This is a genomic window from Algoriphagus sp. 4150 (assembly GCF_031457395.1).
In the GTDB taxonomy this organism is placed as follows: Bacteria; Bacteroidota; Bacteroidia; order Cytophagales; family Cyclobacteriaceae; genus Algoriphagus.
Map to the genome: position 1 here is coordinate 1 of NZ_JAVDWS010000016.1, position 115343 is coordinate 115343.

The 115343-nt window shown below is 42.2% G+C and carries 100 protein-coding genes (1 of these 100 running past the window's edge); 58 read left to right on the plus strand and 42 right to left on the minus strand.

Annotated features, from left to right (window positions below; genetic code table 11):
- Positions 1 to 736: 736 nt before the first annotated feature.
- The 9 genes from J2X69_RS17845 (at position 737) to J2X69_RS17885 (ending at position 11167) form a co-directional block, all read left to right on the plus strand.
- Positions 737 to 1615: a hypothetical protein gene (locus J2X69_RS17845; protein ID WP_310106399.1), complete on the plus strand. Its 879-nt coding sequence runs from the start codon at positions 737 to 739 to the stop codon at positions 1613 to 1615.
- Positions 1612 to 2955, plus strand: a complete 1344-nt coding sequence (locus J2X69_RS17850) for a glycosyltransferase 87 family protein (RefSeq protein WP_310106402.1) — start codon at positions 1612 to 1614, stop codon at positions 2953 to 2955. Before J2X69_RS17845 ends, J2X69_RS17850 begins: the two co-directional genes overlap by 4 nt.
- Positions 2945 to 3541, plus strand: a complete 597-nt coding sequence (locus J2X69_RS17855) for a hypothetical protein (protein WP_310106404.1) — start codon at positions 2945 to 2947, stop codon at positions 3539 to 3541. The genes J2X69_RS17850 and J2X69_RS17855 overlap by 11 nt, the downstream gene beginning before the upstream one ends.
- A 53-nt stretch (positions 3542 to 3594) precedes the next feature.
- The gene (locus tag J2X69_RS17860) at positions 3595 to 4323 is read left to right on the plus strand and encodes a hypothetical protein (protein WP_310106407.1); all 729 of its coding nucleotides are present in this window, start codon (positions 3595 to 3597) and stop codon (positions 4321 to 4323) included.
- 30 nt (positions 4324 to 4353) lie between these two features.
- On the plus strand, positions 4354 to 5097 hold the full coding sequence (locus tag J2X69_RS17865; RefSeq protein ID WP_310106411.1) for a DUF6503 family protein: 744 nt from the start codon (positions 4354 to 4356) through the stop codon (positions 5095 to 5097).
- 10 nt (positions 5098 to 5107) lie between these two features.
- Positions 5108 to 6325: an alpha/beta fold hydrolase gene (locus J2X69_RS17870; protein WP_310106413.1), complete on the plus strand. Its 1218-nt coding sequence runs from the start codon at positions 5108 to 5110 to the stop codon at positions 6323 to 6325.
- Positions 6322 to 7362: a glycoside hydrolase family 113 gene (locus J2X69_RS17875; RefSeq protein ID WP_310106415.1), complete on the plus strand. Its 1041-nt coding sequence runs from the start codon at positions 6322 to 6324 to the stop codon at positions 7360 to 7362. Before J2X69_RS17870 ends, J2X69_RS17875 begins: the two co-directional genes overlap by 4 nt.
- A gap of 400 nt (positions 7363 to 7762) precedes the next feature.
- Positions 7763 to 9175, plus strand: a complete 1413-nt coding sequence (locus tag J2X69_RS17880; RefSeq protein WP_310106417.1) for a Gfo/Idh/MocA family oxidoreductase — start codon at positions 7763 to 7765, stop codon at positions 9173 to 9175.
- Positions 9176 to 9532: 357 nt separating this feature from the next.
- A complete protein-coding gene (locus tag J2X69_RS17885; RefSeq protein ID WP_310106419.1) occupies positions 9533 to 11167 on the plus strand; it encodes a hypothetical protein in 1635 nt (544 codons plus the stop codon).
- A gap of 346 nt (positions 11168 to 11513) precedes the next feature.
- On the opposite strand, the gene J2X69_RS17890 is transcribed toward J2X69_RS17885, so the two are convergent.
- A complete protein-coding gene (locus J2X69_RS17890; RefSeq protein ID WP_310106421.1) occupies positions 11514 to 11888 on the minus strand; it encodes a PRC-barrel domain-containing protein in 375 nt (124 codons plus the stop codon).
- Between the two features lie 415 nt (positions 11889 to 12303).
- Positions 12304 to 12936: an FMN-binding negative transcriptional regulator gene (locus tag J2X69_RS17895; RefSeq protein WP_310106423.1), complete on the minus strand. Its 633-nt coding sequence runs from the start codon at positions 12934 to 12936 to the stop codon at positions 12304 to 12306.
- Between the two features lie 110 nt (positions 12937 to 13046).
- Here J2X69_RS17895 and J2X69_RS17900 point away from each other — a divergent pair, with 110 nt between their 5' ends.
- Positions 13047 to 15302 (plus strand): helix-turn-helix domain-containing protein, encoded by a 2256-nt coding sequence (locus tag J2X69_RS17900; RefSeq protein ID WP_310106424.1) that lies wholly within the window; start codon positions 13047 to 13049, stop codon positions 15300 to 15302.
- A 51-nt stretch (positions 15303 to 15353) separates the two neighbouring features.
- Here J2X69_RS17900 and J2X69_RS17905 read toward each other — a convergent pair whose 3' ends face one another.
- Positions 15354 to 16997 (minus strand): carboxylesterase family protein, encoded by a 1644-nt coding sequence (locus tag J2X69_RS17905; RefSeq protein WP_310106426.1) that lies wholly within the window; start codon positions 16995 to 16997, stop codon positions 15354 to 15356.
- A 90-nt stretch (positions 16998 to 17087) separates the two neighbouring features.
- Here J2X69_RS17905 and J2X69_RS17910 point away from each other — a divergent pair, with 90 nt between their 5' ends.
- Positions 17088 to 17798: an NrtR DNA-binding winged helix domain-containing protein gene (locus tag J2X69_RS17910; RefSeq protein WP_310106428.1), complete on the plus strand. Its 711-nt coding sequence runs from the start codon at positions 17088 to 17090 to the stop codon at positions 17796 to 17798.
- A gap of 22 nt (positions 17799 to 17820) precedes the next feature.
- Here the strand turns inward: J2X69_RS17910 and J2X69_RS17915 are convergent, their stop codons facing one another.
- The 4 genes from J2X69_RS17915 to J2X69_RS17930 form a co-directional block, all read right to left on the minus strand.
- Complete coding sequence (locus tag J2X69_RS17915) at positions 17821 to 18387, minus strand: pentapeptide repeat-containing protein (RefSeq protein WP_310106430.1); 567 nt, start codon at positions 18385 to 18387, stop codon at positions 17821 to 17823.
- A gap of 180 nt (positions 18388 to 18567) precedes the next feature.
- Complete coding sequence (locus tag J2X69_RS17920; protein ID WP_310106432.1) at positions 18568 to 19161, minus strand: hypothetical protein; 594 nt, start codon at positions 19159 to 19161, stop codon at positions 18568 to 18570.
- Between the two features lie 155 nt (positions 19162 to 19316).
- Positions 19317 to 21653, minus strand: a complete 2337-nt coding sequence (locus J2X69_RS17925) for a glycoside hydrolase family 95 protein (RefSeq protein ID WP_310106434.1) — start codon at positions 21651 to 21653, stop codon at positions 19317 to 19319.
- A 99-nt stretch (positions 21654 to 21752) separates the two neighbouring features.
- Positions 21753 to 22325, minus strand: coding sequence for a TlpA family protein disulfide reductase (locus J2X69_RS17930; protein ID WP_310106437.1), 573 nt, complete (start codon positions 22323 to 22325; stop codon positions 21753 to 21755).
- Positions 22326 to 22900: 575 nt separating this feature from the next.
- Between J2X69_RS17930 and J2X69_RS17935 the strand changes: the two genes are divergently transcribed.
- The gene (locus tag J2X69_RS17935; RefSeq protein ID WP_310106439.1) at positions 22901 to 25147 is read left to right on the plus strand and encodes a Tex family protein; all 2247 of its coding nucleotides are present in this window, start codon (positions 22901 to 22903) and stop codon (positions 25145 to 25147) included.
- 327 nt (positions 25148 to 25474) lie between these two features.
- Here J2X69_RS17935 and J2X69_RS17940 read toward each other — a convergent pair whose 3' ends face one another.
- Positions 25475 to 26671, minus strand: coding sequence for an AAA family ATPase (locus tag J2X69_RS17940; protein ID WP_310106441.1), 1197 nt, complete (start codon positions 26669 to 26671; stop codon positions 25475 to 25477).
- 465 nt (positions 26672 to 27136) lie between these two features.
- Between J2X69_RS17940 and J2X69_RS17945 the strand changes: the two genes are divergently transcribed.
- Positions 27137 to 29554, plus strand: a complete 2418-nt coding sequence (locus tag J2X69_RS17945; protein WP_310106443.1) for an ABC transporter permease — start codon at positions 27137 to 27139, stop codon at positions 29552 to 29554.
- A gap of 305 nt (positions 29555 to 29859) precedes the next feature.
- Here the strand turns inward: J2X69_RS17945 and J2X69_RS17950 are convergent, their stop codons facing one another.
- The 4 genes from J2X69_RS17950 to J2X69_RS17965 all read right to left on the minus strand — a co-directional run bounded on the left by J2X69_RS17950 (position 29860) and on the right by J2X69_RS17965 (position 36038).
- Entirely contained in the window at positions 29860 to 30738 is an 879-nt protein-coding gene (locus J2X69_RS17950) for a pirin family protein (RefSeq protein ID WP_310106445.1), read from the minus strand.
- A 75-nt stretch (positions 30739 to 30813) separates the two neighbouring features.
- Complete coding sequence (locus tag J2X69_RS17955) at positions 30814 to 31404, minus strand: Crp/Fnr family transcriptional regulator (protein ID WP_310106447.1); 591 nt, start codon at positions 31402 to 31404, stop codon at positions 30814 to 30816.
- 55 nt (positions 31405 to 31459) lie between these two features.
- A complete protein-coding gene (locus tag J2X69_RS17960; RefSeq protein ID WP_310106449.1) occupies positions 31460 to 32452 on the minus strand; it encodes an LLM class flavin-dependent oxidoreductase in 993 nt (330 codons plus the stop codon).
- A gap of 841 nt (positions 32453 to 33293) precedes the next feature.
- The gene (locus tag J2X69_RS17965; protein WP_310106452.1) at positions 33294 to 36038 is read right to left on the minus strand and encodes an outer membrane beta-barrel protein; all 2745 of its coding nucleotides are present in this window, start codon (positions 36036 to 36038) and stop codon (positions 33294 to 33296) included.
- 427 nt (positions 36039 to 36465) lie between these two features.
- Between J2X69_RS17965 and J2X69_RS17970 the strand changes: the two genes are divergently transcribed.
- Together J2X69_RS17970 and J2X69_RS17975 are read left to right on the plus strand one after the other, a co-directional pair.
- Positions 36466 to 36723 (plus strand): hypothetical protein, encoded by a 258-nt coding sequence (locus tag J2X69_RS17970; RefSeq protein WP_310106454.1) that lies wholly within the window; start codon positions 36466 to 36468, stop codon positions 36721 to 36723.
- Positions 36720 to 37493, plus strand: coding sequence for a LexA family transcriptional regulator (locus J2X69_RS17975; RefSeq protein WP_310106456.1), 774 nt, complete (start codon positions 36720 to 36722; stop codon positions 37491 to 37493). The genes J2X69_RS17970 and J2X69_RS17975 overlap by 4 nt, the downstream gene beginning before the upstream one ends.
- 151 nt (positions 37494 to 37644) lie before the next feature.
- Here J2X69_RS17975 and J2X69_RS17980 read toward each other — a convergent pair whose 3' ends face one another.
- From J2X69_RS17980 to J2X69_RS17990, 3 genes are all read right to left on the minus strand, one after another.
- Entirely contained in the window at positions 37645 to 38406 is a 762-nt protein-coding gene (locus J2X69_RS17980) for a hypothetical protein (RefSeq protein WP_310106459.1), read from the minus strand.
- Positions 38407 to 38557: 151 nt separating this feature from the next.
- Complete coding sequence (locus J2X69_RS17985; RefSeq protein ID WP_310106461.1) at positions 38558 to 38986, minus strand: DUF2141 domain-containing protein; 429 nt, start codon at positions 38984 to 38986, stop codon at positions 38558 to 38560.
- Positions 38987 to 39122: 136 nt separating this feature from the next.
- Entirely contained in the window at positions 39123 to 40187 is a 1065-nt protein-coding gene (locus tag J2X69_RS17990; protein WP_310106463.1) for an AMP-binding protein, read from the minus strand.
- 109 nt (positions 40188 to 40296) lie between these two features.
- Between J2X69_RS17990 and J2X69_RS17995 the strand changes: the two genes are divergently transcribed.
- Positions 40297 to 41130, plus strand: a complete 834-nt coding sequence (locus J2X69_RS17995; RefSeq protein ID WP_192349331.1) for a 1,4-dihydroxy-2-naphthoyl-CoA synthase — start codon at positions 40297 to 40299, stop codon at positions 41128 to 41130.
- Between the two features lie 248 nt (positions 41131 to 41378).
- Here J2X69_RS17995 and J2X69_RS18000 read toward each other — a convergent pair whose 3' ends face one another.
- Entirely contained in the window at positions 41379 to 41603 is a 225-nt protein-coding gene (locus J2X69_RS18000) for a DUF2442 domain-containing protein (RefSeq protein WP_310106466.1), read from the minus strand.
- Between the two features lie 104 nt (positions 41604 to 41707).
- Positions 41708 to 42283: a DJ-1/PfpI family protein gene (locus tag J2X69_RS18005; RefSeq protein ID WP_310106468.1), complete on the minus strand. Its 576-nt coding sequence runs from the start codon at positions 42281 to 42283 to the stop codon at positions 41708 to 41710.
- Positions 42284 to 42763: 480 nt separating this feature from the next.
- On the opposite strand from J2X69_RS18005, the gene J2X69_RS18010 reads away from it, so the two are divergent.
- A complete protein-coding gene (locus J2X69_RS18010) occupies positions 42764 to 43600 on the plus strand; it encodes an alpha/beta hydrolase (RefSeq protein ID WP_310106470.1) in 837 nt (278 codons plus the stop codon).
- Between the two features lie 18 nt (positions 43601 to 43618).
- Here the strand turns inward: J2X69_RS18010 and J2X69_RS18015 are convergent, their stop codons facing one another.
- Together J2X69_RS18015 and J2X69_RS18020 are read right to left on the minus strand one after the other, a co-directional pair.
- On the minus strand, positions 43619 to 44104 hold the full coding sequence (locus J2X69_RS18015; protein ID WP_310106474.1) for a VOC family protein: 486 nt from the start codon (positions 44102 to 44104) through the stop codon (positions 43619 to 43621).
- A 142-nt stretch (positions 44105 to 44246) separates the two neighbouring features.
- Complete coding sequence (locus tag J2X69_RS18020; RefSeq protein ID WP_310106476.1) at positions 44247 to 46400, minus strand: alpha-glucuronidase family glycosyl hydrolase; 2154 nt, start codon at positions 46398 to 46400, stop codon at positions 44247 to 44249.
- A 170-nt stretch (positions 46401 to 46570) separates the two neighbouring features.
- On the opposite strand from J2X69_RS18020, the gene J2X69_RS18025 reads away from it, so the two are divergent.
- A complete protein-coding gene (locus J2X69_RS18025) occupies positions 46571 to 49792 on the plus strand; it encodes a UvrD-helicase domain-containing protein (RefSeq protein WP_310106478.1) in 3222 nt (1073 codons plus the stop codon).
- Positions 49785 to 52649: a PD-(D/E)XK nuclease family protein gene (locus J2X69_RS18030; protein ID WP_310106480.1), complete on the plus strand. Its 2865-nt coding sequence runs from the start codon at positions 49785 to 49787 to the stop codon at positions 52647 to 52649. Before J2X69_RS18025 ends, J2X69_RS18030 begins: the two co-directional genes overlap by 8 nt.
- A gap of 131 nt (positions 52650 to 52780) precedes the next feature.
- Here the strand turns inward: J2X69_RS18030 and J2X69_RS18035 are convergent, their stop codons facing one another.
- Together J2X69_RS18035 and J2X69_RS18040 are read right to left on the minus strand one after the other, a co-directional pair.
- Positions 52781 to 53404: a hypothetical protein gene (locus tag J2X69_RS18035; protein ID WP_310106482.1), complete on the minus strand. Its 624-nt coding sequence runs from the start codon at positions 53402 to 53404 to the stop codon at positions 52781 to 52783.
- 7 nt (positions 53405 to 53411) lie between these two features.
- Positions 53412 to 54659 carry a hypothetical protein gene (locus tag J2X69_RS18040; protein WP_310106483.1) on the minus strand — a complete coding sequence of 416 codons (1248 nt, stop codon included), beginning with the start codon at positions 54657 to 54659 and terminating at the stop codon, positions 53412 to 53414.
- 468 nt (positions 54660 to 55127) lie between these two features.
- Between J2X69_RS18040 and J2X69_RS18045 the strand changes: the two genes are divergently transcribed.
- The 5 genes from J2X69_RS18045 to J2X69_RS18065 all read left to right on the plus strand — a co-directional run bounded on the left by J2X69_RS18045 (position 55128) and on the right by J2X69_RS18065 (position 61656).
- Positions 55128 to 57791 carry a PQQ-dependent sugar dehydrogenase gene (locus tag J2X69_RS18045; RefSeq protein WP_310106484.1) on the plus strand — a complete coding sequence of 888 codons (2664 nt, stop codon included), beginning with the start codon at positions 55128 to 55130 and terminating at the stop codon, positions 57789 to 57791.
- 81 nt (positions 57792 to 57872) lie between these two features.
- The gene (locus J2X69_RS18050; protein ID WP_310106485.1) at positions 57873 to 58241 is read left to right on the plus strand and encodes a hypothetical protein; all 369 of its coding nucleotides are present in this window, start codon (positions 57873 to 57875) and stop codon (positions 58239 to 58241) included.
- A 53-nt stretch (positions 58242 to 58294) separates the two neighbouring features.
- Positions 58295 to 59620, plus strand: a complete 1326-nt coding sequence (locus tag J2X69_RS18055; protein WP_310106487.1) for a DEAD/DEAH box helicase — start codon at positions 58295 to 58297, stop codon at positions 59618 to 59620.
- Positions 59621 to 59711: 91 nt separating this feature from the next.
- The gene (locus J2X69_RS18060; protein WP_310106488.1) at positions 59712 to 60005 is read left to right on the plus strand and encodes a GNAT family N-acetyltransferase; all 294 of its coding nucleotides are present in this window, start codon (positions 59712 to 59714) and stop codon (positions 60003 to 60005) included.
- A 373-nt stretch (positions 60006 to 60378) separates the two neighbouring features.
- Entirely contained in the window at positions 60379 to 61656 is a 1278-nt protein-coding gene (locus J2X69_RS18065) for an amidohydrolase family protein (protein WP_310106490.1), read from the plus strand.
- A gap of 207 nt (positions 61657 to 61863) precedes the next feature.
- On the opposite strand, the gene J2X69_RS18070 is transcribed toward J2X69_RS18065, so the two are convergent.
- The 3 genes from J2X69_RS18070 to groES form a co-directional block, all read right to left on the minus strand.
- Entirely contained in the window at positions 61864 to 62256 is a 393-nt protein-coding gene (locus J2X69_RS18070; protein WP_310106491.1) for a response regulator, read from the minus strand.
- Between the two features lie 178 nt (positions 62257 to 62434).
- Positions 62435 to 64066 carry a chaperonin GroEL gene (gene groL / locus J2X69_RS18075; protein ID WP_310106492.1) on the minus strand — a complete coding sequence of 544 codons (1632 nt, stop codon included), beginning with the start codon at positions 64064 to 64066 and terminating at the stop codon, positions 62435 to 62437.
- 38 nt (positions 64067 to 64104) lie between these two features.
- Positions 64105 to 64383: a co-chaperone GroES gene (gene groES, locus J2X69_RS18080; RefSeq protein WP_086542933.1), complete on the minus strand. Its 279-nt coding sequence runs from the start codon at positions 64381 to 64383 to the stop codon at positions 64105 to 64107.
- A gap of 215 nt (positions 64384 to 64598) precedes the next feature.
- On the opposite strand from groES, the gene J2X69_RS18085 reads away from it, so the two are divergent.
- Positions 64599 to 65309 (plus strand): hypothetical protein, encoded by a 711-nt coding sequence (locus tag J2X69_RS18085; RefSeq protein ID WP_310106496.1) that lies wholly within the window; start codon positions 64599 to 64601, stop codon positions 65307 to 65309.
- A 126-nt stretch (positions 65310 to 65435) separates the two neighbouring features.
- Here J2X69_RS18085 and secG read toward each other — a convergent pair whose 3' ends face one another.
- The 8 genes from secG to J2X69_RS18125 all read right to left on the minus strand — a co-directional run bounded on the left by secG (position 65436) and on the right by J2X69_RS18125 (position 73163).
- Entirely contained in the window at positions 65436 to 65801 is a 366-nt protein-coding gene (gene secG, locus J2X69_RS18090) for a preprotein translocase subunit SecG (RefSeq protein ID WP_310106498.1), read from the minus strand.
- Between the two features lie 12 nt (positions 65802 to 65813).
- On the minus strand, positions 65814 to 66464 hold the full coding sequence (locus tag J2X69_RS18095) for a hypothetical protein (protein WP_310106500.1): 651 nt from the start codon (positions 66462 to 66464) through the stop codon (positions 65814 to 65816).
- A 90-nt stretch (positions 66465 to 66554) separates the two neighbouring features.
- Complete coding sequence (locus tag J2X69_RS18100) at positions 66555 to 67094, minus strand: LptE family protein (RefSeq protein WP_310106502.1); 540 nt, start codon at positions 67092 to 67094, stop codon at positions 66555 to 66557.
- The gene (locus tag J2X69_RS18105) at positions 67078 to 68367 is read right to left on the minus strand and encodes a sigma-54 dependent transcriptional regulator (protein ID WP_310106504.1); all 1290 of its coding nucleotides are present in this window, start codon (positions 68365 to 68367) and stop codon (positions 67078 to 67080) included. The genes J2X69_RS18100 and J2X69_RS18105 overlap by 17 nt, the downstream gene beginning before the upstream one ends.
- On the minus strand, positions 68368 to 69843 hold the full coding sequence (gene miaB / locus J2X69_RS18110; RefSeq protein WP_310106506.1) for a tRNA (N6-isopentenyl adenosine(37)-C2)-methylthiotransferase MiaB: 1476 nt from the start codon (positions 69841 to 69843) through the stop codon (positions 68368 to 68370).
- A gap of 191 nt (positions 69844 to 70034) precedes the next feature.
- Positions 70035 to 71138 carry a DNA polymerase IV gene (gene dinB, locus J2X69_RS18115; protein ID WP_310106508.1) on the minus strand — a complete coding sequence of 368 codons (1104 nt, stop codon included), beginning with the start codon at positions 71136 to 71138 and terminating at the stop codon, positions 70035 to 70037.
- Positions 71128 to 72378 carry an anthranilate synthase component I family protein gene (locus J2X69_RS18120; protein ID WP_310106510.1) on the minus strand — a complete coding sequence of 417 codons (1251 nt, stop codon included), beginning with the start codon at positions 72376 to 72378 and terminating at the stop codon, positions 71128 to 71130. The genes dinB and J2X69_RS18120 overlap by 11 nt, the downstream gene beginning before the upstream one ends.
- 62 nt (positions 72379 to 72440) lie before the next feature.
- The gene (locus tag J2X69_RS18125) at positions 72441 to 73163 is read right to left on the minus strand and encodes a YceI family protein (RefSeq protein ID WP_310106512.1); all 723 of its coding nucleotides are present in this window, start codon (positions 73161 to 73163) and stop codon (positions 72441 to 72443) included.
- Between the two features lie 136 nt (positions 73164 to 73299).
- On the opposite strand from J2X69_RS18125, the gene J2X69_RS18130 reads away from it, so the two are divergent.
- Complete coding sequence (locus J2X69_RS18130; RefSeq protein ID WP_310106514.1) at positions 73300 to 73812, plus strand: gamma carbonic anhydrase family protein; 513 nt, start codon at positions 73300 to 73302, stop codon at positions 73810 to 73812.
- A 69-nt stretch (positions 73813 to 73881) separates the two neighbouring features.
- Here the strand turns inward: J2X69_RS18130 and pyrE are convergent, their stop codons facing one another.
- A complete protein-coding gene (gene pyrE / locus J2X69_RS18135) occupies positions 73882 to 74526 on the minus strand; it encodes an orotate phosphoribosyltransferase (RefSeq protein WP_310106517.1) in 645 nt (214 codons plus the stop codon).
- Positions 74527 to 74625: 99 nt separating this feature from the next.
- Between pyrE and J2X69_RS18140 the strand changes: the two genes are divergently transcribed.
- Entirely contained in the window at positions 74626 to 75312 is a 687-nt protein-coding gene (locus tag J2X69_RS18140; protein WP_310106520.1) for an NUDIX hydrolase, read from the plus strand.
- Here J2X69_RS18140 and coaD read toward each other — a convergent pair.
- From coaD to J2X69_RS18160, 4 genes are all read right to left on the minus strand, one after another.
- Entirely contained in the window at positions 75300 to 75755 is a 456-nt protein-coding gene (gene coaD / locus J2X69_RS18145; protein WP_310106522.1) for a pantetheine-phosphate adenylyltransferase, read from the minus strand. The two genes, J2X69_RS18140 and coaD, sit on opposite strands and share 13 nt — an antisense overlap.
- Before the next feature lie 91 nt (positions 75756 to 75846).
- Positions 75847 to 76665, minus strand: coding sequence for a DUF3822 family protein (locus J2X69_RS18150; RefSeq protein WP_310106524.1), 819 nt, complete (start codon positions 76663 to 76665; stop codon positions 75847 to 75849).
- 10 nt (positions 76666 to 76675) lie between these two features.
- Positions 76676 to 77257, minus strand: a complete 582-nt coding sequence (locus J2X69_RS18155) for a hypothetical protein (RefSeq protein WP_310106525.1) — start codon at positions 77255 to 77257, stop codon at positions 76676 to 76678.
- A 48-nt stretch (positions 77258 to 77305) separates the two neighbouring features.
- Positions 77306 to 77815, minus strand: coding sequence for an NUDIX hydrolase (locus J2X69_RS18160; protein ID WP_310106526.1), 510 nt, complete (start codon positions 77813 to 77815; stop codon positions 77306 to 77308).
- Positions 77816 to 77829: 14 nt separating this feature from the next.
- Here J2X69_RS18160 and J2X69_RS18165 point away from each other — a divergent pair, with 14 nt between their 5' ends.
- The 13 genes from J2X69_RS18165 (at position 77830) to J2X69_RS18225 (ending at position 90906) form a co-directional block, all read left to right on the plus strand.
- The gene (locus J2X69_RS18165) at positions 77830 to 79302 is read left to right on the plus strand and encodes an AAA family ATPase (protein WP_310106530.1); all 1473 of its coding nucleotides are present in this window, start codon (positions 77830 to 77832) and stop codon (positions 79300 to 79302) included.
- A 328-nt stretch (positions 79303 to 79630) separates the two neighbouring features.
- Complete coding sequence (locus J2X69_RS18170; protein WP_310106533.1) at positions 79631 to 80026, plus strand: DUF1573 domain-containing protein; 396 nt, start codon at positions 79631 to 79633, stop codon at positions 80024 to 80026.
- 316 nt (positions 80027 to 80342) lie between these two features.
- Positions 80343 to 80774 (plus strand): META domain-containing protein, encoded by a 432-nt coding sequence (locus tag J2X69_RS18175; protein ID WP_310106535.1) that lies wholly within the window; start codon positions 80343 to 80345, stop codon positions 80772 to 80774.
- A gap of 225 nt (positions 80775 to 80999) precedes the next feature.
- The gene (locus J2X69_RS18180) at positions 81000 to 81374 is read left to right on the plus strand and encodes a hypothetical protein (RefSeq protein ID WP_310106537.1); all 375 of its coding nucleotides are present in this window, start codon (positions 81000 to 81002) and stop codon (positions 81372 to 81374) included.
- A 238-nt stretch (positions 81375 to 81612) separates the two neighbouring features.
- Complete coding sequence (locus J2X69_RS18185) at positions 81613 to 82461, plus strand: MbnP family protein (RefSeq protein WP_310106539.1); 849 nt, start codon at positions 81613 to 81615, stop codon at positions 82459 to 82461.
- Positions 82462 to 82494: 33 nt separating this feature from the next.
- Entirely contained in the window at positions 82495 to 83586 is a 1092-nt protein-coding gene (locus tag J2X69_RS18190) for a cytochrome c peroxidase (protein WP_310106541.1), read from the plus strand.
- 260 nt (positions 83587 to 83846) lie between these two features.
- Entirely contained in the window at positions 83847 to 84725 is an 879-nt protein-coding gene (locus J2X69_RS18195; protein ID WP_310106543.1) for an MbnP family protein, read from the plus strand.
- 6 nt (positions 84726 to 84731) lie between these two features.
- Positions 84732 to 85820: a cytochrome c peroxidase gene (locus J2X69_RS18200; protein WP_310106545.1), complete on the plus strand. Its 1089-nt coding sequence runs from the start codon at positions 84732 to 84734 to the stop codon at positions 85818 to 85820.
- Between the two features lie 441 nt (positions 85821 to 86261).
- Entirely contained in the window at positions 86262 to 87236 is a 975-nt protein-coding gene (locus J2X69_RS18205) for a hypothetical protein (protein ID WP_310106547.1), read from the plus strand.
- 157 nt (positions 87237 to 87393) lie between these two features.
- The gene (locus tag J2X69_RS18210; protein WP_310106548.1) at positions 87394 to 87780 is read left to right on the plus strand and encodes an acyl-CoA thioesterase; all 387 of its coding nucleotides are present in this window, start codon (positions 87394 to 87396) and stop codon (positions 87778 to 87780) included.
- Between the two features lie 194 nt (positions 87781 to 87974).
- A complete protein-coding gene (locus J2X69_RS18215) occupies positions 87975 to 89075 on the plus strand; it encodes a lipase family protein (protein ID WP_310106550.1) in 1101 nt (366 codons plus the stop codon).
- A gap of 4 nt (positions 89076 to 89079) precedes the next feature.
- Positions 89080 to 89808, plus strand: coding sequence for an alpha/beta hydrolase (locus J2X69_RS18220; protein ID WP_310106552.1), 729 nt, complete (start codon positions 89080 to 89082; stop codon positions 89806 to 89808).
- A 435-nt stretch (positions 89809 to 90243) separates the two neighbouring features.
- On the plus strand, positions 90244 to 90906 hold the full coding sequence (locus J2X69_RS18225) for a class I SAM-dependent methyltransferase (RefSeq protein ID WP_310106554.1): 663 nt from the start codon (positions 90244 to 90246) through the stop codon (positions 90904 to 90906).
- A gap of 106 nt (positions 90907 to 91012) precedes the next feature.
- Here the strand turns inward: J2X69_RS18225 and J2X69_RS18230 are convergent, their stop codons facing one another.
- Positions 91013 to 92005 (minus strand): AraC family transcriptional regulator, encoded by a 993-nt coding sequence (locus tag J2X69_RS18230; protein ID WP_310106555.1) that lies wholly within the window; start codon positions 92003 to 92005, stop codon positions 91013 to 91015.
- A 153-nt stretch (positions 92006 to 92158) separates the two neighbouring features.
- Between J2X69_RS18230 and J2X69_RS18235 the strand changes: the two genes are divergently transcribed.
- The 13 genes from J2X69_RS18235 (at position 92159) to J2X69_RS18295 (ending at position 108057) form a co-directional block, all read left to right on the plus strand.
- Positions 92159 to 94606, plus strand: a complete 2448-nt coding sequence (locus tag J2X69_RS18235) for a TonB-dependent receptor plug domain-containing protein (protein ID WP_310106557.1) — start codon at positions 92159 to 92161, stop codon at positions 94604 to 94606.
- A gap of 29 nt (positions 94607 to 94635) precedes the next feature.
- Complete coding sequence (locus J2X69_RS18240; RefSeq protein ID WP_310106559.1) at positions 94636 to 95853, plus strand: hypothetical protein; 1218 nt, start codon at positions 94636 to 94638, stop codon at positions 95851 to 95853.
- Positions 95854 to 95858: 5 nt separating this feature from the next.
- Positions 95859 to 97019 carry a PepSY domain-containing protein gene (locus J2X69_RS18245; RefSeq protein WP_310106561.1) on the plus strand — a complete coding sequence of 387 codons (1161 nt, stop codon included), beginning with the start codon at positions 95859 to 95861 and terminating at the stop codon, positions 97017 to 97019.
- On the plus strand, positions 97012 to 97200 hold the full coding sequence (locus J2X69_RS18250; protein ID WP_310106564.1) for a hypothetical protein: 189 nt from the start codon (positions 97012 to 97014) through the stop codon (positions 97198 to 97200). Before J2X69_RS18245 ends, J2X69_RS18250 begins: the two co-directional genes overlap by 8 nt.
- 346 nt (positions 97201 to 97546) lie before the next feature.
- Positions 97547 to 98431, plus strand: a complete 885-nt coding sequence (locus J2X69_RS18255; protein WP_310106566.1) for an arsenite methyltransferase — start codon at positions 97547 to 97549, stop codon at positions 98429 to 98431.
- A gap of 494 nt (positions 98432 to 98925) precedes the next feature.
- Positions 98926 to 100962 (plus strand): sensor histidine kinase, encoded by a 2037-nt coding sequence (locus J2X69_RS18260; RefSeq protein ID WP_310106568.1) that lies wholly within the window; start codon positions 98926 to 98928, stop codon positions 100960 to 100962.
- 11 nt (positions 100963 to 100973) lie between these two features.
- The gene (locus J2X69_RS18265) at positions 100974 to 101597 is read left to right on the plus strand and encodes a response regulator transcription factor (RefSeq protein ID WP_310106571.1); all 624 of its coding nucleotides are present in this window, start codon (positions 100974 to 100976) and stop codon (positions 101595 to 101597) included.
- Positions 101598 to 101644: 47 nt separating this feature from the next.
- Positions 101645 to 102349, plus strand: coding sequence for a hypothetical protein (locus tag J2X69_RS18270; protein ID WP_310106573.1), 705 nt, complete (start codon positions 101645 to 101647; stop codon positions 102347 to 102349).
- 11 nt (positions 102350 to 102360) lie between these two features.
- Positions 102361 to 102672, plus strand: coding sequence for a hypothetical protein (locus J2X69_RS18275; RefSeq protein ID WP_310106576.1), 312 nt, complete (start codon positions 102361 to 102363; stop codon positions 102670 to 102672).
- Between the two features lie 81 nt (positions 102673 to 102753).
- The gene (locus tag J2X69_RS18280) at positions 102754 to 104121 is read left to right on the plus strand and encodes a WG repeat-containing protein (RefSeq protein ID WP_310106578.1); all 1368 of its coding nucleotides are present in this window, start codon (positions 102754 to 102756) and stop codon (positions 104119 to 104121) included.
- 308 nt (positions 104122 to 104429) lie between these two features.
- Positions 104430 to 104765 (plus strand): helix-turn-helix transcriptional regulator, encoded by a 336-nt coding sequence (locus tag J2X69_RS18285; RefSeq protein ID WP_310106579.1) that lies wholly within the window; start codon positions 104430 to 104432, stop codon positions 104763 to 104765.
- An 8-nt stretch (positions 104766 to 104773) separates the two neighbouring features.
- On the plus strand, positions 104774 to 107386 hold the full coding sequence (locus J2X69_RS18290) for an ABC transporter permease (protein ID WP_310106583.1): 2613 nt from the start codon (positions 104774 to 104776) through the stop codon (positions 107384 to 107386).
- Between the two features lie 269 nt (positions 107387 to 107655).
- On the plus strand, positions 107656 to 108057 hold the full coding sequence (locus J2X69_RS18295) for a hypothetical protein (RefSeq protein ID WP_310106586.1): 402 nt from the start codon (positions 107656 to 107658) through the stop codon (positions 108055 to 108057).
- Positions 108058 to 108578: 521 nt separating this feature from the next.
- Here the strand turns inward: J2X69_RS18295 and J2X69_RS18300 are convergent.
- On the minus strand, positions 108579 to 109154 hold the full coding sequence (locus J2X69_RS18300) for a Fic family protein (RefSeq protein WP_310106589.1): 576 nt from the start codon (positions 109152 to 109154) through the stop codon (positions 108579 to 108581).
- A gap of 67 nt (positions 109155 to 109221) precedes the next feature.
- Here J2X69_RS18300 and J2X69_RS18305 point away from each other — a divergent pair, with 67 nt between their 5' ends.
- A complete protein-coding gene (locus J2X69_RS18305) occupies positions 109222 to 109428 on the plus strand; it encodes a hypothetical protein (protein ID WP_310106591.1) in 207 nt (68 codons plus the stop codon).
- A 69-nt stretch (positions 109429 to 109497) separates the two neighbouring features.
- On the opposite strand, the gene J2X69_RS18310 is transcribed toward J2X69_RS18305, so the two are convergent.
- The gene (locus J2X69_RS18310) at positions 109498 to 110181 is read right to left on the minus strand and encodes an NAD(P)H-binding protein (protein WP_310106593.1); all 684 of its coding nucleotides are present in this window, start codon (positions 110179 to 110181) and stop codon (positions 109498 to 109500) included.
- Between the two features lie 255 nt (positions 110182 to 110436).
- Positions 110437 to 110973 (minus strand): hypothetical protein, encoded by a 537-nt coding sequence (locus tag J2X69_RS18315; RefSeq protein ID WP_310106596.1) that lies wholly within the window; start codon positions 110971 to 110973, stop codon positions 110437 to 110439.
- 542 nt (positions 110974 to 111515) lie between these two features.
- Between J2X69_RS18315 and J2X69_RS18320 the strand changes: the two genes are divergently transcribed.
- From J2X69_RS18320 to J2X69_RS18335, 4 genes are all read left to right on the plus strand, one after another.
- Positions 111516 to 111950: an EthD family reductase gene (locus J2X69_RS18320; RefSeq protein WP_310106599.1), complete on the plus strand. Its 435-nt coding sequence runs from the start codon at positions 111516 to 111518 to the stop codon at positions 111948 to 111950.
- A 419-nt stretch (positions 111951 to 112369) separates the two neighbouring features.
- Positions 112370 to 112912: an acyl-CoA thioesterase gene (locus tag J2X69_RS18325; protein WP_310106601.1), complete on the plus strand. Its 543-nt coding sequence runs from the start codon at positions 112370 to 112372 to the stop codon at positions 112910 to 112912.
- Between the two features lie 237 nt (positions 112913 to 113149).
- Positions 113150 to 113383 carry a hypothetical protein gene (locus J2X69_RS18330; RefSeq protein WP_310106602.1) on the plus strand — a complete coding sequence of 78 codons (234 nt, stop codon included), beginning with the start codon at positions 113150 to 113152 and terminating at the stop codon, positions 113381 to 113383.
- 439 nt (positions 113384 to 113822) lie between these two features.
- Positions 113823 to 114605: a hypothetical protein gene (locus tag J2X69_RS18335; protein ID WP_310106603.1), complete on the plus strand. Its 783-nt coding sequence runs from the start codon at positions 113823 to 113825 to the stop codon at positions 114603 to 114605.
- A 144-nt stretch (positions 114606 to 114749) separates the two neighbouring features.
- Here the strand turns inward: J2X69_RS18335 and J2X69_RS18340 are convergent, their stop codons facing one another.
- A protein-coding gene (locus J2X69_RS18340; RefSeq protein WP_310106604.1) for a LytTR family DNA-binding domain-containing protein crosses the window boundary here: on the minus strand, positions 114750 to 115343 show its 3' portion. 120 nt of this gene lie beyond the right edge of the window; 594 of the gene's 714 nt are visible here — the last part of the coding sequence; the start codon falls outside the window, past its right edge; it ends in the stop codon at positions 114750 to 114752.

The following is a 115343-nucleotide window of genomic DNA, read 5'->3' on the forward strand; positions in this document are numbered from 1 at the left end:
CCGTACACTTGTAAACCAATAAAAGGACTAGCAGAAACAGTCAATCAGTACCTGGATTTAAACGATAACCTGTAAACTATTTTTAGGACGAGTCAGTTGGTTTGGAAAAATAAACTTGTGTAAAGGGGGCAAGGGGGATTTTATAGAGTAACTGATAGGACAAGAATCAAGAAGTAAGAGCCATGATTCGTCATTGCGATAAGCGAGGCAGGAGTGAAGAAGCAATCTCTTACGTTAGAATCAAGTAGCAAGTAGCAAGAGACGGGAGTCTAGTGACAAAACCTGCGAACTCCCCCTTGGATTAATGACTTGGTTTGGAAAAATAAATTCGGGTAAAGGGGGCAAGGGGGATTTATAGAAAGTAGCTGGTAGCAAGAAGCTAGTATCAAGAAACAAGAGCTATGATTCGTCATTGCGATAAGCGAGGTAGGAGCGAAGAAGCAATCTCTTACGTTAGAATCAAGTAGCAAGTAGCAAGAGACGGGAGTCTAGTGACAAAAGCTGAGAACTCCCCCTTGGATTGATTAGTTGGTTTGGAAAAATAAACTTGGGTAAAGGGGGCAAGGGGGATTTTATAGAGTAACTGATAGGACAAGAGTCAAGAAGCAAGAGCCATGATTCGTCATTGCGATAAGCGAGGCAGGAGCGAAGAAGCAATCTCTTACGTTAGAATCAAGTAGCAAGATATTAGAATCAAGAAGATCGGAGAAGAGTGGATTTTTGTAATTTTAAACCTATGAGAAATTTGTTCATCCTTGTTTTGCTTTTATTTCTGATCACTTCCTGCAATTCCACAGGAAGAAAAGCTATTGATGAGGAGAAGTTTGCATCTCGCTGGTATCAGGGTAAAGCGGAGATCAATGTCTTTGAGCTAAAGCAAATGCGCTATGGAGAGGAGCGGGAAGGTGAGGCAGTGATGATTTTTGTGACCGAGGATTTTTCGAAAAGAAAGCAGGTCAAACTTGACGATCCTGCTGCCGCGGGAAAAGGCGGGATGAAGGTGATGAAATTGAATATGACCCGTGAGTTTGTGACAGGGGTTTATCCTTACCACACGATGCTCTCGGTTTTCACTCCGGTGTACGATGATCTGAGTTCTCCAAAAATCACAGCTTCAGTCACAGAGTGGTGCGGTCAGTCTTTTACGCAGCTCAACTGGAAAAACAATAAGTATCAAGCCAAATTATTTTCGTATTTCGAGTCGGAAGGGGATCAGGAACTGTCAATAAGTGCTAATTCTGAAGATGAGATTTTCAATCTGATCAGGCTTAACCCCGATTTGGTACCAACTGGTCATATGAAGTTAATTCCAAGTTTGATTTATAATCGTTTCTCCCATCATCCTCTAAATGCTGAAAGTGTGGTGATTTCCAAGAGAAAGACAGGTTCGGATCAAGCCGAAGTGGAAGTGATTTATGAAGAAATCGGAAGAAAATTGCTGATCAGTTATGTGGATGCTTTTCCATATGAAATCATGTCTTGGCAAGAAACACAGACGAAGGGAGATGGCACGGAAGAGGTGACTTCTGCAGTTCGTAAAAGTGCCCAAATGCTGGACTATTGGAAAAAAAATCGACTTCAGGATGAATCGGTTCGCAAAAGCTTAGGGCTTTGAGGAATCCGGCTAGACGGCTGCTTATCCTTTTGATTGTTCTGCTGATGACAGCAGGATTTATCTTTTTAGGCTATTTCATTCCCAGAGAAAATTTTTGGCAAACTCTTTTAGTTTTTACATTGCTTTTTGGAGGGATGATCGGTATTTATTTTTTGAGCATAAAGCCAAAATGGGGTTGGGTTTTTGTTGCAGGATTACTTTTTAGATATGCCTTATTGCCTTCAATTCCCAATTGGTCGGATGATTACTCACGTTTTCTCTGGGATGGAGAGCTGGTGAAGATGAGTGAAAATCCCTATTTAGAAACACCCGAAGAATGGCTTCAGAATCATCCCGAAAGTCTGAATAGCTATCTGGAAAATCTTTTTGAAGGAATGAATTCCCCTCAATATTTTTCGGTGTATCCGCCCTTGAATCAGGTGATATTCTATGTTGCTGCCTGGGGCGGAAATCTGAATCAAGGATCAGGTATTGTGATTATCAGAATCATTCTGATTTTGGGAGAAATTGGTGTTTTCTTCCTTTTACTCAAGCTTTTTGATCATTTCGGATTCCCTGCGAATAGGTTTATTTTGTATTGGTTGAATCCGCTGGTCATCCTGGAAATTACCGGAAATCTTCATTTTGAAGGGTTGGTGCTGCTTCTTTTGCTTGCTTCGCTGTATGCGTTAAACAAAAATAGAAGTGGCTTGTCGGGAGGATTTTGGGGGCTTTCGATTGGGATGAAGTTGTTGCCTTTGATGCTGGTTCCTACTTTCTTTTCATTTGCGAAAACCGGAAGATCCAACCTTTTTTGGATTGGATCGGGGATTGCTGTTATCGCCGGATTTATTTGGCTTCTGATAGATAATTCCTGGATCCATTTCTTTCAAAGTCTGAAACTCTATCAAGGCAAATTTGAATTTAATGCATCAATCTATTACCTGCTTCGGGAAATAGGCTTTTGGGTGAAGGGTTATAACATCATCGGGGAACTGACTCCCATTCTAAGCGGGGTCGCCTTGATTGGAATCCTCTATGTCACTTGGAAAAAGAAACCTCAAAATCTCTTGCAGCTTGTGGATCTTTGGGTGTTGATTTATTTGATTTACCTGGTTTTGCAGCCGGTCGTCCATCCCTGGTATCTGATTCCGGCGTTTGGCTTGAGCTTATTCACAGATAAAAAAGCCTTCCTTATTTGGACTTTTGCAGTGATATTCTCGTACCAAGCGTATGGTGATCCTACTTATCAGGAAAAACCAATTTTCCTTTTCAGTGAATATACATTACTGTTCCTAGCGGTTTATTGGGATTATTTCAGGAATATGGACAATTTGAATAAACTATCGAATGGTAGCTGAAAAGACACAAAGAAAAATTTCAGGATATGACATTGTAGCAATAATTTCAGCCGTAGGATTAATTGGTTGGATTGTCACTGACTTCTATGGAGGGATGATTATATGGATGCTTTCTTATGGGGTAATAATTGCATCAATACTTATTCTATATGTTTTCTCATTTTTGGATACTTTAATTTCCCTAATTAGAAGGGGAAAGGGAATAAGCAAAGTAAAACTTACAGCTCATGGAATAGTTCTTCTGGTGATTTTGGGTTTCAATTTGCATCACTCCGAATTTTTTAAATCTGAAAGAATGTTGACTGCGATTTTAAAGGACGACCTTTTTCATTATCGCTTAATTTTTAGAGAAAATGGAAATGTGGAAAATCATGTCAGTGGCTTTTTTGGGTTTTCAGAGATTCATCGTGGAAAATATAGGATTGATAATGAACTAGTAATATTCAGTAGAAAGCCTTACGATAATAATTTTATTCCAGACACGCTTTTAATTGACAAAAACCAAAATGCGCTATTTATGGATAAAGATTCCGAAGGGAATTTTCGAACTGAAAAAGAATGGTTAAATCACTTTGAAATTGAGTAATAAATCAAAGCTAGCCAAGCTTTATCGGCTCTATTATTGATAATCTCCATTACATGAACTATAAAACTCTACTTTCTTTCATTTTACCTTTTTTGATATTTTCCTGTACTCCAAGCCCTGAAAAGCAAGCTGAGGAACTTATCGAAAAGTCAATCAAAGCGCATGAGCTTTCCAAAAAATGGAAGGATGTGGCAAGTGTCAAGTTCAAGAGAAGTACACGCATACTGGATGAAAATGGCACAGTGGAAAGTGAGTCCGAGCATTGGTTGGAATTTCGGCTGAAACCTTATTACGAAGGGAAAATGTCTTGGGAGAAAGACAGCGTTCTTCATGTTGCCAATTTCAACGGAAGTAAAATGAGTTACCAAATGGGGGAGAATACGATTCAGAATGAAGGATTTTTGAAAGCTAAAAAATCAGAAATCAATGCTGCCTATTTTGCTTTTGCGCAGCCTTGGAACCTGATGGATGAGAATACTTGGTTGAGTTATGAGGGACAGAAGACATTGGAGGATGGTAAAAAGGCGGAATCTGTTCGGGTGGATTTTGGTGTAAATTCAGATGTTCGGTGGTTTTATTTTGATCAGGTTTCGGATCAAATTCTAGCCAATGAACTTCATACCAAAGACCATAAGGCCTTGATCGAAAATACCTCTTACGATGATTCCACCGGCTTGTTATTGCCAAAAGTGCAGAAAAGTTACAGAACTGATGATACAGGCAAGAAGCTGTTTTTGCGGGCGGAATACTTATACTCCGATTATCAGGTTACTTTAGAATAATAGAACTTTTACCTTTTGAAAATCAGGATAATGAATCTGAAATACCATTTTGTCTTTCTGCTTGGCTTAGCTGTAATTTCTTGTAAGTCTAGGACGGAAGCTGAGAAAATCGTGGACAAAGCTATCAGTGCCCATGGCGGAGAAGCTTATTCCAATTCGAAAATTGAGTTTGATTTTAGGGATATTCACTACACTATTTTCAAGACAGCTGATCGATACGAATATATCCGCGAATTTTCAGATTCCACCGGGAAGGTGATAGATGTGCTGAACAATGACGGTTTTGTGCGAACTGTAAATGGTGCGAAAATCGATACACTTTCTGAAGAATGGATTGGTAAATACTCCCGCTCGGTCAATTCGGTGGCTTATTTTGCTTTTCTTCCGTATGGACTTAATGATCCTTCTGTTTTCAAAACTTCCCTGGGCAAAACAGAAATTAAGGGTAAGAAATACGACTTGATCAAAGTGACGTTTGCTGAGGAAGGTGGTGGAGAAGACTTTGACGATGAGTTTCTGTATTGGATTAGTACCGATGATTCGACCGTGGATTACATGGCCTATAGCTACCATACCGATGGAGGAGGAGTGAGAATGCGGGAAGTGAGTGCTGTGCAGGAGGTGGGTGGAATTAGATTTCAAAATTACCTGAATTTCATGCCGGAAGATGAGACTGTGTCGGTAGAAAAGATGCAGAAGCTTTACGAATCCGGTGAGTTAGAGTTACTTTCAGAGATAAATTTGGAGAATATTAAGGTTGAACCGTTGAAATAAGTAATCAAAAATGAACCCAAAACGACTGACATTTACCAATAGAAATGGCCATGAACTGGCAGCTCACCTCTATCTGCCTGCTGATCAAAAGCCACATTTTTTTGCACTTTTCGCGCATTGTTTCACCTGCTCAAAAAACTTCTCGACCGTCACCCGAATTTGTACTGCACTTTCCCAAAATGGAATAGCTGCATTAAGCTTCGATTTCACAGGGCTTGGGATGAGTGAAGGGGAATTTGCAGACTCAACTTTTACGGGTAATGTGAGTGATTTGCTGGACGCGGCCGATTTCCTGGCCAGAGAATATCAATCTCCCAAAATGCTCATCGGCCATTCACTTGGAGGTGCAGCGGTGTTATATGCGGCAGCTGAGATAAGTGAAGTAGAAGCCGTTGTGACTATTGCTGCGCCTGCATTCCCTGCGCATGTCCGCCATTTGTTCGTGGATAGTATTGAGGAAATAGAGAAAAGCGGAAGTGCAAAAGTTAAAATTGGCGGCCGTCCATTTCATATCAGCAAGAGCTTTGTGGATGATTTGGAGCAGAAACCCTTGGCTACTTTTCTGAAAAAGCTGAAGAAGTCTCTACTTATCATGCATTCTCCCCAGGATGAAATCGTGGAAATCAGTAATGCTGCGGAGATTTACAGTGCGGCTTTTCATCCGAAAAGCTTTATATCACTGGACGGTGCCAATCATTTGGTATCTGATCCCAAAGACAGTGAATACATCGCCGAAGTGATCGGAAGTTGGAGCAAGCGCTATGTGGTAATAAATGAGGAAAAACAGTCTAATGATACCCAAGGAAATCAGGTTTTTGTAAGGTTATCGGGAGAGAAATATACAACGGAAGTGATGACACCAAATCATCACTTGATCGCTGACGAGCCTCAGGACTTAGGTGGAGCGGACTTGGGACCTAATCCCTATGACTTGCTCATGGCTTCACTTGGAAGTTGTACTGCAATGACGCTAAAAATGTATGCAGAGCGGAAAAAATGGCCTTTGAAGGAAGTTTCTGTTTTTCTGAACCATGAGAAAGTTCATTTGTCTGACAGTGCCCATCCTGAAGAAAACACTGCAAAAGTCAGTCAATTTACCCGGATAATAGAAATCGAAGGCGAGTTGGATGCAGAGCAAAGGCAGAAATTATTGGAAATATCCAATAAATGCCCTGTGCATCGCACGCTTCAGGAGGAGATCATTATTCAGACTATGCTCGCAAAATGAAAAGCAGTCGGCCAAGGAATTATCTGCTGAGCTCAGTTCCGGTTATACTGGGACTGGGTTTATGGGCAGTTTTTTCTTTGCAATCTGATTTAATCACCACCTCTGAAAAATGGAAAGGCGTATGCTGGGTGGGAAGCCGGTCGCCACTTTTGGGACCGGAATTGGAGGCATTGAAGGCAACAGGAGCCGATGCAATTTCCCAAACGCCTTTTGGCTGGCAGAATGAAAAGAATACTCCTGAGATCCGCTGGGAGATGCATAATGAAAACAAATGGTGGGGAGAATCTTCAGATGGAATTAAGGCAACGTTTGATTCTTCTGCCCGGCACGGGATCATGAATATGCTCAAACCGCACCTATGGGTTCGCGGGAGTTGGCCGGGTGAGATAGCCATGAAAAGCGAGAAGGATTGGCTGCTTTGGTTTGAGAATTACGGGGGCTTTATTTTGGATTATGCTAAAATGGCAGAGGAGCACCAGATTCCCATGCTCTGTGTGGGCACTGAACTGGAATTGACCTCCGCGCGTGAAGCAGACTGGAGAAGAGTGATTGCGGAAATCCGAAAAGTCTATTCCGGTAAGTTGATCTACGCGGCAAATTTTACTGAATTTGAGCATGTGAAATTTTGGGATGCACTGGATTACATTGGAATTCAGGCATATTTTCCTCTCTCTTCAAAGGCTGATCCCAAGCTTTCTGATCTCAAAGCTGGCTGGAAAAAGCATCTATCAAAAATCGAAAAACTAGTCTCCGAGAGCAAAAAGCCGGTGATATTTACTGAGATTGGCTACTGCAACACGGTGGACGCAGCTATTGAGCCTTGGGTTTGGCCAAATGAACGGAAGGAAACCGAACTTTCTGAAGAAATGCAGGCACTTTGCTATGAGGCGTTTTTTGAAACAGCATGGCAAAAGAGCTGGATGGCCGGTGTGTTTTTCTGGAAATGGTATCCTGAGGGGAAGCATCGTGAGCCTGATTTTACCCCGCAGGGAAAAATGGCTGAGCAGGTGATGCGTAATTATTTTTTAGCTGACTGATTCGTAGTGGATTAGTTGAGTCATGTCACTTTTCAGAATAGATAAGTCCTAGTTTTCCTAGTAAAACCTAGACTGTCCCTGATTTGAAGTTGTAAAATGTCAAAGCATTAAAGGATTCGAAAAACACTAGTGCAGTGTTAACCAAAACCTGTCAGGTTTACACCATCGATTTTTGATAAATAAGTAGATTGTTACGGTTCTAATAGCAAAACCTGACAGGTTTATCCAGTACTTTTTACACTTAAACATAACACTGGCATTAGGGGCACTTCGGTCTCCTGTCCAGTAAAGCAAATAGAATAAAGCTACCGGCATCCTTCAGGATAATCATATTTTATTTATAAGGTACCGCTGCTTCTTGTATTTTTTTATTAATTAGCTAAGACAATAGATCATAGCCATGAAAAATAACCAGAGAAGAGCGTTTCTGAAATCTACCGGTCTGGTAGGTTTGGGACTTTTTGGAGCGGGGAGCGCCCTCGCCAATGAATTTGATAACCTGCCTTTGCAAGCAAAAAAGGGAGTAAATCGAATCCAGTCTTTTAATATGAGTGGTTTTGCTGCTCCTAAAATCGATACTGTCCGGGTTGGGGTAGTGGGACTTGGTATGAGGGGACCCGGAGCTGTTGACAGATTAAGTAAAATAGAGAATGTAGAGATAAAGTCACTTTGCGACTTGATTCCTGAGCGGGTGGAGAAGGCAAAGTCCCAGTTGAAGAATACAGCTCACCAGCCAGATGGTTATTCGGGTAATGCTTATGCATTTAAGGAAATGATGGACCGGGATGATTTGGATTTGATCTATATTGCCACGCCTTGGGAATGGCATACTCCAATGGCGGTTTATGCCATGGAGGCAGGCAAGCATGTAGCCTGTGAAGTGCCTATTGCTATTACAGTAGAAGAGTGCTGGCAATTGGTGGAGACTTCTGAGCGCACCAAGAAGCATTGCATGCAACTGGAGAATTGCTGCTATGATTTCTTTGAATTGATGACGTTAAAAATGGCCCGTGAAGGCTATTTTGGTGAAGTAGTACACGTGGAAGGAGCTTATATCCATGATTTGTTGGCCTTGAATTTCAATAAGGAAAATGGCTATCAGGATATGTGGAGACTTAAGGAGAACTACCGTGACGGCAATTTGTATGCTACGCACGGACTGGGGCCTATTTGCCAAATCCTGAATATCAACAGAGGGGATCAGATGGATTATTTAACTTCTACATCATCGAATGATTTTTCCATGCATGCAGAAGCTCAGAAGCTGGCTGAGCAGGATAATTTTTTTGCTTCCTATGCCACAAAGAAATTCCGTGGGAACATGAATACTACAATGGTAAAAACGAAGAATGGCAAAAGTATTATGATTCAGCACGATGTGTCTTCACCCCGTCCATATTCCAGACTACATGTAATAAGCGGAACTGAAGGGTATGCACAGAAATATCCTGAAGCTAAGGTGGCGAAAGGTCATGGCTGGTTGAAAGATGAGGAATTCAAGGATTTGGAAACGAAGTACACTCCTGAGATTATCCAGAAAGTGGGAGAGCTGGCCAAAAAAGTAGGAGGCCATGGCGGTATGGATTTTATGATGGATTGGAGATTGATAGACTGTCTTAGAAATGGACTTCCTCTGGATCAGGATGTGTATGATGCGGCTCTTTGGAGCTGTATTTCTCCGCTTAGTGAATGGTCTGTGGCGAATAGATCCAATTCTATTGATGTCCCTGATTTTACGGGGGGGAACTGGAAAACAAATGCGCCGGTGGATATCACACTGAACGGTGGCGGAACGACCGGTGTGAGAGTGTGATTACTTTTAAGTAGCAAGTAAGAAGTAGCAAGTAGAAAGTACCAGATAGCATCTCGATTACTTGGATAAATAATGAAAAGCCTGCTGATCAGTTATTTGATAAGTGGGCTTTTTCTATTGGAATTCAGAGTGAAAAAGTAAGGGGATCGGAAGGGAAGAGGATGAATTGTTGGGTTCATGAGAATTAAAATGACCTCGCTGTTCCTATGATTGTTTATTCTGCCACATTATTATGTAGTTTAGTCGGGAGCAGGAAAGATATAACGCTGATTTATATGTATCTTTTTGACAACTTTCTTAATCGTTTCATTCGTTGGATTTCCCCTCATTTTACAAATGGAACTTAAAAAAAATCACTTGAAAAAATTTCTCTGGATTCTGGGAACACTTATTCTGCTCGGTGCGGTATCAATATTTTTGGTGGAAAAGTGGCTGGTAAAAACATTGCCTGATCGAATGAATGCTAACGAGGATAGAGCATATGACATTCGATTTGAGAATGCAGATGTACGGCTGTTTAGAGGAAGCATAGAACTGAAGGATATTTCAGTTCATCCTGTGAAGGACAGTATGGCAACTACGATTACAGGAACCATGCAGTCTGTTCGACTTGGCGAGCTGAAAATGCTTAGTTTTATTTTTGGAGATGTTCTGGATATTGGAGAGTTGAAGTTTGAAGGGCCAAAATTTATTTTGGTTAGAAATGACTCTATTTCCAAAAAACCGGCGGACGTATCCATGGCTTTTCAAGATTTTTTTGGTGACATAGTTTCCAGGGGGGTGATCCATAATTTTATACTTGAAAATGGTTCGGGTGAGTTTTTTACGCAATCCGATACCCTGAGAAAATTCGGGAGCTTTGACAGTTTTAATATCACTGCTGTTGATTTGGAGACTGATTCTGTTCGGCTGAATTATGCTATTCCTTTTAAGTTGGAAAGTATACAGAGTGGTCTTAAAAACCTGCAGATCAATATAGATAAAGAGCTGACTTTTACTTTGGGCGAGTTTAATTATGATTCAAAAGCGGACTCCTTTGATTTTTTTGATTTAAAATTGGCGTATGACGATTCCAATCTCGCAGCCGCAAAGAGGGCAAGGTTTCAGAGAGATTATATAGAGATTGATCTGAAACACTTGAAAATTGAGAAAATCAGTGCACGTAGCAGTATCTATGGCGACTGGTCTGTGGTCGCTGGATTGATGACCATTGATAGCCTTATTCTCCACGATGTAAGAAATAAAAACAAACCCCGGCCATACGATGAACCGGAGAAGCCAATGTTTGAAGGAATGGTGGAATTGATTCCCTTTCCGCTGGAACTGGACACGGTGCGGGTATTGAATTCCACCATCACTTACTCACAGATATCTGAAGGGAAATCGCAGCCGGGAAGTCTTAATTTTGAGCAGCTATCGGCGCTGATCACACGCGTAGTTTCGCTGGACTCTCTTCAGTCGGGTGAAATGTTAATCCATGGAGAAGCCGTTCTCAATGGGTTTGCACCTATGCGTATGGATGTGACTGTACCCTATGGGATGGGAGCAAATGAGGAGAGGTTCCATTTGGAAGCTAGTGTTGATCCCTTTGGTTTACCTTCTCTAAATGGTATTCTGGGTGATTTGGTGTCTGTGAATATAAATTCAGGCCGCATGGAAAAACTGGAGATCACCATGGATGCAAATCCGAAGTATTCATCGAATTTTATGAAATTCCACTACAGTGATCTTAAATTGGAGCTTAGGGATGAAGAGGAAAAAAAGAAGAAGTTGATGTCAACATTGTCCAATATTTTAATTTCAAACAATAATCTTCCGGAAAACAGAAATTACAGAACGGCAACTTTTCGAACGGAACGAAATATCTATAGGGGTACCTTCAATCTAATTTGGGAGTCTTTAAGAGAAGGAATGCTCGAAATAGCACCCGGAGATGTTATGCAGTTACTATTGAATGAACAAGATCCTGCTGATAAGGGCAGAAGAAGGTGATGTTTTTTATCTTGTCATTGTAAACGTTACAAGGACAGGGATGGGGAAGTTTCAGGCGGTAAGCAGCGTATAAAAATCCAGAATCAAAGTCATACTGTAAAATCTCGCTTGAGGTATGAAATCAATGACTCGCCTTTAGAACTGACTTCTGGGGAAGCAATTTAGCCGTAATGGAAAATGCTAATGCGCAATTCTACCTAACTTTACTTGTAGTTAGTTCTCTATGTTACTTTTAGTAAGTCTTAGAATGCGGATTAATCAGTAACCTCCGTGTACGTCGTGGTTAGAACAGACTAAAAAAAGGCTCTCCGTAATTGGAGAGCCCTGCAGAATCTGAGCGCCACGCCTATTCAATCAACGCTCTTCTTCTGTCAAATCCATAGTAAGTATGAACCTCATTGATAAATTCATATTGAGGACCTACCGGCCATGCATCATTATCAAAACCGGGAGCATTTTCCAACTTTTCCTTTGCGGCTTTTACAATGATTACATCACGTTGGTGACCGTGAAAATCAAATGCCTCCCAAGGAAGAGCCAGAAGTTTGCTTCCCAGATTTAGAAATCCTGTGTCAACTGACAGAACAACATAGGCTACTTCACCTGTCTCGGTATCTAGCATAATGTCCTTAATAGTTCCCACTACCTCATCTTTAATGGTCTTTACAGCACAATCTGTAGCTGTTGAGCTACTTATCGGGAAATTATATTGGGTATTCATGATTACGTGGGTTTATATTAGTTTAGATTTTCCGCAATGTCGCCAAGAGCTATATTTTCTTTATTTTATTGGCTCCCTGACCCGCTAGAAAGAGGATGATCTGCCGTATAGGACAGGCAGAAGCACATTTTTCACCAGCTTTGGGCAAATCCTATTATTGATTTCAATATGAATAGTGACATAAATACGGATAATCAATAATTTATTTCATTCAAGTATAAACCAAGGCTATGCCATTTGCGATAAAGTGGCTTTTAGGCTATTTCCGGTATTTTTTTAAGATTTTTTATGTATCCCAAAGGGGCGAATTGGGCAATGATATTCACAAGTAGACTTGAGGAAGCAACCACTAATATTAAGAACTTACGTTAGCTTCATGAGCTTAGGGTGTTTACTGTGTTTTAAGGAAGATGGCTTAGGTTTTTGATGAATAGGATCTTTCTTTTCTCATTTCTTCGGCCAGTTCTCTATCTTGGTGAAAATTGCTTTCTTGTAGATTTTTCACGATGTTTTGATGGTTGACATCGTCTCTATTCTGCGATAGTTTTTTGCTGCCGTGAACTTCAGTTATCACTATTTCAAAGCCAACCAAAGCTTTGAGCTGTTTTGCGACATAGTTTTCGCTCATAGTCTCCACACTAATGCGGTTTGGGCGCCCATCTTCGTAGCTATTTACCAATTTTTTCAGGTGATCTAGAAGTTCTTCTCCTTCGATAAATCTAATTTTTCCATAAACATGGACAGCCATATAATTCCAGGTAGGTACATTTTCATGATTGTACCAAGATGATGAAATGTAGGCATGAGGCCCTTGGAAAATAACCAGTACTTCCATATTCTCAGAGAGATTTCTCCATTGGGGATTTGCCTTTGCGATATGTCCGGAAAGGACCGTATTGCCGTCCTTATTTTCATCCAGAACAAACGGCAAATGAGTAGCCCATGGCCTGTTGTCAATTTGAGTGACCAGCGTGGCAAAAGCATTTTTTTGGATAAAAGCGCCTAGCTCAGCATCGTCTTTCCAGCGATTCAGTGGGTGTATATACATGCGGATTAGTTTGAGATTATGGATTTAATAAGTGAAATTAGAGATACTAAGAAGAAGTGTAAGATTCCAAATTCCATTTTATTCATTTTTAAAAATAGTAGTTTCGCCGAATGGAAAATCAAAGTACTGATAAATTAGAGTTGGCCGCTAAGTTTGTCAACAATACAGGAGCACCGATTTTTTTGACCGGAAAGGCAGGGACAGGAAAGACCACCTTTCTGAAAAATCTGGCTTTGCAAACACATAAAAATCATGTAATCGTAGCACCCACGGGCATAGCTGCGCTGAATGCGGGTGGTGTTACCATCCACTCCCAGTTTTTGTTTCCACTGGGGTTTTTCCTGCCAGTCAATGAGCCTGAGGGTAATTTCTCAGATCAATACGGTTGTTTTACCCAGCATACATTGATCCGAAAGCATCCTCTAAATGCTCTGCGAAAAAATGTGCTGAAATCAATAGAATTACTCGTGATAGACGAAGTCAGCATGCTTAGGGCAGATGTGCTTGATGCTATAGATTACCGGCTGAGAAGTGTCAAGCGAAACTATACTACGCCATTTGGAGGAGTGCAGGTATTGATGATAGGAGATCTTTTCCAGCTTCCTCCGATTGTCCGCGACAATGAATGGCAGGTGCTAAGCAAGTTTTACCCAAGCATGCACTTCTTTGAAGCTAGGGTTTTACAGGAATCGGGGTTAGTTTATCTGGAACTGGACAAGATTTTTCGGCAGCAGGATGAAGATTTTATCCAAGTGCTCAATCATTTGAGGGAAAATACCGTCACACAGGAGGATATCACCTTATTGAATAAGCATTACAAAACGCAGGAGGAAATCTCAGAAATCAAGGACTGCATCACGATCACTACCCATAACTACAAGGCTGACCAAATCAACCGTGATAGATTGATGGCATTGAATGGAGAATCGAAGTTTTATGAGGCTGATATAGAAAATGATTTTCCCGAGAATATCTACCCACTTCCCAAATCTCTCGAACTTCGTGTTGGTGCCCAGGTGATGTTTATCAAAAATGACTCTTCCGGAAACCAGGACTATTTCAATGGTAAACTGGCGACTGTGGAGGAACTGCAGGACGATACGATCAAGGTATTGTTGGAAGGAAAGAAATTCGTATATCAGCTGAGGAAGGAAATCTGGGAAAATAAAAAGTATGTCATCAATCCGGATACCAAGGAATTGGAAGAGGAAGTGATAGGGACATTTAGCCAGTATCCCATCAAAACGGCCTGGGCTGTGACAGTCCATAAAAGCCAGGGCTTGACTTTTGACCAGGCAATCATAGATGTGGGGAATGCATTTGCACCCGGACAAGTTTACGTAGCCTTGAGCCGATTGAGAAGTCTGGGGGGATTGGTGTTGAGAACTAGGATTCAAAACAGTGCATTACAGTCTGACTCGCAGGTTCAGACTTTCGTGGAAGGAGCCAAAAAGAATTCTAAGCTTGATGAGCTTTTAGGGGCGTATCAGCAACGTTATCTTTCACTTTTGTCCGGTGATACGTTCGATTTGTCCGGTCTGCTTCAGGAGATCAACAGTTTTCAGCGAAAGAATGACAGTTCTCTGGAATTTGAAGATCCCGAGATGCAAAAGGCGGTTGGTGAAATCGCTTCTCTGATTAGAAATGAAGTGGGAACGGCCGGTAAGTTCAGCAATCAACTTCGCTTTTTACTGCAGCAGAATGAAAAAGAGAAATTGATGGAACGACTGGATAAAGGAGCTGCCTATTTTAAAAATTTTCTGAAAGCTGCTTTGGAGAAAATACTGATTCACCGTGCTGAGGTGGAGCGATTTTCCAGAACCAAAACCTATGCAAATAGTTTGGAAGAACTCGAAGTCAGTTTGCTTAGGAAGTACGGAGAAATCAGCAAAGTCAGTCGTTTGATTTTATCTATCTTGGAAGGGAACATTCCCTGTAAAATGAATGATTTGGAACAGGATAAAATCAATCTCCGCCTTAGATTGGCTGAGGCTGCCAAGCAAGCCGCGGCTGATAATCCGAAATTTGCCAGCAACAAAACCGGAAGAAAAAAGACAGGCAAAGCGAATCTGAAAAGAAAAGTAGGAGAGACCTACGAAATTACTTTTGGAATGATCAATGCCGGCAAAAGCATTGGAGATATAGTAGTAGCTAGGGGATTGGCAGAATCCACCATCAAAGGTCATCTGGCCAAAGGGATCGAAGAAGGCAGAGTAGAGTTGGAAGACTGCTTACCGATCGAGGTTATTTCCGAGATCAATTCGCAGATCGAAAACATCAAGAATCTTCAGGCTCTTCGGATCCATTTTGATGGCAAGTACGATTATAATACCATCAAAATGGTAGTGGCTGGAAGACAGGATTAATAAAAGAGAGACCGTTTAGCCTCTCTTTTAAGTGGATTTGGTTGATTGGTATTAGTTGATATTTCCGTATGATCTGTCGTGGAAATTGTAACGTGCATCATCTGTAGCATTGATCAGTTTGCTTTCTGTATCGATCACCATCACAGAAGGAGACGTATCAGAACCTTCCATAGTCTTCCATTCAGGCTGTTCATCTCCATTGGGATTTCCTGTTTTGATGAAATTGGCAAAGTAATTCATGAAGATTTTTGACACCATATAATCTTCTGCAGTCCAGTCAAAGACATCTACTAAGGGCAGATTTCCCATCGCATATTCTATTTCACAGGCATGTGGAGCACCGATTGCCTCAGGAGCTTTTGGACCACCTTCTATAGTTCCACCGGCAAGCCCGGCGGTTAGATTGGAGTCTTTCAAAGGAGGACGGAGCTTGCTGTACAAGTATCGGTAAACAGGCAAATCAGAGTTTTGGGCATGCAGGTCCAGCCACTTCCATGTAGAATATGCTATGAATCTGTCAGAAGCTAAATCAGTCGCGGACCGTTCCACTTCTTTCGCGTCAGTATGAGGATGGAGACTTAAAACTTCCTCATAATCATTCGGATAAACTTCTTTCACTTTGGAGATAAACGCTTCAGTAGTGTAAGGTTGCCCTTGCATAAATGCCATGCCCGGAATTTCGGCTGAATTCCAGCCGGCCAGTAGCGGCACCATTGCCTGTTCCTTAGCCTCGAAAATCTCAGGGAGCGTTTTTGGAAGGAAATAGCCATCTAAAACTACGGGAAATCCAAAGCGCTTGGACTCATTGTAGATCTCATAAATATCCTTTGTAGGCAGTGCTCTCAATTCTTTAATGGAATTAAAACCTGCGTTGGAAGTGAATTCTGCACCTTGTTTTTCAGCTTCTGCAAGAGGTGTAGGGGCCAAAGTAGGATTTATCCCGGCTCCGCTTTCGCCGATTGCTCCTGCTATTAGATCTTTGGAAAGGGGAGAAGCCATTTGATAACTGACTGAGATGGAACCTGCGGATTCACCGGCGATGGTGACTTTTGTTGGATCTCCTCCGAATGCCGCAATATTTTCCTTAACCCACTTCAGAGAAGCCATCTGATCCATTAGTCCATAATTTCCCGATGCCTTATATGGAGCTTCAGCGCTTAGTTCAGGATGGGAGAAAAATCCAAAAATATTTAATCTGTAATTTACAGTAACCACCACAATGCCTTTTTGAGCCATTGCTTCGCCGTTATAGCGGGGCTCGGAACCGTCACCTGCGACAAAGCCGCCACCATAGAAATACACCAAAACAGGTAAGTTCTTAGTGTTTCGGTCCGCAGGGGTCCATACATTTAAGTAAAGACAATCCTCACTTATGCCGTCAGACTTAAAGTCCATATCTCCGAAGACAGGCGCTTGTACTGCTCTTGGACCGAACTTTTTGGTTTCTTTCACACCGGCCCAATTGTCCAAATCTTGGGGTGCTTTCCAGCGCAGTTCTCCTACAGGAGGTTTTGCAAATGGAATCCCAAAGTATTTTTGTACACCTGTTTTGACATCATAGGATCCTGCGATCATCCCGTTTTTGATTGTCGTCTGCACTTCAAATGAATTGTTGTTCTGGGCTCTAAGAGATGCTGATATTCCAAGTAGAAGTATCAGGGCATAAATCCGGACTGATTGTAAGATAGGTTTCATGGGCTTTAATTATTGTTTCTATAAGAAACAATAGTAAATGCTTATTTTTGAAAATCCTATTTCTTATACTAGTATTTCATAGTTTTGCACATGCATTTAGCGCACGAAGAATACCTGCCACATATTTCTTACGACTCTGTTATTTTTGGTTTTTCGGGGGAAAAACTCAAAATTTTGGTGCTTGAATACCGCACTAATAGCAATAAACAGACTTTTGCATTGCCTGGAGGATTTGTGCGTATGGACGAACCCTTGGATGCAGCTGTGGAGCGTGGGCTTTCTGAACGAACAGGTTTGGAGGAAATTTATTTGGAGCAATTTCACACTTTTGGCTCAATGGAGCGCTTTGATCCTGCGTTGATGAGGGATATTCTGGAAGGGCAGGGACATTACTTCGAGAATCATTGGCTGCTCGGTAGATTTATTACAGTCGGCTATTATGCGTTGATTAATTACGAAAATGTGGTGCCCAAGCCTGATGAATTGTCAGATTCAATAGGGTGGTATGACTTCGATCAGCTGCCAAAGTTGATGATGGACCATGACGAGATAGTAAATAAGGCACTCGAACACCTGCGTACCCACTTGGATCAAAAACTCCTAAGTTTCAATCTTCTACCTGAGCGCTTCACGATGAAAGAACTGAAGCAAGTGTATGATGCTATACTGGGGGAAACTCAGAACCGAGCAAATTTTCAGCGTAAAATGCTTAGTCTTAATATATTGGAAAGGCATGAGAAACTTTATTCCGGAGGTTCTCACAAAGCACCTTACCTCTATAGCTTTAAAGATAGGAAGTGAAATTGTAGATTTTCACCTGCTGTCAGCCGATTTTAATCGCATATTTTCCCAGCAATCCGGGTAATCCATCGAGGTCAAATCGAGCTCCTTTGATGCGGTTCAGCTCGGGATCGATAGTGAAATTATAAGCATTCCTGAAATCAGATTTCTCTAATATACTTTGATCAAAGGTAGCTCCACTAAGATCAGATCCTTGGAAATCCGCTTCAGCAAGATCTGTTCGAGTAAAATCCGACTCTGTGAGTTTACAATTTATGAATTTGGATTTTTTAATTTTCAGGTTGTAAAAACTACTGTAAGCCATCTGACAATCCTGAAAAATAAACTCCAATAAAAACGGATTGCCTGCATGAAAGTGTACACCCAATATCTTACAGGAAACGAATTTAGCTTGCCTGAAAGACACATCGGGGACTTTAACATTGCTTAGATCACAATTTTTAAATAAACAGTTTTCAAAACTGCTTCCTCTCAAATCGAGATCTGAGAATTTACATTGTTCGAAGGTACAGTTCTCGTATTCTATTATCGGAAATCTCTCGACCGTGAAGTCAATATTTTTATAGTGTTGATCTGATTGGTAAGACATATGAATAGGAGAGGCAAAACTTCGTTTTTCTGTGCCGCAATTTTAGGGAAATTTTCGGAATATGCCCAGTTTAAATTCCACTTGGATTGGGGCATGTATGCTTAGATAATCAGGAATCTTTACGCTTTATGCTCAGGTCTAGCCACTAACAGAGGCAATGGCCTAAAGAAAATTATTCAGCTAATCCCGTGGCGGAGTAATCATGATATGAGCTCTGTGTGTGCCGGGATCCATAATCCAAGGCATGCCCGGAACACTTGGTTTCAGCGGAAGTCCCGTCGCCTCCGAAGTAGCCCATGGTAGATACACTACATATCTCAGATAAGTATCAGAGACTTCACCGGAATTACTGTCGTAGTTTTCATCATCTGCAGTAAGTACAAAAAGTGAAGCTCCGTCCTTGGGCATGTTCAGTTTCCCGTTTTTGGCTTCTGCTTCTCTGATATCAAAGATTTCTTGAAAAGACTTCCCTTCTTTTTTAAGTTGTCGGCCTCTTTCAATGAATGGCTCCAGATCTGAATGATAGCAGGAGACGCTGAATCCTTTCCCGGCGGGGTCATCTGCAGCACAAATCATTTCATTCGAGCCTTTTCTCAATTCAATCAATTCCCCATGCTCATCGTATCCTAGGATTCTTGCATGCATTTGCTTTTCTTCCGGAGCAGCCAATACTGCAGTTTTTATCTGGACTTCTTTGGATGGAATAACCACGTTTTGTGAAAAGGCAGGGGAGATTGCCAAGCAAATCACCACAGTACTCAATAGGATTTTCATCGTCTTTGGGTTTAATGAAAAGGTAATTTAAACTTTATCAAACCGATTGGCAACTTGATTGCACGATAGAGTTTTACTTTATGGCCGCTTCTTATGTTATATCCATCCCTGTGGTATGAAGACAATAACGTAGCTGAACCTCCTCAACGTTTCCTTTACAATTCAATCTCTACACTCTGTCCTTTTTCAAGTTCCAGTTCCATTTCGGATCCATCGTAGTAAATCAGAATTCGGCCACTTTTTCCTGCTTGAATTCTGTAGGTTTTGAGTTCACCATCCTGCCAAGTCATATCTATGGTATAGTTTCCTCTTGCTTTCAAACCTGTTACACTTCCATTTGCCCAAGCTTTCGGCAGGGCAGGCATAAGTCTGATCAAGCCATTTTCGTGTGATTGTACGAGCATCTCAGCTACTCCGGCAGTATAGCCAAAATTCCCGTCAATCTGAAAAGGAGGGTGTGCATCGAATAGATTGGTATATAGGGATTGGGAAATCAACTTTTGGATATGCCCGTGCGCCATTTCTCCATCCAATAACCTTGCTGAGAAATTAATCAGCCAAGCACGTGACCAGCCGGTTCCTGCTCCGCCATTTGCAAGCCTGTATTCCAGCGTTTTGCGTGCTGCGGCAAATGCCTCGGGTGTCGCACTGGATGTAATAGCATCTCCTGGATGAAAGGCATACAGATGAGACATGTGCCGATGTCCTTTTTCATGTTCCCCATAGGGCTGATCCCACTCCAATATTCTTCCATCTTCAGCTATCTGTACTCCGGGGCGTAGGTTGGAAAGTTGGCCTCGGACTTTTTCTGTAAGAGCGGTTTCTTTGCCCAGAATCTCAGAAGCTTTCAAATAATTGGTGAACACATCTGCTATAATCTGTTGATCCATCGCTGCTCCCATCGTAGTAGCTACGCTTTCTCCCTTGGGATTAATAAATTGGTTCTCGGGAGAAGTGGAAGGAGAGGAGACCAGTTTTCCGTCTGCCGGATATTCTACCAACCAGTCAGAATAAAATGCTGAAATGGCTGAAAGAGCCGGATAAGCTTGATTCTCGAGATAATTTACATCCTGAGCGAATAAATAATGGTCCCAATAGTGTCTGCCTATCCATCCTCCGGCACCAACCCAGCTTCCCCAGTAGGCAGTAGCAGCACTTAAGAATGGGGCTTGCCAAAGATCTGTAGTATGGGGAATCATGGATCCCTCCATGTCAAAATTCTCACGGGCAGCATTTTTGCCATTTTTTATTACTCCATCCATAAAAGCAAAAAGTGGCTGATTCAATTCTCCTAAATTAGTCACATCTGCAGGCCAATAATTCATCTGTAAATTGATGTTAAGATGATAATCTGCATTCCATGGAGCGGAGATATGCCTATTCCAAAGTCCCTGTAAATTTGTGGGATTGGTGCCAGGACGACTGGAAGAAATCAATAAGTACCTGCCATAATCAAACAAAAGCTTTTCCAAGTGTAAATCGACCTCCCCGTTTTTGACACGCTCGATTCGTTCGTCGGTAGCCAGATGGTCAGATTCCCCAGAATCCAATTGCAAGCTCATGCGGTTAAACCAGGAAGCATACTCTTTCTCGTGGGCATGAAGAATCTCTCCCCAACTTTTCAATCCGATTTTTTCCAGTTGCCGGGCTGCTTCAGCTTCATAATCCTCATGGTAGAAAGAAGTTTTAGAGACTAACTTGATCGTAAATTCCTTTGCTCCGGATACGATCAAAGTGGAATCGGTAGTAGTAATCTCACCTGAATGGTTTTGGGCGAAGAGTAGTGTTCTGAATTTTACGCCATTTAATATCTCCACAGGCTTACTGTCCAATTGGCCGCCACGCTGCGTGATCATGCCGGACATTTCGAGTTGCTTGTCATTGAGCGCAGTGGTTTTTGCTGTCGCAAAGCCATTGTCCTCTGGGCGATTCATGATTATCTGTCCATTAAAACCCTGCGGGTGATTGGTCTTAAAACGCATGATCAAAGCATCGTCCGGTGCAGAAGCAATTATTTCTTGGCTGACTTCATAGCCCTCACTTATGAATTGAGTCAGGACGCCGGCGGTCTCCATATTTAGGCTTCGTCTATAATTTTTGGATTCTATCCAGTCGAAATTAAACCATAGATCACCCATCGTTTGATGGGATCTTGTGACACCTTTTCTGGAGAATTTCAGTACCAAAAGTGAATCTGCTTTTTTATTGTCACCGGCGAGTAAATAGGCTCTGATTTGATCCAGATCAGCTCTTTTTCCATCTGCCAATCCCCAGTCCTCATAGCCTCCGGGCCATAAAGAATCTTCGTTGAGCTGTAGGTGTTCCTGTCCCGGTATGCCCATGACCATGGCTCCAAGCCGGCCATTTCCCACAGGCAATCCCTCTTCCCATTCCACTGCTGGCTGATTGTACCATAGCACAGAAGAGGATTGAGCTAAAATAAAGGGGTATAAACTAAGTGTGAGAGCAATACTCAGCAAGAACTTTTTCATAGGTTATTGGGTCAAAAAAATAAGATTACGACAAATCTTTGAAGTCGCCAACCCAAAATGTTCAAAATTGCTTAATTGATGCCTTGAAGGCGGTTTTTTTTACTGAGAAAGTAGAAAATCCCTAAACTTATCCGTGTTGAAATTGCTCATACCTTCTTGATAAAAGACGATTTTTCCTTCCGGATTTACTACCAAAGTAGTAGGGATAGATTCACTTTGTAAACTTTGATTCAGCCCAAAACTTGCGTGGGCAGTGGGGAACGCCCAGTTTTTTCCTTCTATAAATCCTTGGCTTTTTTTGAAGTCATTATCAATTCCGATTAGTAAAAACTCTAAATCAGGCTCATGTTGTACGGACTTATAAAGCTCAGAAATATGCGGCATTTCCGCACGACAGGGCCCGCACCAGGAAGCCCAGAGATTAATAAAAAGCGTCTTGCCCCTATAGCTCTCGAGCTCTATCTGCTGCCCGTCAAATGTCAGGAATTTGCCGTGGTAATCGAACTGTCGGTCAGTCAAGTCCGGAATTTCCATCTTCGGTTTGATCAATCCTGTGGAGAGCAACACAGACTGTAATCCGCCTATTATCACCGGCAAAAGCCCTGTGAAATATAAAAATGCAATAACGCTGAGCATAATTCCCCAGCTTTTGATTTCTTTTTTCCAATCCATTTAGAGGTGCGATTTACGAAATATGATTTACGGGATTTTTGGGACTTCAAGTATTAATGGTCAATTTTTAACTTGCAAGGAATGTCAGTCCGAGCGGAGTAGAGGACCCTTCGTACTTCCCGACTCTCGTCGGTCAGGTGCTCAGGGTGACCCAACTTTATTTCTACATCACTTTCCGTCATTATTCATTTGTAAATCTTTCTTACTCAGCCTGACAACCCAGAGCATTTTAATCCTCCGCGGCGGACAAGTAATTCAAATTTTTCAATTTTATGTATATCCACTTTTCCGCCAGTAAAGAGACTAAAGCATTATAGGATTTGGAAAACACCAGCATCAAGGCCACTTCGGCCAGTCCGCTGTGGCGGATCTTCTGTCATCAGTCTTCCTGCCGTTATACCAAAGAAAATGAGGCTACTGGCATCATTGCGGATAATCACATTCAATTTTAAGAACATCCAATTTTACAATCTTAAAATCAGACGCTTAGTGACAACTCTCACATTTCTTACTTTTTGTCTCCAAAAGGAGGCTTAACTTGCGTCTCAAATTTAGATTAGAATTTTCTTTAGCATATGAATTACGAAGTACAAATTGCCGCTGAACTCCAAATCAAACCCAGTCAAGTGAATGCCACAGTGCAATTGTTGGACGAAGGCGGGACGGTGCCATTTATCTCCAGATATCGTAAAGAAGCTACCGGCGAATTGGATGAGGTGCAGGTAGCAGCTATCCGTGACCGTGTGTTGCAGTTGAGAGAATTGGCCAAGCGTAAAGAAGCTGTGCTGAAGTCTATAGAGGAGCAAGGGAAATTGACACAGGAACTGAAGCAAAAAGTAGAATCGGCCGAAACGATGTCTAGGCTGGAAGATATTTATCTCCCATACAAACCTAAGCGAAGAACTAAGGCCACAATCGCCAGAGAAAAGGGCTTGGAGCCACTTGCTGAACAGATTTTTGAGCAAAAATCCATTAATCCGGAAGCTGAGGCTGAGAAGTTTGTGGATGCTGCCAAAGAAGTGAATTCCGTAGAGGAGGCACTTCAGGGAGCCCGTGATATCATGGCCGAGTGGATCAATGAAAAGGCAGAGTTACGGGAAAAGATGCGTAAGCTTTTTCTGGAAGAAGGAGTTTTCTCGTCGAAAGTGCTACCGGGCAAAGAGCAGGAAGCTATTAAGTATAAGGACTATTTTGAATGGTCTGAACCTATAAAAACTGCGCCTTCCCATCGGGTTTTGGCGATGAGAAGAGGTGAGAAAGAACTTTTCCTGATGCTGGACTCAGTTCCTGAAGAGGCTTCTGCTATCTATCAGATGGAGAAAATGATTCTGGCAGATGCTGCCAATTCTTCGGTGGATCAAGTCAAGCTTGCCATTAAAGACTGTTATAGAAGATTGCTGAAACCAAGTATGGAAACGGAAGTTCGCTTACTTACCAAGCGCAAAGCGGATGAGGAAGCGATCAAGGTGTTTACTGAGAATTTGCGACAGCTTTTGCTTGGAGCACCTTTGGGAGAGAAATCTGTAATGGCGATTGATCCGGGATTCCGGACAGGTTGTAAATTGGTATGCCTTGGACCTCAAGGTCAATTCTTACACTACGAAACTATTTTCCCCCATGAAGCCAACCGCAGAGGTCAGGAAGCTGCGATGAATGTGAAAGGTTTGGTTGAGAAGTATGGGATTGAGGCCATCGCCATAGGAAATGGTACTGCAGGCCGTGAGACGGAAGCTTTTATCAAGAGTCTTGGCCTATCCAAATCTGTGATTGTGACCATGGTAAATGAATCCGGAGCATCTATTTATTCCGCGTCCGACGTGGCGCGGGAAGAATTTCCTGATCTTGATCTGACAGTAAGAGGAGCTGTATCCATCGGTAGAAGATTGATGGATCCTCTGGCAGAACTGGTAAAAATCGATCCCAAATCTATAGGTGTCGGTCAATACCAGCATGATGTGGATCAAAATGCCTTGAAAAATGCGCTTGACGATACCGTGATGTCGGCGGTAAACGGAGTAGGGGTAGAAGTAAACCTCGCATCGAAGCAGCTGCTGACTTATGTTTCTGGCTTGGGGCCGACTCTGGCTCAGAATATTGTTGAATTCAGAAATGAAAATGGTCCTTTCAAGAGTAGGGCTCAGCTCAAAAAAGTGCCTAGACTAGGAGAAAAGGCGTTTGAGCAAGCTGCCGGTTTCTTGAGAATCAGCAAGGCAAAACATCCGTTGGATTCCTCGGCTGTGCACCCGGAACGTTATACTTTGGTGGAGCAGATGGCCAAGGATGTGAATGCTAGCGTGTCAGATTTGATGAGTTCAGAGGAACTGAGAAATCGAATTTCTTTGAAGAATTACGTGTCTGAGACGGTCGGTTTGCCTACACTCCAGGATATTTTGGAGGAACTTGCCAAGCCCGGAAGAGATCCCCGCGAGAGTTTTGAAGTTTTCGCTTTTGAAGAAAGTGTGAACAGTATGTCAGATCTGAAAGTGGGGATGAAGCTGCCCGGCGTGGTGACGAATATCACGGCATTTGGTGCGTTTGTAGATGTAGGAGTGCATCAGGATGGTTTGGTGCATTTGAGTCATTTGGCAGATCGATTTGTAAAAGATCCGAATGAGATCGTTTCTGTCAATCAAAAAGTTCAGGTGACTGTGATGGAAGTGGATATTCCCCGCAAGCGTGTAGGGCTGAGCATGAAGTCAGAGCCATTTGCGGAGCGGGGCAAGAAGATGGAAAAAAGACCTGCGGGCAAACCCCAAGCTAAAGAATCCGAAGGCTCTATGGCAGATAAATTGGCTGCACTCAAAGGTAAATTCGGAGGGTGATTCTGTTTTGAACCGCAGAGAACACTGAGGTTTACACAGAGGCCACAATTTCTTTTGCCGTCGTGAGTGTCCTCACTCACGACTTTTTTTTTTCGTCCCGGTTAGTGCTCACTAATTGGATTTTAGCATGTGAGTGGAGACACTCACATGGGCGACGAGAAGAAAGCGCAAAGAAAATAGTTGAAAGTTTGCCGCCGTGAGTGTCGCCACTCACGGCATTTTGCTCTCAGATATTATTGTCTTGTTCTGTTACTAACTTGTTTTGATAATGTGAGTGGAGACGCTGACATGGGCTGTGAGGAAATACAACCCTCCAGCTCTTACTTTTCAATACATCATCCCAAACAACCACAGCGGCACTTTTTTGCCAAACCCATGCTCGATTTCGTCGGCAGCAACCAGATAATTTTTTAGGTGATTGATTTGGCTGGCATCCTTGTTTTTGCCACCAACTTCTATCACTAGATCATCGACTTGGAAGTCTCCAGATTTAGGTAGCCGAATTTCTTTTTTGAGATTTTTGAGTTGATTTAGGAGAAAGGTTTCCCGTATCGAGCCGATTTCCGGATTAGCTTTTAAAGCATAAGAAAGGTTGGCGTTTTCCAAATAAACTTTGTCCGGCTTTTGCAGCTGGGAAATGCCTTTGCCTTCCGCAATCAGGAAATTGAGCAATCGGGCCTTTTCCAGTTGCGTGAGCCACTCGTACACAGAGTCCCGTGAGGTTTCAACTTTTCTGGCAATCGAAGATACATTAGGTTTGAAAGGAACCGACTCTGCCAACACGCCAAGTAGTTTCTTAACTTTATATGCTGTTCCTGCATTATAATCAGCGATAAACGCCAGATCAGATTCAACTACCGTATTGATAATCTGCTGGAGGAAAATCGGGATGGTCTTAGGGTTTGATTCGGTTATGATGGGAAGATAGCCTCTCTTGAGATACTCCTTGAATACTGGTAGAGGTTGAAGGCGAGAAGTGATTTCAGAGGTGATTTGAGAATGTGTGTTCTGAATTTCCGCAAGAGAGACAGGTTGGAAATTTTGGTTATGGGTCAAGTTCAGGTATTCCCTAAATGACATTCCGGGTAATTCATAGGTAATCACCCGACGGCTCAAATCAGATTCACCTCTATAAATATCCAGTGCAGAAGATGAAGAGAATACCACTTTCAAATCAGGATATGAATCATAAATATTCTTTAGCTCTCTTGACCAGTTAGGATATTTATGAACCTCATCAATGAACAAAAAGCGGCCACCATTTTGGTAAAAAGTATGGGCTGTCTCTACCAGATTGTGAGTATAAAACCAGTAATGATCAGCTGAAAAGTAAAGTGCCTCGTTGGATTTGGGTTTTATTCCAAACTTGATCCGTTGGAGCATAAGTGTGGTTTTTCCTGATCCTCTTGGCCCTTTGATGGCGATCATTCTTTGATTCCAATCAATTTTATCAAATAGATACCTGAAGAACTTACCGTCAACCTGTGCTGATAAATTTTGGAAGTTAGAAATGAGAATATCCATAATCTGTCGATTTTATTCTACAAATATATATTAAAAATGTCGAATAAAAACGACAATTATTTAATTAAAGTGTCTTTTTAAATTGACAAATTATATAATGAAATATCTCCTTGAATGAAACCATCTCCCACATTTATCTGCCAATTTTCGCCTCAATGAGCACAAAAATGACCGGGATATTTTAGGAGCCACTTCGCCACAGTTAGTGTCCCCACTAGCTGGACTTTGATATGTGGGTGGACAGTCACATGGGTGGTGAGATATCATTTTGTCGAATCAATTCGATATTTAGGTTCACACTTATCGCCCGAATACGCACAAAAATGTTCGGAATATTTTGGGAGCTCTTTGTAAAACCCCATTTCTGGCCTATAGAAGCCTGTTCGTTCCGGTTTGGTCTTGGTTAATATTGCCATAAGGAGAGAGATTTACTCTTCTTCAGGGATAAACAGAAATTTTAAATCTATGTGGAAAATATATTCTAAAATTGCTTGGCGGAATCTCAAGAATGGGAAGCGCGTGACACTGATCAATATTTTTGGATTGACACTTGGCATCACAGCAGCTTTTTTACTTTTTACCGTAGTGAGCTATGAGCTCAGCTATGATAATTTTCAATCCAATTCGGATCGAATCTATCGTGTAGTGACCCAAGATGAATATTCAGATGGGCTCGATTATACTCCTGGGGTGTCGCCCCCAATGCCTGATGCTTTGAAAAGTGACCTTTCCGGAATTGATGCAATTGTTCCGGTAGTAAGCTCATCGGTTTTTGTGTCCACGGAAAGGGCTGTTTCCAACTCCGGTGAAGACAAATTCATTGTAGAAGATGTGTTTTTTACTACACCTGAGTATGCTTCACTTTTTGATGTGGAGATCTTGGCAGGGGATCTTCAGGGGCTGAAGGAACCGGGACAGGTGGTGCTCACTGAGACAGAAGCTAAGAAGCTCTTCGGGACTTGGGAGAATGCCTTTGGCAAATCAGTTCTTTTGGCAAAAAGAGTGGAAGCGACTGTGGGAGCGATCGTGTCCGATATTCCTGATAACAGTAATTTCCGGTTTAATATGCTGGCTTCATACAAAACACTGCAAAGCAACGAGGCTGTATTTGATTACCATTTTGATGAGTGGGGGAGCTTTGGAAGTAATTTCCAATTGTATGTAATGCTTCCGGAGTCGATGGATGAAAGTCTGATTAACCAGCAGTTGACAGCTTTTGCCGTGAAAAATTATAAAAATCGAGGCACTTCAAAGAAGTCATTTTTCCTTCAGCCAATGGAGGATATCCATTTTGACAGTCGGTTTGATCCGATCACGGGTGAACTCATCCGAAAAGCTACTATTTATACATTGGCTCTCATCGGAATTTTTATACTGATCATGGCTTCCATCAATTTTATAAACTTGTCCACCGCTCAGGCTATAGGCAAAAGTAAGGAAGTGGGAATCAGGAAAGTAATGGGTGGCAGCAGATTGCAGGTTATTGGCCAATCTTTTGGAGAGACATTTATGGTTGTCTTTATATCGGCTGTCATTTCTACCGTGGTGGCCACTGCTTTGCTTCCTTTCTTAAGTAAAGTGGCGGAGGTTCCGGATACGATCAAGCTAATTACTCCTTCATTTCTACTGTTCTCTACTGCAATAGTTGTGGGAGTCACCTTACTTTCAGGCTTTTATCCAGCACTGATTTTGTCAGGTTTCCAACCGATCCAAGCGCTTAAAAATAAGATTCAAGTGGCTCAAATTGGTGGAGTTTCACTTCGCAGAAGTCTGGTGGTCATGCAGTTTGTCATCGCACAGGTTTTGATGATAGCCACGGTGATTGCCGTGAAGCAAATGACAGAGATTCAGCAAGCGGATTTGGGATTTTCGAAGGAAGCTGTTTACTATTTTGATATTCCTTTGGATGAAGCTAAAGATGGTAGATTGGATGTGTTGAAGCAGCGATTGAAAGCCAATTCTCAGATCAAAACGGTAAGCGTGTCAAGTGATGTACCTTCTTCCAATAATAACTGGGCATCGAATTTTTGGTTTGACGGCAAAAGAGAAGATGTTCAATTTATGACTTCGTTGAAGTTCGGAGACGCAGATTACTTTGAAAATTACGGGTTGCAGTTTGTGGTAGGGAATGGGTTTTCGGAAAGTGACACGCTCAAGGAAGCTGTGATCAATGAGACCATGGCCAAGAAACTGAATCTTTCGAATCCGGAAGAGGCAGTGGGCAAGACGATTACTATTGGTGGTGGAGAGCCTTGGATGACAATCACCGGTGTGGTGAAGGATTTTGCACAAAACTCGCTTAGGGAAGAAGTCAAGCCTTTTATACTAGCGACGGAGAAATCCCAATACGAAGTTCTTGGATTGAAATTGGATAAGAATGCCGGAAGGGAAACCTTGGTGAGTATTGAAGAGGAATTTAAGAATGTCTATCCGGATGCGATCTACTCCGGGAAGTTTTTGGACGAAACGATTGCTAATTTTTATCGCAGGGAAAATCAATTGGCCTTGGTCTATAAAATCTTCGCAGTACTTTCTATTGTGATTTCATCGATCGGATTGTATGGATTGATTTCCTTTTTGGTGGGTCAAAAGCTGAAAGAAATTGGAATAAGGAAAGTTCTTGGCGCTTCTGTACAGCAGATTACATTTCTACTTTCAAAGGAATTTATTTATCTCGTAATAATCGCATTTGCGATTGCGGTGCCGTTGGGATATTACCTCACTGATCAATGGCTACAGAATTTTTCCTATAAAACCACCGTTCCTATTGGCTTGTACGTCTTTGTGATTGTTGTTTCTCTGGTTATTACTGCTACTACTGTGGGGTACAGGGCAGTGAAGGCTGCATTGGGAAATCCTGTGGATAGTTTGGCAGATGAGTAAAAGAAAGTGGGAACTCGATTGATTTCCCGCAGATTTGCGCAGAAAAGTTTCCCGCAGATAATCGCTGATAACTATCGCAGATTTTCGCTGATCTCATCTCATATAAATTATGCTTACTGATAGTAAACCCTCACTACGAACCCTAATACAAAACTGGGTTAAAAAGTCTGCGTTTATCAGCGTTCTTTTCTGCGAGTATCTGCGGGGAAAAAATTGAAAATACTCTAGTTAAAACAAGTTCAAACTTCTGCAATAGAAAAGCCTCTGAATCATGATAATCCAGAGGCTTTACTTTTTATATCAGATCAATCTTCCAGATAGCCGAATTTCCCGATATTGAAGTCGTTGAACGCTTCCATCAATTCCGCTTTGGTATTCATTACAAATGGGCCATGGGAAGCGATGGGCTCATTGATCGGTTCTCCGCTCAGAATCAAAATAACTGCATCTTCGCCGGCTTTGATTTGAAAGGTTTCTCCTTCGTTTTCAAATAGAACGAATTTGTCTGTTCCTACTTCTTCCTTTCCGTTGATTTCGATTGAACCTTCGATTACTAGCAAAGCAGTATTGAAATGTGCAGGGAAAGTGAAGTTGGCAATTCCGTGTTTTTTCAATTTGGCATTCATCAAGTTCACATCGGTGAATGTACTTGCAGAACCTTTCAGTTCTTGATATTCACCCGCAATCACCTCAATTTCTCCCGCATTATCCGGTAAGGCAAATTTCTGAATCTGATCATTGGTGATTCCCTGATATTTTGGAGGACTCATCTTGTCTTTAGCGGGAAGATTCACCCAAAGTTGTACCATCTGGAATTCTCCGCCGGTGCGACTAAATTCTTCTTCATGGTATTCCTTGTGCAAAATCCCCGAAGCTGCAGTCATCCACTGCACATCTCCTTCTCCGATTACTCCACTGTTACCGGTGCTGTCATGGTGTGCTACCTTCCCCTTGTAGGCAATCGTGACCGTCTCGAAACCCCGATGCGGATGCACACCAACTCCCTTCGGTTCATTGGAAGGTGGAAAATGAAACTTGGAATTGTAATCCAGCATGATGAAAGGTGACATGCGCTGCATATCCAGGTGATATCCGCTTGGAATGAAATTGTGAACTCTGAATCCATCCCCTACAAAATGCGGTGCAGGAGGATTGACTATGATTTCTATGTTTTTTGTTGCCATGATGTAGTTTGTTTAAATGATAAACAAATATCGGCAAGCTCTATTGCTCCCACCTTGATCTATGGTAAGATCGATTCAATGTCTGAAATTCTTTTTTGCAAGATCTTTTCTTACGCGACTGAGTGATTCCGGTGTGATCCCCAGATAAGAAGCGGTCATCCAAAGCGGTACGCGAAGCAGTAGGTCTGGATATTTTTGGATGAAAGTAAGGTATCGTTCCTCCGCCGTAGCTCCAAGCAATTGGTTGATGCGTAATTGGAGTTGACGGATATGGCTGTGGAGTGCCCGATCATTTGCTTGCCGGAATTTGTGACTCATCCCTGATACCATTTCCATAAACTCGCTGCTCATGAACACGACGGTGCTATTTTCAATAGCTTCGATGAAAAGATCCGAAGGTTCGTTGAAATAAATACTGCTGCGATCCGAGGTGAGCCAGTTTTCGGGAGAGAATTGGATAATGTGCTCTTTTCCGGATTCGTCCACTGCGAATGCCCTCAGAAGTCCTTTTTCGGTAAAAAAAGCATGTTTGCAGATTTCCCCGGCATGAAGTAGAAATCCGCCCTTTTGGATGGTTTCTACTCTCACTTCTTTCAGGATTTCGTCGAAAGCGGATTCTGTAAGGTCACTTTTTTCTCTTAGGTAAGTTTTGAAATTGGCTAGCACAGCAAGGTGTTTAGCTTCCAAAATAGCCAAAAAGAATCAATATCCGAGACTGCATTTACCCTAAAACCTTTGCTGTGATTTCCAGCGATTTCAAGCGCTTCTCCGGATCATAAATGTTCGAAGAGACCATCAGTTCATCCACCTCTACTTGCTTGAAGAAGCTTTCGAATTGTGGTTTAAGCGATTCTTCTGTACCGATGAAAGTACAGGCCATCATATTCTGAATGGCTGCAGCTTCGGCTTCATTCCAGATATTATCCATGCTTTTTACGGGCTTTTTCATAGGATATGACTTGCCTCGAATGATCCCTAAGGCTGTCTGATAAAATGAAGTAGCCAAATAATTGGCTTCCTCATCGGATTCGGCAGCTATGACATTCACACAGGAAATAAAGTATGGCTGTGACAGATGAGCAGAAGGCTGGAAATTTTCGCGGTAATACTTCGAAGCATTAATCAAATATCCCGGAGCAAAGTGACTTGCAAATGCATAAGGCAATCCTTTTTGTGAAGCAAGAACTGCACTGCTCATACTCGAACCCAATAAATAAATAGGCACATCCAACCCCTCCGCAGGAAACGCACGGACTTTGGAATCTATATTGTCTTCAGAGAAATAGCGCTGAAGATCGTCTAGATCACCGGGGAATTCTTGTACGGATTCATGTCTTCCTCTTCTTAAAGCCGTAGCAGTGGTTTGATCAGTGCCCGGTGCCCGCCCAAGTCCAAGATCAATTCGATTAGGGTATAGTGTGGCCAGTGTTCCGAACTGTTCAGCGATGATCAGCGGGCTGTGATTGGGCAGCATAATTCCGCCGGAGCCCAGGCGGATTTTAGAAGTGCCATTGGCTAGATATCCTATCAGGATCTGAGGGGATGAGCTGCCTACATTGGCCATGTTGTGATGCTCAGCGAGCCACATTCTGGTATAGCCAAGTTGCTCGGCATGCTGTGCGATTTGAAGACTTCTTTCGTAAGCGTCTTTGGCGTCGTAGTCTTCACGAATGATGGCAAGGTCGAGAAGAGAATAGGGTAGGTTCGTTTTCAAAATAGGTGATTGCTTGTAGTTAGTAAGCAAATTGAAATTCTCCCGGGAAAGTTTCTGAACCGATGGGTTTAATTTGATTATTATGTTATCAAAATCCTCGATTTGTGAATTTTATGCCACATAAATTATTGGTTTTCAGTAATCTTATTGTTTTTAGATTGTCGTATTGCTGTTAAAAGCAGATCCTCCGCATGGCAAGTTTTTTGAACGACTATTACTAAAGTCAAAATGATTTGACCCGCATCGAGGATTTTAACTAATCAAATAATATTTTATGTATATCCGCTTTTCTGTCAGTAAAGAGACTAAAGCATTATAGGATTTGGAAAACACTAGCGTCAAGGTGACTTCGGTCTTCTGTCATCGGTCTTCCTGCCGTTATACCAAAGAAGATGAGGCTACTGGCATCATTGCGGATAATCAAATAATATTTATAGAAATCTCGGGTGAAAACTATTCCAACTAAACATTATTCTTATGAGCTCATTAACTAAGATTAAAAACAACTCTATAGTAGCATGTGAACAATGTATTGAAGCATGTGAACAATGCATAGAATTCTGCAGTACCCGTCCAGGTATGCAGGATTGCATCATGTTGTGCGAAAGGTGTATTGATGCATGTAAAGATTGCGTGGCAGCTTTAGAGAGTAACTCTGCGGACCTATCGGTAGCAATGCAGCAATGCGTAGATGCATGCTATAATTGTGTGAAGGAGTGTGAGAAGCATGAACACGAAAGTTGCAAAAAATGCGCAGAAGCATGCCGCAACTGTATAGCTGAATGCGAAGCGCTTTTAGCTTAACCAATTCAGGCTGATGAATAATCCATCAGCCTGTAAATTAATTATTGTAGATTTCATTGTAGTCATTCATATCCGTTCCCTTATTGAAGCGGCGGATGTTGTAGGAAAATGAAAGCATGAAATACCGTTGCATTACATTGTTTTGGCCGTCCTCTACGAAGGCATCGGTGACATTTCTATACACACTTCTGTTTTGGCCAAGTAAATCATAGGCATTGAGAGAGATTTCTCCCCGTTGATTTCCAAATACTTTTTTTCCTATACTCATATTCATCAAAAGGACATTCGCATCGAATCCTTCAGATAGACCGGAGTTCAACTGATGATTTACATCTACTCTATAGATCAAGCCTTCCCAGACTATCCAGCTGAGATTTAGTCTTGAGCGCTGGTTGTAATAATTAGTATTCAAATTCGCGTTTAGCGTATTTTCCACATCGTTATAGGAAAAACGTGTGGAAATGTTAAAATCTATCTGATCTGAGATATTGCTACTCAGGGAGAGACCTGTGCTTATCCTGGAAGAGTTGTTGAAGCTTAATTGATTGTTTACCTGTCCTGGCCTTTTGGTGCTGCTGAATCCCCCGTTGATGTTGAAATTTGATTTGACGAAGTCAATCGGAATTCCGTAACTCACCCATGATCTGAAATCTTTGAATCCATCCAGATTCACCGGCATGTAGAGTTGTGATCCTTTTTCCAAGATAATTCCTCCCGGTAATTCAGTTGCTTCTTCCGCGGTGAGTGTGCTATTGGATACTGCATCATTTACCAGCCTGTATTGGGCAAAAATGAACCATGACCGGTCGTTCTCAGGATTATTGCTTCGGAATCGTATCCTCATTCTATTGGAGTAAGACTGATCCAGCGTGGGATTCCCTGTTTTCAATTGGAGTGGATTAGAATTATCTATCACATTCTGAAGCTGATCTACAGAAGGAGCTTCCACATCTGTATCATAATCCAGCTCGAAGTTGGTGTTGGCAGAAATAGAGTAATCAAACCTAATGGTAGGAAGGAAGCTCCGGAAGCTTCTGTCCAAGGCTTCCTGAGCAGGGAAAAATTGTTCGTTTTTCAGCGTGGCATTTTGATATTCTAACTCAGCCTGAAATTTCAATTTGTCCAGCGTATACTGATAGCCCAGCTCCAATTCCTGTCTTAGGTATTTGCTTTCAAAAGAGTTACTCAGAGCTGTGTCCAAAGCAAGGTTAGGGTTGCCGACTTCTTCATTTAGAATATCGAACGTCAGCTGATCCGAATCATTTAACCGGTTACCTATCTCGTATTCCAGTTCCATCTGGCCATTTTTACCAATAGGTTCGGTGTAGGAAACTCCGGTTTTCCAATCGAACCCTGACCTATCCCGGGTGATTTGCTGATTAATTATTTCCCTTCGCTCCTCCGGCTGATAGTAAACGTTGGCAGCGCTGCGATAGGCTTCATCTTTGTTGTTATGACTTCCTGTATTGGCACTAAGGGTTAGGCTTCGTCCTTCTTTGTTGAATTTGTGACTGTAAAACAAGCGATGAAACATGTCATAGTCTTGGTTGTCTGCGGTGCGGAGATTTTCTGTTTGGTTCAGCGCTCCGGCGTTATTTACTGTTTGGCCAAAGAAGCCTGAGTTTTCTCTTTCGAAACTTGCAGAGAATCTTGGCCTGTATAAAATTCGGTTGTTTTCATTGATATCGTATTCCAATCTCATGTCAAAACGATGATCTTGAGTGATACGTGTTTCCCTACTCTCTTCTGTATATATCTGATCTGATTCAGAGCCCGTCACAAATTCTCTTATGAGACTGGATTGATTGGTGTTTTCCCGGTGATTGTACAGATAGCTTCCGCTGATTTTTATTTTCTTACCCCAATTATCCGAGTAGTTTACACCGAGAATATTCGTGTTGATGATGCCGTTTTGTGGACGGTTGTTACTCTGGGCATTTGCTTCGCTTGAATAATCCAGCACATTGATATTATTACTCAACCCGGTAAAGGTAATTCGTTGGTCTTCATTAAAGGAATTGATGCTTGCCCCTGCCAAATACCGATCATCAGTACCGTATCCTACTGTCGCTTTTCCAAATTGACCTTTTCTTCGGTTTTGTTTGGTGATAATATTGATTGTCTTCAAACGCTCCCCATCATCAAATCCGCTGAGGAGTGCTTTATCGCTTTTTTGATCAAAGATCTCAATTCCCTGAATTACTTCAGCAGGGATGTTTTGCAATGCCGTGTTAATATCTCCTCCAAAAAACGGCTTGCCATCCACTAAAATCTGGGCTATCGCTTCACCCTGTGCCTGCAATGCTCCATCTTGGGAAACTACCCCGGGAAGTTTCTGGATTAGGGTCTCGGCACTGGCATCTCTCATGGTTTTGAAAGCATCAGCATTAAATAGTGTAGTGTCCCCTTTCTGCTCTCCCTGAGCTCTTCTTGCGCTGATGATCACTTCATCCAAAGCTGTTGCTTCCTCCTTAAGACTCAGGACTCCCAAATCCAAATCTTGAGTGACATGGATGGTCTTGAACAGGTTCTCATATCCTAAATACTGAATCTTGAGGAGGTATTCGCCCTCCTTTATATTGTTGATTTCAAATTCCCCGTCAAAATCAGAAATCATTCCATCCACCCGTACCGAGTCAGGTAGATTTTGGATTAAAACAGTTGCATTGGGAATGGTAATGTCTGTATCGGCTTGTTTTACTTTTCCTTTTACGGAGTGGGATTGGGCAGATAGTTGGGATATTGAGATTAGGAATAAGGATAGGTAGAGATAATATTTCATTATTGCCGTATAATTGGGTGCTCCACGCTGAATAATTGATTTAAATGGAGATAGTAACAGAGATAAACCGGTAGTAGTGGAGGCAAAGGAAGTGAGTGGAGGGCAGTATAGGGAGAGATAATTGGCTAAGCGGTAAAATGTTGCACTGAATAGTTAATAGCGTGTGTATGAGAAAGCTTATCCCGGTGTTTAAGCATGACTTGTCATTGAAAGTGGGATCCGGCTCCCCGCCACGGCGAGGCAAGCTGCGCAACCGGGCAATACTGGGGTAACTTTCACAGAGTCTAAAGACCTAGGAATAATTGGTGGTTTGGAGAGTTTGTGAAGACTATGACAATTAGCGTCAGAGAATAATGTTAATTTTTCATTCATTTATATGTTTATAAAAACAACATTTCTATCTTAGCTGATGTTAAAAGAATCAGTTATGGAAAATCACGAAAAAATCAGCATTACGACAAAGAACTTGGCATCAGGTAATTGCCAGGTTAAATTTTTCATCGAGGACGAGGCAAAACCACAATACGGTTACCTGCTGGTAAATGGTCCCAAGCCTGTCGGAGAAATCATCGACGAAATCAAGCAGCGCATGGAGAGAAGAAAAAATGCTTCTTTGAATATGAATCCTTTCTTTCCTGTGCAGCCAATGGCTGAAGATCACAACTTCTATTTGTATTCGGCATGAACTACCTAGCTTCCAACCTCCGATTTCTGCGTAAGCAAAAAGGCATCACCCAAACTGATCTTGCAGAGAAGTTGGATGTGCAACGCACGATGATTTCTGCCTATGAAGACGGTAGATCTGAGCCAAAACTATTGACACTGGGGAAGCTGTGTGATGTGCTGGATGTCGGGATGGAGGAGCTGCTCAGCCATGATATCGAAGGCAAAGGCAGAAAGGCAATTCAGAAAAGAGGAGTCAATATCCTTACTATTGCCTGCGATGAAGACGAGAAGGAAAACATCACCTTAGTGGGACAGAAGGCTTCTGCCGGTTATCTCAACGGATTTGCAGATACTGAATACATGGAAAGTCTTCCGCAGTTTCAGATTCCCACACTTTCCAAGCAGGCAACTTATCGGGCTTTTGAGCTGGCAGGTGATTCCATGCTTCCTCTGACTTCCGGTACCATCGTGATCGGTGCTTATGTGGATCAGATAAACGATATCAAAAGTGGTAAAACCTACGTGCTCGTAACGGAGACAGAAGGAGTGGTCTACAAGCGTGTGTTCAATTACCTCAGCGATAATGGCAAGCTTTTCCTTGTTTCGGATAATGAGCAATACAAGCCCTATGAGGTAAAGGGAGAGGATGTGGTAGAAGTTTGGGAAGCCAAAGCTTTTATCAGTACAGATTTTCCTAATCCGGGCGATAAGAAAAAGCCACTGACATTGGAGGATTTAGGCGAGATGATCTCAGATATTCGGGCAGATCTGAGGACTCTTAAGGGATAATTCTTTTTCCTTTCAGACCAAAACGGATTTGATTAAAGCTAAGAAGGGCCACTTCGGCCTGTCCGCTGTGTCGGATCATTCCCGCCTACCGGGCCAGACAATAAAGCAAAGAGAATATAGCTACAGGCATCATTGCGGATAATCACATATTTTATTCTTCCATTAAGTTTTCAAAACCGTCTTTAATCTTTCCAACTGCGTCAAAGGATGTGTCTATGTTGACTACTCCTTTTCCCAGTTCATGCCAATAGCCGTCTCCACATTCTATATAGGAACCACGTTTGGTTCCGGCAGTTTCTTTGGCAATCTCATAATTGTAATCCGGAGAGAATACCAATTTCAACAGCTGAACTGCATATTCCCAATTTATAACACGGGATTCATTTTTTGAGGCAAATATAGCTTCACGGGTAGAGAAGTTCATCGTGATCGAGCAATCGACACTTTCTTCATTCGTCACCTGACGGTAATTTACAGTGAGCGGCGCTTCCTTCTTGGAAGTTTCGTAGATCGCCTGAATCACATCCTGAGCCAGCATCTGCCAAGCTTCCTGGTTAGCGGGAACTTTTGCCTGACCAACTTTACTATCTTCTATAGCTGAAAGCGTAAGTCCGCCTTCATCTATTTGCCTACCGCTCCACTTTGTTTTTTCAAACTCCATCGAAACCACCTTTTTCCAGACGAAGTTCAGTTTTCCTTTGAAGCTGTAATCATCATTGGGAGTAAATCCTTCATCTATGATTTCCTCTTCGCTCAAATCTTCTCTGTCTGTGTAATGAATTTCTAACTCGGCTATTAAATCAGAAGTACTCCAATCAAGGGAAAGCCTATATACATGACTATAAGGAGGCGGGACAATTCCTGAATCGAATTCAATTACAATTCCGCTTGTGTGGTCGTTACTCTTTTTCATGTGTTTATAATTTGTCTTTCAAAGGCCACATGGAATCCCTGCCTGCATTATAATCATTCCAGTGTGTGACTTTTGAGTCATGCCTGCCTAAAGGCCGGTAGGCCTGCTCAATTTCATTGCTGCAAAAGTAGACCTTTTACCTCAAAATTTCTCAGCGCAATTCAATTTCAAAGCGGGTGGCTTTCCCCGGGTTTACTTTTTGGCTGCATTTTTCGAATGAAGGAACTCCAAAAAGTAAACTGGGATTGTTGGAAAACCCAAAGTTATCCAAAGGATATCCGATTCTATTTTTGCGGATTTCTCCGTCCTCATCATGATCATGGAATACCGTAATAGCGTATTTGCCGGGAGGCACATCGGTAAGCGTTTGTTTAGCAATGCCGTTTTCTATTGGGATAGTTGCCATTTTCCAGGCATCCTCAAGTGATTCCGGCCATCCTTTTTCCTGATCGAAAATCAGCACCTGAATCACTCCCTCATCTGAAGAAATCTCCGAAATAATTATTTCTATAGTCCCGAAGTTATTTTGAATGGGAAAAATGTTTGTTAAAAAGAATAAAATTAAAAATACAGGTTTCATCTGTTTATATTTTGATTTTTAATGGTCAGATAGCCTGTCCCGAACTTGATTCGGGAGAATCTCGCACGGCGAATAATCATCCCTCTCCCGAAGCAAGTTCGGGACAAGTTGTGTGTCGCTTGCGTCATGCTCGATTTCATAGTAATTCGATTGTTTTGAGTCTGTTTACTTTTCCGGATCCGGTTCTTGAGAACTCGGGGATTACAAAAATGTTTTTTGGGAGCTCGTATTTACCCAATTCCATTTTTAGCCTGTTGGTAAGTGTATTTTCATTTACGGCTGAATCTTTAGACTCTATAGCCAGACATAATTTTTCACCCAGTTTCTCATCTTCTATTCCAAAAAAGAAGAATGCGGAATTGGGATAAAAACTGTGGATTAAACGCTCTGCCTTGGCTTCCAACAGCTCGGGATGGAGTTTCACCCCACCGGAGTTGATGACAAAGTCTGCCCTTCCGAGCCAGCGAAATAAATCCTTATCGATCAACTCAACCAGATCATTTGTTTGCACCAACTGATTATTGCTTAATTCTGATTTCACCCAAAGCGCATTTCGTTCATTCAGACCAAATTCTACTCCCGGCAACATGCTGTAGATCAATTCTCCCGGTACGATTTTGGCCAGCGCAACATGGGATACTGTCTCAGTCATGCCATAAGTCTGATAAGCCCGAATATCGCTTGCGATGAGTTGGTGTTTTAAGCCCGTATTTAACGGCGCTCCACCTATTATCAGGTGTTTAATTTGCTTAAGCTTTACCAATGAAGACTTGTTCTTCAGTGAGGCTTCGACCTGAAGAGGCACCATCGCGACAAAATCAGGGATAGCACTGACTTCCAAAAGAGGATTTGACTTGGGTTCAATGAGCTGAATAGAGCAGTTCCACACCATCGCGCGCACCAGCATCATTTTGCCGGCAATGTAGCCTGGATCTAAGCAACACAGTAAAGTACTAGCTTCATCGGTTTTGAAAAATGCCTGAGTTGACTTGGCACTGGCTATCATTTGAGCCTGTGTGATCTCCATTTTTTTTGGAGTTCCGGTGGAACCTGAGGTTTGTTGCACAAAGATGGTTTTACCTGAAAGCCATTCGCGACAGAATTGAACAGCGGCTTTCGCATAGTCGGGAAAATCATCGGGAGTAGTTTCAAAGTCTTCCTTTGTGATCAATGCGTGGTTGTCGAAAATCAGTTGAAACATATGCCAAGTCCTTGTTAATGCTTTTGCCTAAGGTAACTATCCTTCCTTCAAAATTCAGGGAAGCCTGTTATCTTGCAAAAGAATTAGATTTTTACCCAAATCGAAAGATATGAACTGGATCACTGCAAAAGAATACGAAGATATTACCTATAAAAAATGCGATGGCGTGGCGAGAATCGCTTTCAATCGCCCTGAAGTCCGGAATGCTTTCCGTCCTAAAACTACAGCTGAACTGTATGATGCATTTTACGATGCACAAGAAGATACCTCCATCGGTGTGGTTTTATTGAGCGGGGAAGGGCCTTCGGCAAAAGATGGGGGATGGGCATTTTGCTCCGGCGGTGATCAGAAAGCACGAGGCAAGCAGGGTTATGTAGGAGAAGATGGATATCATAGACTGAATATTTTGGAGGTTCAGCGCCTGATCCGTTTTATGCCAAAGGTGGTGATTGCGGTAGTTCCTGGCTGGGCAGTAGGAGGAGGGCATAGCTTACATGTGGTCTGTGATTTGACATTGGCGAGTAAAGAGCATGCAATCTTCAAGCAGACTGATGCTGATGTGACCAGCTTCGACGGTGGCTATGGTTCGGCTTATTTGGCCAAAATGGTGGGACAAAAGAAAGCACGTGAGATATTCTTTCTGGGAAGAAACTATTCAGCTCAGGAAGCCTATGAAATGGGAATGGTAAATGCAGTAATCCCTCATGCTGAATTGGAGTCAACGGCTTACGAATGGGCTCAGGAAATTTTGGCCAAGTCACCCACTTCAATCAAGATGCTGAAGTTTGCTATGAACCTGACTGATGACGGAATGGTGGGGCAGCAGGTTTTTGCAGGGGAAGCCACCCGGTTGGCTTATGGAACTGATGAGGCGATAGAAGGCAGAAATGCTTTCTTGGAGAAGCGGAAGCCGAATTTCGGAGCGAATAAGTGGATACCTTAACTAGTAGCAAGTAAGAAGTAGCAAGTAAAAGGTATCAAGAGCCAAGAAACAAGATTTTATAGCTGATTGGTAGATTTAGAATCAAGTAGCTAGATCCAAGAGCCTAGAGTTGGAAAACCAGATTTAGTGCCAAGTATCAAGACGTTAGAATCTTAAGATACGAGGCGACACAACATTAAAATATGGCGTATAGAGCACCAAGAGCATGGGGTCATCCAATAAAGTTGATCCCATGCTTTTTGAAATTTCTAGGATATCAATTCACTTATGAGTAGGTCTTCGTCTAGATCCTCCCAGTGAATGCCTTCTCCATCTCCTATAAATCTCCAATTATTTAGTTCGGTAATAGAGGCATCTCTGAGGGAAGGAAACCATTCTAAGGGAATACTGATTTCACGACCATCCTCCATAGAGAGTATCATTTTACTTTCTGAAAAAGAAAGCCCAGACGCTTGATTAGATTTTGAACCCATGTCACCCAAGTTAAACAATTCTAGGATTTCTATTAAGCTTATATTAACAGAAAATCCCTTTCGAAGTATCTGAAAGGGATTTTCTGTTGTTAGCCAAGAAAGAATCAGATTTCGATTTTTGCTCCCAATACTTTAAGAAACTCCCGGATCCAAGCTGGGTGACCGGGCCAAGCCGGAGAGGTGACTAGATTTCCATCGACATAGGCGTCAGTAGCAGGGATATCCTGATACTCTCCACCCGCTATCGTTACCTCGGGGCCTACGGCTGGATAAGCTGTCAACTTCCTGCCCTTGACTACTCCTGCGGCAGTAAGAATCTGAATCCCGTGACATACAGCGGCCACCGGCTTATTGGTATCGAAGAAGTGCTTGACGATTTCCAGCAACTTTTTATTCAATCTCAGGTATTCAGGAGCACGCCCACCTGCTATGGCCAGTCCCACATAGTCATCCACGTCGATCTGGTCAAAGGAATAGCTTAGCATAAAGTTGTGACCGGGCTTTTCGGTATAGGTGAGATCACCTTCAAAGTCGTGTATGGCTGTTTTGATGGTTTCTCCTTTTTTCTTTCCGGGACATACAGAGTGAACCTCGTAGCCCACCATTTCCAGCATCTGTACAGGAACCATGGTTTCGTAATCTTCTGCAAAATCTCCGGTGAGGAATAATATCTTTTTCATTTTTTTATGATTAGTTGGTTTGAAAAGTGGGTAGAGAATCTACCTGTTTTAGTTATCCTAATTTAAGAAAATGAAGCCGGAATGAGATTAATCAAGAGTTAAGTTTTGCTAATCTTATTTAGGAAAATAAGGCTTCGACTTCCCGCCAAGGCGAGGCAAGCTGCTACCAATGACGGAATTCAAAAAAGCGTGCAAATGTTGTGTCAGTCCGAGCACCCGGAAGACGGGAGTCTGAAGGAACGAGGACCCTTCGTACTTCCCGACTCTCGTCGGTCAGGTGCTCAGGGTGACCCAACTTTATTTCTACATCACTTTCCGTCATTATTCATTTGTAAATCTTAAATTTTTCTTACTCAGCCAGACAATTACCATGAGATCAAGACTGTCAGGTTGAGAGAAGTTGAGATCAGAATTGATAAAGCAGGTAGTATTGCAAACTTTTATTTGCAACTTATCCCTCAAATCCATAGATTTTTTCCCATGAAGCACCTCGAAACTTCCTACAAAACCCATGACGATCTTGAGCTTTACCTCCAAGCCTGGATGGTCGATACTCCCAAAGCATCCCTTTTGCTCGTTCATGGGCTAGGCGAGCACAGCTCTAGGTATTTGCATTTGGTAGAAAAGCTAAATGAGGTTGGCGTTTCGGTTTTTACATTCGATGGGAGGGGGCACGGCAAATCAGCCAAGGATACCCCAACAGCTTATTTTGAATCTTACGAAGATTACTTGAAAGACATAGCTTCCCTATTTGGAAAAGTAAAGAGCTACGTCCCGAATGTTCCAGCCTTTATCTATGGACATAGCATGGGTGGCGGTTTGGTGGCTGCCTATGTGTTGAAATATCAACCCGAGTCGGCAGGAGTGATTCTGAGTTCTCCAGCCATAAAAGAAGCAGAAGGAACTTCCAAATTATTGATGGCAATCTCAGGCTTAGCAAGCAAGTTTCTACCCAAACTGAAGGCCTTAAAACTGGATGCGAATAAAGTATCCAGAATACCTGAAGAAGTGGCAAAATATCTGAAAGATCCACTGGTCTATACCCAAGCGGTACCTGCAAGGACTGGATATGAGTTGCTACAGGTGATGCGGTATATTCAGGAAAATGCCCCGAAATTTGTACTTCCGGTGTTACTTATTCATGGATCCGCAGACGGGCTGACCAATCCAAAAGGATCTGAAATGCTTTTCCAAAAAGCTACATCTATAGATAAAACACTACGGGTTTTTCCGGGTGGCTACCATGAATTGATCAACGATCTGGATCGGGAAGAGGTAATGAAATTGATTGTGAGCTGGGTTAAGGATCGTATTTAGATGGGTTAAACCAATGGATTATATTTCTGATAATAATCCATTGATATCCAATTGTCTGGTGTACATCATAATACTTCCGTCAGGATTTAGTGGCCATGCTTCTTTTGGTCTGTCCCAATACAATTCAACTCCATTTTCATCGGGATCATCCAGATACAACGCTTCGGAAACCCCATGGTCTGCAGCACCTGTAAGCGGATAGTTAGCATCTATCAGACGCTGTAGTAAGACAGCCAAGTCCCTTCGTGTGGGCAACAGGATTGCTGTATGGAAAAGCCCCGCAGTATTCTTTGGTGCGGGCTTTCCTCCTTTGCTTTGCCAAGTGTTTAGTCCGATGTGGTGATGATATCCTCCGGCAGAAATAAAGGCGGCATCCTGGCCGTACATGGTAATCAATTCAAAACCCAATAAACCTTGGTAGAAGTCCAATGATTTTTGAAGATCTGAAACCTTCAGATGTATATGGCCAATTCGGGCAGCTGCGGGGATGGTGTAGGTATTCATGAATTTGAAGTTTAATCAGGAAAGCAAACTTCATTATTCGAAGTTCATTATTCATCATTCAATATTGACAATTTCTGGAATAATGAATGTCGAACGTCGAATGATGAAGAAATTTTACAACTGAAAAGTTCACATTAAAATTCTATATCCCCGGCGCATTTGGAAACATCAGGCTCTTGTAATATTCCAAATCACCTTCAGGCTGTTCGATGTCAGCAGGGAAAGGTAGTTTGGAAATACTTTGAAAATACAGCAAACAGGCATTTCTCCACCATTCCGCTTCTTCCTTCTGGATTTCCAAAAGCTGTCGGACGTGGTCGAATTCCTCAGCATCTATTTCCGATTCCAAGCTTGCCCAAGTCTGCTGCATTTCCCTTACTTCCTGTACCCCCCGATCATAATGATAAGCTATTCCATCCCAAAGGGTATTTCCATCGGTAAGCTTAAAGTCCCAGGGTACATGATGAAACCATAGCAGGTATTTCTCAGGAATCTGATGCGGATCAGACCATTCCTTTGCTATTTCAGGGGCATATTGATCCAATGCTCCACTTCCGGCACTTGTTCTGTCAAAGCCAATTCCCAGACTATCAGCCTGATGGTAATAAGGTGCAGTCCAATCCGCTCTTCCACCCATCACCCAAGGCCCGGGGCCGTAGTGATGGCTTCTGCCCATGATATGATGCAAGCCGAGCGGAGTCATATAGTTCACGGCCGCTTCGTGCGATTTTAGCATTATATCACTGATTTTAGCTACTATCTCTGATTTTTGACCGAAGGTCAATTTAATCCATTCCTCAGCGATTTGCTTAGATTCCAAGCTTGAATCCCAAGCTTGGCGTCCAAATGCATACCAGTTGGATTGCCCAAACAGATGTCCGGTCCAGTTCCGGTCTGTTCCTATATTGGATACTCCCGAGATTAGTGTGAGCTTTTGACCACTTTCTTCTCCTTCGAGAATACTGGCTACAGTAGAAGTCGGAGAAGGCCGAAAGGTTTTCGTTTTTAACACTTCCTCCCACATGGGAGCGAGGTAAACCAGCTGAGTAGCTTGCCCCAGGTATTCCTGAGTGATCTGGAACTCCATTCCGACATTTGTCTTGTTGATGGCTCCATATAGGGGGTGAACAGGCTCCCTAGGTTGGAAATCAATAGCGCCATTTTTTATTTGAATGATCACATTGTCTTTGAATTTCCCATCCAGTGGTTCGAATTCATAATTTGCCTGCTTGTGACGATCCACATCATCTTCATGGGAATAGACGAATGCCCTCCAGATTAATACTCCACCATGAGGTGCCAAAGCATCGGCAAGCATATTTGCCCCTTCTGCATGATTCCTTCCGTATTCATGCGGCCCGGGTTGTCCTTCGGAATTTGCTTTTACCAGAAATCCACCGAAATCAGGAATGAAGGAATAGATCTCATCGGTCTTCTTTTTCCAGAAATCAATCACATCAGGATCCAACGGGTCAGCAGTTTTCAAACCGTCCAGTTGAATAGGAGCTGAGAAGCGGGCAGTCAAGAAAACCTTGATTCCATAAGGTCTAAAAACATCCGCCAGAGCCTTCGCCTTCTTCATGAAATCAGTGGTCAATATCAGTGCATTTGCGTTCACATTTGTAAGTGAAACTGCATTGATTCCTATGGAAGCATTTGCCCGGGCATAGTCAATGTACCGTGGATCAATGTAACCCGGAAGTCTGTGCCAATCCCAAATCGAGAAGCCTGCATAGCCTCTTTCGACTGTCCTATCGAGGTTATCCCAATGGTTTAACATCCTGAGTTTAATTTTCGGATTGTCAGAGAATTCAATGTACTTATCGAAAGTCTTACTTTGGATGGAATTTAGCCAATTATAGACTCCGTAAAGTACGCCGACCGGTTGATTTCCCACGATCGCGTAGAATGATTTTCCATCCAGTTCTACTGGTCCCCGCCAATATCCATCATCTCCGAGTGCTTTGATTTCTGCTTGTTGGCCCAGTGACAGCACCTGTGAAAGTTGCTCCCGGGTACCAATCCAAAGTTTAGTCTTTTGAAGTCTTTCTTTGTTGAAAACAGGAGCTTTTCCAAGCATCTTTCCGGAAGCCAGATTCAGCTCATTTTTGATGGCATCGAATGTGGGATTTTCACCGTAAAAGTAAACCCCGGCAAATAATGGTTCGACTTGGGATTTTAATTTTGTTTCATTGATGGGCTGATAATCCAGCCAAAGTTTATAGCCATCATTGGCCAGTGAACTCAGGGAAATGCTTAGCCAAAGTAAGGCTGTCAGGTAAATAGGTCTGTACATAGGTTTTGGGTTTGAAAATGAAAAGATCGAAAAATCAGCGCTAAATGCAATGGATTGCATAAAATTGCAATAAAAGTTGCAATCTTTTATTTAGCGACATTTCTCGTCAAACCTGTTTTGCTCAAAGTCAATTTCTCCAGCCCTTCCTTATCTTAGAGGCTCTATTTTCTATGATGGAACAAAAACCCTTTATTATCTACAAATCCTCCGCGGGTTCAGGAAAGACCTACACGCTGACGCTGGAGTACCTCAAGCTCGCTCTGCAGAGTCCTCATGCATTCAAGCAAATCTTGGCGGTGACTTTCACCAATAAAGCCACCCAGGAGATGAAGGAGAGGATATTGGAAGAACTGAAAAGACTGCGGGACCAAGTCAATCCCGGTGACAAGATGGATGGGGAATTGATGTGCTCGCTGCGTGTGGACGAAGCAGGGCTAAAGCTCCTTGCCCGACAGACACTCACGGCGATTCTTCATGATTACGGAAGATTTTCGGTGAGCACGATTGACAGTTTCTTCCAAAAAGTGGTGCGGGCATTTGCCCGGGAGATTGATCTGAATGCCAAGTTTGATGTGGAATTGGATCAATTGGCAGTATTGGAACGTGTGGTAGACCGCGTAGTGATGTTGGTGATGGAAGATGAATTTCTTCATAAATGGCTCGTGGATTATGCCTATGAGCAAATCCAGAACGGGAAATCCTGGGACATAAGACGCAATATCCGAGGTCTTGGTCAGCAGATTTTTCAGGAGGATTTCAAAAAATATTCCCCTGAAATCAAGGAGTTTCTGAAGAATAAAGAAAATATTACTTTACTTCAATCTTTTGTCCGTGAGCGAAAGCAAGAGATTGTCAGCATCTCCGGGGAATTGGGCAAACAGGCGGACTTGATCCGTATTTCGAATGGTCTGGAATGGACGGATTTCGCCGGAGGTTCAAGGTCATTTGCAAGACTGTTTGAGAAATTGGGTGATAGAAACCAGCCTATTCCTATTCTGACGGATTCGCAGAAGAGCAAAATCGATAATCCTGAAACTTGGTTTGCAAAATCAAGTAAGCAAATCGATGCAATTATGTCTGCTTACGACCAAGGCTTAAACCAAATTTTGCACCAGATTACAGCCTTGGCCTCCAAGTGGAATACGCTGCAGGCAATTGCCAAAAACAGTTACGTCTATGGCGTTTTTAGAAATTTGCTGGACGAACTTACCCTCGTCAAGGATGAGGAAAACATACTTCTGATCTCGGATGCCAATGAATTTCTCAAGGAAATCACCAAGGGAAACGATACGCCTTTTATCTATGAAAAAGTCGGAAACCAGTATAAAAACTACCTGATTGATGAATTTCAGGATACTTCGGGTTTTCAATGGGACAGCTTCAAACCTCTTCTCGAAAACTCACTTGGGCAAAATCAGACTAACCTGCTCGTAGGAGATGTGAAGCAGTCTATCTATCGCTGGCGAGGCGGGGAGATGAAATTATTGCTTTCTCAGGTGGAGGATGAAATAGGCAAGGAGCGTATCCAACTGGAAAATCTGGATACAAATTTTCGTAGCCTTCCGAATATCATCAATTTCAACAATGCTGTTTTTAAAGCGTTGCCTTCAGCGATGGAGCAGGTCTTAAGTGAAAGCTACGGTGTGGAAAATCCGCAGATCCTTTCGCAAGCTTATTCGGATTCCTTTCAGAAAATTTCCCCGAAGAAGGAGAAGTCAGTATTCAAGGGTAAAGTTAAACTGGAGTTTATCGACCCAAAGAATGAGGATGAGGAAGGGAGTTTCGATGAGGTGGTTTTGTCAAAATTACCCGATTTGGTCATGGAGCTACAGGATCATGGGTATGAGCTGGAGGATATCGCTTTTCTGGTGAGAAGAAAGTCAGAAGGGGAGGCAATAGCGGATTGCCTGATGAGTTATGCGGCAGATAATCCCGATTCACAGTATAGTTTTGATGTGCTTTCTGACGAATCCATGTATCTGAACAAAGCCGCATCTGTGAAGGCCTTGATTGCCGGGTTCAATTACTTACACAATCCATCTGACAAAGTTCAGTATAAGACGATGTGGTATTACCTGGCTGTGCTGATGGATACACCTGTGGAGCACGAACTTTTTGCGCTGGATAGAATGCCTGCTTACTTTGAGGAGCAAGTGAAAGCTTTCAGGGAAAAGGAGATTCTGATGCTCCAATTACCTCTGATGGAAGCGTTGGAGGAATTGATCAAAGTACTTGGTCTGATGGAAATCGGCTTGGAGAGAGCCTATATTTCAGGTTTCAAGGAAGCAGTTTATGACTTTACGGCAACTAACCGGGCAGACCTGAGTGGTTTTCTGGAATGGTGGGAGATCAATCAAACCAAGCGTACAGTCAAAATTCCCGAAGGGCATAATGCCATGCGGATTCTGACGATTCACAAATCGAAAGGTCTGCAATTTAAGGTGGTCGTGATGCCATTTCTGAAATGGACGATCTTCGATACCAACAAAGGAAATGTGGTTTGGTCACCGTTTGAAGATCGGGAAAAGGGGCTTGCTGCTATTATTCCACTTACGCTAAATGGGGATTTGGCGGATTCTGACTTTAGGGAAACTTATGCAGAGGAAGCTACGATGGCTTATTTGGATAGCCTGAATATGCTGTATGTAGCACTTACAAGGGCTGAAGATGTTTTTTTTGGATTTTTACCTTACAAAGAGAAAATCGGATCACAGAATTCTATGGAAGTCCAGCTTCAGCAGTTGGTCCAAACTCCTCAATCTTCAGAATCTGATATGAGTTTGATTTCATGTTATGACCAAGAGTCAAAAATATTTGAATTTGGAGATTGGCCTGAAAGTCAGCTAAAAGTCATGGAAATCAAAAAGTCTCCTGAACTGCGCTGGGCTTACAAAAACTGGTCGGAAGTACTGACACTGAAGAAGTATGCTGTCGATTTTTCATTGGAAGGAATGGAGCAGCGGAAAAAGCAGAAGTTTGGTCTGATCGTGCACGAGATTCTGGAATTGTCAGCAGACAAAAATGCGGCATTGCAGAATTTGCAGACCTTCTATTTTGAAGGGAGATTGAATGAGGAAGAAAAGCAGTTGGTGGAGGGGCAATTGGAGCACCTGTTTACCGATCCGCTTTTTGCTTCATGGTTTGATACCGCGGGAATTCTGTTGGCCGAGCAAGGCATTCTTCTTCCAGGGGGAAAGCAGAAGAGGCCGGATAGGATTATTCTGAATGAAAGCGAAGCATTGATCGTGGATTTTAAAACAGGCGAAGCACAGAGTCGATACGCCAGTCAGGTAAGAGAATACATGGAACTGGTATCTAGACTATCACAAAAGCCGACCAAAGGTTATTTATGTTATTTGGAAACGGGATTAATCGAGGAGGTCTATGCATAGTTTCTTAAGAAATACCGCCAAAGAAATCCTCGAAAGCGGGGCGGATCTTCAAAAGCTCACCGTGGTGTTGCCGAATAGGCGTGCGGGATTGTTCTTTACCCAGCATCTTGGAAGTTTGATCAGCGAACCTACTTGGATGCCGGAAGTGAAAACGATTGAGGAGATCTTTTATGAATTGGCTGGAAATAGGCCCGCAGATGATCTGACTTTAATCTTTGAGCTGTATCGCGTGTATCAGGAGCTGAATCCTGAAGCCGAGACTTTTGACCGGTTTTATTTCTGGGGTGAGATGATCCTCAAAGATTTCAATGATGTGGATCAGTTTATGGCAAATGCAAATAAACTCTACCATCACTTGTCTGAGATCAAGGAGCTGGAGTCGGATTTAAGTTTTTTGAACGAAAGTCAAGTTGCGTTGATCAAGCAATTTTGGTCTTCATTTATCCGTCAGGATAGAGATCATCAGGAGAAATTTTTGAAGTTCTGGCAATTGCTAAGTCCACTTTATACAAGTTTTCAAGGGTCTTTAGCGATATCCGGTTTGGCTTATTCCGGGATGCTCTACAGAAAAGTAGCAGAATCGCTGCATGCTATTCCCCGTCCTGAAAAAGTACATCATTTTATAGGTTTCAATGCGTTTACAGGCACGGAAGAAGCGTTGATCAAACATTACCTCACCGCATTTGATGCCAAGATTTATTGGGATGTAGATGCGTATTATTTGGAAGATAAGGTACAGGAAGCAGGCATGTTTTTCCGTGATTATCAGAAAGACAAGATTTTCGGGCCAACTTTTCCTGAGCAGATTCCCACTCAGATAGATGAGCGTAAGGCAATCATTAAAACCTACGCCACTCCACTAAAGACCAATCAGGCAAATCTAGTTGGTTCGATTTTGGAAAAAATCCCGGCCGGTGAGTCTTGGGAAGAGACAGTGGTGATCTTGCCGGATGAGCAAATGCTTTTTCCTGTCCTGCACACGCTGCCGGAGCAAGTGGATAAGGTAAATGTGACCATGGGTTACCCTGTGAAAAATGCGCCTGTTTATTCCTTTTTGGAAGCAGTGTTGGAAATGCAGCGATATATCAAAGAAGAGGATGGAAAGTTGCTTTTCTATCATACGGCTGTAAAAAACCTGCTGAGCTCGATATACCTGAAAAGTGCGAATCCGGGCTTTTCGGAGAAGTTGATGGAAGAAATGCAGTTGTTGAACCAGATTCATGTTGCTGCGGAAAAACTTCATATGGGAGGATCCTTATATCAGTTGATTTTCCAGAAGCTTGAAAACGATTCACTTTTCAGTTACTTGGCCAATCTGATGGAAGCTCTGGCTGAGCGGTTGGCGGACGAGCCTCTGCAGTGTTCCTATCTTTATCAATGTTTCAAGCAGTTGACACGATTACGGGAGATTTTTGCCGGTCAGGATATTCTCACCATCAACAGAGAGTTTTTTATCCGGCTATTTCGTCAGGTTTTCCGTGAGGTCAAATTACCTTTTGAGGGCGAGCCGCTCCAAGGTTTGCAAATCATGGGGGTGCTGGAATCCCGAAATCTTGATTTTAAGCGGGTGATCATCTGCAATATGAATGAGGATAGTTTTCCGCCTTCCGCAGGGCTGAATTCCATGATTCCGTTCAACATACGTAAAGCGTTTGGATTGCCTGTGCAGGAGCAGAATGACTCGATTTATGCCTACACATTTTATAGGTTATTGCATAGTGCGGAGGAAGTACATATGATCTATACGACGGCTTCTGATCAGGGAAAGGCCGGGGAAAAGAGCCGATACATTCAGCAAATGTCCGTAGAGCTGGGAAGAACTATGGATGAAGAGGTGGTTTATATTCCAATTGACCAAAAATCTCCGGAAGCGATTACGATAGAAAAAGACGCTGAAGTGATTCGCCTGCTTGATAAGTACCTGATCGATGAGAATGGTATATCACAAACTTCCTTTTCACCTTCTGCACTGAGTGTATTTCTGGATTGTAGGTTGAAGTTTTACCTTCAGTACCTGGCAAATATCCGGGAAAAGGAGGAGGTAAGTGAGGAAATAGATGCGGCGGTTTTTGGGAATCTCGCCCACCTGAGCATGGAGATTTTGTATCAGGATTTTGCGAAGCGAAAGAATAGAACTTTGCTGGAAAAGTCAGATTTCGGGGAATTGGGGAAAATGTGGGTATTTCCGGCTATTGAAAAAGCAATTCGGAATTTTTATCATTTGGAGGACGAAGCAGATACCAAGCTGAATGGTCAGATGGCAATTGCCCGGGATGTGCTTCAGAAATATTTGCATCAAATTTTAAAAATCGATGAGGCCTCAGCTCCTTTTACATTGATCTCTCTTGAGAAGGAGAAAGTGTACAAAGCGGGTTTAAAGATCACTACATCAAACGGAGAACGGCTGGTTTCTCTAAAAGGCATCATAGACCGTGTGGATGAACACAATGGCTCGGTGAGACTGATAGATTATAAGTCTGGGCAGGACAACAAAACCTTTCCCGATGTAACATCGCTTTTTGACAGAGAGAATAAAAGCCGAAACAAAGCTGCGATGCAGACGATGTTTTATGGCTTAATCTACCAGGCCACTAATCCGGGGAATACATTGCCTCTTAAACCTGCGATTTTTAATCTCAGGGAAATGTTTGGAGATGATTTTAACCCTTACCTGCAGCAGAAATTGCCCAGAAAAGAGGGATTTGAAGTAAATGACTACAGGCAGTTTGAAGGGGAATACAGCACTGGGTTGAAAGTGCTGCTGGAGGATATTTACAATCCTGAAATCCCTTTTAACCAGACGGACGATTTGAAGAAATGCGGTTATTGTCCTTATAAGGAAATTTGTGGGAGGTAAATTACTCCAGTGTAAACTTCTGGTGAGGGGTGGGAGATCATACATTGTCACATCGGGCTTCGGTCATCCGGCTCCTTGCATCTTAACTATAGAAGTGCGGGAAACGGGTTCCTTTAAGGGTAATCATATAGCTAATACATCAGTCCCAAGCGGAATACAAAACTTCGATATAAGAAGTGATTTTCTGTCAGAGAACTGTATCCCGGCGGAAGACGATCATTGGTAACACTCTGGGTGCCGGAGGCAGATAAAACCCCATAGAATTGCGATACTTCCTGCCTTTTGTAGGCAAAGCTGAATGAAAGAGCAGTTTTCCCATTCTTGGCAGGAAAGTTCAAACCCACTGATGGGCTGACTAAGAATCCACCTTCATACCAGCTTTTGCTCCCTTCGTCACTTACTTTTTTCTCCAATAATGCTGTTCCTCCCCCCAGATCGAATCCCCCAAAAATCTTGGGTTTACCATCTTTCCCCAGAAAACCTCTCCACCCCAAGGCGATGGGGATGATGGAAACGTCATCGTATTGATCAAGTCCGACGGAAAACCCGATCACATTATTTTTGGCTACTTGTGCCCCATGAAAAGTCATAAAACTGACATCAAATCGTTTCTCGTGATTTCCGTCCCATTGCCCGGCTCTTTTACCATACAGAAATCCTATTTCGGTCTGTCCGAAATACATTTTCTTCTGAGCAAAACCTTCGATACTGACTAGTAACAAGCCAATTAATAGGAGTTTTGTTGCGTTTGACATCAGCTTATCAATATAAGTTAACCGGATTGCTGACTTGGATACAGCTGAGTTTTTTAAGTTGAGAGGGAGTACTGTAGTCAAATTGGCAAACACCGTCAGGGCCGATTACAATCAGAGATTTGGGACCGGGGATTAGATCAACTGATTTTTGGTTGGTCAAAAACTCAAGCTGGTTTTGGTCGATGGACATTACATCGCTGACATTGAAGCTTTTCAGGCCGTGAGTTCCTTCTGCGATGTATAGGAAGTCTCCGGCCAGTCCCAATCCATGGGGGTTCAGCATAGGGTAGGATTTTCTGAGTTTGGGTTGGTAGAGGTCTTTGATGTCGATGACTTGAAGTTCATTTACACCATTCCGGCAAGTGTTGCCATTTCTCAGTGTCACAAAAGCATAATCAGCATTCACCACTACAGGGTCGCATGCCTGAACATGCTCATATACCGCCATGCGGGTAGGGGAATTCGGAGTGCTGGCATCGTATATATGCATCCCGGTGTTGGAACCTATGAATAGCTTGTCCTCAAAAGGGAAAATGGTTTCAATTCCCCAGCCTAGGTCAATTGGTTTGACGAAAATAGGATCAGAGGGACTCTCCACGTCAAACACCCGTAAGGTAGATTCATCTACCGCATACAAGTGGAGGTTTGAAAGGGTGAATCTAGCCATAGAGCCTCCTATTCCATAGCTTTGGGATGCGGCAGAAAAATTTGCGGAAAAGCTTATTCTGTTATCCATCATCCACCCTCCCGTTTCCCAGCCGGGGTTTTCGGTAGTAATCACGGTATCTCGAAATGTAATAACCTGCCCCGTTTCGTGGTGGTACATTTGAGTAAAAACATCTTCAACCCGTTTTACCAGCCTGATGTCATCGATAGTGCTGATGTCAAATGCCAGTAAGTCCACATAATTATCGGCGTAAAGTATGCTGCCGTTTACTGCCATATCCACATTGCCTTCTATGGGTATGAAGCTTAGGTTGACCGGATTTGCGGGATTGGAGTTATTGAGGATGTGGATTCCTTTGGTGGGCTCATTGATGAAAAGATAATCTTCATAGATGTAAATTTTGCCCGGATTGTCCAAGGGCTTGGCGGCTTCAGTGTTGATGATCCTTGCCCTTACATCACTCATTTCCAGATAAACGGGTATCATGGTGTGGTAGGTGTATGAGGTGGTGATTTCATCGTGGCAGGAAGAAAATACCAATACAGACAGCAAGAAAAGTAGGCAATTAGACGTAGAGATGGATTTCATATACCTGAAGTTTAGTGATATAAATGAATATATTCTTGAGACGAAGCCGAACAATGATATGCTACAGAGGAACTTAGAAAAATTTGATTTGGATAGATGCATTTAAATAAGACCTGTTTCTTAATAAACTATCTATCTTATTATCGGCTGAATTTTGGATAATTTCCATGCGATACGGTGATCTATTTCCCCATGACTGACACCTTTTGATTGGATGTGTTGCCATTGATCATAATCAGGCACTTAGATTTTCAGATTTCTTTACCTTAACGGTCTTATTAAACCCGGATTTTGCATTAGGTTTCGTTAAGAGACCATTAATTGCAATAAAATCAGGCTGTTTGGAGACTGAGGCATAGCACCGCTATGGTGAAGTCGAAAACTGCAACGCAGTGACTGATTTTGAAGCAATTATTGGTCGCAATAGAAATGCTAATGCATGATGCGGGTTAAACCTTAGTAAACCGTATGAGAAAGTATCTGCTTCTGTTGGCAGTCTGCAATTTGATTTTTTGGAGTTGTGACAAAAAGCAAGAAGACCCCTTTGCAACCGAAAAACCGGAGGAATCGAGATTTACAAAAATCCCCTTGGCAGGAAACTTCAATGAACCCATGGAAATCGAGGTGCTGGATAACGGAGATGTATTGATCATCGAGCGGCATGGAAAACTCAAACTTTATCAGGCTGAATCAGGAAATACGCTAGTGGTAGGAGCGTTGGAGGTGTTCCCTGAGCGGGAGGATGGTTTAATGGGAATGGCAAAGGATCCTGATTTCGCTACAAATAACTGGTTGTACCTCTACTATGCTCCCGCCTCGGAAGCAGCCTTGAATAGGATTTCGAGATTTGACTTTGTTGACGATAAGCTTGATTTGGACTCTGAGGTGATTATTCTGGATGTGGATATTTATCGGGGATGTTGCCACTCGGGGGGAGGGTTGGAATTCGATGCTCAGGGGAATCTGTACTTGGGAATAGGAGATGATTCTACGCCATTTGAATCAAGTAATTTCACTCCAATAGATGAGCGGCAGGATCAGCCTAAAAATGTGGATGCGCAGAGGAGTTCAGGCAATACCAATGATCTGCGTGGTGCGATTCTTCGGATCAAGCCTAATCCGGAAGGAGGATATTCTATACCTGAAGGAAATTTATTCCCTGCTGGTACGCCCAACACCCGCCCGGAAATCTATGTGAAAGGGAACCGTAATCCGTTTAGATTTTCCATAGATAGTCATAACGGCAATTTGTATTGGGGGGAAGTAGGCCCTGATGCTTCGGAGGATAAGGAAGGCCGAGGGCCTAAGGGCTACGATGAAATCAACGTAGCCACAGGTCCCGGATATTATGGTTGGCCATACTTCGTGGGGAATAATTTCGCTTACTGGAAGTATGATTTTGCTACAGGTGAAAGCTTGTTTCAGTTTGATCCACAAGCTCCCAAGAATACCTCTCCAAACAATACAGGTCTGGAGATTTTGCCCGAAGCAAAGCCTGCTTTGATCTATTACCCCTATGCGGAGTCAGAAGATTTTCCCATGCTGGGTCAAGGCGGCCGAAATGCCATGGCGGGTCAGGTGTATTATCGTGAAGAGTATGAGAATTCCTATGTTAGATTTCCGGGCTATTATAATGAGAAGCTGTTTATCTATGATTGGATGAGAAACTGGATTTTCACCGTTAGTCTGACGGAGAACTTTGAGTACGATACCATGGAGAGATTTATGCCGGAAACTCATTTTGAGAAGCCTATGGATATGCAGTTCGCTAAAGACGGGTCGCTGTATGTGCTGGAATATGGTACTTTTTGGCGAGCAAATAACGATGATTCGGGGTTGTACAGGATAATTTTCTCTGAAGGAAACAGAAAGCCGAAGGTGAAAATCTCTGCTGACAACATGGTCGGCGCTGCCCCGTTAAGGGTGAGTTTTTCTTCCGAAGGAATAAAGGATCCGGATACCGATGATCAAGTTCGTTTTCTATGGGAGTTCGGAGAAAACGGAGCAACTTCCACAGATGAAAATCCAAGCTATACCTTTGATGCTCCCGGAGTTTACAAAGTAAAATTGACGGCAACAGATTTAAAGGGTAAGAGTTCAACTTCTTTTTTGGAAGTAAAAGTAGGCAATGAGGCACCGAAAGTTTCTATTGACTGGCAGGGAAACAGGAGTTTCTATTTCGATAAGGAAACAATCAATTATGCTGTCTCAGCAACTGATAAGGAAGATGGGGAGATCGATCCTTCACAGATAAAACTAACCATCGATTACCTGGAAGGTGGATATGATCTGATAGAGATGGGACATCAGGAAGAGGTGTTGAGCATCGGGGAGACTTACATCAATGAGGCGGGCTGCAAAGCCTGTCATGGGATCAGCAATGAATCCGTAGGACCGGATTATACTTCTGTGTCTGAGAAATACAAAAATGACCCGAAAGCCAGAACATACTTGATCGATAAAGTCAGAAATGGAGGGGCCGGAGTGTGGGGTGAGCAGCTTATGCCGGGGCATACCCATTTGGATGAAAAGAGCATAGGTCAGATGATTGATTTTGTGCTGGGTATTGCCAATCCGACTGTCGCATCTGGTTTGCCCGCTTCCGGGAGATATCAGATTGAAAACACTGAAGAGCCGGAGGGAATTTATGTGGTGCAGGCTTCTTACGAGGATCAGGGAGCAAATGGAATTCCCGCGATTAACACTACCGCTCAATTGAAACTGCGGAATACGACTGTCCCTGCTTACAGCGCAGATAACCTTGAAGGTGCAGCCAGAGCCAATCCTGAAGATGAATACTTTGTGCAATTCACTACTTCCGGATCTTGGCTTTTGCTGAAAGCTATTGATCTCAACCAAATCAATAAAATCACGCTGTCCATTCTACCCGGAAATACCAAAGGGAAAATTCAGGTGAGGGCAGGGGCTCCTGATGGAGAGCTTATTGCCGAATCGGGGATACTAACCGATGATTCCCGAGCTGTTTCAGATCCAAATGAAGGTTGGTTTGATTTTTCTTTTGTGATTCAGGAAACAGATTATTACGGTGATTTGTACTTTGTGTACCTAACTGAAGAATCCATTTCTATCTGGAATACATTTAATCTGAGTACTTTAAAGTTTGACAGATGAGCTATGGGATTTCCCCGACCGGTTAGTTTGAAGCTTTGATTTTCAAACTAATCGGTTAAATTAGATCAAACTTTTTAGCGTATGGCAACCGAGAAAAAATACTGCTTGAATTGTGGTGCTGTCATTCAGGGCAGAATCGACAAAAAATTCTGTGATGATCAATGTCGAAATACACATAACAATCAGCAAAATGCCTTCTCCACCAATTACATCCGCAGGGTGAATCACAGCTTGAAAAAGAACCGGAATATATTGGAAAGCATTATTCCGGTAGGGGAGGAATTGGCCAAAATCCCGAGAGACCGTTTGATCCGTGACGGCTTTCAGTTCAAATATTTCACACATCTCTACGAAACCAAAAAGGGCGGTATTTATCATTATTGCTACGATTATGGCTATTTGGCGCTGGAGGGAGACTGGTATTTGGTGGTGAAGGGTAAGGAAGTTTAGTAGTCAGTACCGGAATAGAATACTTAGCTCGCGGTAAATTGGTACTTTTGGGGGTGTCAGAAAAACAAACAGAATCCACCGCCCAGTATCTTAAGAGCCTTTCGATTGACAGTCTCAATGAAATGCAAACGGAATTTATCTCCAGAGCTGCCAAGAACCCCCACATTGTACTTTTGTCTCCCACCGGTTCAGGAAAGACAGTTGCTTTTCTGATTCCACTTCTAAATTCCCTAAAGGAGAATGTGAGAGAAGTCCAAGCTTTGATAATCGTGCCTTCGCGGGAACTTGCAATCCAGATCGAGCAGGTATTCAAGGGGATGAAAACTTCCTTCAGGGTGAGCACAGTCTACGGAGGACATTCTTCCAAGCTCGAATCAAACAGTCTGGGAGAAGCACCTGCAGTGATCATCGGTACGCCCGGACGGCTGGCCGATCATATAGAGCGGGGTTCTTTTGATCCCAAAACCATCCATACGGTGGTGCTTGATGAATTTGACAAGTCGTTACAAATGGGCTTTCATGAGCAGTTGAAAGTGATTTTCGGAGCACTTGACGGGCAGCAGAGACATTTGCTTACCTCTGCGACAGTGTTGAAACGAATGCCTGATTTCCTGCCATTTATAGATCATCGTACAGTCAATTTCCTTCGGGACGTCGTAGAGTCCAAGCTGGAGCTTAAGGTTGTTCACAGTTCGAGTAAGGAAAAAGGAGAAACGCTGATGCGATTGGTAGCTGGATTTCAGTCCGAATCCTGTATCGTTTTTTGTAACCACCGTGATGCCGTAGATCGCTTAAGCACTTTGCTGAATGACTATAATTATTTTCACTCGGTGTTGCATGGTGGATTGGAACAGATAGATAGGGAAAAGAACCTGATACGATTTCGGAGCAAAGTCACCAATTTACTGATTGCGACGGATTTGGCATCGAGGGGTCTGGATATTCCGGAAATAAAGCATGTGGTGCATTACCAATTGCCGCCCAAAGAAGATGCTTTTATCCATAGAAATGGACGGACAGCCAGAATGCATGCAGAAGGGTTGTCTTATATGATTTTGGCAAATGATGAAGCTAAACCGGAATACATTGATGAATTCATCGAGGAATTCAAGGTTGATGAAAAGCTTGTGCCTCCGGTTCCTCAGGAATGGACTTGCCTTTATATAAGTGCAGGCAAAAAAGATAAGGTCAGCAAGGGAGATATTGTGGGGATGCTTACCAAAAAGGGAGGGCTTACCAGTGTAGAAATAGGGTTGATCACCATTATGGATTTTGCTTCTTATGTAGCAGTGAAAAGCAATCTGGTGCAGAAACTTATTCCTAAACTCAAGAATGAACGGGTGAAAAAAGTTAAAGTTAAGATTGAGGAAGCGAATTAGGTTTTGAAGTATCAAGTAGTCAGTAATAAGTATCAAGTTGTTACTGACTAAAAAATGATGAATTGGTTGAAGGTAGAACAAAAAGCTAAATATGATGAGTGAAATTAAAATCCAACATGAATCTGACGGAAAAAGAGGTTCATTCTTTTTGGAAGAGGGTGGCCGGCGAGCTGCGGAAATGGTCTATGTAATGGCAGGACCTAAGAAGATGATCATTGAACACACAGAAGTAGATGAAAGTCTGAAAGGCCAGGGAATAGGAGGGAAGCTACTTGATGAGTTGGTGGGCTTTGTACGCAAAGAGGAGATCAAAGTGATCCCGCTCTGTCCATTTGCAAAGGCGATGTTTCAGAAAAAGGAGGAATTGCGTGATGTGCTTAATTAGTTTTTTCTAAAGTAAAGAGTGTCCACAGGAGCCATACCATAGTAAGAATTACCATTACCACAAAAAAGTATCCGCTTTTGGAGGAGGATGTATCTACTTTTTCTGATATGAATATCTGCTTTTCTACAGCAAAACAGATAAAAGTATGATAGAATTGGTGAAACTCCAGTTTTGGGCCACTCGGATCATCTGTCTTCTGTTTTCCTGACAACAAAACGGTTAATTCTTTTCTCTGTAGGAAATTCAAGCGGATTTCACAAAAAAAATAGAGTTTGAGCTACATGAACATTGTTATTAGATGAATACTGGAGTATTTTCTGTAATTTTTTGTTAAACTGCCTTATATTTTAACCATCAGCCAAACTATTGCTTTATGAGAAAAATTATACTAAGTGGAATAGCTTTGCTATTTTCTATAAGTGTCTTTGCGCAAAAGACATATATCCATGCAGGCAAATTACTAGACGTGCGGAATATGACCATGCTGAGCGAGCAGACCATCATTGTGGAAAATGATAAAATTGTCTCGGTCAGTGCCGGATATCTAAATCCCGATTCAGGTGATGCAGCTATAGATTTGAAAGCAAGGACGGTAATGCCGGGTTTGATGGATATGCATGTTCATATTGAAGGGGAGACGAGCCCCACCAGGTATGTAGACGGATTTCGTGAAAATGAGGCTGATGTAGCATTCAAGTCTATTTTCTTTGCCGAAAAGACAATTATGGCCGGATTTACCACGGTACGTGATTTAGGTGGATCCGGGGTGAACATTGCACTTAGAAATGCCATCAACTCCGGTAAAGTAGTCGGTCCCAGGATATATACAGCAGGCAAATCCATTGCTCCTACGGGAGGGCATGCAGATCCGACCAACGGAATGAAAAGAGAGTTGATGCGGGATCCGGGACCTGATGAAGGAGTCATCAACGGGCCTTATGATGCGAGAAAGGCTGTACGGCAGCAAGTGAAGTTTGGAGCGGATTTGATCAAAGTGACTGCAACAGGCGGGGTTTTATCTGTGGCCAGGGATGGATCTGCTCCGCAATTCGCGCAGGATGAACTGGATGCTGTGGTACAGACTGCGTCAGATTTTGGAATTATGGTAGCTGCCCATGCCCATGGGGATGAGGGGATGCAGCGTGCGGTCAAGGCTGGAGTGACATCTATAGAGCACGGTACGATGATGTCTGATGAGACCATGGATATGATGAAAGCAAAGGGTACTTGGCTTGTCCCGACGGTGACAGCGGGTATGTCAGCGGCTGCTTTTGCGGAGATTCCGGGATATTATCCGGACGTAGTAGCTGAGAAGGCGAAGAGGATAGGTGCCCAGATTCAGGAAACCTTTGGAAGAGCGTATAAAAAAGGGGTGAAAATCGCTTTTGGAACTGATGCGGGTGTATTTCCACACGGAGAAAACTACCGGGAATTTATTTACATGACTGAAGTTGGAATGCCAAACTTGGAAGCCATTCAGACGGCCACTTTAACTAACGCTCAGTTTTTGGGAATTGAAGATAAACTTGGATCAATCGAGGTGGGTAAATTGGCAGATATAATAGCTGTAGACGGTGATCCGGAGAAGGATATCAAAGTGATGAAAGATGTGGTGTTTGTCATGAAAGAAGGAAAAGTAGTCAAGCAATAAATAATAGGATTTAGAAAGCGTCTCTTAGTAGGTTGTTCTATATTTTTCTCTCCTGCGCCAAAGGGTAATCTTGAAGGGCATCTCACAGTCCTTCCAAGATTTGTGACTTTCCTGAATGGAAAGAGCTCTTATGTAATGATATCCAAATTCTAAAGCTATGGAAAAAAAGGTAGTTTGAAAATGGTGCGAATGGAGGAGGGGCAAGAGCTATTCTTGTTCGTATTTCTCCATTTGCATCCTTATTTTTTCCAAAGTCAGGGGTTTCTCAAGAAAGCCGGATACCACATGATATTCTTTGGCTTTAAGCTTGTCTTGATAATCTATGGAACTGGATAGGATGACTATCTTATCAGATCTGCAGGCATGTATCTCCTGATATTTATTTAGAAATTCCCAGCCATTCAAGACAGGCATATTAATGTCTAAAAAAATAAGAACCGATTGACCCGGAGTAATGTCATGGAGCTTGACCAATGCTTCTTCGCCTTCGAGAAATTCAACTATATTCTCTGCAAGTTCAACTTTCCCTAATAGCCTTTTATTGATAAGATTATTTATGGGATCATCATCCACTAGAAAAATGGTGTCAAAATGGATCATTTAGAGGTTTAAAGTAGAAAAGAAGCCGTTAAGTATAGCCAAAATACAATTAATACTGATTCAAGAAAAAAGTTTAACCGCCTTTTTTAATATAATCTCCTTTAAACACTACTATTCAGGCAATAAAAAAGGAGGTCCCGCGGGGAACCTCCTTTTCCTATTGAAGATGGGGGGATGATTACATCATGCCGCCCATTCCTCCGCCGCCACCCATTGGAGGCATTGAAGGAGAATCTTCTTTCACATCAGCTACTACACACTCGGTAGTCAAAAGAAGCGCTGCAATAGATGCTGCATTCTCAAGAGCCAGACGGGTTACTTTAGTAGGATCGATTACTCCTGCTGCGAAAAGATCTTCGTAAACGTCCGTTCTGGCATTGTAGCCATAGTTACCTTTGTTTTCTCTGATCTTGTTGATCACTACAGAAGGCTCACCACCGGCGTTGGACACGATAGTTCTCAATGGAGATTCGATGGCTTGTCTGATGATGTTGATACCGGTATCTTCATCTTCATTTAGGCCTTTAAGATCGTTAAGAGCTTCAGCAGCTCTTACCAGAGCTACACCACCACCTACTACTACGCCTTCTTGTACAGCAGCTCTAGTAGCGTGAAGTGCATCATCTACACGGTCTTTCTTTTCTTTCATTTCCACTTCAGTAGCAGCTCCAATGTAAAGGATAGCTACACCACCGGAAAGTTTAGCAAGTCTTTCCTGCAATTTCTCTCTGTCGTAGTCAGAAGTAGTTTTGTCTATCTGAGCTTTGATTTCAGAGATTCTGCCTTTGATAGCAGCTGCATCCCCGGCACCGTTCACGATAGTTGTATTGTCTTTGTCAATGTTGATTTTCTCAGCTCTACCAAGCATATCAACAGTTGCGTTTTCCAATTTGAAACCTCTTTCTTCAGAGATTACTGTTCCGCCGGTAAGGATAGCGATGTCTTCCAACATTGCTTTTCTTCTGTCACCGAAACCGGGAGCTTTTACAGCGGCTACTTTCAAGGCGCCTCTGATTTTGTTTACTACCAAGGTAGCAAGTGCTTCGCCATCTACATCTTCAGAAATAATCACTAAAGGCTTACCGGACTGGGCTACCGGCTCAAGAACAGGAAGCAATTCTTTCATTGAAGAAATCTTCTTGTCGTAGATCAAAATGTAAGGTTGCTCTAGCTCCACTTCCATTTTCTCCGTGTTGGTCACGAAGTAAGGAGAAAGGTAACCTCTGTCAAACTGCATACCTTCTACAGTTTTTACTTCAGTTTCAGTACCTTTTGCTTCTTCCACGGTGATTACACCGTCTTTACCTACCTTGTCCATTGCGTTGGAGATCATTGTTCCGATTTCCTCGTCGTTGTTGGCAGATACAGTTGCTACTTGAGCGATTTCTTTGGAAGTAGAGATTTGCTTAGAATCAGCTTGTAGTTGCTTCACTACAGCAGATACTGCTTTGTCAATACCTCTTTTAAGATCCATTGGATTAGCTCCGGCAGCTACGTTTTTGATACCTACGCCGAAGATGGACTGAGCAAGGACAGTAGCAGTAGTAGTACCGTCACCTGCATTATCAGCAGTTTTGGAAGCTACTTCTTTTACAAGCTGTGCGCCCATATTTTCGATTGGCTCAGCCAATTCGATTTCTTTGGCAACAGAGACACCATCTTTGGTGATGGTAGGTGCGCCAAATTTCTTATCAATGATCACATTACGTCCCTTAGGACCCAATGTTACTTTTACTGCATCTGCAAGTGCATCAACACCTTTTTTCAGCTGATCTCTTGCACTTGTATTGAAAAATAATTGCTTAGCCATATTGGTAAATATTTTGGTTAACGATTCAGGATGATTTATTAAAGGATAGCGAAGATATCAGACTCTCTCATGATGAGGTAGTCGCTTCCTTCTACACTTAGTTCCGTACCGGAATATTTTCCGTACAAAACGGTGTCTCCAACTTTTACGGTTAAAGGCTCATCTTTTTTGCCATTTCCTACTGCCACTACAGTACCTTTTTGTGGCTTCTCTTTAGCGGTGTCCGGGATATAAAGGCCGGATGCTGTTTTCTCTTCAGCCGCAGCAGGTTGTACCAAAACTCTGTCTGCAAGAGGTTTGATGTTCACATTTGACATAGTATAAATTCGTTTAAAGGTTAGATTAAAATGTAATTGCCTAATAGCACTTCCTGTGCCAAGGAAGGAATAAGGGGAAAGGCTGACAAACCGGCTGTCAATCTTGGGGGATTCGATGGTAATTTGGATTTTTTTTGGCAGAGATGACTGCCATTTTTGCTCGGGACGCTTCAAAGTTGTCAGAAATTCGTAATTTATTACCAAACCTATCCCCTATGAAAACACTACCGAAAAACTGGATCACCGAGGGCCACATCGATTTCGAGTATAAAAAGTATCAGCTACTGGCCTTTTTGCAGGAAACAAGCAAGCACTTCAATGAGATGAAACTTTATCCCGCTCTCAGTGAATTGATAGACCATTATCGGGATTTGAATGAATTGAAATCGAATAGCAGTGGCCTCAGTGAGCTTTTTCCCAAGACGTTGGATTCCATTGACTTTCAAAAAGGAAAGCTGAACTACCAATCCAGCGTAAGTGAGGATAGCGTGATGAAGGAGCTTTCCATGATTACCGAATTTGCCTTGCCTAAGTTGGTGTCACAGATAGAAGAGGGGAGAACGATTTATGATTACATAGAAGACCAGCTGGAATTTGAACCGGTAGGAATCGTTCCTATATACAATAAGGAAGGGTATATTTTATTGTCTAGAGAGGAAAGGAAGGAAGTGTACGCCTACCGTTACCAATTAAGTTTGCTTCATTTTGCAGGGGAGAAATTCCGGAGCATCAGTATGTGGTTGATTGGTGTATTTCACCGTAGCTTGGTCAATACGCTTGAGAAAATAAAGATGGATCTGGTACGGGAGATCAAAGAGCTGCCCAATCCCGCCACCTGGAGGATTCATAGCCAACAAGAATTCCCAATCGAAGAGACTCTTGTCCCTATCAGCAAACGACTGTTGCTTAAGAGTGTTTCTGTATAGCCTTATTCGTTTTTTATCAACTTTCCCAAAGTTTTAAACTTTGGGAAAGTTTGTTGAGAGAGGTATAAACAAGAAAAGTCTGCCCTTTGCGGAGCAGACTTAAAATGGGATTAAGAATTGTCTTGCTTAGTTTCCTGAAGTAGTGTCAGTCTCAGCAGGAGTTTCCTCAGTAGCTGCAGGCAGCAGGTTATTGTCTTCACCAAAAGTAGGCGCTACTACTTGCTGCTTGGCGTTATCGATGTTTGGAGAAGAGAATTGATTGGATTGTGCTCCGGTATAAAAAGCAGAAGATGCCAGAGAAAGTGCAAGTATAGAGACTGCCAATACCCAAGTTGCTTTTTCAAGTACATTTCCTGTACGGGTCACACCCATGATTTGGGATGCACTGCCGCCGAATGCTGCACCGACTCCTCCTTTGGAGTTCTGCCCTAAGATCACCAAGATTAGCAACACAGCTAAAATCAGAATAATTGTAATCAATAACGTAAACATATAATATGGGTGTTAATCTTTCAGTTTTTCAATCAAGTCCGCAAAGTAAGTCCTTTTATCCGGAAACTTCAATACCAATTTCTCATAAATTTGCTTGGCTAATTGCTTCTTGCCCTGATTGGCAAGGATCTTAGCATATGATTCAGATATTAGGTTATCGTTGATCTGAGTACTGGCAGCCGCAAGGTTCTCTGTATTTTGGTTTGCTTCGATCTCCTTGATAGTTGCCATTTTGATTGACTTCTTGCTGAATGCTCTGATCAAGTCAATCTGCTCTCTCTTTTTCTCGTCAAGAATTTCCTTTTTTTCTTTTCTTTTGATCGTTTCGATTAGGTCGTCCTTAGGAGGTTTTCTCCTTCTTGGCTGTACCTTAGTCGGCTCAGCCTGAACTTCCTGTTCCTTTGAGACCGGCGTAGGAGAAAGTTTTTCTTCAACTTTGATTTCTGCCTCTTGTACAATTTCCTCCGGCACCGGGACTTTTTCTTCTGCCTCTACTTTTTCTATTAAGGTTTTCAGCCAAATTCTATCGGGACTTGTGATTGCTGCATATCCCAGTGAGGGGATATCTACTGCTCCATCTTTCAGAAATTCATAGCGGGCAGCAAGTACATGCGGAATCTGAAAGTAGGGGAAATTCTCCCGTACCTTTTGCAACTGTAGCATCTCACTACGATCTAAGGAATCTGCTTTTTGGACTATTTCTAAAAATTGGGCTGCGTTCACGTGAATTTCTTTTGGCTGAATATAGGCAAATTACCAGTTAGCAACTGTCGCAGTGAAGATATCCTGAATAATAGTAGTGAAAATCTCATCTACCATCTCATCTTCCGCATCAAGCAAAGTTGTAGTTCTTGGATCATAATCCTGAAAAAAAGTGAAGCCTCTTTTCAGATTTTCCTCTTCATTCGTCGTATTGATGTATTCCACTTCCACCACTATCGTCAGACGCATGGTACCTGCACGATCAGGAAGATTGGGATCATTGCTCGACACGGCCGCCTGAGGCGAGACAGTGTAACGGGAGATGGCTCCCATGAGCTGCAGGTTGCCGTTAGACCGCACCAGTTCCAGCTGGGTATTTCTTTGGTAATATTCCTTCAGCGCTTCGGTGAATCTCTGTTCTATATTGGCAGGTCCTCCTCCGGAATCGTTGAAGAAATTTTCAACCGTAAATGTTTTAACCTGATTGTAATCTATGTTCGTTCCCGTAAAACTGTATTTGACAGAACAGCTTTGGAACAGAAAAAAGATCAGTCCAAGCGTAAAGAACGTAAGCTTATTGGTCGATCTCATATTGCTTAATTTTTCTGTAAAGGGTGCGCTCCGATATTCCCAGATCACTGGCTGCGTATTTTCTCTTATTGTTATGCTTGCGCAAAGCTCTTAGAATCATCTCCTTCTCCTTCTTTTCCAATGAAAGGGAATTGTCATCTTCCTCGTGAATAATATCCTCTATGACATCATCTTCATAATCATCCTCGTTACCTGAATTTGATTTGTTGGAATCGAGCACTAAAGGAACGTAACCGGAGCTGGATTCTGTATTTTCTTTGGCAGAGAATCCGCTATCCAAGTCTTCGAAAAGCCCTGAGTGCTTTTGAATGATGTTTTGGTTTAGCCCGCCGTTTTGATAGGTTTCCAAAACGAGTTTTTTCAACTCGTTCATGTCTTTTTTCATGTCAAACAGTACTTTGTACAGCAAATCTCTCTCAGAGAAATCCGTGGTGTCACTGTTTTTTGACTGACTTGGGAGGGTCATCGGCAGGCGTGAATTGTCTGATGGCAGATACTTTGCCAATGTCGCGGCATCTACTTCCCGCTCACTTTCCAAAAGGGAAATCTGTTCTGCAATATTTTTCAGCTGACGGATATTGCCCGGAAAGGAATAGCGCATCAGAGCTGTCTGAGCTTCTGCATCCAGGGAAATCGGCCGGACTCCGTACTTTTCCGAAAAGTCAGAAGTGAATTTCCTGAAAAGCAGTACCATGTCTTCTCCACGCTCTCTCAGCGGGGGTACAAAAATAGGAACGGTATTGAGCCTGTAATAAAGGTCCTCTCTGAATTTGCCTTTTTCTACCGCATTGAGAAGTTTTACATTGGTGGCCGTGATTACACGGACATTTGTTTTCAGGACTTTGGAGGAGCCTACTTTGATAAATTCACCATTTTCAAGTACCCGCAAGAGTCTTGCCTGGGTGCCAAGCGGCATTTCGCCGATTTCGTCAAGGAAAATGGAACCTCCGTCAGTAACTTCAAAATATCCCTTTCTGGCTTCATGGGCACCGGTAAAGGAACCTTTTTCATGACCGAAAAGCTCAGAATCTATCGTTCCTTCAGGTATAGCTCCGCAGTTGATGGCAATGAATTTACCATGCTTGCGAAGGCTGAGCGAATGAATGATCTTCGAAAAACTCTCTTTACCACTTCCGCTTTCACCCGTGATCAGCACAGTCATATCAGTGGGAGCTGCCTGCATAGCCACCTGAATCGCATGATTCAACAGTGGACTGTTGCCAATGATCCCGAAGCGCTGCTTGACGCTTTGTATTTCCGGATTTGTAATCATTTAATGTTGCGGGTTTATTTCAATCACTTCGCCAAATAGTGTGGCAGGAGTGCAGTCAGTGATTTTTACTTTTAAGTAATCACCCTTGGTGTAGTTTCCATTAGGCACGATCACTACTTTATTGGCAGAGTTTCGCCCTTTCAACTCATCTGCTGATTTCTTTGACGTTCCTTCTATGAGTATCAGCTGCTCCTTTCCAAGATCCAGTTTATTTCGCTCATGCGAAAGCGCACTTTGCTTGGTGATCACCTCGGCCAGTCTTCGTTTTTTGACTTCCAGAGGAATATCATCCGGATATTTCTTCGCAGCCAAAGTTCCCGGTCTCTCAGAATAGAAGAACATGTAAGAAAAATCGAATTTCACAATGTCCATCAAGGAAAGCGTGTCTTGATGCTCTTCTTCCGTTTCGCTGCAGAATCCTGTGATCATGTCGGATGAAATTCCGCATTCTTCACCCAGAATCTCCCTGATCTTGGACACACGCTCCAGATACCATTCCCTGTCGTAGGTTCGGTTCATCATTTCCAATACACGGGAATTACCGCTTTGAGCAGGTAAATGGATGTATTTGCAGATATTGTCGTACTTCTTTATGGTGTATAAGACATCGTCTGTGATGTCCTTGGGATGGGAGGTGGAGAATCGCACACGAAGACTTGGATCTACCAGGGCAACCATCTCCAACAGGCTGGCGAAATTCACCACAGCGCTTACAGTCTCTTCTTTTTTGTTTAGTCTGGCTTTGTTGTTTTCTTCAGGTGACCATTTGTAGCTATCTACATTCTGGCCGAGTAAAGTCACTTCTTTGTATCCTCTGGAGAAAAGATCCTTGGCCTCTTCGACTATGGAATAGGGATCACGGCTTCTTTCTCTTCCCCGGGTAAAAGGCACCACGCAGAAGGAACACATGTTGTCACAGCCACGCATGATGGATACGAATGCCGTGACGCCATTGGAATTCAGCCGGACAGGGGAGATGTCTGCGTAAGTTTCCTCACGCGAAAGAAATGTGTTTACAGCTTTCTGTCCATCTTCGGCTACAGAAATCAGATTGGGAAGGTCTCGGTAAGCATCAGGGCCTACGACTATGTCCACCATTTTTTCTTCTTCGAGAAGCTTTTCCTTCAATCGCTCAGCCATGCAGCCCAACACGCCAATTGTCATCTCAGGCTTGTTTCTTTTGGCTCTGTTGAAATCAGTGAGGCGCTTTCTTACTGTTTGTTCGGCTTTCTCCCGGATGGAGCAGGTATTGAGAAAAATCACATCTGCCTGATAGAAATCGGATGTTGTATCGAATCCCCCTTCTTTCATGATAGATGCTACGATTTCTGAATCTGAGAAATTCATGGCGCAACCATAGCTCTCTATGTAGAGTTTTCTGGTTTTGCCGGTATTTTCATCCACGGTGGTTTTGAAGTCACATGCTTGTGCTTCTTCTCCTGAGATGATGTCGATGTCTGCAATTAAATTATTCATGTACCTTCTTTCCTTCTTTCGGATGGCGAAATTAAGAAAATGCGGACAAAATGGCAGAATCTCTCATTCTTTTATTTTGTTAATATGCCTAATATTCTCCGAGAGAATAAATCCCCCTGCTCAATTCAACTGTCTGGTTGAACTACAATTTCGGAGACGGTTGATAGAACATGTGGTCAAACGCGGCTTCCTTAACCTTCAAAAGGAATTTTCAACTGCTCCCCAAAGTGCTGGTGTTCTTCGATAATATTCAGATTGGAAATGCCAAGCCCGAGGAGGCGGATTGATTTTTCGAAGGGTTCCTGGGCTAAGAGTTCTTGAGCTATTTCCCAAATATGCTCTTCATCGGGATATTGCTCCTGGGTTTTGCTGCGGGTCTGTTGGGTGAAATCAGAGAATTTGATTTTCAGAGTGACAGTCCTGCCTTTGATCCCACTTTTCTTGATTCGCTTGATCAGCTCGTCACAGATTGGTTTCAACGCCGAAAGCAGGTCTTCTATGGCCAAGATGTCTTTTTCAAAGGTGTTCTCAGCGCTGAGAGATTTCCGGATACGGTGAGGCTGGACTTCCGAGAGGTGAATTCCCCGGACTATGTTGTAATAATGAATACCCGATTTGCCAAACTTGCGTGTAAGGTACTGTAGAGAAAATTGCTTGAGGTCCTTTCCACTATGAATGCCCAGACCACTCATTTTTTCGGCAGTTACCTTCCCAATGCCAAAGAATTTTTTGATTGGTAATTTTTCCAGAAAAGCTTCCGCTTCCTCAGGAAGGATTACTGCCTGGCCATTTGGCTTGTTGAGGTCAGAAGCAATTTTAGCCAGAAACTTATTGTAAGAAACTCCCGCAGAAGCATTTAATCCCGTACGCTCTTTGATCTTCTGGCGAATTTGGCTGGCTATCAGTATGGCAGATTTCAGGCCTTTTTTGTTTTCTGTGACATCCATAAACGCCTCGTCCAGCGATAGGGGCTCCACTAGCTCTGTGTATTCGTAAAAAATCTCCCGGATTTGACCGGAAATCTCTCTATACCGGTCAAATCTAGCCGGTGCAAAAATGAGCTGGGGACATTTGCGGGCAGCCAGTACGGAAGACATGGCGGAATAGACCCCGAACTTTCTCGCTTCATAGCTTGCCGCAGCTATTACTCCTCTGGCTGCATTTCCGCCCACGACCAGTGGCTTTCCTCTCCATTCCGGATGATCCAGCTGCTCCACAGAAGCATAAAAAGCATCCATATCCACGTGGATGATTTTCCTGATAGGGGGAGACGCTATATCTTTTTCATTTTCCACTGAGCACTTCTAGAATTGCCTGGGCTTTTAGATTGCATTCATCGTATTCCTGAGCGGCATCCGCATCGTAGGTGATGGCACTCCCTACTCCAAAGTAGAGTTTTTTTACTTGTAGATCAGCAATAATGCTGCGGATGATCACTGAGAAATCAAAATCACCGTCCTCTTCAATTATTCCAAAAGTACCCGAAAACCAGCCTCTTTTGAAGCTTTCCAGTTCTTCAATAAGTTCCATGGTTCGGATTTTTGGAGCTCCGGTCATGCTTCCCATAGGAAATGAAGCTTGAATGATATCTGAGAAGTTTACACCCTCTTTTAGCCTGGAAGTAATGGTACTGATCATCTGAAATACCCTCGGTAAGGGATAAATGCCAAAGAGTTCCTTCACTTCTACCGAGCCTGTTACGGATACCTTGGAGAGATCATTTCGCATTAGATCAGTGATCATCAGGTTTTCTGCCTGCTCCTTTTCACTGGAGGCCAGAATCTTCTTGTTGATGATGTCTTCGGTTTCTGATTTCCCACGTCTGATGGTTCCTTTGATTGGCTGTGCGATGATCTTCGATCCGGATCTTTTTAGAAATCTCTCAGGTGAAGCAGAGACCAGCCACTGGGATTTTGCCTTGAAAAGGGTAGAAAAAGGCATGGGAGAAAGGCTGTTGAGCTTGAAATAAGCCCCAATTGGATCCCAGGTGTCAAAGGTTCCTGAATAGGCCTGACAAAAGTTGCTTTCATAGGTGTTTCCCTCTACGATGTGATGTTGAATCGTTTTGACTGTTTTGAGGTAGCTTTCCCTGGAAAGCCGGGAACTGACATCGCAGGTGGTATCGGGAGAAAGAGGAATTTCTGTATTATCTATTTCCTTCCAAAATTCTAGACTTAATTCACTTTCCGAATAGATTCCATCATGGCAAAATTCCAATGACAGTTCGGGTTTGAAAAAGCACAGTTCGGGGAGTTCAAAAAACGCAGGGTTTTCACTTTTGAGTTTTTCTAACCGATTTTTGAAATCGTAACTGATTATTCCAACTTTTTTGAATTCGGCAGGTTCTCTCCGGATTTCGGCCTCTGCTAACTGATTATTCCCGGCAAAAAATCTAGTTCTGAAAGGTTCTTCCGGGTATTTGTGCCCATTTCCATTGGTAAAGGCAAAAAAATCAAAATGCACGTCTGCCCATCGGCAAAGTTTTTCGATCCGGATTTTGTCCGGAATAGGGTAGATGAATGGGGTTGTAGACATGAATAGGCAAAAAAAAGAGGAAATCGGCTGATTTCCTCTTTAAATTCAGAATAGTTAAATCCTTATTTGGCTTTTGTGTCCAAAACAATAGACACACTGTTGTAAATGAATTTATCTTTTGTCTTGTCCGTAGCAGAAGCTTCGTCACCATAAGAAAGACCCCAGTCGGTTCTATCGATGTTGAATCCTGCTTTTACAGCGGCAGTTCCGTTAGATACAGTTACTGTTGCCGGGAACTTGATGTTTTTGGTAGTTCCTCTCATAGTAAGGTTACCGCTGATCCAATTAGTAGGAGCGTCAGGGGCCAACTCAGAATCAGATGAAGGAGTGAACTCAGTTTCAAATTCCTCCTTATCGGATACAGAATCGCTTGAGGAGAATGGTTCTACCGAAGTGATCTCAAAAGTAGCGGTAGGATGAGTTTCTGCGTCAAAGAAATCTGCTGACTGCAAATGACCATGAAGCTTTCCGTAATCTTCAGAACCTGCTTCCAGATCTTTGATCTCTAGCTTTGTGATGTCAAATGTGATTTTTCCACCTGCTATAGTTTCACCTTCCGTGATGAGTGTGCCTTCTACAGCCGGGATTAGACCGTTGTGCTGTCCTGCAGGCTTGTAGCCTGTCCAAGCTATAGTACTAGCTCCTGTGTCAACTGTTAAAGTTGTGCCTTCTGCTTGGGCTACTTCCTTTGCTTCAGTAGCTTCTACTGTTTCTGTAGACTTGCCACAGGCAAATGTCATCAGAGTAACTGCCAGAAGTAGGCCTGTTTGTTTGATTGTTTTCATTGTTGCGAGTTTGTTTTTCAATTTAGATGTATATACATGGAAACTCAAAGTTTGCTAAAAAGTTCATTACTCAAAAGAAAAAGTTAAACTTTGTTTCTGACAAAATACTAATTAAAGCACAATAAGTTAAATAAATATGGCATTACTCTTAGAATTAAATGGGAAAAGCCCCGCTTTTGGGGATGACTGTTGGTTGGCACCCAATTCTACTGTAGTCGGAGACGTGATCATGGGAGATAAGTGTACCGTATGGTTCAATGCAGTAATTCGTGGGGATGTGCATGAGATCAGAATTGGAAACGAAACCAATATCCAAGATGGTGCAGTGATCCATTGCTCTTACAAGAAGGCCGGAACGTACATAGGCAATCAAGTGTCGATCGCTCATAATGCGGTAGTACACGGCTGCACTATTCATGACAGGGTGCTGATAGGAATGGGGGCGATAGTGATGGATGGCGCGGTAGTTCATTCCGGAGCAGTGATTGCTGCCGGGGCAGTAGTTTTGGCAAACACAGTAGTGGAGGCTAACTCAATTTATGCCGGTATGCCCGCCAAAAAAGTAAAGGATACCGGCACGGAAATGAATGATGTCATCTCAAGGACGGCAAAGAACTATCCCATGTATGCGGGATGGTACTCAAGCTAAACTAGCAGGGTGTCTAAAAACGAATAGAGGCAGTGATTTTTCACTGCCTCTATTCGTTTTATGCGGATTTTATTGCTTCCAGCCAGCCGGATCTTTTCTCCATTCTGTGAGAGATTCGAGCGTATCGTCCGTAATGTATTTTCTCTCCACTGCCATGGGAAGCATCGCTTCATAGTGGCTTAGACAAACAAGCTTCACACCTGCCTTTTCGAAGTTTTGCGAAGCCACATCGAAACCGTAGCTGAAAATGGCCACCATTCCCATTACTTCAAATCCCGCATCCAACAAGTCTTGGGTAGCTTTCAGCGAACTTCCGCCTGTGGAGACCAAGTCCTCGACCACTACCACTTTTTGGCCGGGCACTACTTTTCCTTCGATCATATTCTCCATGCCATGTCCTTTTGGCTTAGAGCGTACATAGATGAAGGGAAGGTCAAGGTCATTGGCCAGCAGCGCTCCCTGGGGGATCCCGGCAGTAGCTACTCCTGCGATGGCTTCTACGTTCGGAAAAAAATGTTGAATACTTCTGATCAATTGTTCCTTGATCATTGTCCGTACCTTGGGAAAAGAGAGAGAAAGCCTATTGTCACAGTAGATCGGTGATTTCCAGCCGGAGGCCCAGGTGAAGGGTTTTTCAGGTTGTAATCTGATCGCTTGAATTTCCAATAATTTATCAGCTACTTCAGCAGCTACATTCGCGTCTAAAATTTCCATGAGTCAAAAATAAGAGATTAAGTCTTGCTAAGGTTGTGGCAAGTGAAAAAATTATGCACTTTTGACTGATTCCAACATGTATAACCTTTGATTCAGACCATGAGAATCTTCGTGAATGACAAACCTATTGACTTGATAAGCTACGATGAGTTGAATCCGTCGAAGTCTTATGATACTGTCTATCATCAGCAAGAAGACTTACCTGCCAATTTTCCATGGAAGGATGATATTCTCTTTCATGAGCCTTCGCACGATCTGATTATCCGCTTGCTGTATATACTTCGAACCCGAAAGCTGAAGAATCTTGATTCGATCACTTTGGTGAGTAAAGACAAAGCTGCTTTGAAGAAGTTTGTGAAAAGCCGCTTTTCTACTATCAAGGGCGCAGGCGGTGTAGTATCCAAGAAGGATAAAATGTTGCTGATTTTTCGCTTGGGGAAATGGGATTTCCCGAAAGGTAAATTCGAAAAAGGAGAGACTCCAAAGCAATGTGCTGTACGTGAAGTGGAGGAGGAATGTGCGATAAAAGTGAAAGCGGGTAAAAAGATCTGCAATACTTGGCATACCTATACTCAAGACAGAAAGAGCATCTTGAAAAAAACTTACTGGTTTGAAATGGAATGTGTCAATGATTCTATGATGGCTCCGCAGAAAGAAGAGGGGATAGAAGATATCAGATGGTTCTATGAGGGAGATGCTAAAATTGCCTTGGTCAATTCTTATCCGTCAATGCGCTACCTCTTCAAACAATACATCAAGACTCATCTGAAGGCTCAGACGTTATAAGGGAGAAATTCGGTCACATCCCCGCCAAAGCGATGTACTTCACGGATGATGGTAGAGCTGATGGCTGCATAGCGTGGGGAAGTGATGAGAAACACAGTTTCCAGTTCCTCATTTAAGTAGCGATTCATTTGGCTGATTGTGTTCTCGTATTCAAAATCAGTAGTGTTCCTCAGCCCTCTGATCAGAAACTGCGCATTATGCTTTTTGGCAAGTGTAGAGGTCAGTTCATTATACACAATGACTTTTACGGAGGGAGTGTTTTCATAAACACTTTTTACTTTTGCCACCATATCATCAATCTCGAAATACCTGGATTTCTTGGTAGAATTGTAACCTATGCCGATAATCACTTCATCAAATAAATCCAAGCTTCTCATCACGATGTCATGATGACCAAGGGTATAAGGGTCGAATGAGCCTGGGAAAATGGCAGTTTTTTTCATGTGTCTATCATGTGTTTATTTGTTATTCAATGATCACCTAAAACGAAATGACCAAACTAAAATAGGATTAGTTTGGTCATTTCGAGTATGCTTAATCAAATTGCCAATTTGTTTCAAATAGATTGACTGATTTCAAATGCTTGAATCCGTGCGTGTAATTCTGGTTTGCATGGGGAGTCCGTAGGCGAAAATTGTAAAAGTATTCTTTTCCCCATTCTTCGGTAATTCCACTCTCGCCTGTCGCCCCGAATACATTGACTCGAACATGGTTCCTTTCAAATTTCAATTGCTCAATGAGAATCATGGCATATTTCAAAATATCCTCTTTCGATTCGATGGAAAAGATGTTGAAAGCTGCAAGTTCTTGGTTCAAAAAGGCTGCGACGTAGATTTGACTCCCAAAAAGGCTTACCAATATTTCCTGTCCGATCAGGTTAAATCTTTCTTTGAACAAATAAGAAAGAAAAGAAACAGATCCGTGATGGAATGTCAATTCTGAAAATCTCGCTTCCAGATTTTTTTTCAACTTATCCGGGATAGAAGAGAGAACCTGTAGATTGTTACTGTCTAAAGGAGTGTTGAAATAACTCGTATTGGCTTTTTGATCTCCGGCATATTTCAGGTAAGAAGCCTCCTGGGCAGGTTGGAACAACACACCCGGCACAAGACTGAAATCAGGCTGATGAAGATAAACCTTAGTCGGAATATCCGCTTTCAATAGATGGTCAGAGATCACCAATTGCTCCAAAGCATCCCAGCTGAAGTGATTGTATTTGTGAATACAGATATTTGTCTGGTTCTTGTCCTTCGCAAAAATGAAAAGGGAATCGGGATACAAAAAAAGTGATAGGCTTGCTGCGTCTTCCACATCAAACCTATCACTTTTAAATACTTTAAGGTTACTTTCCAAAATAGAGGTTTTATTTCCAGTTACCCTCAGTAGAGGCATCTGTTCTAGAACCTACTTTCAAGGCTTTTTCGTTATTGTTCAATCTTCTGTTAGGATTAATCGGAGCAGGATCTCTAATCTCAAATACAGAGATTTCATAAGAGTTTCTTTCCACTTTGTCTGCGAAGAATTCAAACTGCTTTCCTCCGGAACCCGGAACGACTGCAAGATTGTCAAGTTTGAAGTCAGGATATTTTCTTGCGTTGAACAGGGAATCAATTACCGGCACAGAACCAAGAGTATCGAAAGTTACAGTAGTTTCTTCTTTACCGTACTCAAGTAGTTTGGTGGTTTCAGTCCGTTGAACAAGCCAGATTTTACCGTTTTGGATAAATGATTTGAGCTCTTCCCAATTTTCGGCATATCTTCCGTTGGAAGCTTGAAACGCCAACTCCGCATCTCTAAGCATTTGCAGTTTTTCAATGATTGCAGCTTCGATAAGGGCGATTCTTTTTTCGTCCTCTACGACGTCATCAACACCTTTCCAGAGAAGGAAGCCAAGACCAATTGCCACTACGAAGAAGACCAAGGATAGTACTTTTGATAAATTCATTTGCTAAATTTTTAAGAATCTGGGTAAGGTTGAAGGTTATTAATCGTGCTATTTTAGAGAATTATTTCCAAAATTAAAATATCCGCGCAACATTACTAGGTCCTCAAGGGATTTAATTCCCCAAAAGATTTGATGAAGGGCTTCATTAGGCAATGATCGGATTTCCTCAATGCTCATCCATTGGACTTCCGCTATAATTTGGGAATCCGGATAAAGTTCCGGGTCTGTGCCTAATGTTAAATTCCCCCCGGTTTTTTCCACCTGAAAGAAATGTTCCATCGCATGAAGTGGTGTAGCAAGGTATTCGTGAACGAAAAGATAGGCTTTTACTTCTATATGTAAGCCCGTTTCTTCAGGAAATTCCCGTTTTAAGTTTTCTACGGCACTTTGCCCATAAAGCATCCCACCACCGGGAACTGACCACATGATCTTGCCGTTTCCCATCAAATGTTTGATCATAAGGATTTTTTCATCTTGTATCAGAATGCCGTTTACACGTGATCTGAGATGATTTCCGAATTTTGCTTCTATTTCCTTGCTGATTTTGTCTTTTGGCATTTACATTCGCTTATATGGGTAAAGATAAGGAGTCAGTGCTGAGGCCATCGGCATTGCTGGGTAAATATTTTCCGTTTGAGCCTACCTCCGGCCAGGCTTCATTTTTCTCCAAGATGGATTATTTTCTCCTAATGGAACCGGAGAAAAAGCCAACCTTCGTCCTGCGTGGCTATGCCGGGACGGGGAAGACTTCTGTTATTTCAGCTTTGGTAAAAGCTCTGCCCAAATTATCCATGCGCTCACTCTTACTGGCTCCCACCGGTCGGGCCGCTAAGGTAATGAGCAATTACAGCGGTCGGGCAGCCTATACCATTCATAAGATTATCTACAAGCCCAAAGCGGAAGATGGTAGTTTTGGAGGAGGATTTATCCTGCAAAAGAATTATTACAAAGACACAGTTTTTATAATAGATGAATCGTCCATGCTGGCTGATGACGGGGGGATGTCAGGCAACTTGCTGGGAGATTTGATCAGCTTTGTCTTCCATGGACAGAACAACCGTCTTATTCTGGTAGGAGACACAGCTCAGCTTCCGCCGGTCGGAAGTGAGTTCAGTCCGGCTCTTGAAGCGGATTATTTGCTGAGACATTTCCGGTTGGATGCGGACTTTATCGAATTGACGGAGGTGATGCGTCAGCGGCTGGAATCCGGTATTCTGTACAATGCTACCAACTTAAGGTATCAATTGCAGCAGGAGAAGCAGAAGATTCAGATTAGTACCGGCCAGTTCAAAGATATGTTCAAAATGACGGGAGAACGGCTTGAGGATGGTCTGAGGTATGCTTATGATAAGTTTGACACAGAAAATACCACCATTATCACCCGATCAAATAAGGCGGCTGTCCAGTATAACCTCTATATCAGGAGGACTATTCATTTTTTCGAGGATGAAATCAGCTCGGGCGACTTACTGATGATTGTGAAAAACAACTATACCTACATGGCTGAATCGGAGAGGGTGAATTTTCTGGCCAATGGAGATATGGCGGAGGTAATGAAAATTAGATCTTTCGAAGAATTCTATGGGTTACGTTTTGCCACACTTGAGCTTAGGCTGTTGGATTATCCTGATGAGCCTCACTTTGAAGCCAAGGTGATTTTGGATACACTTTATTCCCCCAGCCCCTCGCTCACGAGAGAACAATATAGAAGCCTTTATCAGCAGGTTTCGGAGGATTATGCAGATGTGGCCAGTAAGGTAGAGCGCAAAGAATTGATCAGGAAAGATCCGTTTCTGAATGCTTTGCAAGTTAAATTCGCCTATGCGCTGACTTGCCACAAGGCCCAGGGTGGGCAATGGAAGGCGGTTTTTGTGGATCAGGGATATCTTCCGGAAAATCAAGTGGATAAGGATTTTACCAGATGGCTTTACACAGCGATGACACGAGCGACTGAGGAATTGTATCTGGTGAATTTTGCTCCTATATTTTTTGTAAAGCCCAAAGAAACCGGAGATTCAAAAGAAACAGAGGATTCAGAGTTCTAAATTTTCATAAAACAGCGCTTGAAAATTCTTTTTGGCAAGATATTTTCGATTGAAGACATCTTTACACATTGAAATCCGTTATTTTGAAGTTGACTCAAAAAATTGAATATTTGAAAACCAAATAAACAAAACCATGTAATGCGACCTTCCTGCCGCAGGTAGGGATTCTATCCCGTTTCCTTCGTTACGGGACAGGTTATGACCATTAAAAAACAAATTATAAACACATGAAATCGACACGATTAAAATCATCATTAAACACACAGGACAATGATTGTTTTAATCGTCAAAGATTCCATGTGGCCATTAAAAAACAAATTATAAACACATGAAAAAATTAGGAGTACTATTGACCGTCTTTGTCTTGGTATTTGCATTCAATGCCAATGCTCAGGAAGAAAGTGGTGCAGCAATCACTTTTAAAGAAAAATCGATTGATTTTGGTGATATCACCCAAGGGGATAAAGTAGAGCATACATTTGAGTTGACAAATACCGGATCAGCTCCTTTGATCATCTCAAATGTAGCAGCAACTTGTGGATGTACCGTGCCAAGCTGGCCGAAGGAGCCAATAGCACCGGGTAAAACTTCAGAGATCAAAGTGTCTTTCAACTCCTCCGGTAAAATGGGCAAGCAAAACTCGGTAGTGAGAATTTATTCGAATGCTTCGGAACCGATTGAAAAAGTATCATTGATTTCAAACGTGTTGCCGAAGACGAAATAATCAAAAGCTAACATCATAATTTGGGGCCTTCCGATTTTCGGAAGGCTTTTTTGATTTTTCCAGTTTGGTATGCATCTTCGGATGGCTTTTGCGAGTAAGTCCGGTTACGAGGGGAAGGAGAGGGGGACTGCTATCGGAAATCGAAGCCCCGCCCTGATCGCAAGAACAATTGTCAGTCCTAAAACTACGGGAATTGATACTTCTCGGTCTCATTATTGTTGTTCAAATATTCCATTGATATCACCACTATTAGTGGCTATTATGATTACTTTAGTAGGAATAAAAACCGGAATTCGAAACAATAAAACTTTCCATTATGAAAACCACGCAAATCCTTTCGCTGTTAATTTTTGCACTGATTATCTGTTCTTGCTCATCAACAAAAGAAACAACCACTGAAGGGCTTTTTGATACCGAATGGGAACTCGAATACATTTCCGGGCCACGCATCGCATTTAGTGGGCTGTATCCCGACAAAAAGCCTAAAATTAAATTCAACGAAGCCACCAACAAAGTAGAGGGCAACAACAGCTGCAACGGTTATTCTGCCGACTTTACTTTGAATGGAGCTGAAATCTCTTTTGGTGAACCCGGTCCGACTACAATGATGTATTGCGGAGAAGGAGAATCTACTTTCCTGAATACCATGGAAAAGGTAAACAGATACACTGTCGACGATGAAGGGAAGTTAAACCTGATGATTGATGACGTCCCGATGATGCGCTTTAAAAAATCGACCCAAGAATGAGAGTTTAGGTAGCAATATCATTACTTTTCCTTTTTAGTACTTATTGCCTCAGCTTTTTTCTTCATTGCCCTCGGGAAAAACGGGAAGTATTCGCGCACAGATTGAGGGTAAACCGATGAGTGGAGTTATTATACTATAGAGTGATTTGTAGGATGAGTTTACTTTATATATAATTAAATTATCGGATTTCTTTGTAGTTGTGTTTTTAACCGGTATTTTTGGACTGTGTTAAAAACGCTCATACATATTTTCCTTTGCTCAATACTCGTGCTGAATAGTATGGTGTACTCGGTGATACAGGGTAACTATGAGTTGAACAAGGCGTACATCATCGAAAATTTTTGTATCAATAAGGATAAGCCTGCGATGAATTGTGATGGCAAGTGTTTTCTTGCAGAGCGGATGAAGGCGGAAAAAGAAAAACAGGATGCTAATTCCACCTATAAATTCAGTGTGGATTTTGGTGTTTATGTGCCTGCCCCTGCCTCGAATCATGGATTTGCCAAGATTTTTATATCTGTTAATACGGCTGTTTGTGCTTATTTAGAGCCTTTTACGAGCTTACTTATCAATGAGGTAATCAAGCCTCCCAAGATCTGATTTTTCACTAGTATCTTACTATCTTCTCTTCGGTTGATGGCGGGTCCGCCATGTCTCGGTTGGTTTTGGATCTGCTTGTCGGCTTGCTTCCTGTGACCTTAATCAACCAAGAAGAGTATATCTCTAAATGTATTTCAATAAGTAAATTATCTATTTTCTTATTGTGTATAAAAAAAACACATAATGTTTTATGTGCTGGGATAGGTATGTCTAATTTTTAAACAATAAGAATAATGTCATGATAGAAAAATATATAGAATCTTTACATAAACCTGCTCTTTTACTTGCCGGATTGTCTCTTTTGGCGCTCACTTCCTGCAATGATGATGAAGCGAGCCCGGTGGTTCCTGAACTTGAAGGGACTACAAATCTAATGATTGACGCCCGATTTGGGGATAGTGATTTTGAGCTCAATAAAGCGTTTCGGGCAACATCAGGAGATCAGTCCTTGGATTATGAATTCACCCGCTTACGTTATTGGGTGAGCAATGTGATATTGGTCAAAGAAAGTGGGGAAGAATTCATACTGCCTAATTCCTATTACCTGATGGAAGAGACGGGAGAGATTCCTGTGCAGGACGGTACATTCGGCAAGGTATATCCGGCCAACAAGCGTGAGGAGATTGAGCTATCGGGGATCCCGGCGGGAGATTACAAAAGTGTCAAATTCAATATCGGAGTGGAGCCTAAGTACAATGACAATTTGACCCTGCAAATAGGTGAACTGACTCCACTTAATGGAATGGCAAAAGATAGTTGGATGTGGTTTACCAGTTACATCTTCACTTCTGCTGCGGGGAAAATGTCCCTTGCTTCGGACGCCGGGCAGACTCAGAATTTCTTTCTGGAGACGGGTTCTAATGAAATGTATATTCAGAAATCCGTGAATTTCGAACAGCCAATCCGAATCAGTTCCACTACCTCCTCTTCGATTGAACTTATTCTTGATATGCAAAAAGTAGTCAACATCGAGAATGCCTGGGATAATGCGGTGATCGGAGCCACCGATGTAGAGATGATGACGAAGCTGAGAGACAACTATGTCGATGCAGTTTCTTTGAATACAGCAACATCATCATTAAGATAATAGGTAATCACCAACAACAGAAACTTGTTGTTTATGGATTCTAACTATGGCATCGGAACTTCTTTTAGGTTAGTTATCTCTTTCCTTGGTTTGGTGAGCTGTACTACTGTAGTGGAAGATCAGGTGCCCATCGGTGATAAGGTAGGCACCGGGATTGAGCTGGAAATTCCGGAAGGATTTCCCAGTCCGGTTTACATGATGGACAATCCACTTACGGAAGAAGGGGTTTTGTTGGGAAAGAGGCTTTTTTTCGACAAAGAAATTTCTTCAAACGGGAAAGTCTCCTGTGCGAGCTGCCATAATCCTCACTTGGCATTCTCCGATGGTGTAGCCTTGGGACGGGAGGGCGTAAGTGGTAATCCACTTGAAAGACATTCTCCCGCATTGTTCAATCTGGCATGGATGGGTAATGGTTTGTTCTGGGATGGCGGATCCAAAAATCTGGAATCCCAGGCATTGGGTCCCTTGACTCATGCGGATGAAATGGGCATGGATCTCAGCGAATTGGAGCACAGGCTGCGGCAAGACCCTACTTATCCTCACTTGTTTGAAGATGCATTTGACAATGGGGTTTCTGCGGGGAATGTGGCAAAAGCATTGGCCCAGTTTCAACGTACCCTAGTTTCGGCAAAGAGTAGGTACGACCAGTCTCTCCGCGCATCTTCGGGAGTGAGTCTCAGTGAGTCTGAGCTTAGGGGACTGGGCTTGGTGAGACAGCATTGCGGTGCTTGCCATTCGGGAGAACTGCTCACGGACAATCAATTCCATAACAACGGAATCGATGGGGATTTCTCTGACCTGTCCCATGAAATGATCCATTTGGGAAGATATAGAATTACCCATACTGAGGGAGATGTAGGGGCTTTTAAGACGCCCTCACTCAGAAATGTAATGGTAACTGCCCCTTACATGCATGATGGGAGATTTACTTCGATTGATGAAGTGATCACCCACTATACATCAGGTGTAGCTGATGTCGAGACCACAAGTCCGCTACTCTTTCAACAAACCGGAAAAGTAGGAATCTCCCTTACTGATGATGAAAAGTCAGCCATAAAAGACTTTCTAGAAACCTTGACAGACCATGACTTTATTTCCAATCCGTCTTGGACTGTTGTCAATTAAACTAGTGTCATGTTAAGTGTAAAAAGTACCGGACAAACCTGTCGGGTTTTGCTATTAGAACCATGGGAACCTATTTACCTATCAAAAATCGGTGGTGTAAACCTGACAGGTTTTGGTTAACGCTACACTAGTAATATAAAATCGAAGATATCGAAGGAGACACACAACTTGTCCCGCACCTGCCTGCCATAGGCAGGGATGCTATCCCGCTTCCATCGGTGCAGGAGAAGTTATGTCGCTAAAAATCAAATTATAAACACATGAAGAAATATAGTCAAAGATTAAAACACTCACTAACCTCTTACTGCTTATTGATAGCAGGTCTGGGGATAATCACGGCATGTGTAGATGAAGATCCCGGCCCGGATCTGGAGAAAACCGGTGATTTTTCCATTGAGTTTGATACTATCGTGGGAGAGGAGACTTTTGGTCTTGCTCCCCGACAATACACAAATGCAAAAGGGGAAACCTTTTCCATAAAGTTGCTGCAATACTTTATCAGTAACATCAAGCTTTACACCGAGTCAGGTGAAGAGTATGTCGTGCCCCAGGAGGAAAGTTATTTTTTGGTTCAGGCGGAAGATCGCAGCACCCGTTTTACAAAAGTAAGGGTGCCTGAAGGAGATTACACCAAAATCTCATTTGTGCTGGGTGTGGATAGTTTGAGGAACACCATGCCCGTGGAGAGACGTCCAGGTGTGTTGTCCTTTGATCCCGATCAGGGGCATGAAGGTGGAGGAATGTACTGGGGCTGGAACAGCGGGTACATATTTTTGAAGTTTGAAGGCACCTGCGATCTAATCTCTGATGATCAGCAAGGGGATCCTACCGGAAATAAACAATTCAAGTACCATATCGGAGGCTATGGGGGATACAGTGCGCCTACGCTGAACAATATCAAAGAAATAACCATGGATCTGAATCAGGGAGGGATCGCACAGGTGCGGGAAGGATTAAGAAGTAATGTTCACCTTTTTGTGGATGTGATGAAGGTGTTCAACGGTCAGCATACTTTCAGCATTCCTGAGCATCCCAATGTGATGTTTTCAGATTACAGCGTGAACATTGCCAATAATTTCCCTGAAATGTTCACCCATGACCACACGGAGAACTTCACCAAAGGGGAGGACGAACTGTAAATGGAGATGGAAATTATTAACCGTTCGAAGCGAATACTCCATTTATTGCCCGTTGTCGTGCTGCTGGTTGTACTGGCAGTCGCCTGTCATTCAGGGAATGAAGAGCCTGAGCTGTTTCATGGTTTTATTCAGCCGGAAGGCTTTCCAGAGACTTCTTATGATTTTTCGAGAAATGAGGTGACCAAAGACGGATTTGAATTGGGTAAAAAGCTTTTTTTTGAACCGCGTCTGTCCCGCAACAATACGATCGCCTGTGGAAGCTGTCATATTCAGAGCGCTGCATTTACCCATCATGGCCATGATGTGAGCCACGGAATAGATGATCGGCTGGGGATCCGAAATCCCATGCCGATCATGAATATGGCTTGGAGTGATGAGTTTTTTTGGGACGGTGGGGTTTTTGACTTGGATCTGGCGGCTGTCAATGCGATAACCAGCCCGGTGGAAATGGATGAAAATGTGCCAAATGTGCTGAAGAAATTACGCGAACATCCGGAATATCCCGCACTTTTCAAAAAGGCATTCGGAAGCGGGGAAATTACGGATGCACGCTTTTTCATGGCGCTTTCCCAATACATGCTGATGGCGGTCAGTGATAACTCAGCGTATGATAAATTCCGAAGAAATGAAGTAGGAGCGGCATTTACCGAAAATCAGCTTGCCGGATATCAGGTATTTCTGAAAAACTGCGCCGCTTGCCACAGCGAACCCCTGCTCACAGACCAAAGCTACCGCAACAATGGGCTTGCGCCTAATCATGTGGATGACAGGGGGAGATTTGAAGTTACACTCAATGAAGCGGATAACTACAAATTTAAAGTTCCAAGTCTCAGGAATTGGCAGTATACAGGGCCGTACATGCATGACGGCAGGTTTTTAACACTTAATCGGGTGATCGAACACTACCGCTCGGGAATGATTGATTCTGAGACCTTGGACCCCATCTTCAGAAATAAGGATGGAACAATCGGGGTGAAAATGACAGATACGGAAAAAGATAACTTAATAGAATTCTTAGCAACCTTAAATGATCGGGATTTTGTCACCAATCCATTGTTGGCAGAGCCGGCTATTAATAGTCCTTATACACAATGAAATCGAGCCTGCCTGCTTCAGGTAGGTATTCCATAGCGTGTCCCGACTAATCGGGGGCTTAAAAACAAAATATAAACACATGAAATCGAGCATGATCCCGTACCTACGGGAACACACAGGGGGATGATTATATCCAGGCATACACCGCATCAGCAGATTTGCTTGTTGTTAGGGCGCGTTGGGGTGACGCAGCACAGCTTGTCCGCCTCAGGCGGAAGGGTGCGGCTGGTCTGAGGGGGGAAGATTGCTGGCGTCTAGGCCTTTTGCCTGCCCGACGTGGCGGGGTTCTTTTGGGCCAAGCCAAAAGAACAAAGAAATCAAGCCTGCCTGTGGCAGACAGGCTTGACCCAGTACCTACAGGATCATACAGAAGGTTATTTAATAACCCATTTAAACTCACTCGACTATTTCTCTAAAAGAAAAAACTTAATTTATAAACACATGAAAATCAAATTATATATCATAGTAATACTGTCTTTTTTGCCGTTTGGAGCCAAGGCTTGTGATATTTGCGGCTGTGGTGTAGGAAGCTATTATTTGGGAATTCTCCCTGACTTCAGCGACAAGTTTATTGGCATCCGCTATCAATCCAAATTGCTGACCACGCATCTGGGGCCGACCGGTAACCGTACGCCGCTCACTTCAGATGAAACATACCGGAGCATCGAAGTATGGGGTGCGTGGAACTTTGGCAGCAAATGGAGAGTCATGGCGATAGTGCCTTATAACTTTAATACCCGAGAGATAGAGCAGGGGAATGTGAAGGGGCAGAAGGAAGGACTTGGAGATGTCGTCGCCATTCTTAATTACAAGCTGTTTGAATCACGCATTACTACCGGCAATGCAAAATTTCTGGCACATTCGCTTTGGATGGGAGCCGGTATCAAAGCTCCTACGGGAAAATACGAAGACGGAGAGCAGGTAATGCCTGATTCCCCCAATAACTTTCAGCTGGGGTCGGGGAGTACCGACTTCCTGATCAATGCGGCCTACGATGTCAGATTGATGGATTTTGGTGTAAATGTAAATGCCGGTTATAAACTTAACACGGAGAATAACTACGATTACCGCTATGGCAACAAATTCACGGGCAATGTTCTGGCTTATTATAAGTTCAACATCAAGGACAAAATCCGCATAGCTCCTAATGTTGGGGTGATATATGAGACCCAGCCACAGGATCTTCTTTACAATCGCTATGCGGTGTACCAGTCAGGAGGCAATTTGCTCAGTAATGTTCTTGGAATAGAGATCAATGTGGGACAGATTTCTCTGGGCGCCAACTATCAGCTACCCATCTCCCAGAATTTAGCCAATGACCGTGCCTTGGCGGGCAATCGTCTGATGACGCATATTTCATTTAATCTAAAGCGCAAGGAAAAAATAAAAGACGCTGTATTTTCACTTAATTTGTAGTAGACAATAGTTGCCACAAAATTGAAACTTGATCAGGTGTGTTACAGAAAACCGGACAAATTGTAGAATGAGGTAAACCCGTATGCTGAATTTCATTCCCCCTGATCAATTCAATACAAGGCATTGTCCATTTTATTGCACTAGAAAGAGAAATTACATGACCCTTGAAGAAAAAATAGAGCTTTCAGAAACCCGGATATTTAAAGCGGTTTTCCCAAACACCACCAATCATTATGACACACTTTTTGGTGGAACCGCGATGCATTTGATGGATGAAGTAGCTTTCATTACAGCGACCCGATTTAGCAGACAGCGGATGGTGACTATCAGCAGTGATAAAATTGATTTTACCAAGCCTATTCCCGCAGGAACTATTATTGAATTATGCGGAAGGGTGGTTCATGTGGGAAATACAAGCCTCAAAGTACATGTAGAGGTCTTTGTGGAGCAGATGTATGAAGATGTCAGAGAAAAAGCGATTTCGGGCTCATTTACTTTTGTTGCTATAGATTTGGACAAGAAGCCGGTAAGGATAGTGGTGTGAGCTGAGGCATATAAGTATGATCCTTTTGGAAGTTATTGGCTCAATTTGGCAAGGCACAAATTGGTTTTTAACTAGTCAGATGTGAAGCTGGTGACATTTGGAAGACCTCTCCTTTTTTAGGAAATTGACCAAGTAAGTAAAGTGTTGAAAATGATTCTGGAATATTTCTCAAGAAAGTCGATTAACAAAACTGAATGAAAGCATCAATACTCATAAGCTTTATAGTTCTTGTTCAAACCGTTCAGGGTCAGGTTTTGAATCCGGGTTTTGAGAAATCAGAATATATTGAAACGCTTAAGATTAATCACAGGACTCATATTCCAATAGAAGAATGGGACAAAATCGAACGTATTCCTTCGCCGGAAGAATATGATTTTGTTTATCGTTCACCCGTTGTTGCGTTTGACAATATTTGGGATTTATGGATTCATAAAGAAAAACCTATTGCCTTGATTTCAGTTCAGGGCAGTATTAAGACTGAAGCAAGTTTTTTGGCTAACCTGTATGCTGCTATGATTCCTGCAAAGGGGGAACTTCATCTTGACAAAGATTTTTTGTTCCAATACAAGCTCGCCGAAGATCCGAATGCAGCAGTGCAGGTAGGCTGGTTTGTGGCTATGGCTTACCTCTCAAAAACAATCGAAGCGAAAATAGACTCCTGCTATAAGGCAGGAATCAAGGACTTTATATTAACAGGGCATAGTCAAGGCGGTGGGATCACCTTTATGCTCAATGCATATTTGGAGAACTTAAAACTTGACAAAAAACTACCCCAAGATATTCGATTCAAAACCTATTGTAGTGCCGGGCCAAAACCCGGGAATTTATTTTTTGCCTATGAGTATGAAAAAATGACTGAAGGCGGATGGGCATATAATGTAGTCAATACGGCTGATTGGGTTCCTGATGTCCCATTCTCTGTTCAGACAGTGGATGACTTTACTTCTGTAAATCCATTTCGACATGCCAAAGCAGTCATTAAAAAACAAAAATTCCCGGTAAACATAGGTTTGAAAAGGGCCTATAACCAATTGAGCAAACCAAGCCAAAAAGCCCAGAAAAATTATGAAAAATACTTGGGTAAAATGGTCTCTCAGGCTGTCAAAAAGCAATTGCCGGCCTTCGAGCGTCCCGTGTACTATAAGAGTAATTACTATGTGCGAACAGGGAATACAATAGTACTTCGTGCTGATGAAGAATACTTTGAGATTTACAGCAATAGCACCGACAACCCCAATATTTGGCAACATCATTTGCCGGAGCAATACTTATTTTTAGCACAAAAATTAAGGTGATAGTATGGACCACAACATAGGAATAGTATTTATCCACGGAGCAGGTTTGAATGCCTCAATATGGGCCGATTTGATAAAGGAAATCAATATCCCAACCTTAACTATTGACTTCCCAAATAAAAAGACGAACTCAAAAGCGATAGATATGATGACTTTTGATGACTATGTAAGTGCTGCGGTCAACCAAATTAAAAATTGGAAGGTAGAGCATTTTATCATCGTTGCGCACTCAATAGGTGCTTTCGTCGGTCTAAAAGTTGCAAATCAATTCAAAACTGAATTAAGGGGATTTGTTGCTGTAGGCTCCATTATCCCAATAAATGGAAATTCATTTGTTTCATCTTTGCCGTTTCCCCAGAAATTGATAATGCCGGTAATCTTAAGGCTATTTGGCACGAAACCACCCCAAAAGTCGATAGAAAGTGAACTCTGCAACGACTTGACGGCTGAGCAAACTTCGAAAATTGTGAATGAATTCACTCCGGAGTCAAAGGCGCTTTACCTAACCAAAATCAATTTTATCCTGCCCGACACCAATCGGATTTATATTAAGTTGGAAAATGATAATTCAACTCCGAGTACTTTACAGGACAAAATGGCGCAGAATCTAAATGCGGAAAAAATAATTTCTATCGACAGCGGACATTTGCCAATGATCAGTAAAGCAAAACAATTAGGGGGGATCTTATCTGACTTTGTTAATGAGATTGAACAGAGCGAAATAACACGGTAGCGCCAGCTCTGCATTGCCTGCCATTTTTAACCGGAGAAACTATTTTTACCTACTTAGGACCATTGAAAATTTCTCTTGGAAAAGAGGGGGCAGTTCATTTTGAACTTAAAGGCCAATGGGATTTCATTTCCTTTTTTTTATTTATAATCAATCTAAATAATAATGTATTTTAATTACTTTTGATTCCAAGATAGCCCGACTATTGTTTCTGCTTCTAGTGTTTCGGATTTCCTGTCTTCAAATTGACCATTTTTAGTCTTGGTTTGCGGGATATGTTTGCGTCCAGAGTTCCATGAGGTTATTACGGTATAAGCGGATTTACTGATTATTCATGGGAAAATGACGTCAGATTCCTGCCGTGGGAATAGCTACGGAAAGGGGAGACTAGGGAATTTACAGATTAGAAGTATTTTTAATTTTAAATTGGATAAATATATGAAAACCAAATATGTAAGGGAGATGAAAATGATTGCTTCCCAGCTCGGAAATCCTACGGGTAAGCGTGGTCTGGAGATGGCGGATCAAATGCATGAAAGCAATATTTCCATGACCAAAAATGCTATAAGTTTGCTTAAGGCAACTGATACAGATCGTGTGTTGGAGCTTGGTCACGGCAATGCAGCGCATCTTCCTTTTCTCATGGAGCAGGCTGAAGGAATTCATTACACCGGACTGGAAATATCCGAGACAATGCGGAATGTGGCTGAGCTAAATACGGGTAATTCTTTCCATTCAAGAACCCAATTTGAAATCTATGACGGATTGATTATTCCCAAGGAGGCAGGTTGTTTTGGGAAAATATTTACTGTTAATACCATTTATTTCTGGACTGATCCGGCTCAATTGGCATCTGAGCTATACAGGGTCCTCGCTCCCAATGGCCGACTGGTCATCGCCTTTGCCCCTCGCAGTTTTATGCAGGAACTGCCTTTTGCAGAATTCGGCTTTCGCCTATACGAGAAGACTGATGTGGTGGATTTGATGGAGGCGGCTGGCTTTTCACTTGAAAATACTGAAGATTATTTCGATCAGGTAAAGACAAAAGCCGGAGAGGACGTAAAAAGGCCATTTAGCGTGATTTCATTCTGTAAAAAATGAGCCTGTGGCAAAAGTAAAAACCGGAGCGATAGATGGGGTCCACCTTCCGGGTCCCATAGCTCCGCCCAATGGCTCGGTAAAAGGCCAATTGTCAGTTCAATGTCCTCTATTTCATTGTACTGGGTAAGTAGCCAAACTTCCTTCTGAAGGCAACGGAGAAATGGTTAGGATTTTTATAGCCAGCTTTCAAAGCTATTTCCGATATTTTCATTGAGGGATCGCAGATCAGAAGTTCTCTAGCGGCTTCCATCCTAAGGTCAGTCAGGTGTCCAAAAATTGTCTTCCCAAAGGTTTCCTTAAAACTTTGCTGAAGTTTTGTCCTGTTTACACCTACTTTCTTCGAAAGCTCCTCTATGGACAAAGGCTGGTTGATATTTTCTTCCACGAGCTGTTTTACCTCCATCATCAATTCTTTTTTCGGTTGGTGCGAATGTCTATTAGCATCAGAACCCGTTCCTGTCAGCTGCTCTATTTGTAGACAAAGCAGTTCCATCAATTTTCCTTCTACAAAAACTCTTTTAAGTGCTCCCACATAAGAGCAATGATAGATATCCATCAATATTTGTTTCATTTTAGAAGTTATCGGATGGCTTTTGCCTCCAAGCATGGTCGGGCGTTCCCTGTCTATTTGTTCCATAAAACCCTCCAGCACACCAAAGTTGCCATTAAAAATCCTATTTAGGTAATGGTAGGATAGCTCAATCTCAATCCCCCATCCATTTGTAACAGAGGGGTAGATCAAATGTCCCAAAAGAGCGGGAAAATAAAATAGGGTATGGTGTCCGGCCGGAATTGCACAGTCCATATCACCCTTGGCTTTGGCTGTGTAGAATCCACCGCCTGAAAATTCAAAATGCATCTGAAGGTAGGGGCTGTCTGTGCGGACAAAGTACCCAAAATCTTCCTTGTTCGATTTATTGGAAAAATGGATATGGACTCCGTCAATAAAAATACATTTGGTGACGTGGTGAAAAATTTCTGACCGGTACTCTAAATTAAACTCCTGTACACCGTCTGTGTCCTTCAATCGATACTCATCCGGGTACTCTGAAACCGAAAATGCATCGTTAAACTCATCCCAACTGCGAATAATTTTCATCTTGTTTTCTCCTTGTTAATTACTCCCCACATCCCTTCATAAACTGCATCTTGCGTACACAAAATTGCATCTGGCGTAGTTCGTCTTTTCTATATTTGCCTCTCTATTTAAATTAAGTCTAAATAAGCATAAAAAAAGTATTTATACAAAACTATGGATCAGTCAGTGGTCAAAATGAGCGTCTTCAGGGCATTTGTAAGTACATGTTTGTTTTTAAGTTCTTATGCTTTCGTTTTGGCTTTTCCCAATGTAAAAGACAGTGTAAGTGATTCCCTGCAAACATTTTCTTGTAGTGGTGTGGTGTACGGCGATGATGGCGTCACGCTGCCCGGAGCGGTGGTAAAAGTCAGTCAATCAGATTTATCCACCGTTTGTGACAAGAACGGATATTTTTCTCTCTCCAATATAGACCCTAAGGATGCCGTACTTATCATCAGCTTCCTTGGCTATAAGGAGAAGATCCAGCCGCTTTCTTTTGCCGAAACCAGACATGTGCAGCTGGAGATCGTATTGGATTCGGACAATCACTTGCTGGAGCAGATCGAGGTATCTGCACGGTCTATTGAGCGAGAACTCGCCGAGCAGCCTATACTGATACAGGCTGTAAGCACTCGGGAAGTCCGTGAACAGCCCAGCTCACTCGTTGACCTGCTCAACCGGAGTGCAGGAATCAGGATAAGACAAACGGGTGCCGTGGGGGCAAGGTCCAATGTTCTGATGAATGGGTTTCAAAACCGCTCCGTTAGATACTTCAAAGATGAGATCCCCATGGATTATCTGGGGGGAGGTTTCGATCTGTCACTCTTGCCTATCAATATGATAGAAAGGGTGGAAGTTTATAAAGGGGCTCTGCCGGGTAAGTTGGGAGCGGATGCATTGGGTGGAGCCTTGAATTTTGTCAGCCGTGAGGCATATAGAAAGGAGTTGGATGTCTCTTACGAAATAGGCTCTTTTCAAACCCACAGGGCAGCCCTAAGTGGATTTTTTAAGAATGACACCAGTCCTTATTTTGTGGGGCTGGATGCCTTTTACAATAATGCCGCCAATAACTACCCCGTAGAGGTTAGGATCACGGATCAAGAGACAGGGACCCAATACGATGACGAGGTGAAGTTGTTTCATAACCGATTTCGAAACTTTTATACCGAAGTATATGGAGGTATTGCCAATAGATCCTGGACCAAGGAACTGAGAATAGGACTGACCGTATTCCAAATAGACCGCCAAATCAACTACGGTGCATCTATGCATCAGGCCATAGGAGCGGCCACTAACAGGCAACATTCGGTAATACCCACCTTAAGGTATCGTCATACAGCGTTAAATGGCAGATTGGATATAGATCATTTTATGGTAGCCAATACCATACATGTCCAGCAATTGGATACCGCCAGAGGTCAGTATAATTGGTACGGCGAGTTTTTCCCATCCGATTCTAGACTTGGAGAGCTCAATGTCAGGGGCTCGATGGCCAATCTGGATTATAGTTACCGCACCTCGAGAACCTATCTTGGATATGCCCTGTCCGAGCAGCATAGACTGGAATTCAACACGGTATTTTCAGGATTTTCCCGAGTGGGGAGGGATCCTATGGGACCGGTATTCTCAGATACCCGGGAGGATGTGCTTTCTACGAAGGGGGTATATAACAAGACAGCCGTTTCGCTGGGAGTAACTTCCAATTTCATCGAAGGAAAATTAAGTAATCAATTGACTGTCAAATATTACAATTATAAAGCCAATGCTACCGATGCGGATTATCAGGGTCGTGCCGTCCATCATGATCAGCAAGGTCAGGACTGGGGAATAGCCGAAGCGTTGAAGCTAACTCTCTCAGATCAGTCCTTTGTGCGGATTTCAGGGGAGGTGGCACTGCGTATGCCGGAGCAGGACGAACTCTTTGGAGATGGAGACAGAAAATTACCCAACCTTTCCCTGAAACCTGAAAGAAGCCTGAACCTAAACGCAGGATACAGGTTGAACTCCCGAAAGGGACATTTCTTTGAATTCAACACGTTTTATAGACTGACAGAGGACCTTATCCTACTGGTCCCCCATAACCTGCTGTTCAGCCAAAGTAAAAACATGGAGGAGGTCAGGGGTTTTGGAATAGAAGCAGACGGTTCGGTTATGCTGTCCTCCTGGCTAAGAGGGGGAGGGAATTTCACTGTACAGGAGCTTAGACACTACAATACCAATGCTCCAAGCATGGAAAAATCCAGACTTCGAAATACTCCCTACTTTTTCTCCAACCTGTTTCTACAGGGAGATTTTCAGAACCTTCTAGGAAAAGAAGACAAGTTGCAAGTGTACTGGTATTTCCAGTTTGTGAGGCAGTATTATCTGGATGCGGTGCCGCGAAACATGGAGCCACAGGGATTTTTGGGACTTTGGGGAGAAGCCCAACTCGATGTAAGAAATATCATTCCCGATCAAAGCATTCATACCCTGGGCTTTACCTATCATCCTTTCGGGAGGGATTTTTCCCTTGGCATGCAGGTCAGGAATCTATTGGACAAGCCGGCCTTTGACCAATTTCGGATACAAAATGCGGGTCGAAGTTATCACCTAAAGGTACTCTATCATCTTTCTAAAAAGTAAATATTCCATATATGAAAACCAATATAAAAATGTCAAAATCAATTATCAAATACGTTGTTGCCTGCTGTTGCCTATTTGCTTGGACCGCCTGCGACAGCGACAATGACCCTGCCCCGGGGCCTGGACAGGAAGAAAATGGCCATTATATCATGATGACCTCTGCAGGACCATTCAATTCAGGTCTGCAGGGTGGTTATTTTGGGGTATTCGAGGAATTGCCTTCAGGTAATGTCACAAACATAAAAACCAATTCCCTGCAAATTGCCAGTGCTTTTGGCTTCAGGTCTTATGGTAAGTGGTTTTTTAACCAATTCAACACGGCTGGAGAAGCAGGGTTGCAAAAATACCTTGTAGAAAATGGCCGTGTCGAGGAAGCCGGTTTTATCCCCAATGCCCAGCCTTCCTACCTGATCGTGGATGATACCCATGGCTTCTATCCGGATCCCGAAAGAGGACTTCTGAAAATCCAAACCTTCAACCCTACTTCCATGCAGCGTACGGGAGAAATAGACCTGACGTCCTTGAAGGTAGATGGAGTCGAATACCAGGTAATCGGCAAGCATACGCTAGCCGCCAAGGAAGGCAAGTTATTTGCAGGCATCACCTATTCCACTACTGCCTTACAGGGATATGGTGGTGACGTAGTGGACTACGTGGAATTTGCCGTGATTGATATTGCCAGTGGCCAACTGGAGAAAACCATCAAGTACGATGGGCTGAAAAGCATAGGTTGGGGATCCAGTGGCAACAAAATGTGGACGTTGGGCGATGATGGTGCACTGTATTTTTATGCCACGGATCTGGGAAATGGTTTCCAAAACTCGTCTATCATCAGGATAAAACAGGGGGAGACGGATTTTGACCGTGAATGGGAAATCAAAGCGGGTGACTATATGGAAAGAAGCACCTTTGCCACAGCTTTGGTAAAAGGAGGTAAGCTCTACACCCAATTTTCTTCAGAACCTTTGGCAGCAGACTTTTCCAACCTGCAAGCACAGATATGGGATTATTATGCCATTGATTTGGCTACAAAGCAGCGGACAAAAATTGAAGGGATGCCCAAAACATTTTACGCTTGGGGATCAAATGATGCCATTATCGAATTGGATGGGAAAATCTATTTCTGGGTGAGCCATTCGGGAGACAACGTAGAGGGGTATTATGAACTGACGGGAGAATATACGGCGACACGCACCTTCAATGTCACAGACGGCGGGCAGATCTGGGGATTTGTAAAACTAAAATAACCGATATGTCTGCAAAAAGCGCAAAAAGGTGGTTCTGGTGGCATAAGTGGAGCAGTCTTGTCTGCACATTGTTCCTGCTTCTCTTGTGCCTGACAGGATTGCCGCTGATTTTCCACCATGAAATAGAGGAACTGACGGAGGAAAAACATCCTCCGTCTGACCACCAAATAGAAGGAGAGGGGGTAAGTCTGGATGAGATTATCCGGAACGGAAACCAAATCTATCCTGACCAGGTGGTACGGTACGTGTTCTGGACTGAGGACGAACCCGGTTTGGTCTACCTGAGTTTGGCAGATTCGGTCAATGCGCCACCTGACAACTACATCATACTTCCTATGGATGAATCCAGCGGACTACAAGCCAAGGAACCTGCAACCGCTGAAGGCTTTATGTACATCATGCTTCGCCTGCATGTAGACCTTTTTGCAGGAATCGGTGGGAAGCTTTTTATGGGATTGATGGGTATGCTATTCGTAGTGTCCATCATCTCGGGTGTTGTACTTTATGGGCCTATCATGAAGAAATATGATTTTGGAATGATCAGAACCCATCGTTCTGCACGACTCAAGTGGCTTGACACCCATAATTTTCTGGGGATAGTCGCTCTTGTGTGGACTTTAGTGGTAGGCGTTACCGGCGTGATCAACACCTTGTCGGATGTGGTTCTGGGACTTTGGCAGCAGGGTCAGTTGGCAGAAATGACATCTGCCTATGTCGATGCCAAACCTCTTGATCCCGACACGTTTTATTCTCTAGACTTGGCTATCAAAGCTGCTGAAGATGCTGCTCCTGACAAAAAAACCGCACTGGTGGCTATGCCCGGTACTGCTTTCTCCAGCATGCACCATTATGCGGTGTTTTTGAGAGGCACTACGCCACTCACCTCCAGACTGGTGATGCCAGCCCTGCTTGACGCCAGTACCGGAGAACTTACGGATATGCGGGCAATGCCTTGGTTTGTAAACGTACTGTTCCTTTCCCAACCCCTGCATTTCGGTGATTATGGTGGCTTGACCTTGAAAATTATTTGGGCCATACTGGATCTGGTGACCATTTTGATTCTCGTGACAGGTTTGTACTTGTGGATTTCCCGCTTCCGGGCAATGAAAACAGCCAATATTACCTTAAAGGAAACCAAAATAAAGACAGCCTTACTACATGAATAATAATCTGTTTTTCCGCTTATGGGGAGTCCCGATACTACTGGGACTGGTCACACTTGCCGGACTGATAATAGCTCTGGTCAGAGATGGGTTCTGGGATATCCTGTCTTCATTTCTGATGGCCATCCCGCTTGCCATTATTGGCTATTGCCTTGGTCGTATGGGGAGAGAGAAAGGAAAATAGAGACTGTGGTAATACACATTTAAGTGTTAGTGTAGTGTTAACCAAAACCTGTCAGGTTTACACCATCGATTTTTGATAAATAAGTAGGTTCTTATGGTTCTAATAGCAAAACCTGACAGGTTTGTCCGGTACTTTTTACACTTAACACTAGTTAATATTTCATAGCAACAAAAGCGGGCTTGGAGATAGTTTTGGCTTCTCTGCGCCGCTTTGGCTATTGATATCCAAGTAGGCAAATCTGCTATAATGGGGGGACCGGGATCGTTGGATACATTCCGGAAAATTTAGATTTGGGGAATGATGCAAAAAACTAATCACTATCTTGATGTCACGATACTAGAAGGCTATGAATAAAGAACAAGAGTTAAAAAATGTGGTGAAAGAGCGATACGCTCAAATAGCCGGACAAGGCAAAGCTGAAAATGCAGCATCCTGCTGTGGTGCTACCTCCCCATCCAATAAAGTGTACAATATCATGATGGATGATTATACAGGAACGGAAGGGTATCTGGAAGAGGCTGATTTGGGATTGGGCTGTGGGTTACCCATACAGTTTGCAAAAATACAAAAAGGAGACACTGTCGTTGACTTGGGGTCAGGTGCGGGTAATGATTGTTTTATTGCGCGTCATGAGACTGGGTTGGAAGGAAAAGTAATCGGAATAGATTTCACTCCAGCCATGATTCAAAAGGCCCGTGCCAATGCCGAGAAATTGGGTTATGTCAATGTAGAGTTTCGTGAAGGGGACATAGACAGCATGCCTGTGAATGACAGTACCGTGGATGTAATTGTAAGCAACTGTGTACTTAATCTTGTGCCTGACAAGCAAAAAGTGATAGGAGAGATTTATAGAGTATTGAAACCCGGTGGGCATTTTAGCATCTCGGATATTGTTTTGGTAGGTGACTTGCCGGAGGCCTTGCGTGAAGATGCTGAAATGTATGCCGGTTGCGTAGCAGGCGCTATTCAACGAAACGATTATTTGCGGTTTATCAAAGACATGGGATTTCAGCATATCACTTTGCAGAAAGAGAAGCCAATAACCATTCCCGAAGACATTTTGGGCAAATACCTTACCGAGGAAGAAGTTTTCGATTTCAATAAGGGTGAGACCGGTATTTTCAGTATTACGGTGTATGCCGAAAAGGCTGGAACGAAATCTGAAATGCCTAAGATCAATCCAACGGAACTGCGGGCGGGTGATTGTAACCCTTCCTCAGGATGTTGTTAGAAAACCTATCACCATTGAGCTACTTTTCCCGGAAGGGAGCTAGTATCATTATAACTAACCGTTAAACCCGGGCTATGCATTAGCATTTGTAGTAGCCGTAATAGATTTTCTAATGCATAATTCAGGTTAAAGTCTCCGTGATTGTCTCACTTATGGGAAGTGGGGTGATGAAAGCCAGTCGTGATGACGAGAATGCAGTCAGTATTTTTTCCGAAAGTCTGCTTTAGCTTTGGAGATAGGGAAGGGTTACGCAAAAGTCACAGTTTTGAAGTGATTTTCCGGTAGCGCCGAAGCCCTATTTTCCAAATGTACTTTCATCCCCGTTTGCGGAGACTAATTCATGCAAATTTTTAACGGATTCTATCTTGTTAAACTAAAAACTCTATTACTAACTTAAAAATCCCTGATTACAGTTATTCAGAAGTATAGATGTAAGGACTATTTTTGATGAATTTTATTTCAGATTATATTTTATATTTCAACACATTGAACGGATGAAGTGCACCTGCTTAAATTTCAATCGGTTTTTAATCACTTTATTGTTCTGTTTTTTTGGTGTTTATGATTCATCGGGACAATCGGTTAAAGACTCCTTAGAACAAATACTTCAGGACCCATCACTTGCTGCGGGCGACCGAATCCTAGCTCAGGGGAAATTGGCTACACATCTGTTTTTTAATGATGAAAAAGAACGATCTGCTCAGTTATTAGATCAGGCCATAGTGCTTTCCAAAGCACAGGATGACAAGCAATATCTTGCCAAAACTTTGGCCATAAAAGCCATACAACTGCGCATCACCGGGAATTTTGATGAATCGGAAAACACGATGGACGAGGCTTCCAAGCTGATCGAAAAAATCCAAAACCCAAGTGTAAAAGCCTATGTCTGGTATGCCAGGGGTTGGCTCGATTACCGCAATGAAAATCTCTCTCAGGCGGTAGAAAACTTTATCAACGCGCTTCAGTTTTATGGAGAGAGTGCTACAGCAGATGATCTTAGGGTAAAAGCTTCTGTTTATAACGAATTGTACAATATTTATGCCCAGTGGAATGATTATTCCCAAATGAAAAAGTATGCAAAATTAGGGTTAAAAGCGGCACAACATTCCGAAAATATAGATGCGGTTGGCTTTTCCCTTCAATCGCTGGCGTACACTTTTGAAACAGCCTACAGGGCCAAACCGACTAATTTAATTGATCTGGATTCCGCACTTTATTACTACAAGCAGTCTGTGGATGTTTTGATGCAAAATCAAGATAAAACTTCTGTTTCTTCGCAATTGCCCTTAAATGTGATGGGGCTGGCAAATTTATACTCAGAATTCTACCCGGAAACTTATAAAGACAGCGCCCTATACTACACAAACATTGCTTTGCAAAAAGGAATGGAAACCAAGCAATACTCGGTGGTTGCAGGAGCTTATGGAATTAAAAGCGAATATGCCCAACGTGAAAATAAACTGGATGACGCAGTAAATTATTTGTCACAAGCTGCCTTTTACATTCAGATGGAAGAATTGCCGGATTACAATATACTGGCTCAAATTCACTTGTCTCTTTCTGGAATTTATGAAGAAAAGAAAGACTTTTCTGAGGCATTGTCTTTTTATAAGAAATATGTAGAGTTGTACAAACAGCGGTTTGACAGTGAGAAAATGGCTGTTGCCAGCGAGCTGGAAGTACGTTATGAATCAGAACTGAAAGAACAAAAACTAGCCAATCTGAATGAACAGATCATTCAGCGCAAAAAACTAAACCTAATTTACATCCTGCTGTCTATAGCTATTTTTATTGCTTTGTTATTCTTACTTGCGGCATACAGGCAGCGTGCAAAATCCCTACAGCAACAGCAAAAGTTACATCAACTTGAAATCGACAAAATCAAGCAAGAACATAAAATATCCGTACTTTCTGCAATGGTTGATGGGCAAGAAAACGAACGGGCACGCATAGCCAGAGATTTGCACGACGGACTGGGAGGATTGCTTTCGGGAGTAAAAATAGAGCTTTCAAGCGGACTGAATACCTTAGAGGCCCAACCTAACAAAACCTTGCTCAAAAATACCTTGGACAGATTGGACCAAGCAGTAGATGAACTAAGACGTATTGCCCGAAATATGGTGCCCGAACTTCTGCTGAAATATGGACTTGATGAAGCTCTCAAGGAGTATTGTCTGTCGCTAAAACGGACAGGGGTAAACATCAGCTACCAAGTGATTAATTACCAAAGAAACATACTCAAACAAAACACCCAGGTGGCTATTTACCGTGTGGCACAGGAGCTGATCAACAATGCCCTCAAACACGCAAAAGCCTCCCATATTTTAGTGGATTTACAAATGCGCGAAAACCTGCTTTTTCTGACCGTAGAAGATGATGGCTGTGGCTTTGATCCTGCCAATATTTCTCAGAAAGGAAGCTTTGGATTGGCTAATCTGGAAGCCCGTTTAGAAATTTTAAATAGCTCGTTGCATATTGACAGTGAGCAAGGTACAGGAACATCGGTCATCGTAAACTGCCCAATTGATTAATTTCCATACGAATGATAAAGATATACATTACAGACGATCATCCCATTGTTTTGGGAGGACTCAAAAACCTGATTGAAAGCAAAGAAGGAATGCAGCTATTGGGACTGTTCAGCAATGCAAATGACACGCTGATAGCATTGAAAATTGAAGTGCCTGACTTGATTCTGCTTGATATCAACCTTCCCGATACAAGCGGTATTGAGCTTAGCAAGCAATTGCGTGAGAGCTATCCTGATTTGAAAATCATCATCCTAAGCGTGCATAATGAAAAAGCGGTAATAGGCAGTGCACTGCAAAACAAAGTGAATGGCTATGTATTAAAAAATTCCTTGGGAGATCAAATCATAGATGCCATTCATCAGGTAATGAATGGTGAATTATATCTTTGTGAACAATCAAAAGCCATTTATTACAATTCAGATGCTTCAGAACCCAATACCATACCCATCGTAACCCGAAGGGAAAAAGAAATACTAAAACTTATTGCCAATGGAAAAACATCCACTCAGATTGCCGACCAATTGTTTATAAGCCCACATACTGTTGAGTCACACCGAAAAAACCTGATCGAGAAATTTGGGGCAAACGGTATGTCTACCGTAATAAAACTGGCGACTGAATATAATTTGATATAAAAGGGTTTATAAAAAAAGTCCATCCAAAACATACATAATAACTAAAAATGATATTTTATCAAATCAGAAGTAAACAGGTTAAAGTTATTGAAATAAATGAGTTGGAATGTCCAAACTGTAAAAATAAGGGGCATTTGCAACTATTTTTGTTTCTAAAATATACTTGGATTTTTGCGCCAATCTTGCCAGCCGGGAAAACAGCAATTTTAGAGTGCAATTCCTGTGAGCAGACAATCCCAATAAAAAATTGGACCAAAAAATTGGATGTAATTTTTAAAACAGAGAAGAAAAATTTCAAAACACCTTTTTACTACTATTCCGGTGCGGTTTTTATTTTGTTGATTTGGCTAATTCCCTTTACGATGATGAAAATGGGTATTACCAATCCGTTTGGGCTGAATGACGACAGCAAGACAATGGGGCAAGCGATAATAGACAGGCAGCATATCAAAGAGAATGATATACTCTATGTCAACCTACTTGTCAATGGCGAAGCTCCCAAATTTAAAGCGGTGAAGGTAGTAAAAGCTGAAGACGAAAAGGTGGCTTATATTAAACAGAGTATTAAAAGTTACGAAACATTTAAAGATTTTTATGCTTTAAAAGCTGCGGATTTTTCCAATAGTGATTTTGAAGATGAAACACTGAAAATAAATCTGGAATATTTAAGAAAAACAGGTTCAGTAGTGGAAGCTCACGAAGACAATAAGCCCGGAATTGCTATCATGAGCTATTTTTCTATGATAAAATAAATCAACAAGGTATGGGATTGGGGAAAAATGACAATGAAGATTATGAATACTCAGGGTCTCCAAAAAAACAATATATAGTAAATACTGTTTTAGCTGTACTGCTTGCCTTGCTGATGTTCTGGGTCGCAAATTATTTTTATAATCAGCTAGTTATGTATGAAAAAGGAGAAACCATACACATACAGGACATCGTGTACATGATCTATCTATTAGCAGGGAAATGGTCTGTTGCCGCTATTTTTATGTTAGTTGGTTTTGGGTTTTTATATGCCGGATATACACATTTTAAGAAATATCAGGAAGTAAAGAACAAGGATTTTTGATCAAAAACCCCTGTTTTCAGTTATGTTACAATGAATCGGGTTGTATTACTTTTGCGATAATTGATCAGTAATATAAATCGTATGAAGAACACAATTTCACTTTTGAATGGGCCAAAGCCAACTTGGCTGATGCTCATTGTTTTAATGTTATTTGGTGCGAACCAAGTGGCTTGGACTCAGACCATTCCAACTGGAACCCTCCCGGCCTATAAAATGCAGTTTGCCCTGAGCCTGAATGTAGAAAAATACAGGAACGAAAATATAGATGCCATAGATGAAGAAGATATTACTGCTTTGATGGGATTAATGGCAATGTTCAGCCCAGACGAGGAGATCCTTACCATTTATGTGAGTGACAACAAAATCCGGGTAGAAGAGCAATTCTTTAAAAAGGAAATCCACCTTATTGACAAGCTATCTGACCAGGCCTATACATTAGACACTGCTTCCAAAATAGCTTATAAGACCTTCAATTATTTGGGTCAATCTTATATGGATGCTTCCAATGAAACCGGCGATGGGGAGGCATTGGGGATGAAGATAACCTATACGGATTCACTAAAAACCATTGCAGGAATACCCGTAAAACAAGCAGTCATCACTTTTGAGGATGAGAACTGGATTTTTGACGGTTATCCGGACGAAGAGAAAGAAAATGGAGCCGAGAATATTTCCATTATTGTATGGTATGCAGAGGAGATCCCTGCTTATTACTATAAGGAGTATGATTATTTGAATGACATACCAGGGGCAGCTTTGGCTATTGGTTTTACTTCTAATTCTCTTGATTTTGGAATAGTCGCCACTTCAGTTGCTGACATAGTTGTACCTTTGTCATTGTTTGAAGTCCCTGAATACTATGAAGTTATGGGATGGGAAGATTATTTTACAATCAATGAAGATCTTTCCATTGATGGGGACTATAAAGAAGATTCCGAGTTTGAAAACGGCTACCGATGGGCTGCAAAAAAAGTAAATGAGTACGATGAAATTTACGGTGTAGAGGACAAAAATGGAAAGCTTGTAATCCCACATCAATTTAGATTTTACTACTCATTTTTTGACGGGGTGGCCGTAGTAGTTGATTCAAAGAGCTATCGGTACGGCCTGATAAGCAAAAAAGGGAAACTAATAGTGTCTTGCAAGTATGATTATCTTTATAGTAGTTCTGAGAACAAAATCATTTTTGAGAAAGCAGAGAAATATGGGGTAATAACCCCAAAAGGGAAAATAGTGCTCCCCGCCAGCTATGATTACATTTCTAGTTTTAATAACGGAATGGCTGCTGTAAGGCTGGACAGTTCTTACGGTTATATCGACACAAAAGGCAAATTAGTTATCCCTTTAAAGTATGATTACGCCTATGATTTTGACGAAACCGGAAAAGCTGAAGTGTATGTAGATGAAGAAGTTTTCTACATTGATACCAAAGGGAATCGGGTGGATTAGGTATATAATACTATCAGCTCGTCATTCGTGTACATGAACTACACGAATGATGAGCTGATATTACAGGAAATTATAGGAGAGGACTGCTGTTATCGGCTGTTGCGGAAGATTTTTTATTCCGTCCACTCACGAGTCTGATCTACATTGAAGATCATTAAGCGGCTTGAGCAAAAATAGATCAAATAATTATTGTTAGGAGGCTTCAAGTGTCTGGATTTTAAGTTGGGAAAAATTTATTTTTATATGTCCTACAAAAATGAAACATATTTATTACTTTTGCTTTCGTAGGACATATTAATATTCTTGAGATGAGAACATATTTGGGAGAATTGGAAGAGCTGATTCTGTTGACAGTCGGGGTTTTATATCCTGAAGCTTACGGTGTGTCAGTCATGGATGAAATCAAAATTCAGGCAGACCGGTCATTGAATATCAGCTCAATTCATTCTGTGTTAATCCGGCTGGAAGAAAAGGGTTTTTTAAAGTCACATATGAGTGAGCCCAGGGAAGAGCGGGGAGGTAGGAGAAAGCGGATTTTTACGCTTACAGCTGCCGGAAAAACCGTACTTGATGAAAGCCAGGCCTTAAGAAACCAGCTTTACTCCATGATACCGAAACCGGCATTTGAATTTAAACTGACTTAGGTCTTGCAATGAAAATGCAGAAACCTCCCAAATGGGCTGATAAATTCCTTGCGTGGTATTGCAGGCCAGACCTTCTCGATGAGATACAAGGTGATATCTACGAGTTGTACGACAGGAAAGTAGGAGAGAGCAAGCGGGCAGCAAACTGGCAGTTTGTATGGAATGTCATCCGTTTTTTCAGGATAAAAAATATCAAAAAGAGAAGTTCAAAAACCTATTCAAACGCAATAACTGCTGCCATGCTAAAAAATAACCTGACCGTTTTTTTAAGAAGTTTCCGAAGAAACCCCGGCCATTCGCTGCTGTCACTGTTTGGCTTATCCATAGCGTTTGCCTGCACTTTCCTGATTGTCCTGTGGGTGAACAATGAAATGTCTTATGATAAATTCAACAAGGATTCTGAAAACCTGTATAAAGTGATTACGCATATAGATGCAAATGATTCGTACCAAACACAATTTACTGCGGGTTTCAATATTGACGTAAGTAGTGTGCCTGAAGTAGAAGAAGTCACCCATATATCCACGGGAACAAGATGGCCGCATGAACTGTGCTTCTGGCCGGAGACTGAAACCGGAGAATGTGTTTATTTCAGTGGAGTGTACGCCAGTCCGGGCCTTTTCTCCACTTTTACTTTTCCGATTCTAAGTGGAGATCCTGATCCGTTGAAAGACGTGGCGCAGATAGCCATATCGGACAAAATGGCCAAGACACTATATGGCGAAGAAAGCCCCCTTGGGAAAATCATCAAGATTGACGGATCCAAGGAAGTATCTATTGCGGCAGTCTTTCAGGATATCCCTTCCCAGTCTTCCATCAAATTTGATTTTGCACTCCCATTTTCAATTTATCAAAGGCAAACGGGAATCAGTGATGAAAGGCTGCAGTCCTGGTTTTTTGATGTTTACCTAAAAACAGTTTCCAATGTGGATGCCGGGCAACTTTCTGGTAAGCTTAATAATCCCGCAGTCATAGGGGGAGAATATTTATCCAAAAAAATGGCCTATGAAGCAGTTCCATTTACAGAGTGGCATTTAAATAATACCTATGAGAACGGGAAGGCTACCGGAGGAAGAATTGATTATGTGAGGCTGTTCATTCTTATCGCCTTGCTGGTATTGGTTATGGCAGTCATCAATTTTGTAAATCTATCCACTGCCAAGGCTACCTTGAGAGCCAAAGAAATCGGAGTAAGAAAGGCAATAGGAGCGGTGAAAAGCAGCTTGGTGGCCCAGTTTATGAGTGAATCCTTTGTGATGGTTCTAGCTGCATTTCTATTGGGGATAGGATGGACAGTACTGGGGCTACCCATTTTCAATAACATCATTGGAGATAGCTTATCCCTTTCGCTGATCGGCGGAATGAATGTAGTTTACCTGCTGATTTTTATGGTTGTTGTTGCGCTGCTGGCAGGATTGTATCCTTCTTTGGTGTTGTCGTCTTTCCAATCTGCCGGTATACTCAAGGGAGCGAGCAATTTCAACGGCTCCCTGAATATTCGAAAAGTACTCATGGCTGTACAGATCTGCCTTTCCTTAGGAATCATCTTATTCAGTTCGGTGATTTATTTCCAGTTGGATTTTATCCGTCAGAAGAACCTGGGGTTTGACAGGGAGAATATGATCCGATTAGAGCCTAGCTATAGACTGCTCAAAAGCTATGATGCCTTCAAAAGTGAGACGCTTAGGAGCGACGCGGTCACAGATATGACTGCTGCGAATGCAAATCCCATGGTAATGGACAATAACACTCTTGCCGTGGATTGGGCAGGCAAATCACCCGATTCCCAAATCAGTTTTCAGACCATCGGGGCTTTAGCCAATTTCAGTGAATTATTCGGGCTGCAAGTGCTGGAAGGAAGATCTTTTTTAGCCGAAAAGCTGACAAAAGACTCACTTGCCACGGAGGCTTTGATTACTGAGACAGCTGCAGCCTATTTTGGTTTTGAAAATCCGATTGGTGAAAAAATAAGAATCCACGATTACCTGGATTGTGAAATCGTAGGGGTGGTAAATGATTTACATACGTCATCCCTGAAAGAATCTATTCAGCCTCTGATTATTTATAGAAGCCCAATTGAATACCTCCCCGGTATATATATTAAATACAGGAATGGGGAGGCTCAAAAGGCACTTGAGGCGATCAGTGTCTCTTATAAGCTAATCGAACCTGACTTGCTCCTCAAGTATTGGTTTCAGGATGAAACCTTCGATAATTTATACAAAACTGAGTCAATCGCTTCCAATCTGGTTTTGGCATTTTCCATGATATCCATAATCATTGCGATTATTGGAATAGTGGGACTGGCCACATTTAATACCTTGCGTAAAACAAAGGAAATTGGAGTACGGAGAGTTTTTGGAGCCACCGCGTTTGAATCACTGCTTGTATTGGTGAAGGAATTTGTATGGGTAGTGATGATAGCCCTGCTTGTGGCCGTTCCGGTAGCTTGGGTAATCTCCCAAAAATGGCTGCAATCATATGCCTATAGAACCCAAATCCCGTGGGTTACTTTTGGGCTTATTGTGTTGGCGGCAGTTTTGTTGATTATGGGTGTCATCTGGATTCAAAGCCAGAAGACCATCACCACAAATCCGACTAAGTCATTGCGCAGCGAATGAGTTGATACTTTCACGGGGATTAAATTCGCCGTTGGATTATTTCATTTAACTCTTGCCTTAAAAATTGGCATTTTCAGTCAGGGATTGTCCTAGGTACACTCCATATTTCCTGAAACAATTAAAAACTAAGGCTACGGGCAGATAGACTGAGCATTTCCAATGTTAAGTTTTCGGGTGAGATGAAAACTTAATATTAACAACCGGGTCCATGATTGTACATTTGATTAATATTTAATTAACAGTAAAGTAATTTAAATCAAGTATTTGAAATGGAAGAAAACAAGAAATCTGATGCTAATGATCATGGAAAGACTAAAGAATCTGATGCAGTATCTTCTCCTGCAAAAGTTAGTTCTGGAACCCCTGCTACAAAATTAAATAATGATATGGATGGTGCTGTTGGGAAAGGTCTGACTGTGGATAAATCAGTTAAGGGTGCTGAAGATCCAAAGGATAAGGATCTCAAGGGATCAAAGAAACTGCGTGACAAAATCAAGAAAGCCAAGAAAAAAGAAAAAGATAGAAAAAAGGAGAAGGATAAGAAAGCCAAGAAAAAAGCCGATAAGAAGAAAAAGGAGAAAGCCAAAAAAGAAAAAGCCCAAAAGAAGCTTAAAGAAAAGAAGGCCAAGAAAAAATCTGCTCAAAAAAAGAAGAAATCGAAGAAGAAGTAATTCTGAGAAGAATAATTTTATGGAAATCGAAACACAACGTTTCGATTTTTTTTATCTGACAGAAGATTAACATTTGCTTAGCCTATTCTATGTTAGAGGGATTTACTTTCGAGAGTAAATGATAACCCTCAAACTGGAGTAGTGGTTGCTTTTGGCCTTTGGCTTGTTCACTGCCCTTTATGGATTGGATTCCTTTAGCATTTACATTTTGGATGAAGCCAAAGATTCTGAAGCCGCCAGGGAAATGTGGGAGAAATAATTGGTGAGGCGTCCTGAATATGGTTGACACTTTTGATTTTCAAATATAATCACGGCTTTAATTTCTTTGGAGTTTACTTTAGGGCTTCTTGGAAATTACCGTTTTTTGAAACTTCTAATCCTTAATGATGTACTGGGTAACGCATCGATGAATGGAGTTTTCTTACCAAAAAAAGAAGGGGTAGACTGAATCCACCCCTAGTAATAGTGTGATTTTGAGAAAAATTAGTAATTCCTGTTCAAAACACTGATAACCAATTTCTTCACTGTTTCCATTTTCCCGTCATTCGTCGGGACAGGCTCTCCGGTTTGCTGGAAGCGATGAACAAGGTCAGGCTGGCCAGTGCATTATTGCTGATGATTGAACGCCCTTCCTCGTTATGCAATAGCTCATTTGACTGCAAAAAGAGAAGAAAGCATGCTGCTGCAATCCGCTTATTTCCATCCACAAAGCCGTGATTTTTGACAATCAGGTAAAGAAGCGTAGCTGCTTTTTCCTCTAGAGTAGGGTAGAAGTCCTCTTCACCAAAACCCTTGCTAATTTGTGCAACCGCGCTTTCAAAGCTTCCGTCTTTTTCCTTTCCAAATACACCGGATTCGAAATCTGATCTCATAGCAAAAATCACCTTTTGATAGTCAGCTAGCTCAGGATAGTTTGCCTGTCTTTTAGTTAATCCTTTTTTATCAAGGTTCTCATGATCATAATCATCCAGTAACTCAAGGCCTTTGGCAAAGTGATTGAGCCAGTCCAGGTTTTGATCTTGTGCTTTTTGTTCAATTTTCCTTTTTTCCTCCAGTTGAACTATCCGGAAATTCCGGATAGTTGGATCCTTCTCCAATTATTACCCTGTCCTGCGCGATGGATTTATTGCAGGGTTGGATCATTCGGACATAGACAGTATTTGGGTGCAGGAAATATTGGACTTCCCGATTGTCAAAGCTTTCAATTCCATACTTGCCACAAGCCTCAGTGAGTCCGGCAGACCAAAAGGTGACAAGAATCGGATTGCCATTCCCGTCTCGTCTGATCATACAAAAGGCAAAAATGATGAACTGGGCTTCGATCCTTTTGATATGGATACCACAGCGAAGAATTCACCGGAAATACCATGAACTTGGGAGAAGCTTTTGGTTTCAATACTGAGGGTGGAATCCATCAATCCACCCAGAAAATCGCAGAACTTATACCCAATGAATGGATTTATTTGATTTTTGCCCGATAATCTCAGCAATCTCAGCTCCGGTTTTAACATCGCTGATTACGTAATGGATTTTACTATCCTGGAAGGATAATTGGTTTAAATACCTAAATGCTTCTCTGGCAATATCTCCGGGATGTGTCATGGGCATTTTTACAGTCGATGCAAGGTTATGACCGATAATTTCCCGATATTTTATCAAATCAACACTTCCGTAAAAATTGCTGTAAAACATACCGGGGCGAAGATGGACTATATTAAGACCGGGAATTGAATCCAGGATCTGTTCCAGGTTGAAATACCCTTCTATTGGTTCCCTGCCTGCAAGAGCCACCCCTATACTGCTGAGATTAACCACGTATTTTATTTCGTTTTCCTGAATTGCATGTGCATAATTGCTGTGGATTACCTCAGAAAATGCAAAGTAATCGGGGGCAGAGAAATTGGGCGGAACCATGGTGTAAACTGCGCTTAAATCCCTGAAGGACATGGAGAGGAATTCCGGATCTTCCAACGAACCGATCAGGGGTTTAGCCCCGAGTTGTTCAATTGCTTTTGCTTTTCCAGGATCGGAACTGATGACTTTCACTTGGTGTCCTCCGGCCACTGTTTTTTCGATGAGCGTACGGCTGATGTTTCCCAGGGAACCTGTGATGGTAATTTTCATCTGTTTATAATTTGATTTTTAATGGTCAGATAGCCTGTCCCGATTTTTCTTCGGGAGAATCTCGCACGTTGAATAATCATCCCTCTCCCGAAGCAAGTTCGGGACAAGTTGTGTGTCGTCTTCGACATGCTCGATTTCATATTAAATGGATTTACCGGGTTTTAAACCGGTAAATCCAAAAAATGAATAGAGGAAAATACCCAATTAAAACTTGATTATCCGGTAGGTTTTCGTGTGAATATTCATTTCAATAGGTTAATTTGACACATCGCAGTCCCCGTTGCAGGGTAAGTCCACGATAGCACAAACTTCCTGGAAATTGAAATTGATCGTAGTGAGCTGCTCTGCTGACAGGTTCTTAAATGCCTGGCTCAATTCCACGGTAAGTACTATGGTTTTCCGTGATTCGCTGTTTTGGCATCCCTCCGAAAGCAGGTTTAAGAAAATATTTGCAACGGGAGGATTCACAAAGAAAAGGGAACCGTCCCATATCATTTCATATTCGATTTCACAGGTTTCGGGAACATTCACCTCGATCTCCAGTGTGCTACCGCTCCTGCTGATTTTTTCAATATTCCAGTCAAATGAACAAAATTCAGAAGTTGCTCTTCTGTTGTTTATTCCCTTATACTTTTCGGGATTTGAATAGAACTTGAAGTTATTACCGGTAACTTCATACACTTGGGCATCTGGAGTAGGTTCATCTTCAGAACAGGCTAACGCGGTCATCATGATTGCGATTAGCATAAACGGTAGCCATAATTTGTTTTTCAGGAATGGTTTGATTTTCATAATAATGGAATTTAATTGATTGTAATTTTATTGACCATACGAATTATGTTATTATTATGCTACATAGGTTTTTCTAAAAAAATATAATACTTTTTTAGAAAAAAAAGTGCAAAATTAGATTGCATTGTTTTATTAAAATAGTATAAATACGACATTTTTAAATAATATTTATTGCAAGAAAATTAAATATTTTGGATGTATTTTTTTTAGAATTGTATATATTGTCAGGTAGGATTAATTAGGATATAGTTTTCTAAGATTCAAAGTCATTTTGATTTACCTAATCATGGGGGATTGTGAAAGTAAAATTTGGCATACCCATCCGGTTTGGTTTTTGGCTGGAAAAGTCCGGACAAGCCCAATGGGATTATAAAAACCTGATTAGGCGGAAAGTTTGGTTAGAAAAAACTTCTTGATCATGCTAAAATCAGTTCTGAAAAATTCCTCAACTCGAATAAGTTAAAGACAATTTGTAATTAATAATTCCAAGGATTAATAAATCTAACTACATAATTTTGTGATTAAAGTTCAATCAACTCATCATGTTACCTACAAAACTTAACCTCATCCTTTCGCTTTTCTTTCTATCATTTATTTCTTCTCCTATACAGGGGTGTTATCTGACTGTTCCGGAATCGGGATTTTCAGATCGCGGAGAAAAAGGATTAATTAAGGTTTCAATTATGTATCCTTATGAAGAAGGAAAACACTTTGATATGGAGTATTATAAAAGCAAGCATATGCCAATGGTTGCCAATCTTTTGGGGTCAAACCTGGTGAAATATACTATCGAGAAAGGGGTTGCGAGTGGAATTCCCAATACCCAAATGCCTTATATGGCCATCGGATCCTTTTACGTGAAGAGTCTAGCAGAATATCAGGCTGCAATCGCACCAAACAGAGATGCAATACGGGCGGATTTTGTCAACTATACAGATATAAATCCGATCATTTTGGTGAGTGAAGTGATCAGGTAATTATTTTTACCGGACATTTTTATAAACGGAAAATAGCCCTCTGATAGAGAATTTCCTTTTGGATCCGGAATTGTCAGGTAGGCCGGATTTTGATAAGACATCAAAACAGCAAGAAGGAATTCAAAGGCTCATCTACCACAACTTTTCAAAATCTGGGTTGTGAATATTGAGTTATAGTTTTGTTCTGAAGGATGAAGGGGAGCTAATTCCCCTATTTTCAATGGATGCACCTGTTACAATCAAATTTAAAAGCGGAGGATTACATCAAATCACAGAATGATTTATGGGGCATCCGTTTTGCGAACGGATACTTCATCCTTTTAATTGCGTTGGAATTATTGACAAATAAATGGCTTTGTCGTTTTTGTCCAATTTTGGGTTTTTGGTTTTGGATAGTTTTGATTTTAATCTAAAGCAACATGGCTGAACAACTAAATGGTACCTTGGATCAGAGTTTGATGTCCACACTTCCGATGGAAAAACTTCCGGAAAGTAAATCAGTTATCCGTTTTCAGGACTGTGATCCCTTCAATCACCTGAATAACTCACGGTATATCGATTACTTTATCAATGCAAGAGAAGATCACTTACTGCGGTTTTACGGGTTTGATATTTTCAAAATTGTCAGGGAAACCGGAATGGGATGGGTAGTTGGACAACATCAGATATCTTTTATCCGGCCGGTTGCATTAATGGAAACGGTCAGAATAAAGACCCGCTTATTGTCCTATTCTAAGCATTCTATCCTGATAGAATCTTTAATGCTTGATACGGAAAATGAGGGGATTAGGAGTTTGCTTTGGACACAGTACTTTTATTATGACCTTAAAAAGAAGAGCGTATCTGCACATGACAAGGAATATCTGGAGTTTTTTGAAAAAATTCATTTTCCCCATCAAGGAGAATTAAGTTTCGAGCGGCGGAATTTGGAGATCAGGAATGCAGAGGTTACAAAATCCTAACCATGAATCTACAAGCTGATTTTGAGTTAAATTTTCGAATTTGGGGATTATTCCCTAGTTCAAGAATGATTCTTCTGATATCCCGGTAGAAATATTTCCTCTGAGACCAAGTTAAGATGAGTGTGTCAAATTCGGGTTTTTGATTGCTACTTCTTCTTTTACATTCTTAAATTAAGTATCTAATAGTGAGTCCTTTAAATTTTGGGGCATTATGAAAGGAATCTGGGATAAACAAATATGTTACCGGAAGGAAAATATGCTTCATTGATTTTCACTGGAGTTGACAATGGCATAGCGGGAAATGCAGCGCTGATCGATTGGGGGAAAAGTATGGGGCTGGAGTGGGATACTTGGCAAATGGATAACGGAGACTGTTTTTCGGGACGCGTTGAGCATTTGATCGATGGACCTGAGGACGATCCAGACCCTTCGAATTGGAGATCTGAAGTAGCTATGAAAATTAAAGTTTAACAAGTTTCTCAAGTATAAATACAAATTCATTGTTTTTATGCAAAAGCTAAAACACTGGAAGGGAAAGTCCTTGTCGTGTTTGAAAACACTGGTTTTGGAAAGGGGGAGGGATGTGCGGCATGTTTTGATTATCCTACCATAAATTTAGATCTCTGGGAGCTCGAAAACGGGTATAGGCTGCCCCCTGATGAGGAAAACATTATGAAAAGCAAAGCAGGACCAGCTATATTACTTAGATAAAACTTACCACATCAGCAGGGCTAAGGCATACTATTATTGTTCGTATCAATGATGAGGGAATTAAAATTTCCGAAGCGAGGGTTAGTCTGGAGTGGATATTAAAAGAATAATTTCTATTAAAGGATAAAACGCCAATCGGAAAATTTACCTAATCCTCAGGCAAAATTCCTATCCCCGATAAAACTAAAACCTGAAAAGCATGACCGGATTAAAACCCCAACTTTTTGTTTTTGGAATCCTGATATTATCCTATTTCTCCACCGCGAACCAAGATCATCCCGATCCAAAAGTGGAAAAACCCACTCTTCTAGTGTTAGGGGGAACTCCTTCCACCATGGATATAATTGATCAATTGCCTGCATCGATCCGGGAATCCTATCAGGTGATTTCATTTAATAGACCGGGATTTGGTGGAACGGTGCCCTCGGAAATGACCAAAGAAAAGCTTTTTGAACTGGCGAAAAACGCCGGTCTAAAAAAAAATGATTTTGGGGTGATTGGCATCAGTGGAGGAGCTCCGCTGGCAATATTGCTTGCGGACGAATTCAATTTAAAGCATTGTGGTGTTATCAGTGGAATGGTTTCGAATGAAGCCTATTTCAGGTTTGCCGAATTGACATTTACCGCTGATTTCTTTATACCTGCCACCCAATCCTACGAGCAGTTTGCGGAGGTAGTGATGGGATTTCCGAATTTGGAAGCAATAGTGACACAAGCTGGAGCTGAAACTAGGGAGGAAGCGCTTCTGGCCAGCTATAATGAATTGAATTTTATCCTCTCCGAGGACTTTTATTCCACCTTGGACAACAGGGAGATTCCGATTGTCTGGTGGCATGGGGAAAATGATAAAAATGTGGCGCTGCAAAGCGTGGAACTCTTTTTAAAAGATTTTAAAAACGCAACGCTGCATGTTATTTCGGATACTGATCATGAAATAAATGCTATTGAATTTATGGAACTTCTTCTGAGTGAATGGAATTAAAATAGACTGCATAAGTGCTAATCACCTATTTTTGACCCAATCGTTTTGCTATTGTATCCTATTTTCATCAAAAAATATTGAATATTATTTTAGGACTCAGGTATTATAAGGGAAAGTTTTAAAGATTGCTACCTAAGATTAGAGTTAAACCGTGTTTTTGTTCACCCATTGAAAAAAAGCTTGCTTATATAGGTTTCCCAGAGGGAAAATCTTCCCTCCAATGGTCACATTGGTTTGACTAAAGCGTTCAATCTGACGGGTATTGACAATATAAGAACGATGAGTCCGAATGAAGTGACTGGGTAATTTTTGCTCCATTTCTCCGATTCCAATCAAGGTAAACAACGCCTTTGAAGGGGTGACCAATTTGATATGGTTCTTCACACTTTCCACATAAAGGATTTCTTTCAGATTGACTTTAATGAATTCCCGATCATGTTTGATATAGATAAATGGTTCAGCATATTCAGTTTCTATAGGCACGTTTAAAGGGGGCTGGAAAGGATGTTTTCGGCTTCCGTATAGTTTGCGTACCGCCCGGACAAACCGCTCAAAAGAAATCGGTTTGAGAAGGTAATCAGTAATTTCCAGTTCATATCCTTCCAGTGCATATTCCCGGAATGCAGTGGTGAGGATAATGGCAGGTCTTGCTTCAAGAGTATGAAGCAACTCTATTCCCGACATTTTGGGTAATTGAATATCCAAGAACAGTACATCTACCGGCGAACGTTGGAGTTG

Coding starts and splice junctions, on each gene's coding strand:
- J2X69_RS17845 (WP_310106399.1), top strand. CDS start 737: ATGAGAAATTTGTTCATCCTTGTTTTGCTTTTATTTCTGATCACTTCC.
- J2X69_RS17855 (WP_310106404.1), top strand. CDS start 2,945: ATGGTAGCTGAAAAGACACAAAGAAAAATTTCAGGATATGACATTGTA.
- J2X69_RS17860 (WP_310106407.1), top strand. CDS start 3,595: ATGAACTATAAAACTCTACTTTCTTTCATTTTACCTTTTTTGATATTT.
- J2X69_RS17865 (WP_310106411.1), top strand. CDS start 4,354: ATGAATCTGAAATACCATTTTGTCTTTCTGCTTGGCTTAGCTGTAATT.
- J2X69_RS17870 (WP_310106413.1), top strand. CDS start 5,108: ATGAACCCAAAACGACTGACATTTACCAATAGAAATGGCCATGAACTG.
- J2X69_RS17875 (WP_310106415.1), top strand. CDS start 6,322: ATGAAAAGCAGTCGGCCAAGGAATTATCTGCTGAGCTCAGTTCCGGTT.
- J2X69_RS17880 (WP_310106417.1), top strand. CDS start 7,763: ATGAAAAATAACCAGAGAAGAGCGTTTCTGAAATCTACCGGTCTGGTA.
- J2X69_RS17890 (WP_310106421.1), bottom strand. CDS start 11,888: ATGAATACCCAATATAATTTCCCGATAAGTAGCTCAACAGCTACAGAT.
- J2X69_RS17895 (WP_310106423.1), bottom strand. CDS start 12,936: ATGTATATACACCCACTGAATCGCTGGAAAGACGATGCTGAGCTAGGC.
- J2X69_RS17900 (WP_310106424.1), top strand. CDS start 13,047: ATGGAAAATCAAAGTACTGATAAATTAGAGTTGGCCGCTAAGTTTGTC.
- J2X69_RS17905 (WP_310106426.1), bottom strand. CDS start 16,997: ATGAAACCTATCTTACAATCAGTCCGGATTTATGCCCTGATACTTCTA.
- J2X69_RS17910 (WP_310106428.1), top strand. CDS start 17,088: ATGCATTTAGCGCACGAAGAATACCTGCCACATATTTCTTACGACTCT.
- J2X69_RS17915 (WP_310106430.1), bottom strand. CDS start 18,387: ATGTCTTACCAATCAGATCAACACTATAAAAATATTGACTTCACGGTC.
- J2X69_RS17920 (WP_310106432.1), bottom strand. CDS start 19,161: ATGAAAATCCTATTGAGTACTGTGGTGATTTGCTTGGCAATCTCCCCT.
- J2X69_RS17925 (WP_310106434.1), bottom strand. CDS start 21,653: ATGAAAAAGTTCTTGCTGAGTATTGCTCTCACACTTAGTTTATACCCC.
- J2X69_RS17930 (WP_310106437.1), bottom strand. CDS start 22,325: ATGGATTGGAAAAAAGAAATCAAAAGCTGGGGAATTATGCTCAGCGTT.
- J2X69_RS17935 (WP_310106439.1), top strand. CDS start 22,901: ATGAATTACGAAGTACAAATTGCCGCTGAACTCCAAATCAAACCCAGT.
- J2X69_RS17940 (WP_310106441.1), bottom strand. CDS start 26,671: ATGGATATTCTCATTTCTAACTTCCAAAATTTATCAGCACAGGTTGAC.
- J2X69_RS17945 (WP_310106443.1), top strand. CDS start 27,137: ATGTGGAAAATATATTCTAAAATTGCTTGGCGGAATCTCAAGAATGGG.
- J2X69_RS17950 (WP_310106445.1), bottom strand. CDS start 30,738: ATGGCAACAAAAAACATAGAAATCATAGTCAATCCTCCTGCACCGCAT.
- J2X69_RS17965 (WP_310106452.1), bottom strand. CDS start 36,038: ATGAAATATTATCTCTACCTATCCTTATTCCTAATCTCAATATCCCAA.
- J2X69_RS17970 (WP_310106454.1), top strand. CDS start 36,466: ATGGAAAATCACGAAAAAATCAGCATTACGACAAAGAACTTGGCATCA.
- J2X69_RS17975 (WP_310106456.1), top strand. CDS start 36,720: ATGAACTACCTAGCTTCCAACCTCCGATTTCTGCGTAAGCAAAAAGGC.
- J2X69_RS17980 (WP_310106459.1), bottom strand. CDS start 38,406: ATGAAAAAGAGTAACGACCACACAAGCGGAATTGTAATTGAATTCGAT.
- J2X69_RS17985 (WP_310106461.1), bottom strand. CDS start 38,986: ATGAAACCTGTATTTTTAATTTTATTCTTTTTAACAAACATTTTTCCC.
- J2X69_RS17990 (WP_310106463.1), bottom strand. CDS start 40,187: ATGTTTCAACTGATTTTCGACAACCACGCATTGATCACAAAGGAAGAC.
- J2X69_RS17995 (WP_192349331.1), top strand. CDS start 40,297: ATGAACTGGATCACTGCAAAAGAATACGAAGATATTACCTATAAAAAA.
- J2X69_RS18000 (WP_310106466.1), bottom strand. CDS start 41,603: ATGGGTTCAAAATCTAATCAAGCGTCTGGGCTTTCTTTTTCAGAAAGT.
- J2X69_RS18005 (WP_310106468.1), bottom strand. CDS start 42,283: ATGAAAAAGATATTATTCCTCACCGGAGATTTTGCAGAAGATTACGAA.
- J2X69_RS18010 (WP_310106470.1), top strand. CDS start 42,764: ATGAAGCACCTCGAAACTTCCTACAAAACCCATGACGATCTTGAGCTT.
- J2X69_RS18015 (WP_310106474.1), bottom strand. CDS start 44,104: ATGAATACCTACACCATCCCCGCAGCTGCCCGAATTGGCCATATACAT.
- J2X69_RS18020 (WP_310106476.1), bottom strand. CDS start 46,400: ATGTACAGACCTATTTACCTGACAGCCTTACTTTGGCTAAGCATTTCC.
- J2X69_RS18025 (WP_310106478.1), top strand. CDS start 46,571: ATGATGGAACAAAAACCCTTTATTATCTACAAATCCTCCGCGGGTTCA.
- J2X69_RS18030 (WP_310106480.1), top strand. CDS start 49,785: ATGCATAGTTTCTTAAGAAATACCGCCAAAGAAATCCTCGAAAGCGGG.
- J2X69_RS18035 (WP_310106482.1), bottom strand. CDS start 53,404: ATGTCAAACGCAACAAAACTCCTATTAATTGGCTTGTTACTAGTCAGT.
- J2X69_RS18040 (WP_310106483.1), bottom strand. CDS start 54,659: ATGAAATCCATCTCTACGTCTAATTGCCTACTTTTCTTGCTGTCTGTA.
- J2X69_RS18045 (WP_310106484.1), top strand. CDS start 55,128: ATGAGAAAGTATCTGCTTCTGTTGGCAGTCTGCAATTTGATTTTTTGG.
- J2X69_RS18050 (WP_310106485.1), top strand. CDS start 57,873: ATGGCAACCGAGAAAAAATACTGCTTGAATTGTGGTGCTGTCATTCAG.
- J2X69_RS18060 (WP_310106488.1), top strand. CDS start 59,712: ATGATGAGTGAAATTAAAATCCAACATGAATCTGACGGAAAAAGAGGT.
- J2X69_RS18065 (WP_310106490.1), top strand. CDS start 60,379: ATGAGAAAAATTATACTAAGTGGAATAGCTTTGCTATTTTCTATAAGT.
- J2X69_RS18070 (WP_310106491.1), bottom strand. CDS start 62,256: ATGATCCATTTTGACACCATTTTTCTAGTGGATGATGATCCCATAAAT.
- groL (WP_310106492.1), bottom strand. CDS start 64,066: ATGGCTAAGCAATTATTTTTCAATACAAGTGCAAGAGATCAGCTGAAA.
- groES (WP_086542933.1), bottom strand. CDS start 64,383: ATGTCAAATGTGAACATCAAACCTCTTGCAGACAGAGTTTTGGTACAA.
- J2X69_RS18085 (WP_310106496.1), top strand. CDS start 64,599: ATGAAAACACTACCGAAAAACTGGATCACCGAGGGCCACATCGATTTC.
- secG (WP_310106498.1), bottom strand. CDS start 65,801: ATGTTTACGTTATTGATTACAATTATTCTGATTTTAGCTGTGTTGCTA.
- J2X69_RS18095 (WP_310106500.1), bottom strand. CDS start 66,464: ATGCTACAGTTGCAAAAGGTACGGGAGAATTTCCCCTACTTTCAGATT.
- J2X69_RS18100 (WP_310106502.1), bottom strand. CDS start 67,094: ATGAGATCGACCAATAAGCTTACGTTCTTTACGCTTGGACTGATCTTT.
- J2X69_RS18105 (WP_310106504.1), bottom strand. CDS start 68,367: ATGATTACAAATCCGGAAATACAAAGCGTCAAGCAGCGCTTCGGGATC.
- miaB (WP_310106506.1), bottom strand. CDS start 69,843: ATGAATAATTTAATTGCAGACATCGACATCATCTCAGGAGAAGAAGCA.
- J2X69_RS18120 (WP_310106510.1), bottom strand. CDS start 72,378: ATGTCTACAACCCCATTCATCTACCCTATTCCGGACAAAATCCGGATC.
- J2X69_RS18125 (WP_310106512.1), bottom strand. CDS start 73,163: ATGAAAACAATCAAACAAACAGGCCTACTTCTGGCAGTTACTCTGATG.
- J2X69_RS18130 (WP_310106514.1), top strand. CDS start 73,300: ATGGCATTACTCTTAGAATTAAATGGGAAAAGCCCCGCTTTTGGGGAT.
- pyrE (WP_310106517.1), bottom strand. CDS start 74,526: ATGGAAATTTTAGACGCGAATGTAGCTGCTGAAGTAGCTGATAAATTA.
- J2X69_RS18140 (WP_310106520.1), top strand. CDS start 74,626: ATGAGAATCTTCGTGAATGACAAACCTATTGACTTGATAAGCTACGAT.
- coaD (WP_310106522.1), bottom strand. CDS start 75,755: ATGAAAAAAACTGCCATTTTCCCAGGCTCATTCGACCCTTATACCCTT.
- J2X69_RS18155 (WP_310106525.1), bottom strand. CDS start 77,257: ATGAATTTATCAAAAGTACTATCCTTGGTCTTCTTCGTAGTGGCAATT.
- J2X69_RS18160 (WP_310106526.1), bottom strand. CDS start 77,815: ATGCCAAAAGACAAAATCAGCAAGGAAATAGAAGCAAAATTCGGAAAT.
- J2X69_RS18165 (WP_310106530.1), top strand. CDS start 77,830: ATGGGTAAAGATAAGGAGTCAGTGCTGAGGCCATCGGCATTGCTGGGT.
- J2X69_RS18170 (WP_310106533.1), top strand. CDS start 79,631: ATGAAAAAATTAGGAGTACTATTGACCGTCTTTGTCTTGGTATTTGCA.
- J2X69_RS18175 (WP_310106535.1), top strand. CDS start 80,343: ATGAAAACCACGCAAATCCTTTCGCTGTTAATTTTTGCACTGATTATC.
- J2X69_RS18185 (WP_310106539.1), top strand. CDS start 81,613: ATGATAGAAAAATATATAGAATCTTTACATAAACCTGCTCTTTTACTT.
- J2X69_RS18190 (WP_310106541.1), top strand. CDS start 82,495: ATGGATTCTAACTATGGCATCGGAACTTCTTTTAGGTTAGTTATCTCT.
- J2X69_RS18195 (WP_310106543.1), top strand. CDS start 83,847: ATGAAGAAATATAGTCAAAGATTAAAACACTCACTAACCTCTTACTGC.
- J2X69_RS18200 (WP_310106545.1), top strand. CDS start 84,732: ATGGAAATTATTAACCGTTCGAAGCGAATACTCCATTTATTGCCCGTT.
- J2X69_RS18205 (WP_310106547.1), top strand. CDS start 86,262: ATGAAAATCAAATTATATATCATAGTAATACTGTCTTTTTTGCCGTTT.
- J2X69_RS18210 (WP_310106548.1), top strand. CDS start 87,394: ATGACCCTTGAAGAAAAAATAGAGCTTTCAGAAACCCGGATATTTAAA.
- J2X69_RS18215 (WP_310106550.1), top strand. CDS start 87,975: ATGAAAGCATCAATACTCATAAGCTTTATAGTTCTTGTTCAAACCGTT.
- J2X69_RS18220 (WP_310106552.1), top strand. CDS start 89,080: ATGGACCACAACATAGGAATAGTATTTATCCACGGAGCAGGTTTGAAT.
- J2X69_RS18225 (WP_310106554.1), top strand. CDS start 90,244: ATGAAAACCAAATATGTAAGGGAGATGAAAATGATTGCTTCCCAGCTC.
- J2X69_RS18230 (WP_310106555.1), bottom strand. CDS start 92,005: ATGAAAATTATTCGCAGTTGGGATGAGTTTAACGATGCATTTTCGGTT.
- J2X69_RS18235 (WP_310106557.1), top strand. CDS start 92,159: ATGGATCAGTCAGTGGTCAAAATGAGCGTCTTCAGGGCATTTGTAAGT.
- J2X69_RS18240 (WP_310106559.1), top strand. CDS start 94,636: ATGTCAAAATCAATTATCAAATACGTTGTTGCCTGCTGTTGCCTATTT.
- J2X69_RS18245 (WP_310106561.1), top strand. CDS start 95,859: ATGTCTGCAAAAAGCGCAAAAAGGTGGTTCTGGTGGCATAAGTGGAGC.
- J2X69_RS18250 (WP_310106564.1), top strand. CDS start 97,012: ATGAATAATAATCTGTTTTTCCGCTTATGGGGAGTCCCGATACTACTG.
- J2X69_RS18255 (WP_310106566.1), top strand. CDS start 97,547: ATGAATAAAGAACAAGAGTTAAAAAATGTGGTGAAAGAGCGATACGCT.
- J2X69_RS18260 (WP_310106568.1), top strand. CDS start 98,926: ATGAAGTGCACCTGCTTAAATTTCAATCGGTTTTTAATCACTTTATTG.
- J2X69_RS18265 (WP_310106571.1), top strand. CDS start 100,974: ATGATAAAGATATACATTACAGACGATCATCCCATTGTTTTGGGAGGA.
- J2X69_RS18270 (WP_310106573.1), top strand. CDS start 101,645: ATGATATTTTATCAAATCAGAAGTAAACAGGTTAAAGTTATTGAAATA.
- J2X69_RS18275 (WP_310106576.1), top strand. CDS start 102,361: ATGGGATTGGGGAAAAATGACAATGAAGATTATGAATACTCAGGGTCT.
- J2X69_RS18280 (WP_310106578.1), top strand. CDS start 102,754: ATGAAGAACACAATTTCACTTTTGAATGGGCCAAAGCCAACTTGGCTG.
- J2X69_RS18285 (WP_310106579.1), top strand. CDS start 104,430: ATGAGAACATATTTGGGAGAATTGGAAGAGCTGATTCTGTTGACAGTC.
- J2X69_RS18290 (WP_310106583.1), top strand. CDS start 104,774: ATGAAAATGCAGAAACCTCCCAAATGGGCTGATAAATTCCTTGCGTGG.
- J2X69_RS18295 (WP_310106586.1), top strand. CDS start 107,656: ATGGAAGAAAACAAGAAATCTGATGCTAATGATCATGGAAAGACTAAA.
- J2X69_RS18310 (WP_310106593.1), bottom strand. CDS start 110,181: ATGAAAATTACCATCACAGGTTCCCTGGGAAACATCAGCCGTACGCTC.
- J2X69_RS18315 (WP_310106596.1), bottom strand. CDS start 110,973: ATGAAAATCAAACCATTCCTGAAAAACAAATTATGGCTACCGTTTATG.
- J2X69_RS18320 (WP_310106599.1), top strand. CDS start 111,516: ATGTTACCTACAAAACTTAACCTCATCCTTTCGCTTTTCTTTCTATCA.
- J2X69_RS18325 (WP_310106601.1), top strand. CDS start 112,370: ATGGCTGAACAACTAAATGGTACCTTGGATCAGAGTTTGATGTCCACA.
- J2X69_RS18330 (WP_310106602.1), top strand. CDS start 113,150: ATGTTACCGGAAGGAAAATATGCTTCATTGATTTTCACTGGAGTTGAC.
- J2X69_RS18335 (WP_310106603.1), top strand. CDS start 113,823: ATGACCGGATTAAAACCCCAACTTTTTGTTTTTGGAATCCTGATATTA.